Annotated in this window: 83 protein-coding genes and 2 tRNA genes (1 of these 85 running past the window's edge); 28 read left to right on the top strand and 57 right to left on the bottom strand. The window is 63.7% G+C overall.

What is annotated here, in order from left to right; genetic code table 11:
* The 6 genes from IGS60_RS20185 to IGS60_RS20160 all read right to left on the bottom strand — a co-directional run.
* The coding region (locus tag IGS60_RS20185; protein WP_268994139.1) for a thiamine pyrophosphate-binding protein at positions 1-587 on the bottom strand (587 nt) is incomplete at its 3' end.
* Positions 588-812: 225 nt separating this feature from the next.
* Complete coding sequence (locus IGS60_RS20180; protein WP_230505957.1) at positions 813-1,823, bottom strand: porin; 1,011 nt, start codon at positions 1,821-1,823, stop codon at positions 813-815.
* Positions 1,824-1,914: 91 nt separating this feature from the next.
* The gene (locus tag IGS60_RS20175) at positions 1,915-2,730 is read right to left on the bottom strand and encodes a thiazole synthase (protein ID WP_230505956.1); all 816 of its coding nucleotides are present in this window, start codon (positions 2,728-2,730) and stop codon (positions 1,915-1,917) included.
* The gene (locus tag IGS60_RS20170) at positions 2,727-4,079 is read right to left on the bottom strand and encodes a D-amino acid dehydrogenase (protein WP_230505955.1); all 1,353 of its coding nucleotides are present in this window, start codon (positions 4,077-4,079) and stop codon (positions 2,727-2,729) included. Before IGS60_RS20170 ends, IGS60_RS20175 begins: the two co-directional genes overlap by 4 nt.
* Positions 4,080-4,095: 16 nt before the next feature.
* Positions 4,096-5,160 carry a YeiH family protein gene (locus IGS60_RS20165; RefSeq protein ID WP_230505954.1) on the bottom strand — a complete coding sequence of 355 codons (1,065 nt, stop codon included), beginning with the start codon at positions 5,158-5,160 and terminating at the stop codon, positions 4,096-4,098.
* A 206-nt stretch (positions 5,161-5,366) separates the two neighbouring features.
* Positions 5,367-6,236 carry an NAD(P)-dependent oxidoreductase gene (locus IGS60_RS20160; protein ID WP_230505953.1) on the bottom strand — a complete coding sequence of 290 codons (870 nt, stop codon included), beginning with the start codon at positions 6,234-6,236 and terminating at the stop codon, positions 5,367-5,369.
* 259 nt (positions 6,237-6,495) lie between these two features.
* Here IGS60_RS20160 and IGS60_RS20155 point away from each other — a divergent pair, with 259 nt between their 5' ends.
* Positions 6,496-7,149: an FxDxF family PEP-CTERM protein gene (locus IGS60_RS20155; protein ID WP_230505952.1), complete on the top strand. Its 654-nt coding sequence runs from the start codon at positions 6,496-6,498 to the stop codon at positions 7,147-7,149.
* Positions 7,150-7,197: 48 nt separating this feature from the next.
* Here the strand turns inward: IGS60_RS20155 and hisC are convergent, their stop codons facing one another.
* Positions 7,198-8,256 carry a histidinol-phosphate transaminase gene (hisC, locus tag IGS60_RS20150; RefSeq protein WP_230505951.1) on the bottom strand — a complete coding sequence of 353 codons (1,059 nt, stop codon included), beginning with the start codon at positions 8,254-8,256 and terminating at the stop codon, positions 7,198-7,200.
* Positions 8,257-8,372: 116 nt separating this feature from the next.
* On the opposite strand from hisC, the gene IGS60_RS20145 reads away from it, so the two are divergent.
* Complete coding sequence (locus IGS60_RS20145; protein WP_230505950.1) at positions 8,373-8,744, top strand: hypothetical protein; 372 nt, start codon at positions 8,373-8,375, stop codon at positions 8,742-8,744.
* A 165-nt stretch (positions 8,745-8,909) separates the two neighbouring features.
* Here IGS60_RS20145 and IGS60_RS20140 read toward each other — a convergent pair.
* The 5 genes from IGS60_RS20140 to IGS60_RS20120 form a co-directional block, all read right to left on the bottom strand.
* Positions 8,910-8,999 (bottom strand) — tRNA-Ser (locus tag IGS60_RS20140).
* 265 nt (positions 9,000-9,264) lie between these two features.
* A tRNA-Ser gene (locus IGS60_RS20135) sits at positions 9,265-9,354 on the bottom strand.
* Between the two features lie 113 nt (positions 9,355-9,467).
* Positions 9,468-10,757, bottom strand: coding sequence for a serine--tRNA ligase (serS, locus tag IGS60_RS20130; RefSeq protein ID WP_230505949.1), 1,290 nt, complete (start codon positions 10,755-10,757; stop codon positions 9,468-9,470).
* Between the two features lie 135 nt (positions 10,758-10,892).
* Positions 10,893-11,096, bottom strand: a complete 204-nt coding sequence (locus IGS60_RS20125) for a hypothetical protein (protein WP_070225011.1) — start codon at positions 11,094-11,096, stop codon at positions 10,893-10,895.
* Positions 11,097-11,245: 149 nt separating this feature from the next.
* Positions 11,246-12,667 (bottom strand): PLP-dependent aminotransferase family protein, encoded by a 1,422-nt coding sequence (locus IGS60_RS20120; RefSeq protein ID WP_230505948.1) that lies wholly within the window; start codon positions 12,665-12,667, stop codon positions 11,246-11,248.
* 180 nt (positions 12,668-12,847) lie between these two features.
* On the opposite strand from IGS60_RS20120, the gene IGS60_RS20115 reads away from it, so the two are divergent.
* A complete protein-coding gene (locus IGS60_RS20115; protein ID WP_230505947.1) occupies positions 12,848-13,138 on the top strand; it encodes a DUF2917 domain-containing protein in 291 nt (96 codons plus the stop codon).
* Complete coding sequence (locus IGS60_RS20110; RefSeq protein ID WP_230505946.1) at positions 13,135-13,872, top strand: NAD(P)-dependent oxidoreductase; 738 nt, start codon at positions 13,135-13,137, stop codon at positions 13,870-13,872. The genes IGS60_RS20115 and IGS60_RS20110 overlap by 4 nt, the downstream gene beginning before the upstream one ends.
* Before the next feature lie 2 nt (positions 13,873-13,874).
* Here the strand turns inward: IGS60_RS20110 and IGS60_RS20105 are convergent, their stop codons facing one another.
* From IGS60_RS20105 to IGS60_RS20095, 3 genes are all read right to left on the bottom strand, one after another.
* A complete protein-coding gene (locus IGS60_RS20105; protein WP_070225008.1) occupies positions 13,875-15,194 on the bottom strand; it encodes a replication-associated recombination protein A in 1,320 nt (439 codons plus the stop codon).
* Between the two features lie 72 nt (positions 15,195-15,266).
* Positions 15,267-15,896, bottom strand: a complete 630-nt coding sequence (gene lolA, locus IGS60_RS20100; RefSeq protein WP_139143741.1) for an outer membrane lipoprotein chaperone LolA — start codon at positions 15,894-15,896, stop codon at positions 15,267-15,269.
* Positions 15,897-15,927: 31 nt separating this feature from the next.
* The gene (locus IGS60_RS20095) at positions 15,928-18,288 is read right to left on the bottom strand and encodes a DNA translocase FtsK (RefSeq protein WP_070225006.1); all 2,361 of its coding nucleotides are present in this window, start codon (positions 18,286-18,288) and stop codon (positions 15,928-15,930) included.
* 215 nt (positions 18,289-18,503) lie between these two features.
* On the opposite strand from IGS60_RS20095, the gene trxB reads away from it, so the two are divergent.
* From trxB to IGS60_RS20080, 3 genes are all read left to right on the top strand, one after another.
* A complete protein-coding gene (trxB, locus tag IGS60_RS20090; RefSeq protein WP_034786153.1) occupies positions 18,504-19,457 on the top strand; it encodes a thioredoxin-disulfide reductase in 954 nt (317 codons plus the stop codon).
* 7 nt (positions 19,458-19,464) lie between these two features.
* Positions 19,465-20,139: a Smr/MutS family protein gene (locus IGS60_RS20085; protein ID WP_230505945.1), complete on the top strand. Its 675-nt coding sequence runs from the start codon at positions 19,465-19,467 to the stop codon at positions 20,137-20,139.
* A 135-nt stretch (positions 20,140-20,274) separates the two neighbouring features.
* Entirely contained in the window at positions 20,275-20,904 is a 630-nt protein-coding gene (locus tag IGS60_RS20080; RefSeq protein WP_034786156.1) for a trimeric intracellular cation channel family protein, read from the top strand.
* A gap of 155 nt (positions 20,905-21,059) precedes the next feature.
* Here the strand turns inward: IGS60_RS20080 and IGS60_RS20075 are convergent, their stop codons facing one another.
* On the bottom strand, positions 21,060-21,398 hold the full coding sequence (locus IGS60_RS20075) for a P-II family nitrogen regulator (RefSeq protein ID WP_034758685.1): 339 nt from the start codon (positions 21,396-21,398) through the stop codon (positions 21,060-21,062).
* A gap of 59 nt (positions 21,399-21,457) precedes the next feature.
* Positions 21,458-23,074, bottom strand: coding sequence for an NAD+ synthase (locus tag IGS60_RS20070; RefSeq protein ID WP_230505944.1), 1,617 nt, complete (start codon positions 23,072-23,074; stop codon positions 21,458-21,460).
* 88 nt (positions 23,075-23,162) lie between these two features.
* On the opposite strand from IGS60_RS20070, the gene IGS60_RS20065 reads away from it, so the two are divergent.
* Entirely contained in the window at positions 23,163-24,296 is a 1,134-nt protein-coding gene (locus tag IGS60_RS20065) for a GNAT family N-acetyltransferase (protein WP_230505968.1), read from the top strand.
* A gap of 50 nt (positions 24,297-24,346) precedes the next feature.
* Here the strand turns inward: IGS60_RS20065 and ppa are convergent, their stop codons facing one another.
* Complete coding sequence (ppa, locus tag IGS60_RS20060) at positions 24,347-24,889, bottom strand: inorganic diphosphatase (RefSeq protein ID WP_070225002.1); 543 nt, start codon at positions 24,887-24,889, stop codon at positions 24,347-24,349.
* A 625-nt stretch (positions 24,890-25,514) separates the two neighbouring features.
* Between ppa and IGS60_RS20055 the strand changes: the two genes are divergently transcribed.
* Entirely contained in the window at positions 25,515-27,941 is a 2,427-nt protein-coding gene (locus tag IGS60_RS20055; RefSeq protein ID WP_230505943.1) for a membrane-bound PQQ-dependent dehydrogenase, glucose/quinate/shikimate family, read from the top strand.
* Between the two features lie 102 nt (positions 27,942-28,043).
* On the opposite strand, the gene IGS60_RS20050 is transcribed toward IGS60_RS20055, so the two are convergent.
* Genes IGS60_RS20050 through hemC form a run of 4 tightly spaced genes read right to left on the bottom strand, consistent with a single transcriptional unit; the run spans position 28,044 to position 32,145 of the window.
* Positions 28,044-29,240, bottom strand: coding sequence for a heme biosynthesis protein HemY (locus IGS60_RS20050; protein WP_268994138.1), 1,197 nt, complete (start codon positions 29,238-29,240; stop codon positions 28,044-28,046).
* Positions 29,241-29,244: 4 nt separating this feature from the next.
* Positions 29,245-30,393 (bottom strand): uroporphyrinogen-III C-methyltransferase, encoded by a 1,149-nt coding sequence (locus IGS60_RS20045; RefSeq protein ID WP_070291290.1) that lies wholly within the window; start codon positions 30,391-30,393, stop codon positions 29,245-29,247.
* Complete coding sequence (locus IGS60_RS20040; RefSeq protein WP_230505942.1) at positions 30,390-31,172, bottom strand: uroporphyrinogen-III synthase; 783 nt, start codon at positions 31,170-31,172, stop codon at positions 30,390-30,392. The genes IGS60_RS20045 and IGS60_RS20040 overlap by 4 nt, the downstream gene beginning before the upstream one ends.
* Positions 31,165-32,145, bottom strand: coding sequence for a hydroxymethylbilane synthase (gene hemC, locus IGS60_RS20035; RefSeq protein ID WP_230505941.1), 981 nt, complete (start codon positions 32,143-32,145; stop codon positions 31,165-31,167). The genes IGS60_RS20040 and hemC overlap by 8 nt, the downstream gene beginning before the upstream one ends.
* A gap of 252 nt (positions 32,146-32,397) precedes the next feature.
* On the opposite strand from hemC, the gene ppc reads away from it, so the two are divergent.
* The 3 genes from ppc to IGS60_RS20020 all read left to right on the top strand — a co-directional run bounded on the left by ppc (position 32,398) and on the right by IGS60_RS20020 (position 38,415).
* Positions 32,398-35,247, top strand: coding sequence for a phosphoenolpyruvate carboxylase (ppc, locus tag IGS60_RS20030; RefSeq protein WP_230505940.1), 2,850 nt, complete (start codon positions 32,398-32,400; stop codon positions 35,245-35,247).
* A gap of 177 nt (positions 35,248-35,424) precedes the next feature.
* A complete protein-coding gene (locus tag IGS60_RS20025) occupies positions 35,425-37,212 on the top strand; it encodes a PAS domain S-box protein (protein ID WP_230505939.1) in 1,788 nt (595 codons plus the stop codon).
* A 63-nt stretch (positions 37,213-37,275) separates the two neighbouring features.
* A complete protein-coding gene (locus IGS60_RS20020; RefSeq protein ID WP_070313172.1) occupies positions 37,276-38,415 on the top strand; it encodes a hypothetical protein in 1,140 nt (379 codons plus the stop codon).
* Positions 38,416-38,479: 64 nt separating this feature from the next.
* Here IGS60_RS20020 and rpoD read toward each other — a convergent pair whose 3' ends face one another.
* Complete coding sequence (rpoD, locus tag IGS60_RS20015; RefSeq protein WP_070224996.1) at positions 38,480-41,035, bottom strand: RNA polymerase sigma factor RpoD; 2,556 nt, start codon at positions 41,033-41,035, stop codon at positions 38,480-38,482.
* Positions 41,036-41,604: 569 nt separating this feature from the next.
* On the opposite strand from rpoD, the gene IGS60_RS20010 reads away from it, so the two are divergent.
* Genes IGS60_RS20010 through IGS60_RS20000 form a run of 3 tightly spaced genes read left to right on the top strand, consistent with a single transcriptional unit; the run spans position 41,605 to position 43,215 of the window.
* A complete protein-coding gene (locus tag IGS60_RS20010) occupies positions 41,605-42,114 on the top strand; it encodes a ProQ/FINO family protein (protein ID WP_070224995.1) in 510 nt (169 codons plus the stop codon).
* Between the two features lie 9 nt (positions 42,115-42,123).
* Positions 42,124-42,771, top strand: a complete 648-nt coding sequence (locus IGS60_RS20005) for a 3'-5' exonuclease (protein WP_070313170.1) — start codon at positions 42,124-42,126, stop codon at positions 42,769-42,771.
* A 21-nt stretch (positions 42,772-42,792) separates the two neighbouring features.
* Positions 42,793-43,215, top strand: coding sequence for an SMI1/KNR4 family protein (locus IGS60_RS20000; protein ID WP_070313169.1), 423 nt, complete (start codon positions 42,793-42,795; stop codon positions 43,213-43,215).
* 21 nt (positions 43,216-43,236) lie between these two features.
* On the opposite strand, the gene IGS60_RS19995 is transcribed toward IGS60_RS20000, so the two are convergent.
* Together IGS60_RS19995 and IGS60_RS19990 are read right to left on the bottom strand one after the other, a co-directional pair.
* The gene (locus IGS60_RS19995; RefSeq protein WP_070224992.1) at positions 43,237-43,584 is read right to left on the bottom strand and encodes a DUF4870 domain-containing protein; all 348 of its coding nucleotides are present in this window, start codon (positions 43,582-43,584) and stop codon (positions 43,237-43,239) included.
* Positions 43,585-43,673: 89 nt separating this feature from the next.
* On the bottom strand, positions 43,674-45,095 hold the full coding sequence (locus IGS60_RS19990; RefSeq protein WP_230505938.1) for a PLP-dependent aminotransferase family protein: 1,422 nt from the start codon (positions 45,093-45,095) through the stop codon (positions 43,674-43,676).
* Between the two features lie 209 nt (positions 45,096-45,304).
* Here IGS60_RS19990 and IGS60_RS19985 point away from each other — a divergent pair, with 209 nt between their 5' ends.
* Positions 45,305-45,976, top strand: a complete 672-nt coding sequence (locus IGS60_RS19985) for a c-type cytochrome (RefSeq protein WP_230505966.1) — start codon at positions 45,305-45,307, stop codon at positions 45,974-45,976.
* Positions 45,973-47,247, top strand: coding sequence for a cytochrome c (locus IGS60_RS19980; protein ID WP_230505937.1), 1,275 nt, complete (start codon positions 45,973-45,975; stop codon positions 47,245-47,247). Before IGS60_RS19985 ends, IGS60_RS19980 begins: the two co-directional genes overlap by 4 nt.
* 149 nt (positions 47,248-47,396) lie before the next feature.
* Here the strand turns inward: IGS60_RS19980 and IGS60_RS19975 are convergent, their stop codons facing one another.
* Positions 47,397-48,032 (bottom strand): SAM-dependent methyltransferase, encoded by a 636-nt coding sequence (locus tag IGS60_RS19975; RefSeq protein ID WP_070224987.1) that lies wholly within the window; start codon positions 48,030-48,032, stop codon positions 47,397-47,399.
* Between the two features lie 188 nt (positions 48,033-48,220).
* On the opposite strand from IGS60_RS19975, the gene IGS60_RS19970 reads away from it, so the two are divergent.
* Entirely contained in the window at positions 48,221-49,006 is a 786-nt protein-coding gene (locus IGS60_RS19970; protein ID WP_070224986.1) for a head GIN domain-containing protein, read from the top strand.
* 60 nt (positions 49,007-49,066) lie between these two features.
* On the opposite strand, the gene IGS60_RS19965 is transcribed toward IGS60_RS19970, so the two are convergent.
* Together IGS60_RS19965 and purU are read right to left on the bottom strand one after the other, a co-directional pair.
* Positions 49,067-49,609: a YaeQ family protein gene (locus IGS60_RS19965; protein ID WP_070291303.1), complete on the bottom strand. Its 543-nt coding sequence runs from the start codon at positions 49,607-49,609 to the stop codon at positions 49,067-49,069.
* 39 nt (positions 49,610-49,648) lie between these two features.
* Complete coding sequence (purU, locus tag IGS60_RS19960; RefSeq protein WP_230505936.1) at positions 49,649-50,530, bottom strand: formyltetrahydrofolate deformylase; 882 nt, start codon at positions 50,528-50,530, stop codon at positions 49,649-49,651.
* A 345-nt stretch (positions 50,531-50,875) separates the two neighbouring features.
* On the opposite strand from purU, the gene IGS60_RS19955 reads away from it, so the two are divergent.
* The 3 genes from IGS60_RS19955 to IGS60_RS19945 all read left to right on the top strand — a co-directional run bounded on the left by IGS60_RS19955 (position 50,876) and on the right by IGS60_RS19945 (position 52,513).
* Entirely contained in the window at positions 50,876-51,388 is a 513-nt protein-coding gene (locus tag IGS60_RS19955; RefSeq protein ID WP_070224980.1) for a phasin family protein, read from the top strand.
* A 48-nt stretch (positions 51,389-51,436) separates the two neighbouring features.
* Complete coding sequence (locus IGS60_RS19950) at positions 51,437-51,820, top strand: KGG domain-containing protein (protein ID WP_070224979.1); 384 nt, start codon at positions 51,437-51,439, stop codon at positions 51,818-51,820.
* Between the two features lie 180 nt (positions 51,821-52,000).
* On the top strand, positions 52,001-52,513 hold the full coding sequence (locus IGS60_RS19945; RefSeq protein WP_070224978.1) for a YgjP-like metallopeptidase domain-containing protein: 513 nt from the start codon (positions 52,001-52,003) through the stop codon (positions 52,511-52,513).
* Between the two features lie 161 nt (positions 52,514-52,674).
* Here the strand turns inward: IGS60_RS19945 and IGS60_RS19940 are convergent, their stop codons facing one another.
* The 13 genes from IGS60_RS19940 to IGS60_RS19880 all read right to left on the bottom strand — a co-directional run bounded on the left by IGS60_RS19940 (position 52,675) and on the right by IGS60_RS19880 (position 66,675).
* A complete protein-coding gene (locus IGS60_RS19940; RefSeq protein ID WP_070224977.1) occupies positions 52,675-53,268 on the bottom strand; it encodes a PEP-CTERM sorting domain-containing protein in 594 nt (197 codons plus the stop codon).
* A 186-nt stretch (positions 53,269-53,454) separates the two neighbouring features.
* Positions 53,455-53,619: a hypothetical protein gene (locus IGS60_RS19935; protein ID WP_230505935.1), complete on the bottom strand. Its 165-nt coding sequence runs from the start codon at positions 53,617-53,619 to the stop codon at positions 53,455-53,457.
* Entirely contained in the window at positions 53,619-54,164 is a 546-nt protein-coding gene (locus IGS60_RS19930) for a TIGR00730 family Rossman fold protein (protein ID WP_046682536.1), read from the bottom strand. The genes IGS60_RS19935 and IGS60_RS19930 overlap by 1 nt, the downstream gene beginning before the upstream one ends.
* Before the next feature lie 11 nt (positions 54,165-54,175).
* A complete protein-coding gene (locus IGS60_RS19925; protein WP_070224976.1) occupies positions 54,176-54,949 on the bottom strand; it encodes a hypothetical protein in 774 nt (257 codons plus the stop codon).
* Between the two features lie 41 nt (positions 54,950-54,990).
* Positions 54,991-55,662: a TetR/AcrR family transcriptional regulator gene (locus IGS60_RS19920; protein ID WP_034758777.1), complete on the bottom strand. Its 672-nt coding sequence runs from the start codon at positions 55,660-55,662 to the stop codon at positions 54,991-54,993.
* Between the two features lie 138 nt (positions 55,663-55,800).
* Entirely contained in the window at positions 55,801-56,421 is a 621-nt protein-coding gene (locus tag IGS60_RS19915) for a phasin family protein (RefSeq protein WP_230505934.1), read from the bottom strand.
* A 152-nt stretch (positions 56,422-56,573) separates the two neighbouring features.
* Positions 56,574-60,212: an EAL domain-containing protein gene (locus IGS60_RS19910; RefSeq protein WP_230505933.1), complete on the bottom strand. Its 3,639-nt coding sequence runs from the start codon at positions 60,210-60,212 to the stop codon at positions 56,574-56,576.
* A 302-nt stretch (positions 60,213-60,514) separates the two neighbouring features.
* A complete protein-coding gene (locus IGS60_RS19905; protein WP_230505932.1) occupies positions 60,515-61,471 on the bottom strand; it encodes a triacylglycerol lipase in 957 nt (318 codons plus the stop codon).
* Entirely contained in the window at positions 61,468-63,102 is a 1,635-nt protein-coding gene (locus tag IGS60_RS19900; RefSeq protein ID WP_230505931.1) for a GMC family oxidoreductase, read from the bottom strand. Before IGS60_RS19900 ends, IGS60_RS19905 begins: the two co-directional genes overlap by 4 nt.
* A 12-nt stretch (positions 63,103-63,114) precedes the next feature.
* The gene (locus tag IGS60_RS19895) at positions 63,115-63,642 is read right to left on the bottom strand and encodes a hypothetical protein (RefSeq protein ID WP_230505930.1); all 528 of its coding nucleotides are present in this window, start codon (positions 63,640-63,642) and stop codon (positions 63,115-63,117) included.
* Between the two features lie 72 nt (positions 63,643-63,714).
* Positions 63,715-64,911: an MFS transporter gene (locus IGS60_RS19890; RefSeq protein ID WP_230505929.1), complete on the bottom strand. Its 1,197-nt coding sequence runs from the start codon at positions 64,909-64,911 to the stop codon at positions 63,715-63,717.
* 100 nt (positions 64,912-65,011) lie between these two features.
* Positions 65,012-65,914 (bottom strand): LysR substrate-binding domain-containing protein, encoded by a 903-nt coding sequence (locus IGS60_RS19885; protein ID WP_230505928.1) that lies wholly within the window; start codon positions 65,912-65,914, stop codon positions 65,012-65,014.
* Positions 65,911-66,675, bottom strand: a complete 765-nt coding sequence (locus IGS60_RS19880; protein ID WP_230505927.1) for an RNA methyltransferase — start codon at positions 66,673-66,675, stop codon at positions 65,911-65,913. Before IGS60_RS19880 ends, IGS60_RS19885 begins: the two co-directional genes overlap by 4 nt.
* A gap of 195 nt (positions 66,676-66,870) precedes the next feature.
* On the opposite strand from IGS60_RS19880, the gene IGS60_RS19875 reads away from it, so the two are divergent.
* Positions 66,871-67,650, top strand: a complete 780-nt coding sequence (locus IGS60_RS19875; protein WP_070224967.1) for an inositol monophosphatase family protein — start codon at positions 66,871-66,873, stop codon at positions 67,648-67,650.
* Between the two features lie 74 nt (positions 67,651-67,724).
* Here IGS60_RS19875 and IGS60_RS19870 read toward each other — a convergent pair whose 3' ends face one another.
* From IGS60_RS19870 to IGS60_RS19825, 10 genes are all read right to left on the bottom strand, one after another.
* Positions 67,725-68,666 (bottom strand): type II secretion system F family protein, encoded by a 942-nt coding sequence (locus IGS60_RS19870; RefSeq protein WP_230505926.1) that lies wholly within the window; start codon positions 68,664-68,666, stop codon positions 67,725-67,727.
* 18 nt (positions 68,667-68,684) lie between these two features.
* Positions 68,685-69,653 carry a type II secretion system F family protein gene (locus IGS60_RS19865; RefSeq protein ID WP_230505925.1) on the bottom strand — a complete coding sequence of 323 codons (969 nt, stop codon included), beginning with the start codon at positions 69,651-69,653 and terminating at the stop codon, positions 68,685-68,687.
* A gap of 6 nt (positions 69,654-69,659) precedes the next feature.
* Positions 69,660-70,949, bottom strand: a complete 1,290-nt coding sequence (locus IGS60_RS19860) for a CpaF family protein (RefSeq protein ID WP_230505965.1) — start codon at positions 70,947-70,949, stop codon at positions 69,660-69,662.
* Between the two features lie 107 nt (positions 70,950-71,056).
* A complete protein-coding gene (locus tag IGS60_RS19855) occupies positions 71,057-72,217 on the bottom strand; it encodes an AAA family ATPase (protein ID WP_070224964.1) in 1,161 nt (386 codons plus the stop codon).
* 37 nt (positions 72,218-72,254) lie between these two features.
* Positions 72,255-72,527 carry a hypothetical protein gene (locus IGS60_RS19850; RefSeq protein WP_230505924.1) on the bottom strand — a complete coding sequence of 91 codons (273 nt, stop codon included), beginning with the start codon at positions 72,525-72,527 and terminating at the stop codon, positions 72,255-72,257.
* A gap of 9 nt (positions 72,528-72,536) precedes the next feature.
* The gene (locus tag IGS60_RS19845) at positions 72,537-74,045 is read right to left on the bottom strand and encodes a type II and III secretion system protein family protein (RefSeq protein ID WP_230505923.1); all 1,509 of its coding nucleotides are present in this window, start codon (positions 74,043-74,045) and stop codon (positions 72,537-72,539) included.
* 25 nt (positions 74,046-74,070) lie between these two features.
* Positions 74,071-74,904 (bottom strand): Flp pilus assembly protein CpaB, encoded by an 834-nt coding sequence (gene cpaB / locus IGS60_RS19840; protein ID WP_070312942.1) that lies wholly within the window; start codon positions 74,902-74,904, stop codon positions 74,071-74,073.
* Positions 74,905-74,966: 62 nt separating this feature from the next.
* Positions 74,967-75,527 carry a prepilin peptidase gene (locus tag IGS60_RS19835; RefSeq protein ID WP_121668931.1) on the bottom strand — a complete coding sequence of 187 codons (561 nt, stop codon included), beginning with the start codon at positions 75,525-75,527 and terminating at the stop codon, positions 74,967-74,969.
* A 116-nt stretch (positions 75,528-75,643) separates the two neighbouring features.
* A complete protein-coding gene (locus IGS60_RS19830; protein WP_071650303.1) occupies positions 75,644-75,817 on the bottom strand; it encodes a Flp family type IVb pilin in 174 nt (57 codons plus the stop codon).
* A gap of 201 nt (positions 75,818-76,018) precedes the next feature.
* Positions 76,019-76,711, bottom strand: a complete 693-nt coding sequence (locus IGS60_RS19825; RefSeq protein ID WP_230505922.1) for a response regulator transcription factor — start codon at positions 76,709-76,711, stop codon at positions 76,019-76,021.
* A gap of 558 nt (positions 76,712-77,269) precedes the next feature.
* Between IGS60_RS19825 and IGS60_RS19820 the strand changes: the two genes are divergently transcribed.
* The 3 genes from IGS60_RS19820 to IGS60_RS19810 are packed head-to-tail and all read left to right on the top strand — an operon-like array spanning position 77,270 to position 79,703.
* Positions 77,270-77,758, top strand: a complete 489-nt coding sequence (locus tag IGS60_RS19820; protein WP_070224959.1) for a TadE/TadG family type IV pilus assembly protein — start codon at positions 77,270-77,272, stop codon at positions 77,756-77,758.
* Positions 77,758-78,363 (top strand): TadE/TadG family type IV pilus assembly protein, encoded by a 606-nt coding sequence (locus IGS60_RS19815; protein WP_230505921.1) that lies wholly within the window; start codon positions 77,758-77,760, stop codon positions 78,361-78,363. The genes IGS60_RS19820 and IGS60_RS19815 overlap by 1 nt, the downstream gene beginning before the upstream one ends.
* Positions 78,363-79,703, top strand: a complete 1,341-nt coding sequence (locus IGS60_RS19810; protein ID WP_230505920.1) for a VWA domain-containing protein — start codon at positions 78,363-78,365, stop codon at positions 79,701-79,703. The genes IGS60_RS19815 and IGS60_RS19810 overlap by 1 nt, the downstream gene beginning before the upstream one ends.
* A gap of 14 nt (positions 79,704-79,717) precedes the next feature.
* On the opposite strand, the gene IGS60_RS19805 is transcribed toward IGS60_RS19810, so the two are convergent.
* Positions 79,718-81,568 (bottom strand): amidohydrolase, encoded by a 1,851-nt coding sequence (locus tag IGS60_RS19805; RefSeq protein ID WP_230505919.1) that lies wholly within the window; start codon positions 81,566-81,568, stop codon positions 79,718-79,720.
* Between the two features lie 66 nt (positions 81,569-81,634).
* Positions 81,635-82,288 carry a hydrolase gene (locus IGS60_RS19800; protein ID WP_230505918.1) on the bottom strand — a complete coding sequence of 218 codons (654 nt, stop codon included), beginning with the start codon at positions 82,286-82,288 and terminating at the stop codon, positions 81,635-81,637.
* A gap of 219 nt (positions 82,289-82,507) precedes the next feature.
* On the opposite strand from IGS60_RS19800, the gene IGS60_RS19795 reads away from it, so the two are divergent.
* A complete protein-coding gene (locus tag IGS60_RS19795; RefSeq protein ID WP_070291319.1) occupies positions 82,508-82,762 on the top strand; it encodes a hypothetical protein in 255 nt (84 codons plus the stop codon).
* 15 nt (positions 82,763-82,777) lie between these two features.
* On the opposite strand, the gene IGS60_RS19790 is transcribed toward IGS60_RS19795, so the two are convergent.
* From IGS60_RS19790 to IGS60_RS19775, 4 genes are all read right to left on the bottom strand, one after another.
* Entirely contained in the window at positions 82,778-84,922 is a 2,145-nt protein-coding gene (locus tag IGS60_RS19790; RefSeq protein ID WP_230505917.1) for a TonB-dependent siderophore receptor, read from the bottom strand.
* Between the two features lie 74 nt (positions 84,923-84,996).
* Positions 84,997-86,424: a M23/M56 family metallopeptidase gene (locus IGS60_RS19785; RefSeq protein WP_230505916.1), complete on the bottom strand. Its 1,428-nt coding sequence runs from the start codon at positions 86,422-86,424 to the stop codon at positions 84,997-84,999.
* 3 nt (positions 86,425-86,427) lie between these two features.
* Entirely contained in the window at positions 86,428-86,805 is a 378-nt protein-coding gene (locus tag IGS60_RS19780; protein ID WP_219329625.1) for a BlaI/MecI/CopY family transcriptional regulator, read from the bottom strand.
* A 99-nt stretch (positions 86,806-86,904) separates the two neighbouring features.
* On the bottom strand, positions 86,905-88,626 hold the full coding sequence (locus tag IGS60_RS19775; RefSeq protein WP_230505915.1) for a methyl-accepting chemotaxis protein: 1,722 nt from the start codon (positions 88,624-88,626) through the stop codon (positions 86,905-86,907).
* Between the two features lie 290 nt (positions 88,627-88,916).
* Here IGS60_RS19775 and IGS60_RS19770 point away from each other — a divergent pair, with 290 nt between their 5' ends.
* Complete coding sequence (locus IGS60_RS19770; RefSeq protein ID WP_070312951.1) at positions 88,917-90,287, top strand: DEAD/DEAH box helicase; 1,371 nt, start codon at positions 88,917-88,919, stop codon at positions 90,285-90,287.
* A 244-nt stretch (positions 90,288-90,531) separates the two neighbouring features.
* Positions 90,532-90,618: the start of a 2-oxo-tetronate isomerase gene (otnI, locus tag IGS60_RS19765; RefSeq protein WP_230505914.1), read on the top strand. Its footprint extends 705 nt past the window's final position; the window shows 87 of its 792 coding nt (coding positions 1-87); it begins with the start codon at positions 90,532-90,534; its stop codon lies off the right edge, out of view.

Below are 90,618 nucleotides of genomic sequence, written 5' to 3'. Positions count from 1 at the left end.
TTCGGGATCTCGGCCTTGATTTCGCCATAAAAATAGTCGCGCGGGATGTTCAATTGCGTCGGGCCCATTTCCGACATGGCGCGGTCGAAGCAGCGGCCCGTGAACTCGGCCATGCGGGCCGGATTGGTCACATGACCCTGGTATTTCGTAAATTCCTCGAACATCGGCAACTGGTTCGCTTCCTGGAAGCCGCCCAGGCCCATGCTCATCGTGCCCGTTTCCGGCGTGATGATGACGACGGGCGTGTGCGCCCAGTAGGCGGCGGCAATGGCGGTGACGCAATTGCTGATGCCGGGGCCGTTCTGGCCGATGACGACGCCATGGCGGCCCGAGACGCGGGCATAGCCGTCGGCCATGTGGCCGGCGCCCTGCTCGTGCACGACGGGGATCAAGCGGATGCCGGCGGGGGCAAAAATGTCCATCGGGTCCATGAAGGCCGAGCCCATGATGCCGAACATGTCGGTCACGCCATTGGCGGCCAGGGTTTCCACGAACGCTTCGGAAGGCGTCATCTTTTGCGGGCCTACAGGAGCGGGTGGATGCACTGCGGCGGCTGCGGCGGCTTTTTGGTCGGACAAATCGGTCATGGCTCAGTCTCCTTACGGTTTTATGAAAAATCGGTATATTTTGTTCCGATATTTGAAATACGTGTTCAATTTAACGGTTGTGAAATGCGCTGTCAATAAAAATTCATGAAAAATCGGACTGTTTCATTCCTGAATCCGGAATCTGCGACTTTGCCCCACTCCTGAAACAACAATGGCGGCTTATCCGCAACAGACAAGCCGCCATCGCTACCTGCACTGCCGCGTTTAGAACTTCAGGCGCATGCCGGCCGTGAAGGCGCTCGAGTTATGCCCAGGCAAGGGCACGCTGCCGCCGCTGGAGGCGTCGCCAACGAAGTTGGTGCCAGCGCCATCGTTGCTGATGCGCCCGTACGAGGTGTACAGGTTGGTGCGCTTGGACAAGGCATACGTGTAGCCGATGGCCAGCTGGCGCCCGCCGCGGCGCGCATTCGTGCGGTCATCCTTGCGAATGTACGAGGCCATCACGCTGCCGGCCGCGCCCACAGGGGCTGACACGCCCACCATGTAATCGCGGAAATCCGTGCCCGCATCGTCCTTGTCCGTCTCATACGCGGCGTGCAGCTTGGCGGGGCCGAAGTCGTAGGTGCCGCCCAGCAAGGTCACTTTCGCCGTGTTCAATGGCGTGTCCTTGCGGTTGTCTTGCGCCAGGGTCAGCACGAGCGGACCGTTGGCGTAGTCGATGGAAAAGTCGATGGTGCGGCCCAGGGTATTGCTGTCGGGCTTTTCGCCCAAGCCATACATGACGGCGGCCGACAAGCCGTTCACCTTTGGCGTTTCATACATGATGGAATTTTTCGTGCGCAGGCTGGCCACGCTCATCAGGTTGATCGAGGCGCCCGTCATGCCCGTCTCGAAGGGGTCGATATTGTCCAGCGCGGTGAACAGCGGGTTGTGCTGCAAGCCCAGGTTCACGGCGCCGAAGCCGCCCGACAGGCCCACATAGGCCTTGCGCCCGAACAAGGCGCCCTGGCGGTTGGCGCCCGTGTCCACGTCGAGGCCATTTTCCAACAGGAAATTGGCTTTCAAGTTGTTGCCCAGGTCTTCCGTGCCCTTGAAGCCGATGCGGCTGCCCGACTGCACGCCGGTGGCCAGCTTGGTGACGGAACCGTCCGCGCCGCCGTGCTCGGACGTGAAGCCCGCGTCGAGCAAGCCGTACACGGTGACGGACGATTGGGCGCTGGCGTTGCCGGCGAAGAAGGAGGCCAGGATGGCTGCCGCTACGAGTGTGTGTTTCATGTCATCTCCAGGTATTGTGGTTTTTATGGGTGCTTCAAACAGAATCAACTACGGTGCTGCAAACTGCGGTAAATGCGGTAAATGCGGCCACTCAGGCGATCAGCCCGGCCATCGGCGACGAGGGCGAGGCGCTCATGACGCCCGCTCTCCGGGGCATGCGTCCGGCCAGATAGGCCTCGCGTCCGCCCTGCACTGCCAGTTTCATGGCGCGCGCCATGCGGATCGGCTCGCGCGCCGCCGCGATGGCGGTATTCATCAAGATGCCGTCGCAACCGAGTTCCATGGCGATGGCCGCGTCCGACGCCGTGCCCACGCCCGCGTCGACCAGCACGGGCACCTTGGCTTGCTCGATGATCAGCGACAAGTTCCATGGATTGAGAATGCCCATGCCAGAGCCGATCAGGGACGCCAGCGGCATGACGGCGATGCAGCCGATGTCTTCCAGCATGCGCGCCTGGATGGGGTCGTCGCTGCAATACACCATCACCTGGAAGCCGTCGCGCACCAGCTGCTCCGCCGCCTTTAACGTTTCCGGCATGTTCGGGAACAGGGTCTTTTCGTCGCCCAGCACTTCCAGCTTGCACAACTGGTGGCCGCCCAGCAGCTCGCGCGCCAGTTGCAGAGTGTAGACGGCATCGCGCGCGTTGTAGCAGCCGCCCGTGTTGGGCAGGATCGTGTATTTCGATGGCGGAATGAAGTCGAGCAGGTTCGGCTCGCCCTTTTCCTGGCCGATATTCACCCTGCGGATGGTCACGGTGACGATCTCGGCGCCGCTTTCCTCGATGGCGAGGCGCGTCTCCTCGAAATCCTTGTATTTACCGGTGCCCACCAGCAGGCGCGACTGGTAGGTGGTGCCGGCCAGGGTCAGGCCGACGGGGGGTTGGCTGGGGGTGGCGTCGTCTCTCATCGTGATCTCCTATGCAATTCATTTAAACCAGAAGCAAAATCCGGGGTCGGACCCTCAGGGTTCGGCCCCAGCCTTTTCCTTTGGGTTTCTCCGCAAAACGCAAAATCGACTTCCGGCCGCCGTCCCGACACGAGGTCGGCCAGCGCCCTGCCCGCGCCGCAGCCCATGGTCCAGCCCAGGGTGCCGTGGCCCGTGTTGAGGAACAGCTGGCGGTAGCGCGTGGCGCCGATGTAGGGGACGTTCGACGGTGTCAGGGGGCGCAGGCCGGCCCAGTAGACGGGGTCGCTGTAATCGCAGGCGCCGGGAAACAGCGCTTGCACGCGGCGCGTGATCGCGGCGCAGCGCACAGGATTGAGTTCGCGCGTGTAGCCGTTCAGCTCGCACGTGCCCGCCACGCGCAGGCGCGATCCCAGGCGCGAAAACACCAGCTTATGGCCGTCGTCCGTCAGCGATACGCTGGGTGCGCTGACGTGATCGATGATCGGATAGGTGGCGGAATAACCTTTGCCCGGATACAGCATCAGCCGGATGCCCAGCGGCTGCAGCAGCGGTGCGGAAAAGCTGCCCATGGCCACCACCACGGCGTCCGCGTGCTCGAGGCGGTGGCGCCCCTGCGCATCGATGCATTCCACGCCCGTGATGCGTGCGCCATTCGCACCATCTTCCAGCAGCCGCGTCACGGTCGTGCCGTACTGGAAATCCACGCCGGCCGCCGCCGCGCGGACAGCCAGGGCCGTGGTAAACAAGTGCACATCGCCCGACTCGTCGCTGGCCGTAAAATCGCCGCCGACGATGCGGCTGCGCGCGTGGCGCAGGGCCGGCTCCAGACGGATCACTTCATCGGCGCTGACGGTATTGCGCGGACAGCCCAGCTCGCGCAGGAGCGCGGCGCCCGCTTGCGATTTATCAAACTCCTGCTCGTCCGTATAGAAATGCAAAATACCGCGCTCGAGGTGATCATAGGTAATCCCCGTCTCGCGCCGCAAGGCTTGCAGACTCTGGCGGCTGTATTCGGCCAGGGCGACGATCTGGCGCATATTGCGCGCCACCCTAGCCGGCAGGCATTCGCGCAGGTAGTGCAAGGCCCACTGCCATTGCAGCGGATCGAGGCGGGGACGGAACAGCAGCGGCGCGTCGTCCTTGCCCAGCCAGCTAACGACCTTGCGCAGGGTGGCGGGATTGGCCCACGGTTCCGCGTGCGAGACGGAAATCTGCCCGCCGTTGGCAAAACTGGTTTCCTGCGCGGCGCCCGCCTGGCGCTCGAGCACGCGCACGTCGTGGCCCGCCTGGCGCAAATACCAGGCCGATGCCGTGCCGACCACGCCGGCGCCGAGGACAAGGATCTTCATGGCGAATGGCCAGCGCTCAGCGCGTCAGCAGCACGGCGATGGCGACGAAGGCGGCGATCCACACGGTCTCCATCACCAGCATGATCACGGGACGCCAGCCCAGCGAGGCCAGCGACTGGAACGAGGTTTTCACGCCCAGAGCGGCAATCGCAATGACGAGGCAGGCACGCGAGGCATTGTTGATCCAGCCATTCACTTCCTGCGGAATCAGGCCCAGGCTGTTCGTGATGACGAGCCAGACAAAGCCGATCAGGAAGAACGGCACGAGCGGCGGTGCATCGACTTCGCTCTTGCCGTCCTTGCGCTTGAACATGATCGACAGGCCCAGCACGACGGGCACGAGGCAGGCGACGCGCGTCAATTTCACGAAGGTGGCCACGTCGCCCGTATGGTTGCTCACCAGATAGCCGGCGCCCACCACTTGCGCCACGTCATGGATGGTGCCGCCGATGAACACGCCCGCTTCCGTCGGGTCAAAGCCCAGCAGCTTGACCAGCAGCGGGTAGACGATCATGGCCAGGGTGGACAGCGACGTCACGCCCACCACCGTCAGCAGGGTGAACTTTTCGTTTTCCTTGGTTTGCGGCAGCACGGCCGAAATGGCCAGCGCGGCCGAGGCGCCGCAGATGGCCACGGAGCCGCCCGACAAAATGCCTTCCGTGATCGGACGTTTCAGCCATTTGGCCAGCAGGTAGCCGAAACCCAAAGTCGCCACCAGGCCGCCGACGACGATCAGCAGGGGCGTCACGCCCACGGAAGCGATCTGGTTGAAGGTGATTCGCGCCCCCAGCAAGGCCACGCCCGTGCGCAGCAGCACCTTGCTGCAAAACTCGATGCCGGGCTTGCAGGTGGGATCGGACGCGAGGAAGTGGAAGGCCAGGCCGAAGAACAGCGCATACAGTAGCTGGGGCCCGCCGTAATTGCTGGAAATAAAGGTGGCCGACAGGGCGATCACCAGCGCGATGGCCACGCCGGGCCAGCTGCGCAGCACGGCCCGGGGCCGCCAGATGGCGATGGCGGAAGACACATAGGGGATGTTCTTGTCGACAACGCGTGTTATCGCTGAGGAGTTAGTTTTCATGCTGGTCCGCTCATAATGTTTTAAAAATTGGGACATTTCATCTCGTTTTTTAATAATACACGATGAGCTAGCGAAGTCCATGCTTTTCCATGAAAATCGAAACCGGATGTTCCGGAAACCGACATTTTAATAATGCCGGCACCATAAACGACAAGCGGCGCGGCCCTGGGCAGGGACGCGCCGCTCTTTACTGAAGAGTTAAAAAGTTACTTTTTGTTCAGGCGGGTAATCAGGCTGGAGGTGTCGTAGCGGTTGCCGCCCGCCTGCTGCACTTCGCCATAGAACTGGTCCGTCAAGGTCGTCACGGGCAAGTCGCTGCCGTTGCGCTTGGCTTCGGCGAGGCAGATACCGAGGTCCTTGCGCATCAGGTCGACGGCGAAACCGAAGTCGAACTTGCGCTCGATCATGGTCTTGCCCCGGTTTTCCAGCTGCCACGACTGCGCCGCGCCCTTGGAAATCACGTCCACCACCAGGGCCGCGTCGAGGCCCGCGTTTTCCGCAAAGGCAATGCCTTCGCTCAAGGCTTGCACGAGGCCCGCGATGCAGATCTGGTTGACCATTTTTGTCAGCTGGCCGGAACCGGACGCGCCCATATAGGTGACGGCGCGCGCGAACAGGGCGATGACGGGCTCGGCCCGTGCATACGCTTCCGCATCGCCGCCCACCATCACGGTCAGCTTGCCGTTTTCCGCTCCGGCCTGGCCGCCGGACACGGGCGCGTCGAGGAAGAACACGCCCTTCTCCTTCGCCGCCGCGTGGATGGTGCGCGCCGCTTCGGCGGACGCCGTCGTATGGTCGATCAGGATGCTGCCCGGCGCCATGGCGGACAGCAAGCCGCCCTCTTCCAGGATGACCTGGTACAGATCGTTATCGTTGCCGATGCAGGTGAAGACGAACTCGGCACCCGCTGCGGCGGCGGCCGGCGTGGCGGCGCTGCTGCCCTTGTATTGCTCCAGCCAGGCGGCCGCGCGGGCCGGGTTGCGGTTGTACACGGTGACGTCGTGCCCGCCCGCCGCCAGGTGACCTGCCATGGGGAAACCCATGACGCCCAAACCGATGAATGCCACTTTTGCCATTTTGTCCGTCCTGTCGATGTGTGAATCCGATTATTGTTGCACAAATGGCCCATGGCGGCAGCAAGGCGAGGCCCCAAGCGACGTTTGGCGCACAAGGAGTGGCGATTGGGAAACATCCGCATTTCAACTAAATAAAAAGGAAATTATCATAAAGAACTTTTTATTGCATTTTTTTCTAGTTAATATTATATTGAATTGGCATTGCAAATAAGTAAAGTCTTGCCACATCCTTTTCCCAACCCCTGTTAAGGAGTCGATCTTGCAAACTGCATTTTCCCGCCTGAAAATCATCAGCGCCGCCACCCTGCTGCTCGCCGCCAGCGCCGCACACGCAGACATCACGATCTTTACGAGCCAGTCCGCCTATCTGGCAGCGGTCGGCAATACGGGCGTCGATACCTTTGATGATTTACCCATCGATGCACTCGACGGCCCGCTGTACCGTAATGCCGGCAGCTACGGCTACACGGTGAGCAGCATTGGCTCCTCGCCCATCCTGTACGGCGCGGGCACCGGTAGCGACAACTGGCTGAGCACGAACAACCGCAATGACAGCGTGGTGTTCTCCAACTTTTCCAGTGACGTACGCGGTGTGGGGGGATTCTTCTTCGGATCGAACTTTTCCGGCGAATATGCTAACGGCCAGAGCATCACATTGACAGCGCGCAATAAGCTGGGCGAACTGCTCACCTACGAGCTGGCCTTGCCGACGCAAGCCTCGTTTATCGGCTTCGTGTCGTCGGGCGCCTTCTCAAACCTGGCCGTCAGCACCGCCGGACAGATCGGTATCTGGCCCACCATCAATAACCTGTCCGTGTCGGCCGTACCGGAGCCAGCCACTTATGGCATGCTGTTGGGCGGCCTGGGCTTGCTCGGCTTCATGTCGCGCCGCCGCCGGGCCAGCCAGCAGTAAACAAATTGGCGCCTGGTAGGGCTGCCGCCAGCCGTATCAGGCTTACCATCACGACAATATTTCGCGCAATGCCGCCATCAAGGCGGCACATTCTGCAGGATTGCCGATGCTGATGCGCAAATACTGGCTGATGCGCGGTGCGTTGAAATGGCGCACGATCACCGATCTGGCGCGCAAGCCGGCCGCCAGTTGCGCCGCGTCATGCTGCGGGTGGCGGGCAAAGACGAAGTTGGCCACCGAGGGCAGCACGTCGAAGCCCAGCGCCGCCAGATCCGCCGCCAGCTGTTCGCGGCTGGCGATGACGGCCTGGCGCGTCTGCTGGAAATACGCTTCGTCGTGCAGCGACGCTACCGCGCCGGCCAGCGCCAGCCTATCCAGCGGATACGAGTTGAAACTGTTCTTCACGCGCTCCAGCGCCTCGATCAGGTCCGCATGGCCGAAGGCACACCCCACGCGCAAGCCGGCCAGCGAACGCGACTTCGAGAACGTCTGCACCACCAGCAAGTTCGGATACCGGTCGACCAGGGCCACGGCGCTCTCGCCGCCGAAATCCACGTACGCTTCATCGACCACGACCACGGTGTCGGGATGGTCGCGCAGCAAGGTTTCCACGCCGGCCAGCGGCAAGTCCACGCCCGTGGGCGCGTTGGGATTCGGGAAAATGATGGCGCCGCACGGCCCTTGATAGTCTTCCGGGCGGATGCGCATGGCATCGTCGAGCGCGACCGTCCGGTAATCGATGCCGTACAGCTTGCAATACACGGGATAGAAGCTGTAGCTGATGTCCGGGAACAGCAGGGGCGCATCGTGCTTGAGCAAGGCCATGAAGGCCAGCGCCAGCACTTCGTCGGAACCGTTGCCGACGAACACTTGCGCGCTGTTGAGGCCGTGGTAGGCGGCCAGGGTTTGCTTCAGCTCGCTGGCGGTGGGATCCGGGTAGAGGCGCAGGCTGTCGTTGGCCGCGTCGTGCAATGCGGCCAGCACCTGCGGCGACGGACCGTAGGGGTTTTCGTTGGTGTTGAGTTTCACCAGGTCGGGCAGTTTCGGCTGCTCGCCGGGGACGTAGGGGGTCAGCTCGCTGACGATGTTGCTCCAGAATCGGCTCATTGCTTTTATGGGTGGGGTCGGGATGGGAGGGGGTAGATTAACATAGGCTGAGCGGGGTCAAGGTGGAATCCAGGGTGAGGAGTAGCGTCAAACTTTGGACCTAAGCTGGCGAGAGAATGGCCGACCTGCAGCGCGCAACAGCGCTGGCACAACACTTGGCGAGGAATAGCAAGGCTATCGACGATACTCTCGGGACACTGTTTGACAGCGGTGAAAAAAGCGAGGAGCATGAAATGAAAAGCATGGAGGATTTGGTCATGGACGAGCAAGTCACCACATTGGCAAAAGATATGGCTGACGTAAAAGCGGATGTTGCCGTTCTAAAGACGGATGTCAGCGGCTTGAAACTGGACGTGGCGGTGGTGCGTTCCAATTATGCGACCAAGTCCGATGTGGCTGAGGCGAAGTCGGCTGTCATTCTGTCGTGCGTGGGGACGATAATTGCTATGTCGGGCGTGGCGTTTGCGGTGGCGCGGCTGGTGCACTAGCTTGCGTTACGTTAGTGGGGCGCTGGATTTCAAGGCCTGAATGGAGGAAAAAACGCCTTGCGCTGCGCGCTTTGGGCGGTTTTTTCTACCTGCATTGATACGTCTCAGGCTTTTTGGCATCGCTAATAAAAAAAGCTCCCTTGCGGGAGCTTCTCTTATGTATTCTGGCGGAGAGGGTGGGATTCGAACCCACGGTACGATTTAACGTACGCTTGATTTCGAGTCAAGTACATTCGACCACTCTGCCACCTCTCCGTTTACTGCGGTCTATTCGTTCAAACTGGCATGCCTGTTTGAACGAGGCGCTATTTTAGCATGGGTGTTGTTGGGTTGGGTAGGGGTTTTATTGGTGATTTGCAACTGAGGGCTGGCAAACCAAAACCTATCTTGGCGATTCGGGGAGCCTCGCGCGAGTACGCGCTCGTCTTCGAATCCCACGCGTACGCCCCGCAGGGGGCGTACTCCTCTTCGCCGCCACAAATAAAAAAAGCTCCCTTGCGGGAGCTTTCTCTATTTGTTCTGGCGGAGAGGGTGGGATTCGAACCCACGGTACGATTTAACGTACGCTTGATTTCGAGTCAAGTACATTCGACCACTCTGCCACCTCTCCATTTGCTGCGGTCTTTTCCCGCATTGCTGCGAGAAGGCAAGATTATAGCAGCCGCCTGAGAAAATGGAAGGACTATTTTAAGCCTTCCATTGCAGCAAGCTGCCTGGTCTTTTTTACGCCTTCAGATGCGTCAGGCCACCCATGTACGGGCGCAGCACTGGCGGGATTTCGACGCTGCCGTCCGCTTGCTGGTAGTTTTCCAGCACAGCCACCAGGGTGCGGCCCACTGCCAGGCCGGAGCCGTTCAGGGTGTGGGCCAGTTCCGGCTTGCCGGCGGCGTTGCGGAAACGTGCCTGCATGCGGCGGGCCTGGAAGGCTTCCGTGTTCGACAGGGACGAGATTTCACGGTAGGTGTTCTGCGCCGGCAGCCATACTTCCAGGTCGAAGGTCTTGCTGGCCGTAAAGCCCATGTCGCCCGTGCACAGCGACATCACGCGGTATGGCAGGCCCAGGCGTTGCAAGATCGTTTCCGCGTGGCCGACCATTTCTTCCAGCACCTGGTACGAGGTGTCCGGGTGCACCACTTGCACCATTTCCACCTTGTCGAACTGGTGCTGGCGGATCATGCCGCGCGTGTCGCGGCCGTAGCTGCCCGCTTCCGAACGGAAGCATGGCGTGTGGGCCGTCATCTTCAGGGGCAATTGGTCGAGCGCCAGGATTTCATCGCGCGCGATATTGGTCAGCGACACTTCCGACGTCGGGATCAGGTAGAAGGTCTCGCCCTCGCCTTCCACGCCGCCTTTTTTCACCGAGAACAGATCGGCTTCGAATTTCGGCAGCTGGCCCGTGCCGCGCAGCGAATCGGCGTTGACCATGTACGGCGTATAGCATTCCGTGTAGCCGTGCTCGTCCACGTGCGTGTTGAGCATGAATTGCGCCAGTGCGCGGTGCAGACGGGCGATGCCGCCCTTCATCACGGAGAAGCGCGAACCGGTCAGCTTGGTGGCCACTTCGAAGTCCAGGCCCAGCGGGGCGCCCACGTCGACGTGATCCTTGACTTCAAAATCGAACGTGCGCGGCGTGCCGACCTTGCGCACTTCCACGTTGCCCGACTCGTCCGTGCCTACCGGCGCCGATTCGTGCGGCAGGTTCGGCACGGCCATGATGAAATCGCTCAGCTTGGCTTGCACCACGGTCAGGGCCGCTTCATCGGCTTTCAGTTCATCGCCCAGGCCGGCCACTTGCGCCATCACGGCCGAGGTGTCTTCCCCCCTGCCTTTCAACATGCCGATTTGCTTGGACAGCGCGTTGCGCTTGCCCTGCAGCTCTTCGGTGCGCGTCTGGATCGCCTTGCGTTCGGCTTCGAGGGCGGTAAAACCTGCCACGTCGAGCTGGAATTTGCGCGTCGCCAGGCGTTCTGCGACGTTGGCGATGTCTTTACGGAGAAGTTGGATATCTATCATGGGTGGATGGCGGTGCCGATGTATCGAAAGCACTCATTGTACCAAGACCCGTTCAGTTCTTTATGAGTTTTGCACACGCTCTGCCATCGTCATGGCGGCATGGCCGGGCACTCGCGCCCGCTTTACGGCGGATACTTAAATGAAAGCGGCTTTTTCGGCGGCCGTCAGGCGGCGGGCGCTGACGGTGACGACGGGCATGCTGGTGTCGGCGGCCTTGGCGATCAGGGTCGACGTGGCGCTCACCTCCACCGTGTTGGCGCCGGCGGTGGCGAAGCTGCTGCCGATGGCCAGGACGGCGGCGGCGATAAAGGCGATTTCCATGTTTTTCAGTGCGTGCATGATGTGACTCCTGGTTAGTTTGCGTCGTTGACTGCTGCTGGTATGGTGCTACTTTAGCCAACGGCGGCAAACAAGGCCACCGGCTTGCGACCGGCGGCGAAAAACAGGGAGCGAACGGTGAAAAACGGGGACTGAAACGCAAAGAATAGTTACAAGGCCTCATGCACCAGGCGGCCCAGCCGGCCGATCGCCTGCTCGATGCGGGGCGTCCACGCATTGCCGCAATTGAGGCGCAGATAATTGCCGAACTTGCCCGAAGCCGAGAACAGCTGGCCCGGCATATACGCCACGCCGTCGGCAATGGCATGGCCATGCAGGGCCAGCGCATCGACCTGCGGCGGCATCTGCACCCACAGCACGAAACCGCCCTGCGGCTCGGACAGCATGCAGTCGGCCGGAAAGCTGGCCGCCACGGCATCGGACATGCGCGCGATGCGCTGCACCAGCGTGCGCCGCATCTTGCGCAGCTGCTGGTCGTAGCTGCTGCCCTCCAAAAAATCGGCCAGTACGGCCTGGAAAAAATGGCTGGTGGCGCCGCTCGACACGGTTTTCAGCAAGGCCACTTCCTGCGCGAAACGCCCGGCCAGCACATAGCCGACGCGCGACGCGGGCGTGATGGCCTTGGAAAACGAGGAACACAGCAGCACATTGCCGCTCGTGTCGTAAGCCTTCACAGGCCACGGGCGCTGGGGCGCAAAGCACAGGTCGCCATAGACATCGTCTTCCACCAGCGGAATATTAAATTCCGACAGCAAGCCCGCCAAGCGCTTCTTGTTGGCTTCCGGCATGACGCAGCCCAAGGGATTGTTCGCGTTCGGCACGAACAGGCACGCCTGCACGAGGCCGGCGCGCAGGGCCAGCTCGAGCGCATCGAGCGACGGCCCCGTCTTTGGGTCGGTGGGGATTTCCAGCGCCTTCATGCCCAGGCTTTCTATCATCTGCAGCAGCACGAAATACGTGGCCGACTCGATGGCGATGGTGTCGCCCGGCTTGGCCACGGCGCGCAGGCACAGGCTGATCGCTTCCGTGCAGGAATTCGTCACGACGATCTCGCGCGGGTCCAGCTTGCCCCAGTCCAGCGCGCGGCGCGCGACCTGGCGCAGGAAGTTGCTTTCGCTGACGTCATAACAGCTGACCTTGCTCAATAACGCCGGCTCGCGCCGCGCCACCGCGCTGATGGTGCGCTGCATGCGCTTGATGGGCAATATCTCGTCGGGCGGCCAGGCCGTGCCCAGCTGCACGATAGAAGGCGCCTCGTTTTCCTTCAGCACGCGCATCAACAGGTTGTTGATGCCGACAAAGGCCGGCTCCTTCAGATGCTGCGCGTCGGCACTGCAGGGCCGGCGCGGCGCGCGGTGGCGCACGAAATAGCCGGACTGGGGCCGCGCATCGACCTGCCCCCGGTCTTCCATCAGGCGCAAGGCTTGCATCACGGTGCTGACGGAAATGCGCTTTTGCTGCGCCAGGTGGCGGATCGACGGCAGGCGGTCGCCGGGCGCGAACACGCGCGCGTCGATCAGGGCGCCCAGCTCGTTGGCCAGGTGCTCGTACAGATTCAAAGGCGCATTCATGTTCATCCCTTCAGTATGCGGCTGGCGCGCGCGGCACGCACAGATACAGTTGCCCGTTTTTTTGACAAGCACAGTGTACGACGAAGCACACTGTATGCATGACAATTTCGGTTTCCTGCATCTGTCATGGTTCAAGCCCAGCGCCTAAGCTGTTCCTGTCCGCACAACAGGAGCGATGCCATGCAAACCGACCACGAATTACGCAGCGAACGCCCCTTGCGCCTGGAAAAAGCGCGCGCCAGGGTCATCGAATGCCTGTCCGGCATGGCCTGGATCACGGCCTATGCCCAGTTCGAGGATTGCGTGCTGCGCAGCGGTGAACGCTACACGATACCGAATGACGGCCTGGTGCTGGTCGAAGCCGTGGGCAGCGGACGCATCCGCGTGCATGAGACGGCAGCCCCGCGCCCCGCCCTGCTGCGCTGGCTGAACCTGGCACTGCCTCACACACTCAATACAAGGAATACATGATTCAACAACCTTTGCGCGTCCTCGTCACGGGCGCCGCCGGCATCATCGGCACCGTTTTCTGGAAGCGCCGGCACGGGGAATTCTCCCTGCGCCTGGCCGACCTGCACACGGACGGGCTGGCGCAAGCGCCCTGCCCGTCCATGCAGCTCGACGTCAGCGATTACGCCGCCTGCCTGGCCGCCTGCCTGGACATTGACGTGGTGCTGCACCTGGCCGGCGTGCCGCACGCCAGTGCCGATTTCGATGCGCAGCTGTTGCAGCCGAACATCATCGGCACGCACAACATCTTCCGCGCGGCACAGGCGCAGGGAGTGAAAAGAGTGGTCTTCGCCAGCAGCGCGCAAGCCATCGAAGGCTATCCGCTCGATATGCAAGTGCATGAGAACATGCCGGCGCGCCCGGCGAACATGTATGGCGCCAGCAAGGCCTTCGGTGAAGGCGTGGCGTCGGCCTTCGCGCACCAGCATGGCATGACGGCGATCGCCGTGCGCATCGCCAACGTGGCGCAGTTTGCGCCAGGCCAAGAGCACAGTGCGCGCGACATCGCCGCCTTCATCAGCGAGCGCGACGTGGTGCAACTGCTGGCCTGCTGCATCGCGGCGGACGTGGCGCCCGGCTACCACGTCGTGCATGGGGTGTCGGACAACCGTTATAAACGGCTGTCGATTGCAGCCACGCGCCGGCTGGTCGGCTACGCGCCGCAGGATGATGGTTTTAGCTTGCTGGGTCTGTAGCCTCAGCCCTTGCCGGCTGGCTTTCCTGCTTTCCTGTCCAGCTCGCGCAGCCAGGCCAGCTTGTCGGCAATCTTGCTTTCCAGACCGCGCGGCACGGGCTGGTACCAGCCCGGTTCCGCCATGCCGTCCGGAAAATACGTTTCGCCGGCCGCATAGGCATCGGGCTCGTCGTGCGCATAGCGGTAGGCGTGGCCGTAACCGAGTTCCTTCATCAGCTTCGTCGGCGCATTGCGCAAGTGCACGGGCACTTCCTTCGATTTATCCTTCTTGACGAACGCCATGGCCGTATTGAACGCGTTGTAGCCGGCATTGCTCTTTGCCGCAATCGCCAGATAGATCACGGCCTGGCCCAGGGCCAGCTCGCCTTCGGGCGAACCGAGGCGCTCGTACGTTTCCGCCGCATCATTGACCATGGTCAAGGCGCGGGGGTCAGCCAGGCCGATGTCTTCCCAGGCCATGCGCACGATGCGCCGCGACAAATAGCGCGGGTCGGCGCCGCCGTCGATCATGCGGCAAAACCAGTACAGGGCCGCATCCGGGTTCGAACCGCGCACGGACTTGTGCAGGGCAGAAATCTGATCATAGAAATTGTCGCCGCCCTTGTCGAAGCGGCGCGAATTGAGGGTCAGCGCATTGTCGACGAAGGCCGCGTCGATGGTCGTCGTACCCGTCGAGCTGGCCGCCGTCTCGGCCTGTTCCAGCAAGTTCAAAAAGCGGCGCGCATCGCCATCCGCATAGCCGATAAGGGTGTCGGCCGCCGCTTCGTCGAATGTCAGGTGCGTCAGCGCCGTGCTTTGCGCCTTGGCCAGCAACTGCTTCATCTCGTCTTCGTTGAGCGACTTCAACACATACACTTGCGCGCGCGACAGCAGCGCCGAGTTGACTTCGAAGCTGGGGTTTTCCGTCGTCGCGCCGATGAAGGTCACCAGACCCGACTCGACGAAAGGCAGCAAGGCATCCTGCTGCGATTTATTAAACCGGTGGATTTCGTCGACAAACAATAAAGTGTGCTTGCCGAACTGGTCCAGGCTGTGGCGGGCCTGGTCCATGGCCGCGCGGATATCTTTCACCCCTGCAAACACGGCCGACAGGGCGATGAATTCGCTGTCAAACGCGTTAGCCATCAGGCGCGCCAAGGTCGTCTTGCCCACGCCGGGCGGCCCCCACAAGATCATCGAATGGGCCTTGCCCGCCTCGAACGCCAGGCGCAGCGGCTTGCCGACGCCCAGCAGATGCGTCTGGCCGATGACTTCGTTCAGAGTAGCAGGCCGCAAGGCTTCGGCCAGCGGCTGGCGCGGTGCGGTGGAAAAAAGATCCGCCATAATATGTACCGGGTAAGAATGCAAAGGCCCCGCATGGTGCGAGGCCGGTCAAAAAAACAGCACGTGAAAAACTTAGTTGTTGATCACGTCCGCGCCTTTAGGCATCACGAATTTGAAATGGTTCGCAGACAGTGCCGGATTCTTCTGGAAATTCTTGAACGCCAGCACCGACGTCTGCCCGAACGAGTCGCGCAATTCCATCGCCTCCGGCACGCCGTTGCGCAGGCCGATGGTGATTTCGTCGAAGGTCGTGTCCTTGGCCTTCGGCGTCGCCTTCAGCCATTCCAGGCCATCGCGCGTGCCCGCTTCGGCCAGGGTAAAATTCTTTTCCAGGTCGTTGCTGCCGAACAAGATGGCGGCCGGCGAGGAACCGAGCGCGTCGCCCAGCTTCTTGACCGTCACCTGGCTCAGGTCCTTGTCGTAGATATACAACTTGTCGCCGTCCGCCTGCAGCAGTTGCTCGTACGGCTTCAGATAGGTCCAGATGAACTTGCCTGGACGGGCAAACTCGAACGTGCCGCTGGCTGGCGTCGACACTTTCGCCTTGCCGCTGGCGTCCGCCTTCTTGACCTGGCGCTGCACGAACTCGCCCTTGGCCGACTTGGTGCCGGCCGCAAAGCTCTTGAACTGTTCCAGGGCACTGGCCGAGGCGCTGGCCGCGAACAGCATACTGCAGGCGACGCTGGCCGCGCCGAGGATCATTTTTGCTGCGAAAGTCGTATTCTTCATTCCGTTACCCTTGTTCACTACTCGCCGCCGGCACCAGGATTTCCCGGTTGCCATTGGATTGCATGGTTGATACCACCCCGCTCTGCTCCATCTGCTCGAGCAGACGGGCCGCGCGGTTGTAGCCGATGCGCAAATGACGCTGCACCAGCGAAATCGAGGCGCGGCGGTTTTTCAGCACCACCGCCACCGCCTGGTCGTACAGGGCATCGGCCTCGCCGCCGCCCTCGCCCGGCGCGCCGCCTTCGGCGCCGTCGCCTTCCAGGGTGCCACCTTCGAGGATGCCCTCGATGTAATTCGGTTCGCCCTGCAGCTTCAGATGGCTGACGACCCTGTGGACTTCTTCATCGGACACAAACGCGCCGTGCACGCGCATCGGCAGGCCGGTGCCGGGCGGCATGTACAACATGTCGCCCATGCCCAGCAGGGTTTCCGCGCCCATCTGGTCGAGAATGGTGCGCGAATCGATCTTCGACGAGACCTGGAAGGCGATACGCGTCGGGATGTTGGCTTTGATCAGCCCCGTGATCACGTCTACAGATGGGCGCTGCGTGGCCAGAATCAAGTGCAAACCGGCGGCGCGCGCCTTTTGCGCGATACGCGCGATCAATTCCTCGACTTTTTTGCCCACCACCATCATCAGGTCGGCCAGCTCGTCGATGATGATGACGATGGTCGGCAGTTTTTCCAGCGGCTCGGGCGAGTCCGGCGTCAGGCTGAACGGATTCGGGATGTGTTCTTCGCGCTTTTTCGCGTCGGCAATCTTCGCGTTGTAGCCGGCCAGGTTACGCACGCCCATCTTGCTCATCAGCTTGTAGCGGCGTTCCATCTCATTCACGGCCCAGTTCAGCGCGTGGCCCGCCTGGCGCATGTCCGTCACGACGGGCGCCAGCAAGTGCGGAATGCCTTCATAGACGGACATTTCCAGCATCTTCGGATCGATCAGGATCAGGCGCACGTCGAGCGGATCGGACTTGTACAGCAGCGACAAAATCGTCGCATTGATGCCCACGGACTTACCGGAACCGGTGGTGCCGGCCACCAGCAAGTGAGGCATCTTGGCGAGATCGGCCACGACGGGCTTGCCGGCGATATCCTTGCCCAGCGCAATCGTCAGGCTGGACACGCCATCGTTGTAGACCTTGGAGCCGAGGATTTCCGTCAGGCGCACGATCTGGCGCTTGCTGTTCGGCAATTCCAGCGCCATGTAATTCTTGCCGGGAATGGTTTCCACCACCCTGATCGACGTCAGGGACAGCGAACGGGCCAGGTCGCGCGCCAGGCCCACGATCTGGCTGCCCTTCACGCCCGTGGCCGGCTCGATTTCATAGCGCGTCACGACGGGGCCGGGGTAAGCGGCCACTACCTTGGCATCCACGCCAAAGTCCGACAATTTCTTTTCGATCAGGCGGCTCGTGAATTCCAGGGTTTCCACGGACACCGTTTCCACCACGGGCGGCGCTTCGTCGAGCAGCGACAAAGGCGGCAGCTTGCCATCGCCCAGGTTCTCGAACAGATGCGCCTGGCGTTCCTTTTCCACGCGCTCAGATTTCACCACGGTCACCACCTGCGGCTCGATTTTGACGGGCGGCGCGGCCACGTGCTTTTCCACATGCTTGGCCCGTTCGATGACCACCACTTCGTCGCGGCGCACGGCGGCCACTTCGCCCTGGCGGCGGTCTTCGCGGTCCTGGTAGCGCAGCACGAACCAATTAAATGCGTCTTCGATCGCGCCGCCGATGCGTTCGGCCACTTGCAACCACGACACATGGAAGAACAGGCTGAAACCGAGGCCGAACAGCAGCAACAGTAATAAAGTAGCGCCCGTAAAACCGAAGGCCACGTGGGCCGAATGCCCCACCAGCTGCCCCAGTACGCCGCCCGGGTCGCGCGGCAGCTGCACGTGCAGGCTTTTCGCCATGCGCAGGTATTCGAGGCCCATGCTGCCGATCAGCATGATGGAGAAGCCGACGATACGGATCAGCATCTCGACATGGTGCTCGCGCTCCACCTCTTCCTCTTCCAGCAGGAAGCGCTTACTCAGCCGGCGATAGCCATTCCACACGGTGCGCAACAGCCACACGCACCACCACCAGGCGGAAAAGCCGAAGATATACAGCAACAGATCGGAAAAGGTCGCACCGAGCTTGCCGCCCAGGTTGGCGACCTTGTCGACATTGGTGGCATGCGACCAGCCGGGGTCGAGCTTGTTGAAGCTGGCCAGGATCAGCACGAAATACAGGGCAAACGCGGCCAGCGCGAACCAGCGTGCCTCGGACAGCAGCCGTACCAGCCGGTTGGGCAAGGGCCGGCGTTCGACCGGTTTTCGGGTGTAGCTATTTTGATTGGCCTGGGCTGGTTTAGTCATTCTGGGAAGCGCTGCAAGGTGAAAAATGTTTCTGAAAGGGAATTTCCCATAATAAGGAAGTATTCTAAGCCATATATGCCCCGGACGGCCCCACGATTCGTCGCTACAGGCGGCTTGGTCTATAATCGTGGATTGCTTGCGCAAGCGCAATACAGCCTTGTTCTTCGCGCGTATGCCCCCAATTCGGATAGACCCCACTCATAGAGAAGCTTCCCATGACCACTACCAAACACGCCCGCGTTTTGATCCTCGGCTCCGGCCCAGCCGGCTACAGCGCCGCCGTCTACGCCGCCCGCGCCAACCTGAACCCGATGCTGGTCACCGGCGTGGAACAAGGCGGCCAGTTGATGACCACCACCGACGTGGAAAACTGGCCCGGCGACCCCATGGGCGTGCAAGGCCCGGACCTGATGCAGCGTTTGCTGCAGCATGCCGAACGTTTCAATACGGAAATCGTGTTTGACCACATCCACACCACTTTCCTCAATGAAAAGCCGATCCGCCTGAAGGGCGACAGCCACGAATACACGTGCGACACCCTGATCATCGCCACGGGCGCGTCCGCGCAATACCTGGGCCTGCCGTCGGAAGCGGAATTCATGGGCAAGGGCGTGTCCGCCTGCGCCACCTGCGATGGCTTCTTCTACCGCAACCAGGAAGTGGCCGTCGTCGGCGGCGGCAATACGGCCGTCGAGGAAGCGCTGTACCTGTCGAACATCGCCAACAAAGTCACGCTGATCCACCGCCGCGACAAGTTCCGCGCCGAAGCGATCCTGATCGACCGCCTGAACGCCAAGGTTGCCGAAGGCAAGATCGTGTTGAAATATAACCACACTCTGGACGAAGTGACGGGCAACGAAGGCGGCGTGACGGGCCTGAACATCAAATCGACCATCGACGGCAAGGTCGAAGCGTTGTCCGTGCATGGCGTTTTCATCGCCATCGGCCACAAGCCGAACACGGGCATCTTCGAAGGCCAGCTGGAAATGCACAACGGCTACATCAAGACCAAGACGGGCCTGGAAGGCATGGCCACGGCCACCAGCGCACCGGGCGTGTTTGCCGCCGGCGACGTGCAAGACCATATCTACCGCCAGGCCATCACCAGCGCCGGTACGGGTTGCATGGCAGCACTGGACGCCCAGCGCTACCTGGAAGGCCAGGAGTAAGCGTCGCATGGCGTCGATGAAAGACTTTGCCGACCTGAAAGCGGTCAGCAAGCAGCTCAAGGAGCAGGCCGATGCGCGCGCGCAAGCCGCGGCTGAGCGCGCGCAACAGGTCAAGGTGCAGGCCGTGGAAAGCAATCTGTTCAAGGCCAGCATCGGCGGCGTCAAGCGCCTGCCCGAGTCGGACCGCTACGTGCCCAGCCTGCCCAAGGCGGTCGCGACAAGCGCCCAGCAGCCCGCGCGCAAGTTGTCTCCGGAAGAGGACGACGCAGCTGTGCTGCGCGAATCGCTGTCGGACTTGTTCGAGGTCGACCATTATCTGGAAAACGATCCGGCCCTGAACTACGCCCGCCCCGGCGTGGGGCCGGACGTGGTCAAGAAGATGCGCAAGGGCCACTGGCCCATCCAGGATGAGCTGGACTTGCACGGCTTGCGCCGCGACGAGGCGCGCGACGGCATCGGCGCCTTCTTGAACCAGGCGACGCGGCGCAAGCTGCGCTGCGTGCGCGTAATCCACGGCAAGGGTTTTGGCTCGAAAGGCCAGGAACCGGTCTTGAAATCGATGGTGCACAGCTGGCTCGTGCAAAAGGATGAAGTCATCGCCTTTTGCCAGGCGCGCCGCTCCGAAGGGGGCGATGGCGCCCTCGTCGTGCTGCTCTCGGCAGCCCTGCAGCCCATCCGCTAGGATAGATAGCAAGAAATTACAATTCAGTAACAAGTTACACCCTGCACACGGCCCCGTTTGTCACCATTCGGGGCCGTGTCATGTTAACCTGTGACAATTATTTCCTGCTTAGCGTCTCGTGCACGCGCTCCACCCATGATGCCACCCCAATTGCCGCCTGGCTCGCTGATCAAGATCATTGAGGTCATCGCCATCCTGGTGGGCGCGTTTTCCGGCTTCATCGAAGCGCGGCGCAAGCGCATGGACCTGGTCGGCGTATTCGTCGTGGCCTTCATCACGGCCTTCGGCGGGGGCACCTTGCGCGACATTCTGCTCGACAAGCGGCCCCTGTTCTGGGTCTCGCACCAGGAATATGCGATCCTGATCTTCGTGCTGGCCCTGACGGCCGCGCCCCTGATCCAGCATTTGCGGCAGATCGTCTCGGAACGCCTGATCGTCATCGCCGACGCCATCGGCCTGGGCATGTTCGCCATCGCCGGCGTGGCCGAAGCCATGCGCGCCGGCATGCCGATCTTCATTGCGTCGATGATGGGGGTAATTACGGGAATCTTTGGCGGCGTGATGCGCGACATCGTCTGCAACGAAGTACCGATGGTGTTTCGTGACGGCAAACCGTATGCGATCTGCGCGTTCTTCGGCTGCTGGGCTTATTTATTGCAGATGCACTTCGGCGCCGAGCACGACTTTGCGCTGTGGACCAGCGCCAGCGGCATCACGATACTGCGCCTGATTTGCTGGAAATTCGACATGCGGCTGGGGCGCTGAAGCGCAATCCGGCAGCTTGGGTGGCCCAGCAGCGTCGGCTTACGCGCTGGCGCGCTAAGCCGACCTACGCGTATCGACGTATATCAGGCGTAGGTCGGATCAGGCTCGAAGAGCCGTAATCCGACACCATTGTTGCCGTAGCCGCCAGCAAAAACTTAGACCGCGTCCGGTCCTGTCTCGCCCGTGCGGATGCGGATGACCTGCTCCACGTCGCGCACGAAGATCTTGCCGTCGCCAATCTTGCCCGTGCGGGCCGCCTTGATGATGGCGTCGACCACCAGTTCCGACACGCTGTCGTCCACCACCACTTCGACTTTGACTTTCGGCAAGAAGTCGACCACGTACTCGGCGCCACGGTACAGCTCGGTATGGCCCTTCTGGCGGCCAAAGCCCTTCACTTCCGTCACGGTCAAGCCCGTCACGTTCACGTCGGCCAGCGCCTCGCGTACTTCGTCGAGCTTGAATGGTTTGATGATGGCGGTAATCTGTTTCATGGCTTTCTCCTTATTGATAATCGTCAGTTCTTCATTAGCTGGCTTAACGGAACCCCGCCTTACTCGTAAAACTTCGAGGTAATCGGGTAGCGCCAGTCGCGGCCGAAGCCACGGTGCGTGACGCGGATGCCCACCGGCGACTGGCGCCGCTTGTATTCATTGATCTTGATCAGGCGCGTGACCCGGGCCACATCGGCCGGCGGGTAGCCAGCCTCGATAATCTCGGCGATCGGCCGGTTTTCTTCCATGTACAGCTGCATGATGCCGTCGAGTACGTCATACGGCGGCAGGGAATCCTGGTCCAACTGGTCGGCGCGCAGTTCGGCCGACGGTCCCCGCGTCAGGATGCGCTCGGGAATCACGCTTGAGATGCCGTTGCGGTACGCGCACAGGCGGTACACGAGCGTCTTGGCGATATCCTTGATCACGGCAAAGCCGCCCGCCATGTCGCCGTACAGGGTGCAATAACCGACCGCCATCTCGCTCTTGTTGCCCGTCGTCAAAACGATGCTGCCATGCTTGTTCGACAGAGCCATCAGCAGGGTGCCGCGGATGCGCGCCTGGATGTTTTCTTCCGTCGCGTCCTCCGCCAGCCCCGCGAACTCACCGGCCAAGGTAGCGCGGAAGGCGTCAAAGGTTTGCTTGATCGGAATTTCATCGTAGCGCACATTGAGGCGTTTTACCATGTCGCGCGAATCGATCCACGAGATATCGGCCGTAAATTGCGACGGCATCATCACGGCGCGCACCTTGTCGGCGCCCAGCGCATCAACGGCGATGGCCAGGGTCAGCGCGGAATCGACGCCGCCCGACATGCCGATCAGCACGCCCGGAAAGCCGTTCTTGACTATATAGTCGCGTACGCCCAGCACCAGCGCCTGGTACACCTGCGCCTCGGTGGTCAACGGCGTGGCCAGCGGCTGCGGCACGGGCGTGGCGCCGTCGAACTCGACCAGTTGCAAGTCTTCCTCGAAATGGCGCAGCTGAGCGCAAATCGTGCCGGCCGCATCCATGACAAACGAATCGCCGTCGAAAATCAGCTCGTCCTGGCCGCCGACCAGGTTGGCGTACACGAGGGCCATGCCTTGCGCGCTGACGTTCTTGCGCATGGTTTCGTAGCGCAGATGCTGCTTGTTCATATGGTAGGGCGAACCGTTCGGCACCAGCAGCACTTGCGCGCCGGCCGCGCGGGCGCGCATCGGCGCATGCTCGAACCATGTGTCTTCGCAGATATTGATGCCGAAACGCACGCCTTTCACGCCAAACACGAAAGCCTGGTCCGACGACGTAAAGTAGCGTTTTTCATCGAACACGGTGGTGTTCGGCAAGTCGTGCTTGCGGTAGGTACCCAGCACTTCGCCATTGAGCAGCACGGAGGCGGCATTGTGGCGCACGCCCTTCTCGTCCTGCAGGGGCAAGCCCACCACCACGTGCAAATCCTTGAACTGGGCCAGGTCGCGGGCCAGCCCCGCAAACGCTTCCTGCGTTTTTGCGTAGAATGCATTGCGCAGCAATAAGTCTTCGGGTGGATAGCCGACCAGCGACAGTTCCGGCGTGAGCACGATATCGGCGCCCGCTTCAAAGGCGCGGCGGGAAAGGTCGAAGATCTTGGCACGGTTGCCGGCCAGATCGCCGACCGTACTATTCATTTGAGCAATTGCGACTTTGACTGTCATGATGATGGATATTTTCGTTCTATTAAACAAGACAGGGGCACACAGGCCGATGGTGGCGCCCCGAGAGTGATGAATGCACACTACAACAATGAATTATCGCACGGCTATCGTCACTACCCTGGCTGAAATTGGCGAAGCGGCCTGGTCTGAACTGCTGGCGTGCCAGGCGGATAGCAATCCCTTCCTCTCGTATGCCTTTTTGCACGCGCTGCACGAGTCCGGCTGCGCCAGCGCGGACACGGGCTGGCAACCGAATTACCTGGTGCTGTGGCAAGGAGACACGCTGGCCGCCGCCCTGCCCCTGTACCTGAAAATGCACTCGTATGGCGAATACGTGTTCGACTGGGCCTGGGCCGATGCCTATCAGCAGCATGGCCTCGAATACTACCCGAAACTGCTGTCCGCTATTCCCTTTACGCCCGTCAGCGGCACGCGCCTGCTGGCCCGCGATGGCGAAGCGCGCGCCGCCCTGCTGGCCTTCCTGCAGGCCCAGCAGCAGGCGGCCGACGTGTCGTCCTGCCATATTCTGTTCCCGCCGGAAAGGGAGGCGCGCCAGCTGGCCGAGGCTGGCTACCTGATGCGTAGCGGCGTGCAGTTTCACTGGCTCAATCCCGGCTACGCGGATTTCGAGCAATTCCTCGCCACCCTGGAACACAAGAAACGCAAGAATATCCGCGCCGAGCGGCGCAAGGTGCGGGAAGCGGGTGTGACCATGCGCCAGGTGCGCGGCATGGACGCCACGGACGCGGACTGGAAACTGTTCCACCGCTGCTACAGCAATACCTATGCGGAACACCGCTCCTCGCCCTACCTGTCGCTGGACTTCTTCCGGCGCATCGGTGCCGGCATGCCGCAGAACATTTTATTGGTGATCGCCGAGCGCGAAGGCCGGGCCATTGCAGCCTCGCTGGTGATCCATACGGCGGACACCCTGTATGGCCGCTACTGGGGCGCGCTCGAGCATGTGCCGTGCCTGCACTTCGAGACGGCCTACTACCAGCCGCTGGAATTTTGCATCGCCAACGGCATCGCCACCTTCGAAGGGGGCGCCCAGGGCGAGCACAAGATGGCGCGCGGCTTCCTGCCGCAAAAGACCTGGTCCGCCCACTGGCTGGCCCACCCTGCCTTTGCCGACGCCGTGCAGCGCTTCCTCGAGCGCGAACGGGGCGGCATCGATGCCTATCTCGATGAGTTGAACGAACACAGCCCGTTTCGCGCATAAAAAAACGCTCCCGGCCATGACTGGCGGGGAGCGTTTTTTAACTGATGCTGTTAGGCTTTTGCAGCATCTGCCTTGTAGGCGGCGACGCCGCCCAGGATTTCTTCCTTGGCCACGTCAGGGCCATACCAGCCGTCGATCTTGACCCATTTGCCTTTTTCCAGATCTTTGTAGTGCTCAAAGAAATGCTGGATCTGGCGCAAACGCAGTTCGTTCAAGTCTTCCGGCTTTTGCCAGTGGCTGTAGATCGACAGGACCTTGTCGACTGGCACGGCCAGCACTTTCGCGTCTTCGCCCGACTCGTCGGTCATTTTCAGCACGCCGATAGGACGGCAGCGCACGACCACGCCCGGGATCAGCGGGAACGGGGTGATGACCAGCACGTCGACCGGATCGCCGTCCGGCGACAGGGTGTTCGGCACGTAGCCGTAGTTGCACGGGTAATGCATGGCGGTACCCATGAAGCGATCGACGAAGATCGCGCCGCTTTCCTTGTCGACTTCGTACTTGATCGGATCGGCATTCATCGGGATTTCGATGACGACGTTGAAATCGTTCGGCAGGTCGCGGCCGGAAGAGACGTTATTCAAACTCATGGGGTTCCTCATTAGCGGATGGTGTTTTAACCGCGCAATTATAGCGAAGTACAGGCAGCTTGTGCGATGCAGCAGCGGCGCGCCGGCGTTTTGCGCGTCCAGCCAGCAACACTCGCCAGCACGGCCGTCCGGCACGCGCAAGCTGCTGCCGAGAGAATAAACAGGCTATTGGGAATAATAAGTAGAAACACTTAAGCATTACTACGGTCGACCCCGAGTTAATACCTGAAATGTCGTCATATTTTCATTTCAATATCACCATCCAGCGAACATGGTTATCATAACCGGCATTGCATTTATTGCAGCCACTTATAACAACTGTGTCAGGCTTATTCTCCCCGAACTGTCAGCGCGTGATGGCGCGGCCGTCTCACCATCGATGGCCATCAAGCCTGCCAGCCCTGCAACTCCCTCATCCAGCATAATCTTTGCGCTTATTTGAAGCATTTATTTGATTCAAATGACGGCCTGGCCAAAAAATGGCACGACCAGAAGACAATCATCAATTCTGATAAACTGTCACATTCTGGTGATTCCAAACTTTGTATATTCTGCAATCGACGCCTTCCCTGAATTCAATATGGCGCTTTCAACGCGCCACCGATAAATCCTTGCAAAAAGGAATATGATGATTCCCTCCTTCCGGCCCGGGCCTTTATTAAAGGTCACCGGCGTTATTTTCATTCTGTTTGGCCTCGCCCTGCTGGGCGGCGGCATCTGGCTGGCCACGCTTGGCGGCTCCTGGTACTACTTGCTGGCCGGCATAGGCATGCTCGTCGCCGGCGTGCTGGTGTTCCAGGGCAAGCGCAGCGCGCAAGCTTTCCTCGCCTTCTTGCTGACCGCCACCCTCATCTGGTCCGTCATCGAAGTGAAATTCGACTGGTGGCAATTGCTGCCGCGCCTCGACATCTGGTTTGCCGCCGCCGTCTGGCTGTTGCTGCCCTTCGTCAGCCGCCGTCTGGCGCCACCCGCCGCGGCGAAACAGGGGCAATTGGGACGCACGGCCCTGTCCGCCGCCGTGGTCCTGACCGTCATCGCCGGCGTCATCGCCCTGTTCCAGGACTACCATGACCTGCATGGCGACGTGCCGGCCGAAAACATGGCCGCCACGGCCAGCGGCGATCTGGCGCCCGGCGTCGAGCACAACGACTGGTCCGCGTATGGCCGCTCCGGCTATGGCGACCGCTACGCCCCGGCCGCGCAGATCACGCCGGCGAATATTTCCGGCCTGAAGGAAGCCTGGACCTACCACACGGGCGACTTCAAGGGACCGAACGACCCGGGCGAGATCGCCAACGAAGTGACGCCGCTGAAGGTCAATGACATGCTGTACCTGTGCACGCCGCACAATATCGTCATCGCGCTGAACCCGGACACGGGCAAGGAAATCTGGCGCCACGATCCGAAGATCAACCGCGACGCAGCCAGCTACCAGCACATGATCTGCCGCGGCGTCGCCTACTGGGACGTCAACGCGGGCCGCGCCAAGAACAACCCGGCCCCCGAAGCGGCCGGCATGGAATGCCCGCGCCGCATCCTGGCGCCGACCATGGACGGCACCATGATCGCCGTCAATGCCGATACGGGCGAGTCGTGCAAGAGCTTTGGCAACAACGGCGTCGTCAACCTATATAAAAACATGGCCATGATCAAGCGCGGTTTCCTGATGCCGACCTCGCCGCCCGCCGTGTCGCAGAAAATGGCCGTGATCGCCGCCAGCGTGACGGACAACCATTCGACGGAAGAACCGTCGGGCGTGATCCGCGGCTACGATCCCGTCACGGGCAAGCTGATGTGGAACTGGGACCCGGCCACGCCGGAAGATACCAAGCCCTTCCCTGAAGGCAAGAACTACACCAACAACTCGCCCAACTCGTGGGGCGTGGCCAGCATCGATGAAAAGCTGGGCATGGTGTACATCCCGATGGGCAATGAAACCCCCGATACCTGGGGCGGCAACCGCAACAAGAACGGCGAGAAATTCAACAGCGCCATCGTCGCGCTGGACCTGGCGACCGGCAAAGTGCGCTGGGTCTACCAGACCGTGCACCACGATATCTGGGACATGGATATCGGCGGCCAGCCTTCGCTGGTCGACATCGACACGCCGAAAGGCAAAGTGCCGTCCGTCGTCGCCACGACGAAACGGGGCGACATCTATGTGATTGACCGCCGCGACGGCAGCCTGGTCGTGCCGGCGCCGGAAAAACCCGTGCCGACGAGCAATCCTGCCGCCGGCGACACCCTGTCGCCCACGCAGCCGTTCTCGGCCCTGACCTTCCTGCCTGAACGCAATATCAGCGAAGCGGACATGTGGGGCACGACGCCGTTCGACCAGCTCGCTTGCCGCATCATCTTCAAGGAACGCCGCTATGAAGGCCCGTTCACGCCGCAAACGGCCGGCAAGGGCGCCGTCATCTCGCCGGGCCCGCTGGGCATCTTCGAATGGGGCGGCGCGGCCATCGACCCCGTGCGCCAGTTGTTGATCGTCAACCCTGACTACATGGGCTTCCTGGAAAAACTCGTGCCGCGCGCCGAAACGACGGCCAAGGGCGGCACGGGCGGCGAAATGGGCTTGCAGCCGCAGACGGGCGTCCCGTTCGCCGTGGAAATCAAGGCCTTTTTGTCGCCGCTGGGCTTCCCATGCCAGGCACCGCCGTGGGGCTATGTGGCCGCCGTCGACCTGCGCACCATGAAAAAAGTGTGGATGCACAAGAACGGCACCACGCGCGACAGCGGTCCCGTGCCGATTCCATTGCCACTGGGCGTGCCCAGCCTGGGCGGCATGGTCACCACGGGCGGCGGCGTGACCTTCCTCAGCAGCACGCTCGACTATTACATCCGCGGCTACGACGTCAGCAACGGCAAAGTCATCTGGAAAGCCCGCTTGCCGGCCGGCGGCCAGGCTACGCCGATGAGCTATGTGTCGAACAAGTCGGGACGCCAGTTCGTCGTCGTCATGGCCGGCGGCCACGGTTCGCTGGGCACGAAGATGAGCGATACCCTGATCGCGTATGCCCTGCCCGAAGGCACGGCCGTACCGAAGAAGTAAATAGCAACGCAGCAGCGCACTCCGCCATGGGGTGCCCATAAAAAAAGCCGTTCAGTCTGCACTGAACGGCTTTTTTACGTCTGGAGAAATGGCCTACAAGGCTTACAGGATGGTGGCCAGCGCGCACTGCCGGTAATGGGCGGCGGCCTGTTCCGTCTGCTGCAAGGCATCGTGCATCTGCGCCAGCTTCAGGTGGGCGTCGCGCACCATCTGCGGCTCGTTGGCGTCCGACAAAGCCTGCTCCAGGTGGCGCTGGGCCTTGCCCCACAGTTTTTGCTTGAGGCACAAGGTACCGAGGGTCAGCGCCAGTTCCGCATCGAGCGGACGCTGTTTCAGCCATTGCTCGCAATGCTCGATCTGCAGCAGCAGGGCCGGCGTGCCGCTCGGGGCCGCCGCTTCGCGGTAGGCGCGCACGACGCGCTCGTCCCAGTCGGCGGCCAGCGACTCTTCGCACACGAGGCGCGCTTCGTCATGCAGGCCGCGCGCATTCAGGGCCGTGGCGGCGCGGCAGGCGATATACGGCTTGACCCGGTCGACGCTTGGCACGGTCGACCATACGCGCAGCAAGGATTCGGCATCGTGCGACGGGTCGGACAGCAAATGGTCGTAAGCCAGTTCGCGCAGGCGCGACGACAGGGCCGGATGCAGGGCGCGGTGCTTGTCGAGCGAACGCACGAGGCGCAGCACTTCCGGCCAGTTCTTCGCCTGCTGCTCGGCTTTCAGCGACCATTGCAGCGCGTGGATATGGCGCGTGCCGCTGGCGTTGAGTTCGCGCACGGCGGCCAGCGCCGCTTCCGGCTGGTGGTCGTCGACCAGCAATTCCGTCACCGTCATCAGACGGGCCGTCTTCAGGCTGGCGTCGCCTTCGACGCGGGCCAGCCAGCTGTCGCGGCGTTCGGACTGGCGCATGCGGTGCGCGGCGCGCGCGCCGATCAGCGCGGCCAGGCCGGCGTTTTCGTCCAGTTCGGCGGCGCGCAAGGCGGCCTTCTCTGCATGGCCGAAACGGCCTTCGAACAGGGCTTTCAAGGCTTCGCGCAAACCCTTGTTGCCATCGCGCTCACGCTTGCGCTGGCGGTAGGCCGCCACTTGCGCCGGCATGCGCACGGTGGCGCGCACGGCGCGCACCAGCAGGTACAGCAGCACGAACAGCACGACCTGCAGCAGCAGGAAGAAGTTCAGCGACAAATCGATGCGGTACGGCGGATAGAACAGCACCACGTTGCCAGGGTTGAAACGGGCCGTCACGGCGATACCGATCGCCGCGGCCATCAGGGCGAGTAACCAGAGAAATAGACGCATGGGCTCAGGACTTCGCTTTGTAGTTGCGCACAGCAGTCAGGCTGTCGGACAAGGTTGGCATTTCGATGGCCAGGTTGCTGCCCTGCACCTGGCGCAGCAGGGCTTGCGCCGTCTGCGTGCTCTTGGCGCGGGTGTCGAAATACTTGGCCAGCGCATCCTGCGCGGCGATCAAGTCGTTGCGGAACGCCGTTTCATTGCGCGACAACAAGGCCATGCGGGCATTGAGCAAGCGCAGCTTGACGTTTTCGCGCAAGAAATACGATTGCGTCGGCGACAGCATCAGCGCTTCCGGCGTATCGACCCGGCGGATACGGATCAATTGGCGCACGTCGGCCCACATGTCGCCGCTCCAGGTATTGAAGCCGTCGCGCACCTTTTGCAGCAGCGGTTCCGGCGCCGGCGGACCCACCAGCTTGCCGCTGGCATCGCGCACGGGCTTGGCCTTGCCCGGTTTTTCCGGCGCGGCCGGCAAGGCCGGCGTTTCGTCGGACAGCATCGGCAAGGAATCGACCTGGGCGATCACGGCGTCGAGGCGCAGGGCCACGCCCGTCGAATCGACGCTGGGCAGGGCCTTGAGTTTTTCCATGTCGCGCCCGATGGCGCGGCGGATAGTGATGAATTGCGGCTTGTCGGAACGCGACAGGCTGCGGTCCGCGTTTTGCAGGGCGATCAGCGCGCCGGGCACGTTGCCGGCCAGTTGCAGCTGCTGGCTGGCCGTCGACAGCACTTGCTCGATTTCCGTCAGCGCCCACTCGTCGCGGTTCTTCGACAAGTCGTTATACAGCTGTTCCAGGGCCAGCTGCTGGCTTTGCGTTTCGCTCTGGCGGTTTTCCAGCGCACCCACCTTGATTTCCAGCTCTTTCGTGCCTTCTTGCACGGTGCGCGCCAGCACGCCCGTTTCGGCGTTGCTGACATCGCCCTTTTGCAGGCGCTTGGCCACTTCTTCGCGCAGGTTGCGGATCTGCTTGCTGGACGACCAGCTTTGCGCAGCCAGCAGCACGGCCAGCACGATGACGGCGATGCTCATGGGCTTTTGCAGCTGTTCCAGCAAGGTCGGCGCGCGGCCGGCAGGTTGGTCGGCCGCCTGCGGCGCCGTCTTCACGGCGCTGCCAGGCGTTGCATTCGGTTCGGAGAGTGTAGGCATTTCGTTCATGGTCGTGATTGTAACGCGGCGAGCACTCCTGCGTCGCCTGATCCTGTCAGGGTGACACGGGCAAAACCCAGGGCCGCCGCCGTTTGTGCAATGCGGGCGTGCGGCACGATCAGATGTTGCTGTTGCATTTTCACAACAGCCGTCTTTTCAGCATCCAATTCCTCAAGAAGCGCCAGCAAACCGCGCAGCGCTTCCGAGCTGGTGATGATCCAGTCATTATTATGCTGCAACAGCTTTTCCAGGGTCGCCCGCAAGGCCGGCGTCAGCGTTGGCACCTGGCGGCGGTAGGCTGTGACGAACTCGACTTCGGCGCCAGCGGCGCGCAAGCCGTCGGCCAGGTAATCGCGTCCGCCGTCGCCGCGCACGATCAGCACGCGCTTGCCGCGCAGGGCCGGCAAGTCCAGCGCCAGCAATAAATGTTCGGAATCGCTGCGCGCCGTGTCGAGCGGACTGGTGATGCTGGCATTCGCGTCCGTGACGCCATGCGCGGCCAAGGCCATCCGGCTGCCCTCGCCCACGACGGCCAGCGGCACGCCTGGCGGCCAGGCGGACAAGTGCGCAAAGACGCAATCGATGGCGTTGGGCGAGACGAAGGCCACCAGGTCATATTCCGCCAGGCGCGCCAGCACGGCTTGCAGCTGCGCGCATTCATCTGCGCCATCGAGCGCGTGGATTTCCAGCAGCGGCAACAGTTGCACGGGCAAGCCCAGCGCCGTGATCCTGGCGGCCAGCGGCCCCGCTTGCGCCGCGGGCCGCGTGATCACCACCGTGTCAGGCATGCGGCGCCAGGCCTTCATGGTTGTCGGGCGTAATGGCGCACGAGGCGAGGATGCCGGCGGCATCCTGTGCGCGCAGCAGCTCGGCCACCTGTTCGCCCAGCAGCTCGGGCGCGCTGGCCGGGCCTTCGAACTCGGCGCTGGCCATGCGCGCGCCGTCCGGCGTGGCGACCATGGCGCGCAAGCGCATGCTGTCGCCTTCGACAGTGGCGAACGCGGCCAACGGAATCTGGCAGCTGCCGCCGAAAATCTTCGACACCTTGCGCTCGGCCGTGACGGCTTGCGCCGTAGCCGTGTGGTTCAACGGCGCCAGCAGGGCCGTCATGTCAACGCCGTCGGCGCGACCGGCGCGCACCTCGATCGCCATGGCGCCCTGGCCGGCGGCAGGCAGGCTGTCTTCCGGCGCCAGCACGGCGCGGATGCGCGACGCCAGGCCCAGGCGTTTCAGGCCGGCGGCGGCCAGGATGATGGCGGCGTAATCGCCACGGTCCAGCTTGCCCAAGCGGGTGTCGAGGTTGCCGCGTAGGGGCAGAATCGTCAGGTGCGGGTAGCGCGCGGCGATCAGCGACTGGCGGCGCAGGCTGCTGGTGCCGACGACGGCGCCGTGCGGCAGCTCGGCCAGGCTGGCGTAATCGTTGGACACGAACGCGTCGCGCGGGTCTTCGCGCTCGAGGATGGCGGCCAGGGCAAAGCCTGCCGGCAACTCCATCGGCACGTCTTTGAGCGAATGCACGGCCAGGTCGGCGCGGCCCTCTTCCATCGCCACTTCCAGTTCCTTGACGAACAGGCCCTTGCCGCCTACCTTGGACAGGGCGCGGTCCAGAATCTGGTCGCCGCGTGTGGTCATGCCGAGAATTTCAACGCTACACTGCGGATACAGGGCGGCCAGGCGCGCACGCACGTGTTCGGCTTGCCACATGGCAAGACGGCTCTCGCGCGTGGCGATCACCAGGCGGGAAGGAATATTTTGGGTCAATTCGGATGCTTTCAAAACAAGTTCTTTCGCTGTGGCTGTCGTTGTCGTTGCCAATTCGCCCGTCCGATATCAATTTGTATCGGAATGACGCCCGGCCTCGCTATAATCGTTATCCCTTAGCCTAGAAGGCCAAGTCAGGCTAGCGTCCATGTTGAAGACCACAAATTTTATCATGCGCCCCCTCCCCTCTGCGGCCAAACGCCCGGTGCGATCCACATTCCCTTGCTTTTACACTTACTTTGGTTCTTTATTATGCTCAATGACGCAGTAGCACCAGAAATAGTCCCGGCGGCCGGCTCCGACAAGGACGCGCCGCTGAAAGAAGATATCCGCTTGCTGGGCCGCCTGCTGGGCGACGTGCTGCGCGAACAGGAAGGCGACGCCGTCTTCAATGTGGTGGAAACCATACGCCAGACTTCCGTGCGCTTCCGCCGCGAAGCGGACGCCGACGCGGCGCTGGAACTCGACGCCATGCTCAAGGAACTGAGCCGCGAACAGACGATTTCCGTCGTGCGCGCGTTTTCCTATTTTTCGCACCTGGCCAACATTGCGGAAGACCAGCATCACATCCGCCGCCGCCGCGCCCACCTGCTGGCCGGCTCGCCGGCGCAAAAGGGCAGCGTCAGCTTCGCGCTGAAAAAACTGCGCGCCGCCGGCGTGCCGCGCAAGACCGTCGACACCTTCTTCCAGGACGCCCTGATCGCGCCCGTGCTGACGGCCCACCCGACGGAAGTGCAGCGCAAGAGCATCCTCGACGCCGAGCACGACATCGCCCGCCTGCTGGCCGAGCGCGACCTGCCGCAGACGCCGAAGGAACGGCAGGCCAACATGCAGCTGCTGCGCTCGCGCGTGGCCACCCTGTGGCAGACGCGCATGCTGCGCTACTCGAAGCTGACAGTCGCTGACGAAATCGAAAACGCCCTGTCCTACTACCGCATCACCTTCCTGCGCGAATTGCCGGGCCTGTACGACGACATCGAGGAAGACATCGCCGCCGAGTACCCGAACGGCAACGGCACGATCGAGCCGATCAATGCCGCCTACGTGCAGATGGGCAGCTGGATCGGCGGCGACCGCGACGGCAACCCGAACGTCAACGCGGGCACCATGCAGCACGCGCTGGCGCGCCACGCCACCACCATCCTCGACTTTTACCTCGACGAAGTGCACGCGCTGGGCGCGGAACTGTCCGTCTCGACCCTGATGGTGGGCGTGAGCGCCGAACTGCAGGCGCTGGCCGACCAGTCGCCGGACGCCTCGCCGCACCGCAGCGACGAACCGTACCGCCGCGCCCTGATCGGCATCTATGCGCGCCTGGCCGCCACGGCCCGCGCGCTGGGCGCCACCAACATCCTGCGCAAGGAAGTGGGCGCGGCCGCCCCCTATCCTGACGCGGCCGCCTTTGTGGCCGACTTGCGCACCATCGTCGCCTCGCTCGAGTCGCACCACGGCGCGGCCCTCGTGCGCCCGCGCCTGGCGACCCTGGCGCGGGCGGCCGACATCTTCGGTTTCCACCTGGCGTCGCTCGACATGCGCCAGACTTCCGACGTGCACGAGCGCGTGCTGGCCGACCTGTTCGCGAAAAGCGGCGTGGCCGCCGACTACACGACCCTGTCCGAGGAAGACAAGCAGGCGCTGCTGCTGAACGAACTGGCCCAGCCGCGCCTGCTGTACTCGCCCTACATCGCCTACGCCACGGAAACGGATTCCGAGCTGGCCATCCTGCGCGCGGCGCGCGACATCCGCCAGCGCTACGGCGCGCGGGCCATCCGCAACTACATCATCTCGCACACGGAAACCGTCTCCGACTTGCTGGAAGTATTGCTGCTGCAAAAGGAAACAGGCTTGCTGCGCACCGACTGGCAGGCCGGGGGCGACGGCGACAGCACGTGCGAGCTGATGGTCATCCCCCTGTTCGAGACCATCCCCGACCTGCAACGCGCGGCCGGCATCATGAGCCAGCTCATGGCCTTGCCGCTGGTCAAGCAATTGATCGCCAAGCAGGGACAGTTGCAGGAAGTCATGCTCGGCTATTCCGATTCGAACAAGGATGGCGGTTTTCTCACGTCGAACTGGGAACTGTACAAGGCGGAACTGGCATTGGTGGCGGATTTCCAGAAGGCCGGCGTCAAGCTGCGCCTGTTCCATGGCCGCGGCGGCACGGTGGGCCGTGGCGGCGGACCCAGCTACGAAGCCATCCTGGCGCAGCCGCCGGGCACCGTCAACGGCCAGATCCGCCTGACGGAGCAGGGCGAAATCATCGCCTCGAAGTTTTCCAACGCGGAAATCGGCCGGCGCAACCTGGAATTGCTGGTCGCCGCGACCCTGGAAGCGAGCCTGGCGCCGCAGGAAGCCAATCCGGCCCGCAACGGCCAGCTGGCGCAATTCGAAGCCGTGATGGCGCAGCTGTCGGACCTCGCCTATCACGCCTACCGCCACCTCGTGTATGAAACGCCGGGTTTTACGGAGTATTTCTTCTCGGCCACCCCGATTGCGGAAATCGCCGAGCTGAACCTCGGTTCGCGCCCCGCCTCGCGCAAGGCCAACCAGCGCATCGAAGACTTGCGCGCCATTCCCTGGGGCTTTTCCTGGGGCCAGTGCCGCTTGCTGCTGCCGGGCTGGTTCGGCTTCGGCAGCGCCATCGAAGCGTGGATCAACGATGGCGAGCCAGCGTCGAAGGATGACAGGATCGCCACCCTGCGCGCCATGTACGCCGAATGGCCGTTCTTTGCCACCCTGCTGTCGAACATGGACATGGTGCTGGCCAAGACGGACCTGGCCATTGCCTCGCGCTACGCGGAACTGGTGGCGGACCAGGACTTGCGCGAACGCATCTACAAGCGCATCACGGAAGAGCACGGCAACACCTTGCGCTGCCTGGAGCTGATCACCGGCAATACCGAGCGCCTGGCGGGCAATCCGCTGCTGGCCCGCTCGATCCAGAACCGCTTCGCCTACCTCGACCCGCTGAACCATTTGCAGGTGGAATTGATCAAGCGCAACCGCGTCCTGTCCAGCGCCAGTAAAGTCGATGAACGGGTGCACCGCGGCATCCAGCTGTCGATCAATGGCGTGGCGGCAGGCTTGCGCAACACGGGCTGATCGCGCCGCATTGCCTTCGGCAAGCAGGGGCCGGCACCGCAAGGGCCGGCCCTTTAGCTTTCCAAATGGAAAAATATTCTCAATAAAACAACATTTGGTATTACACTAGCGTCGAATACTTTTCCCACTCCGGCGCCACGTGCACCGCAGCGGCCAACGATGACGCCAGGGACGCGTATGAGCAAATGGTCGATTGAAACGCTGAGTACGGCATGCGCCGCCCTCGTCCTGGTGGTGCTGGGCTGGCTGGCCGGCGCGGCCTGGCAGGAGCTCGACTCCTGGGAACATATCTGGCTGTTGCTGCTGCTGGCGGCAGCCGCCGGCACGGCCATGTGGCTGATGCGCAAGCTGCGCGCCCACCTCGCCAGCACGCGCTTGCAGCTCGATGCCAGCACCATGCGCTACCGCCACCTGAGCGAGACGGCGCAGGACGGCATGTGGCAAACGGATGCGCAAGGCACGATATTGCATCTCAACCAGCGCCTGTGCGACATGCTCGATATGCCTGCGGAAAAGCTGCTGGGCCATAAAATGAGCGAATTCTACGATGAGGCGACCTTGCTGCGCCTGTGTCCGCTGCGCCAGACAGCCACGGATAGCTGCATGGGCGAGCTGCAATACCGGCACAGCGACGGCTCGGAACGCTGGGCGATGATCAGCGGCCGCCGCCTGTACGACCAGCAGGGCACGCTGACGGGCGCGCTCGTGCTGGCCAGCGACATCACCGAACAAAAGCGGGCCGAACATGCATTGAGCGTCGCCCATGCGGAGCTGGAAAGCCGCGTGGCCCTGCGCACGGCCCAGCTGCTCGACGTCAATCTCCAGCTATCGGCGGAAATCGCCATGCGCGCGCAAACGGAAGCGGCCCTGGCGCGCAGCGAAGAACGGCTGCAGGACATCATCTCCATGATGCCCCTGTCGCTGTTCCTGAAAGATGCCGATTCGCGCATCGTGCTGATGAACCAGGCTTGCGAGCAGCAATGGGGCGTGCGCCAGCAGGACATTGCCGAAGGGCGCGACTTGCAGCATTTCCCCAGCGACCAGAACGTGGGCTTCCACGCGGCGGACCAGGAAGCGTTTGCCAGCCGCAAGGTGGTGATACGCGAAGAACTGGTATGGAATGCGCAGCTGCAGGAAAATCGCCTGCTGCAGACACACAAGAAACCCATCTTCGACGCCGAAGGGCGGCCGCAGATGATCATCGCCATGGCCATCGACATCACCGACAGCAAGCGCAACGAGGAAAACCTGGAGCGCACCCTGGCCCAGCTGCGCGAACTGAGCGATCACCAGCAAACGATCAAGGAAGAGGAACGCCGGCGCATCGCGCTCGACATTCATGACGACCTGGGCCAGAACCTGATGGTGCTGCGCATCGATGTGTCGCTGCTGCATGCGCGCACGGCCGAGACCCATCCGCGCCTGCACCGCCACGCGCAGCGCGTGCTCGACACCATCGACACCACCATCCGCTCGGTGCGCACCATCATCAATGACCTGCATCCCAGCACCCTCGAACTGGGACTGGGTCCGGCGGCCGAATGGCTGCTCCGCCAGATGGAAAGCCGCGGCGCCATCCGCTACCGGCTCACGCTCGACAGCGAGGTGCCGGACCTGGGCCTCGATCAGCGCCAGACCTCGGCCATCTTCCGCGTGCTGCAGGAATCGCTGTCGAACATCGTGCGCCACGCCCAGGCCAGCGAAGTGGAGGTGGCGCTTGAGCAAGATGCGGATTCCATCATCCTGCGCATCAGCGACAACGGCATCGGCATGCAGCCGGGCGACGACGGCAAGCGGGCCGCCTTCGGCCTGAAAAGCATACGCGAACGTGTCCACGCGCTGGGCGGCGAACTGCGCATCGACAGCCAGGCGGGCCGGGGCACGGTGCTGACCATCTACCTGCCCCACGCCGCCAGGCGCGCCATGCCGGCCATGCCCGAACACAAGCATTACCAAAAACAGTAACAAATTAGATATGCATTTTTGGCAAATAAAAGTATAGTAAGTTTTTTCCTAGAGGAAACTATCATGCTGACACGGTTCTCCCGCCTCCCCGCCCCATTGCTCGGCCTGCTCCTGCTGGCCGCCGTTTCCAGCGCCAGCGCCACCATTTATGCCGAACGGGGCTTTGGAGAAAGGGATGGCAACGGCAGCATCGCATCCGACCTGAACCCGGCTGGCCTGGTGGCCGGCATCATCATGGAAGAAGAAGGACGGCGCCGCGCCGTGACGTATCAGCATGGCCGCCTCCGCGAGCTGGGCACCCTGGGCGGCGATGAAGGTTTTACCAAGGCCATCAATATCCATGGCGCAGTGGTCGGTTCGGCGCAAACGGCCAGCGGCGCCTGGCACGCCTTCCGCTACGACGCGGCCGGCGGTATGCGCGACCTGGGCACCTTGGGCGGTACCAGCAGCTATGCCACGGCCATCGCACAAGGCGGCCAGGTGGCCGGCTATGCCGACACGAGCGGCGGCGATTTCCACGCCTTTGTGACAAAAGCCGACCACAGCCTGCAAGACCTGGGCACCCTGGGCGGCGCCAGCAGCTATGCCAGCGGCCTGAACAACCATGGCGTGGTGGTGGGCACGGCCCAGCGCGGCGATGGCTACCGCCGCGCCTTCGTCTACCACCCCGGCGCGGGCATGCAGGAAATCGGTACCCTGCCCGGCGGGCGCATCAGCTCGGCCACCGCCATCAATGACGCGGGCCTGATCGTGGGCGCCTCGGAAACGGAAAAACGCCGCTGGCACGCGTTTGCCTGGGATGGCAAGCGCATGCTGGACCTGGGCGCCCTGATCGGCCAGGGCGACAGCTACGCCACGGCCGTCAACGCGGCCGGGCACGTCGTCGGCAGCGTCAACATCAACGGCTTTGAACCGATGACCTTTGTCTACAAGGAAGGCGTGATGACGGTACGCCGCCGCGACGACGGCCTGTATCTGACCAACAAGATCACGGACGCCGGCCTGGTGGTGGGCGCCGTCTACACAGGGCATAAATTCCAGGCCTTCGCCGTGCCCTCGCAAGCATCGCCGCCGCCGCCGCGCCGCAACCCGCTGGACTGGTTCTTCCTGACCGTCATCGCCGCCGCCTGCGGCGCAGCCCTGTTCCGCGCGCGCCGGCACGTGCGTGCCGGCCTGCTGGGACAGCGCACGCATTTTCTGTAAATCGGCACAGGTACGGACGAAAAAAAAGAGGCTTGCGCCTCTTTTTTTATTGCCTGCTGACCGCTTAGTTTTGCGTCAGGAAAGTCTTCAGCTTGTCCGAACGCGAAGGCTGACGCAGCTTGCTCATGGCTTTCGCTTCGATCTGGCGGATGCGCTCGCGCGTCACGTCGAACTGCTTGCCCACTTCTTCCAGCGTGTGGTCGTTCGACATTTCCACGCCGTAACGCATGCGCAGCACTTTCGCTTCGCGCGGCGTCAGGGAATCGAGTACTTCCTTGATCACGTTGCGCATCGAGGCGTGCAGCGCGGCGTCCAGCGGCGCCAACGTCGTGTTGTCTTCGATGAAGTCGCCCAGTTGCGAATCGCCATCTTCGCCCATCGGCGTTTCCATGGAAATCGGCTCTTTCGCGATCTTCATGATTTCGCGCACCTTGTTTTCCGGCATTTCCATCTTGACGGCCAGGGTCGCCAGGTCCGGCTCGCTGCCCGTTTCCTGCATGATCTGGCGCGAGATGCGGTTCATCTTGTTGATCGTTTCGATCATGTGCACCGGCACGCGGATGGTGCGGGCCATGTCGGCGATCGAACGCGTGATCGCCTGGCGTATCCACCAGGTGGCGTAGGTCGAGAACTTGTAGCCGCGGCGGTATTCGAATTTATCGACGGCCTTCAGCAGACCGATGTTGCCTTCCTGGATCAAGTCGAGGAATTGCAAGCCGCGGTTGATGTATTTCTTCGCGATCGAAATGACCAGGCGCAAGTTGGCGACCGTCATTTCGCGTTTCGCGTGACGCGCGCGCTTTTCGCCGGCAGCCATCTGCTTGTTGATCTTGCGCAAGTCCGCCAGCGGCAGGGCCACGCGCGCTTGCAGGTCGATCATCTTCTTTTGCAGTTCCTTGACGGCAGGCACGTTACGGCTGAGGATGGCGCTGTACGGGTACTTGCAGTCGACTTCGCGGTCGACCCATTCCAGGTCGCATTCATTGCCCGGGAACACCTTGATGAAGTGGGCGCGCGGCATGCCGCATTTGTTCACGCACAGTTCCAGCACGGCGCGCTCGATGTGGCGCACTTCTTCCATCTGGCCGCGCAGAGTGTCACACAGCTTTTCCACGACCTTGGCCGTGAAGCGTATGCCCAGCAATTCCTGCGAAATGGCTTCCTGCGCCTTGATGTAGGCTTTCGAGTTGTAACCTTCGGGCGCCTTGCGCATCTTGTCGTACTGCGTGGAAATGACGTTGAATTTCTCCAACGCATTCTTTTTCAGCTGGGCCAATTGCTCGCTGGAGAAACCGGCAGCGCCGCCATTGGCGTCGCCGTCTTCTTCCTCGGCTTCCTCTTCCTCTTCCTCGTCGTCACCGCTGGCGGCGGCAGGCGCGGCGGGAGCGGCGGCCGGCGCCGGGGCATTGCTTTCGTTCAAATCCACAAAGCCGTCGACCACTTCATCGACCTTGATTTCATCGCGCGCAATTTTTTGCGACAGCGCAACGATTTCGCCGATCGTGGTGGGGCAGGCGGAAATAGCCTGAATCATGTCTTTCAGGCCGCCTTCGATGCGCTTGGCGATCTCGATCTCGCCTTCGCGCGTCAGCAGCGCCACGGCGCCCATTTCACGCATGTACATGCGCACGGGGTCGGTGGTGCGGCCGAAGTCGGAGTCGACCGTCGACAGGGCAGTGGCGGCAGCCGCTTCCACTTCATCGTCGCTGGTGACGGTGGCGACGTTGTCAGTCAACAACAGGCTTTCCGCGTCAGGGGCGCGCTCGTAGACGGCGATGCCCATGTCGTTGAAAGTGGCGATGATGCCTTCGATCGCTTCCGGATCGATGATGTTTTCCGGCAATTGGTCATTGATCTCGGCGTAGGTGAGGAAACCGCGTTCCTTGCCCATGTTGATCAAGCCCGTGATCTGCTTGCGGCGGCGTTCCAGGTCCGCTGCCGATGCTTCCGGATCGCCGAGCGCGTCCGCCAGGCCGCCCTTGGCCTTGCGGTCGCGCGCTTTCGACACGGCCTTCAGTTCGGCGCGCTCGACGGCGTTCAGTGCCGCCACTTCATCGTTTTCCGGCGTGAATTCGCTCGGCTTGCGGCCGCGGCGGCCCGGCACCTTGACGGTCGGCAGGAAGTAATTCGAGGTGTCGATGGCGGCCAGGGCATCGGCGTCCGTGGTCTTGCTGACCACTTGCGCGCCGGTGATGATGGTCACGGGCGCTGCCTCAGGCTTGGCGCGCACGACTTTCGAGCGGGCTGCCGTCACCACCTTGTTCGTGGCGGCGCTTTCGCTGACCTTGCGCGGCGCGGCCGGGGCCTTGGCGCCGGGGGCGACCTTCACGCTTGGCGTTTTGGCCGGTGCGGCGTCGGCCACCTCGGCCACTTCGGCAACGGCGTCGACAGCCGCCGCTGGCGCTTCGGCAGCCGCATCGGCCGGCGGCACGGCAGCCAGGCGCGAGCGGCTTTTCTTCACCACGGTGACGACGGTCGGCGCCGTCGTGACGGTGGCTTCCGGATTCGCTTGCGCATTATCGATGAAGTAAGATAAAGTCGTTTTGGGTACGGCAAGTGGCGCCGCGGCTGGGCGTGGCGCCTTGGCGGACAACGTTAAAGTTTTTGGCGTATTCTTCATGAGATATCTCTTAATGCGAGACCAGATGGTGTCGGCGCGAAGTGAATGATTCCACCTAAGCCTGCGAAACCGGACTCGATGGAGCGTATTGTTGCGGCTGCCGTGTTAACGGCAGCGGCGCCTGTCTATCGGGACGTTCAAAGCCCGCGCATCCGTCATGCGGAGCGGCGGGGCCGAAGCCGGGTCAGATAAATAAGCGATGTACATTGCGGAATGAAAAAAAGCCCGTACCAGAACGGGCTTGAATCTATTGTTGTTCAGTGAAGACACAGCGGAGAGCAAGATTATGCACGAAGGCCAGTTATCTGGATAATTGATAAGCAAAATGTCTGATATCAAAAATATCAATAATGATGGCCCTGCACCGCACTGCTCCTATCCCCTGCACACCTGAGCCAGACCATCAAAAACGGGGTCCAGTCATCAGCGCAAGCCGACATTATACACATTTCCCGTATTTCGCGCTGTGTCCGCTGTAGGGCGGACCCGCTTGTTGCAGCGCAAGTTGCCAAAAAAGACAATGCACTTGCCTGTGGCGCGTGCTATGCTCCCCTTTTATAGCCCAACCAATGATGTCGATGACCAGCTCCACGCCAGACCAGCAAGCCACCACTCCTGACACGCCAGTCGATGCAGCCCCAGCGGCGGCACCGGCCGCAGCGACCACGCCGGCGCCTGCCGGCCTGACCGCACGCGCGCTGCTGAAGCAGTTCCAGGAGCAATTCCCGCCATTCCGCGATTGCCTGCCCTTGTCGATCGGTATCGACAAGCAGATCCTGGCGCGCCTGCCGGACCTGGACCGCAAGCTGATGCGCACGGCGCTGGGCATCCACACGGGTTCGCTGCGCTACCTGCGCGTGATGGAAAAAGCCAAGATCCGCTACGACCTCGACGGCACGGCCGGCGCGGAAGTGACGCAAACGCACCGCGACCACGCCACGCAAGTCTTGCAGCAGCGCTTCAAGAAGGAAGCCGAGCGCAAGAAAGCCGAGCGCGACGCGGCGGCCGCCGAAGAAGCGAACCGCTTGCGCCTGGAAAAACTGAATCAGCTGACCGCGAAATTCTCGCGCAAAGGCTGATCCGGTTTCATGGACACAGCTGCCGTACCGCCACTCCCCCCGTATCAAGGCATCGCCCTCGACCACGTCAAGCTGGTACGTACCAGCGATGATGCACAGGCGGCCATGGCCGCCCTGCTGGCAGCGGACGCCATCGGCTTCGATACGGAGTCGAAGCCTACTTTTGTGAAGGGCGAGTCCTCCACGGGGCCGCATCTGATCCAGCTGGCTACCGACGACATCGCCTACCTGTTCCAGGTGGGCAGCACGCCGGCGCCGGCCCTGGCCGAACTCAAAGCCATCCTCGAATCGACCACCACCCTGAAGGTGGGCTTTGGCCTGTCCGACGACGTCAAGCGCCTGCGCAACAAGCTGGGCATCGCGCCAGCCCAGGTGCTCGACCTGTCCGTCGCCCTGCGCGGCGGCCAGCGCAACGACCTGGGCGCGAAGACGGCCGTGGCCAAATTTTTCGGCCTGCATCTGCAGAAATCGAAAAAGATCTCCACCACCAACTGGGCCACGTCGCGCCTGACGGAAAAGCAGATCCTGTACGCGGCCGACGATGCGCAAGTGGCCCTGCGCGTGTACCGCCGCTGGATCGCCGAAGGCGGCAAGGTGGCGCCGCAAAAAGCGCCGCGCGTCAGCACCCCGCCTGCCCCGCCGCCAGTCGCCGCCTGAGCCGGCGCGCCTTCCTGCAACATGAGCAAGAACAAGTCCATCGGCACCACGCCTGACGCGATCACCGCCGCCGAACAGGCGCTGGGGCGTGGGCTGCCCGCGTCCTACGTACAATGGTTATTGGTCAACAATGGCCGCGCGCTGGGCGCCTTGAGCATATTTCCCGTCTACGACGCGGCTAATGCGCGCAAGACGTGGGAATCGATAGAACGCCATTACCGCACCGACTGGCAAGAGTGGCTCGAGAATACGGATGACGGCGATGCCGCATCCCTGCTGCCCTTTGCCCAGTTCGGCACGGGCGATTACTATTGTTTTGACTATGCGCAAACGGGTCCATCGGGCGAGCCGGTGGTCGTGCTATGGTCGCACGAAACAGGGACTGCCACCACAGTGGCGCCCGACTTTGCGTCATTCCTGATACTGCCCGGCCGCCCGGGCTGACACCCGGCGGCCGGCGCAGCCTTATTTAACCAGGCGCAAGGTCAGGGGATAGCGGTAAGTGACGCCATTGCTGGCCTTGACGGCAGCGACGATCGAGCACACCAGATTGGCCAGCGCCACGATCCAGAACAGGAACAGGCCGATCAGCACGAACGACAGGATGAAGCAGGCGAAATACCAGATGATCAGGGTGATCTGGAAATTGAGCGCTTCGCGGGCATTCTCGGCCGAGAATTGATCCGCATCGTCTTTCTTGATCAAGTAAATGATCAGCGGCGCCACCCAGCTGGTGAACAGGCCGCCAACGTGGGACAGAATGGCCAGCGTCGTATCTTGCGTACGACCCAGTTCCGGCTGCGTGTTATCCATTATCTTTCCCATCATTCGTTATAGATACTTCAATATAACAGCAATATTTCCTTTTGGAATGAAACACTTGCTGGCGCAAGGACTTTTTTTCATGTGCCGCTTGCCGCCCTCTGCGCCAGCCGCCCCAGGGTGGCGATGGCCTCTTCCAGCTGCGGACTCCACGGGTGGCCATAATTGAGGCGGATGCAGTGGCGAAACGCGCGCGTGGCGGAAAAGATGGGGCCGGGCGCGATGCTGATGCCGGCCGCCAGCGCGCTGCGGTGCAGGGCCAGCGCATCGATGCCCGCCGGCATTTCAACCCAGACGAAATAGCCGCCCTGCGGCCGCGTTACCCGCGTGCCGGGCGGAAAATGCACGGCGATCGCTTGCAGCATGGTGTTTTGCTGCGCAGCCAGGGTCAAGCGCAGCTGGCGCAAATGGCGGTCGTAGCCGCCCTGCGCCAGATAATCGGCCAGCGCCATCTGCAGGGGGATGGGCGCAGACAGGCTCGTCGTCAGTTTCAAGCGCTCGACCTGGCGCGCATAGCGGCCCGCCACGGCCCAGCCCAGCCGGAAACCGGGCGCCAGGGTCTTGGAAAACGAGCTGCAATGCATGACGAGGCCCGCGCTGTCGTGGCTTTTCGTCAGGCCCGGACGCTGCTTGCCGAAATACAGCTCGCCATACACGTCATCCTCGATCAGCGGCACGCCATGGCGCGCCAGCAGTTCGACCAGCGCGCGCTTCTTTTCCGGCGGCATCAGGCTGCCCAGGGGGTTCTGGAAACTCGTCATCAGCCAGCACGCCTTGGGCCCGTGGCGTTGCAGCAACTCTTCCAGCGCGGCCAGGTCGACGCCGTCACGGGGGCTGGTGGCGATCTCGACGGCCTTGAGTTCCAGCCGCTGCAGCGCCTGCAGGCAGGCATAGAAGCTGGGCGACTCGATCAGCACCGTGTCGCCGGGCCGCGTGACGGCTTGCAGGCACAGGTTCAGCGCTTCCAGCGCGCCATTCGTGATGACGATGTCGTCGCTGGAAACGGGCACGCCGTCAAGCTGGTAGCGCAGGGCGATCTGGCGGCGCAGCTCGGCATTGCCCAGCGATAAATCGGTGACGGTGCTCCACGGGTCGAGGCGGCGCATGCTGGCCGACACGGCCCGCGCCAGCCGCTCCATGGGGAACAGCTGCGGGCTGGGAAAGGCCGAGCCGAACGGCACGATATCGCGCGCGCCCGCGGCGCCCAGCACCTCGAACACGAGGTCGCTGACATCGACGGTGGTGCTGGCGTCGAGCGGGTGGGAACTGTCCGGCTCGGGGGCCAGCGCGGCGCGCTGCGGCGCCACGTAATAGCCGGAGCGGGGACGCGAGACGATCATGCCGCGCGCTTCGAGCAAATAATACGCCTGGAACACGGTCGACGGGCTGACGCCCCTGCGCGCATGCTGCTGGCGTACGGAGGGCAATTTATCGCCAGGCAGCAACAACTGCGTGGCTATCATGGCGGCGACTTCTTCCGCCAATTCCTCATATCGTTTCAACCCTGCTCCTCAAACTGATCCGTAGTTTTATTGCACAACTGATCCTGTCACAGTGACAGTACCCGGTATATGCTAGGGTAACAACATCCGGGCAGCAACACCGGCACGGCACATCGACCGACGAGACAGGTTATTTCCCCATGCAACTCCCCATGCTACTGCATTCTCCCCGCGTGCTGGTGCTGGCCCTGGCTATCGCCTGGCCCGGCATGGTGCTGGCCGCGCCCGCCGCGCTGCCAGCCGGCCACGACAGCCTGGAACAGCGCATCAAGGCGTGCACGGCCTGCCATGCGCCGAAGGAACGCCACGACGCCTTCTTTCCCCGCATCGCCGGCAAGCCTTCAGGCTACCTGTACAACCAGCTGCTGAACTTTCGCGAGGGACGGCGCCAGTATCCGATGATGAACTACATGGTCGAACACTTGCCCGACGATTACATGCGCGAAATCGCCGAGTATTTTGCGGCGCAGCACCCTGCACCGCCGCCGGCCCAGCCCAGCGGCGCCGGCACGATGGCCCTGGAACGCGGCAAGCAGCTGGTGCTGCACGGCGATACCAGTAAAAAGATTCCCGCCTGCATCGCCTGCCATGGCGAGAAGCTGGCCGGCGTGGCGCCCGCCATCCCCGGCTTGCTGGGCTTGCCGCGCGACTATATCAACGCCCAGCTGGGTGCCTGGAAGAACGGCATCCGCCGCGCCCACGCGCCCGACTGCATGGCGCAAGTGGCGCAGCGCCTGTCGGACGCGGACGTGGGCGCCGTCTCGGCCTGGCTGGGCACGCAAGTGGCCAGCGCCGACGCGCGCCCCGCCAGCAGCATCGCCCTGCCCTTGCCCCTGCATTGCGGCGGCGTGCCGGGCTCCGGTGCGCAGGTGGCGCCATGAAAAAATGGATGATCGCGATTGCCGGCGTTGCCATCGTTGCGGCCGGCGCCAGATTCGTACTGTACCCAGACGACGACATGGGCCCGCCCGCCGTTGCCAGCACCCTGAGCCAGGAACAGCTGGTCGCGCGCGGCGCCTACCTGGCCAAGGCGGGCGATTGCATGGCCTGCCACACGACGCGCGGCGGCGTGCCCTACGCGGGGGGACGCGCCCTGCAGACGCCGTTCGGCAAGGTGCTCTCGCCCAACATCACGGCCGACAAGGAAACGGGCATCGGCAGCTGGACGGCCGACGATTTCTGGCGCGCCATCCACAACGGCAAGTCGAAAGACGGCCGGCTGCTGTATCCGGCCTTTCCCTACACCAGCTACACCAAGGTGCAGCGCGAAGACAGCGACGCCCTGTATGCGTATTTCCAAAGCGTGCCGCCGCACAAGCAGGAGAATACGCCGCACGCGCTGCGCTTCCCCTACAACCAGCAGATCGCCCTGGCGGCCTGGCGCGCGCTGTATTTCAAGCCAGGCGTGTACCAGCCGCTCACGGGCAAAAGCATGGAATGGAACCGGGGCGCCTACCTGGTGCAAGGCCTGGGCCACTGCAGCGCCTGCCATAGCAGCCGCACCACCCTGGGCGGCAGCGACGACGGCCTGTCGGGCGGCCTGATCCCCGTGCTGGGCTGGTATGCGCCGTCGCTGACGTCCGACGCGGAAGCGGGCCTGGGCGACTGGGACACGGCGCATATCGTGGACTTGCTGCAAACGGGCGTCTCGCCGCGCGCCACCGTCTTCGGCCCCATGGCGGAGGTCGTGCGGCAAAGCTTGCAGCACATGAGCGGCGCCGACGTGCAGGCGATGGCCGTCTACCTGAAAAGCCTGCCCGGCCCCTCGCAGCACGCGCAACGGGCGCCGCGCGACACGTCGGAGCAAGCCCGGCAGCAACTGGCGCTGGGCGCAAAACTGTATGAAGCGCAGTGCGCAAGCTGCCACCAGGCCGACGGCAAGGGTGTACCGCCCGGCTACCCGCCGCTGGCCGGCAACCGCGCGCTGACGACGGTCTCGGCCGTGAACGCCATCCGCCTCGTGCTGAACGGCGGCTTCGCGCCCGGGACAAAAGGCAACCCGCGTCCCTACGGCATGCCGCCGTTCGGTCCCGTCATGGATGATGCGGAAGTGGCGGCCGTGGTCACGTATCTGCGCGCGTCGTGGGGCAATGATGCGCCGGCGGTGTCGGCGCTGGAGGTAAACAAATACCGCAGCGTGCCGCTGGAGTAGCGCGCCTGAAAAACGTCCATGGCGGCGTTGCATCTCCTTGCCGTACTAGTCGTACTGTCTGCGTCGATGTGCCTTGCCCTGAACGTTTTGCAGACGCGCATACAAAAAAAGCCGGCTCGCGCCGGCTTTTTCATGAACCACAGCCGTTCTCAGCGGAACTTGCTCTTGTGCCCCGTTTTGAGGTCCAGCGCATAGCGCACGCCGTTGTCCGTCAGCATGACTTCATCGGGCGGTTCCTCGCCGGCCAAGGCGCCGTCGATCAGGGGCAAGCCTTCGCCCTTGCGCATCAGGTCGTCGCAGCGCTCGTACACGTTGACGCAGCCGGTGGACGCCATCAGCGATTGCACGATGGCCACTTTCCACGCGTCGACGCCGCCGGCGTTGAATTCGCAGATCAGATAGCCCTGCACGCCGCCAAACAGTTGCACCACCAGGCCCGGCAAGCCCTCGTCTTCACCCTTGATCAGGGTCAGCAGCTGGTTTTCGCCGGCCTTCTTGATGGCTGGCAGTTTTTTCTCGATGGCGGCCTTGACCCTGCGCTTGATCAGCGCGTGGTCGACCGGTTCGTCTTCCTTGAAGCTCCAGATGCGCGCGCGGATCTGCGACTTCGAATTGTAGGCGGCGCGGGCGATAAATTGTTTCGAAGAACTCTGCACGATGGCCGTCGAGCCGGGCTTCATTTTTTCCTGCGGCTTGCCTTCGACTTTTTCAATCGCGGACGCGTAAATCCACGATTGGCCCAGCAAGCTCTTTTCCTTGCCCTGTTTGATGGTGATGATCAGCATGTAATTCCAGTAGTGTGAGCGGCGCGTGCCGGTCGTCGTATGTCCAATACCGGCATGATACCTCATGCCATCCTGTCGCATCCTCCTGCATTCCATGCCGCTGCCGGCGCAGTCTGTCGCAGCGCGCTACGCAGGCGCAGCAGCCTCGCATACCATGCCTGCAGTCCAATTCAAAACAGGGAGCAAGAATGACACCGACACTTTTCCACCGCCGCCGCTTCAGCGCCGCGACCGCCCTGCTGCTGGCCGCCTGCGCGCTGGCCATGCCGGCCGCGCCGGCGCTGGCCTCGCCACTGGACTGGATTTCCGGCAACAGCATCCAGGGCAGCGGGAAGCTGCAAAAACAGACGCGCGATGTGGGCAGTTTCCATGGCGTGGCGCTGAACGTGCCGGGCACGGTCGAGCTGCGTATCGGCAACACGGACAGCGTCACCATCGAAGCCGACGACAATATCCTGCCGCTGATCGAGACAGCTGTGGAAAACGGCACCCTGCGCATCCGCCCCGCCAAGCGCAACGCGAATTTCCGCCAGAGCAGCCTGACCATCGTCATCCAGGCGCGCCAGGTGGAGCGCGTCAGCGTGGGCGGCTCGGGCAACATCACGGCAACGGGCTTGCGGGCCGAGAATCTGCGCTTCGACGTGGGCGGTTCCGGCTCCATCAACGCGCGCGAGCTCGACAGCCGCCAGGTGTCCGTGGCCATCGGCGGCAGCGGCAACTTCAAGGCCAGCGGCAAGACCGAGCAGCTGACGGCGTCGATCGGCGGCTCGGGCAATATCCAGGCGGGCAAGCTGGCCGCGCGCGACGTGCAGGTGAGCATCGGCGGCTCGGGCGAAGCGCAGGTATGGGCCAAGGATGACTTGACCATCAGCATCGGCGGTTCGGGCGAAGTCAGCTACTACGGCGACCCGCGCATCAGCCGCAGCATGCAGCGTTCGAGCAGCATCAAGCGCCTGGGTGCCGCGCCGAATTAAGCCCCCACAATGACAAAAGCCCGGAGCGATCCGGGCTTTTTGCGTTTCAGACAGCCAACATCAGCGTGCCGGCTTCACCGGTTCGCGGTCGATCAGGACCGTGTTGACGCTGTCGGTCAGCCAGATCTGGCCATCCTGGATCGTGCATTGCAGCTGCATGGTGCGCTGCGCCAGCTTGCTCATGTCTTGCGCCGCCTCGGACGGCAAGTTGATCACGGTCAAGTTCTTCGCCCGTTCCAGTTTATTCGCGATCTGCTTCCACCAGATGTGGCTGGTTGCGCCATAGCTGTAGACGATGACCTGTTCCGAACGGCCGCAGGCCTTCAGGATGCGCTTTTCGTCGGGCTGGCCCACTTCGATCCACAGCTGGATGGCGCCCGTCAAATCCTTCTGCCACAGGTCGGGCTCTTCCGTATCGAACAGGCCCTTGGTGAAGGTCAGCGCCTCGTCCGCATGGATGGCGAACGCCAGCAGGCGCACCATCATGCGCTCGTCCGTTTCGGACGGGTGGCGCGCCAGAGTCAGCGCATGATCCTGGTAGTAATTGCGGTCCATGTCGGCGATCTGCAGATCGGCTTTGAAAATTGTTGCTTTGAGGGCCATCGTGTTTCTGTCTCGGTAAAGTAAATAGTGAAGCCGGTATCAGCGGAAAACCACGGTCTTGTCGCCATTTTTCAGGATGCGATGCTCGACGAACCATTTCACGGCGCGCGCCAGCACCACGCACTCGACGTCGCGGCCGATGGCCGTCAGCGTTTCCGCATCCATCGCATGGTCGACGCGCTCGACGTCCTGCTCGATGATCGGGCCTTCGTCCAGGTCGCCCGTGACGAAGTGGGCCGTCGCGCCGATCAGCTTGACGCCGCGGTGGTGCGCCTGCGCATACGGCTTGGCGCCCTTGAAGCTGGGCAGGAAGGAGTGGTGGATATTGATGGCGCGGCCGTCGAGCGCCTGGCACAGGCCGGGCGACAGGATCTGCATGTAGCGCGCCAGCACCACCAGGTCGATCTTGTGCGTGTCCATCAGGTCGAGGATCTTCGCTTCCTGCGCCAGCTTGGCCGCTTCCGACGCACCGGCCGCCAATGGCAAGTGGTGGAAGGGAATATTGTAGCTGGCCGCCAGCTGGTAGAACTCCATGTGATTCGACACGATGGCGGGAATTTCCACGTTCAGCAAGCCGCTCTTGTAGCGGAACAGCAAATCGTTGAGGCAATGGCCGATCTTCGACACCATCAGCATCACGCGCGGCTTGACGCGCGCATCGTGCAACTGGCCATGGAAGGGGCCATTGCGCTGCATGACTTGCGACAAGTCGGCGAAGTCGCTGCGCAACTGGGCGTCGCTGACGGCGCCGTCTTCCAGCGCGAAATGCACGCGCATGAAGAACAGCTGGGATTCCTGGTCGCCGAACTGGGCGGAATCGAGGATGTTGCAGCCGTGATCGGCCAGGAAGCCGGACACGCGGTGCACGATGCCGCGCTGGTCCAGGCAGGACAGGGTCAGGATGTATTCGGGATGCGTCATGGTCGCGGAAATAGGTAAAAAAGTAAGGCGATGCTCGGCTCAGCCACGCGCGCCGGCCATCGGCTGCGCTGCCGCGAGCCGGCTATTGTCGCACGGCCGGGCCGGTAAGCCGGCATTTTCCACACAAACAGCATGGCTGCCAGCAGCAGCGAGCTAACTGGCGTTCATTTGATCTAACACAAAGCCATCGCGTTTTTGCGCCTGCCAGCTCCCATTCTCGCGCCAAACCGGTAACTGGCGTGGAACCTGGCACGCCATCCGGCGTCTATCTCTTTGCTTGTTTCACCATACGCCGCATCCGGTGCACCGGATGTTTTCTGGATCAGCTTTTCATTGAGGTAGAACATGTTCACAAACAGTATTTTCCCCAGTCTCAGCCCGGCCCTGAAGTCCCATCTCGAGGCCCAGTGCAATTTCGCCACGGAACTATCGCGCAAGATGTTCGATACGGCGCAGCAATTGAGCGAGCTGCATCTGCGGCTGGCGCAGGACTTGCTGCACGAGTGGAGCAACGCCAGCCAGCAACTGCTGGGCGCGCGCGACACGGGCGAGTTCATGTCGCTGGCCGCTGGCCAGTTGCAGCCAAGCAGTAACAAGCTGCACCAATACCAGCAGCAGCTCGGCAATCTCGTCGCCAACGCCAATGTCGAGATGAACCGCACGGCAGAGAACCACCTGCCCGAAACGAGCCGCACGGCCGTGGCCTTCGCTGACGAAGTGGTGCGCAAGACAGCGGAAGAAACGGAAAAAGCCACGCAGCGCCAGCGTGAAATGATCGAAAAAATGCACGCCATAGGCCACCGCGACGGCGCGGGCCGCAGCCACGATAACAGCAGGCAATCCGATCAGGCGCATTGAGCGCCTGCACAGACCACTTGACCCCCACTCGACAGCAAGGAGAGCGACATGGCTAGCAATCAAGGTAATGAACAGGGCAAAGGCACTGGCAGCAGCCAGAAAGCCAGCGAATCGGGCAGCGCCAAAGGCACGAGCAAGCGCGGTTTCGCCGCCATGAATGAGGAACAGCAACGCGAAATTGCCAGCAAGGGCGGCCAGGCAGCCCATCAAAAAGGCACGGCGCATGAATTCGACTCGGAAGAAGCACGCCGTGCCGGGCAGAAAGGCGGTGAAGCCGTCAGCCGCAACCGCGAACACATGGCGGAAATCGGCAGGAAAGGCGGCGAAAGCCGGCAATCGGCCCAGCGCGCCAATGAAAACCGCAGCAGCACGGCGGGGCGCAGCGGCGGCACGGGCCGTCAGGGCGGCAAGGACGAAGACGACAAGGGCTGACCGGGCTGCGGGACTTGCCGGGCCGAGCGAGCGGCTTAGCCCGGCAACGCACGGCTTGGCGCGCGAAGGCACGGGGCGGCCCTGGCAGCTCCGTGCAAGGGGTGGCGCAGCGCGGGGCGCGGCGGTATGGTACATTCTCGCCTTACCGACACCTCCGCGCCACGTCCCGCCCTTCCCCGCATGCAGCCATCCCTGAAATACCTGAGCGCCTATTCCGAACAAACGCAAGCGCAAGTGCAGCAACTGATCGCGCAAGACAAGCTGGGCGAAGTGTTATTAAAACGCTACCCGAATGCGCACGATGTGCGCAACGACAAATCGCTGTACCTATATGTGCAGGACTTGAAGAATGAATTCCTGCGCAATGCCGAGCCGATCAACAAGGTGGCGTTCGACAGCAAGATCCATGTGATCCAGCATGCGCTGGGCTTGCATACCTCGATCTCGCGCGTGCAGGGAGGCAAGCTCAAGGCCAAACATGAAATCCGCGTGGCGACCATGTTCAAGGAAGTGCCGCTGGAATTCCTGCGCATGATCGCTGTGCACGAACTGGCGCACGTCAAGGAAAAGCAGCACGACAAGGCCTTCTACAAGCTGTGCACATATATGGAACCGCAGTACCACCAGTACGAATTCGACGTGCGCCTGTACCTGACCCAGCTCGACCTGTCAGGCCAGCGCCTGTGGTCATGAACTGCTGCGCATGACGGCCTGCGCATGAAGTCCACGTGAAAATGCCGCCCGGCATACACTGGGCGGCATTGTTCGAGTGCGCTGGCTAGTCAGCATGGCCGCCCGGTAAAACGGGCGGCTTTTTTACAGGCGCGCCGGCATGGCCGGCACCATGTTCAGGCTCAGGCGGCGTTCTTGCGGCGAAGCATGAAGCCCAGCAGGCCCAAACCGCCCAGCAGCATGCCGTAGGTGGCCGGTTCCGGCACGGCGCTCACGCTGGCGGCGATATTGTCGACCTGGAAGGTATGCAAGGCGCCTTCCTTCCACGTTGCCGACAGCAGATTGCTGAAACCAGTAAACGTGTAGTCGGCGAAGGTGTGGCCGCCGCCGAGGGTGAAGGTCTGGCTCACCGTGCCGCCGCCCACCTGGTGGCCGACGAAGGTCACGTCAAAGGAACCGGGCAAGCTCACGAAGTCGGCCAGGCTGATCGAGCTCAGCGAGAAAGCGCCGCCATCGGCACGGCTCAAGGTAGTCGTCGACAGGAGCGTCGCGCCGAGACCGGCCGAACCGGCGTAGGCGAGGCTATTCTGGTGTGCCGAGCTCAGCAGCCCGAAACTGCTGTCGAAGTTGTAGCCGCCTTCGGAGTAGGACTTGAACACGGAACCGAAGTAGCCGGGTTGTTCCAGCGGATCGAAGCCGATGATGGTGGTTTGTGCGTGGGCGCCGCCAGCGCTGGCCAGAATGGCGGCGACAGCGGTCGCTCGCAAGAGGGTCATAGGTTTCAAAATAGCATCCTTTCGAGATGATGAAGTAGCGTGGTTGTGGCAACTTGAAATGGACCGGCACCTTTTTTTTGGGAGTCTGTACAACGCTCGTCGGTGTCCGATATTCCTAACTTTGAACCATGCCAGTAGACCACAGCCATGCTTAAAAATCATCTTCATTTTCAAAAAAACATGCTATCACTGCAATTTTTTTGCCATATTTTTATTAATTAACTCATCAGGCCCGATCAATTTTCCCATGCGGAAATAAAAAAAGCCATGCAGTGCGTACTGCATGGCCCTTGCAAGCGACAGGGAAAATAGTTGCCTGGCGGCATACGCACCGCCAGGCGAAAACGGCATTACGGCGCGCACTCCTTCAGGCGCTGCACCAGCGCTGCAGGATCGGCGTCGGCATTGAGGAACGCCGCGTGCTGCGGGCGGATGAAACCCTGCTCCTTGCCGTTTTGCACGAAAGCAATCAAGCCATCATAGAAACGGTCGACATTGAGCAGGCCGATGGGCTTGGCATGCAAGCCCAGCTGGGCCCATGTGAGCATCTCGAACAGTTCTTCCAGGGTGCCATAACCGCCGGGCATGGCGATGAAGGCATCGGACAGGCTGGCCATCATCGCCTTGCGCTCATGCATGTCCTTCACGATGAACTGGCGCGTCAAGCCCATGTGGCCCACTTCGCGTTCCACCAGCTGGGTGGGAATCACGCCCGTTACCTCGCCGCCCAGGCGCAGCACTTCATCGGCAATCACGCCCATCAGGCCCACTTTTCCGCCGCCATACACGAGCGAAATATTTTCCGCCACCAGCACGCGCGCCAGTTCGCGCGCCGCCACGGCATAGTCCGGCGAGACGCCCGCGTTGGCGCCACAGTACACACATAAAGCCTTGATCACAGTCGTCCCTACCCTTTCAATTCATCGATCGCCGCCTCGACTTCGAGGCGTTCCTTGGCGTCCAGTGCCACGCACTCGGCCGCCTTTTCATACAAGGCCAGCGCTTCCGCCAGCTTTTTCTTTCCATCGAGCATATTCAATGCGCGCGCATATTCGCTGTGCGCGAGCGCCGAATACGGCGTCAGGGCCAGCGCCGTCTTGAAGTGCTGGTAGCCATCTTCCTTGTTGGCGCCATAGGTCAGCCCCCCTATCATGACGCCGACCTTGTCGATAATTTCCGTATGATAAATCCCAAACGCGATATGCGCTTCCGCATGCATGGGCGCGATCGTCATCGTGCGGTCCAGGCTGTTGCGCACGCGCGCCCCCATGCCCTGCGCCAGCGCCTTGACGACGGAAGTGCCGAGCGCGTAGCGGCCCAGACTGTAGGCATGCCAGTAGTAGCCGGCCGGATTGTCCGGCTGCTCGCTCTGCTGGCGCTCGCAGCGCTCGGCCACTTCCTCGTACATGTCGAGTTTCTGGCTGTCATTGCCTTCCAGGTGCGTGGCATAGATGCAGGTGGCCTTGTGCGCCACCGCATAACCGGGCACGCCGACGGCCAGGCCCAGCTTCACGGCGCGCTCGAAGTCGCCCGCATGGAAGGCCAGCCAGGCTTGCACCAGCGCAGGGTGCGTGGGAAACGGCTCCACGTCGCCCGCATGCAGGCGCGACCAGGCCGCTTCCAGGGTTTGCGGGGTGTAGACATATGCTGCGTCCGGATAGGGAAATTGTTTCCAAGCCATATATCTCTCCTGTAATTGACGACGTGGCGCCAACAGCCGCATCAGTCGTTCTTGAGTTTGGTCACATACTCTTCCGACAGTTTGCGAAACAGCAAATGCGTTTCATTGCGCAAATAGGGCCCGATCAGGGACAGCACCTGGTAGCAGCCGCGCGCCAGCGCATCGGACATCGATTGCTGCTCGCTGTACTTGCGCGGATTGCGCACGTATTCGTACGACAGCCAGTAGGTGGCGACGACCACCATATTCGTCGCCATGGCGGCCACTTCCATGTCCGACGCCTCGAGCGACTGTTCGCTGCGCAAATCTTCGCACAGCTGCGTAGCCACCTTGATCTTGTGCGCCAGGATCAGTTTGAAGTGCAATTCCAGCTTGCGGTTGCGCGACAACAAATCGTTGAGGTCGCGATAGAAAAAGCGGTAGCGCCAGATCAGTTCGAACATCAGGTGCAGGTACAGCCAGACATCCTCGATATTCGAGCGGCGCCCGTCGGGCACGGTCAGGATGCGTTCGATTTCCGCCTCGAACTGGACGAAGATCGAGTTGACGATGTCGTCCTTGTTACGGAAGTGGTAATACAGGTTTCCCGGCGAAATGTTCATCTCTTCCGCAATCACGGTCGTCGTGATATTCGGCTCACCAAACTCATTGAACAGGCGCAGCGACAACTCCAGGATGCGTTCGCGGGTACGGCGTGGTGCTTTTTGTAGCATGGCGGGCAATCTCTCTGTGTTCTGCCTCAAGCATACCACCTAAGATAGCCGTAATGAAACACCGCGCCCCACGGCGGCGGCGAATAAGGCAGGCAAAAAAAAGCCTGCGCGAGCAGGCTGGAGGAATGCTGCGCCAGCTCAGGCCGGCGATGCTTTTTTCTTCGCCGCCGGCCTGACGGCGGGCTTGCTGGCGGCTGGTTTGGTCACGGGCTTGGTCACGGACTTGGCGGCGGCGCGCGGCACCGCCTTGGCGGTCGTCTTGACCGGTGCCTTGCCCGGAGCCTTGGCGACGGCCGCCTTCGGTGCCGTTTTCGGCGCCGTCTTCGCGGCAGGCTTGGCAACGGCCTTCGGCTTGGCCGCCGGCGCGGCCTTGCCCGACAGGGCGGCCACCTGCACGCTCAAGGCATCGATCTTGGCGTGCAGCGCGGCAATGTCGTTTTGCATGGGCACGCCGATGGTGGCCAGGGCCCGCGCCACGCGCTCCTCAAACACCTGTTCCAGCTTGTCCCAGGAACCGCTGGCCTGCTTGCCCACGCCATCGGCCAGCTTGCTGACGCTGCCGCTGACATCGGCCACCTTGTGTTCGGCGCGCTTCTGGAATTCCGTGCCCTCCTTGACCAGCTTGGAAAACACGCGTCCGCCCTCTTCCTGCGCCTTGGCGAAGGCGCCCAGGCCCGCTTGCCAGATCTGCTGCGCCGACGAGCGCACGGCGCTCGCCAATTCCGTGTCTTCCGCCAGTTCCTTCAATTTCTTTACCATCGCCCGCTCCCGTCATGTGAAAGGCCATGCCACTACATGGATGTTTTTATTCTAGAGAGCAAAACTAGAGACGGGAGTCTAATTCGATAGCGAGCTGCGCCCCAAGGTGCGCCAGCGCACGCGGCGGCCGGTCGCTTGCGCGCGGCAAGCGCCTAAGCCGCCGCTTTCACGGGGCCATGCAGCAGCTTGTGCAAGCGGAAGCCTTCGCGGATATTCTCGCGCAGCACGGCGCCTTTCCACGGCTTGGTGTAGAAGCGGTCGACGGCGCCGCGGTTGATGGCCGCCATGATGGGCGTCAGGTCGGCAAAGGCCGACAGCATGATGCGGAAGGTGTCGGGGCACAGGTGCTTGACCCGCTCCATGAATTCGGTGCCGCTCATGAGCGGCATGCACTGGTCGCACAGGATCACCTGCACCTTGTGGCGCGCCAGGACGTCGAAGCCCTCGGCGGCCGTCTGCGCCGTCAGGATGCGGTAGCCGTCCTGCGCCAGGAAGTCGCTGAGCACGTCGAGCATGAAGACATCGTCGTCGACGATCAGCAAGGTTTGCTGCTCTTCGCTGCCATCATCCTGCGGCGCCTGCAGCAGCTTGCCCCCCATCAGCATCTGCTCGAATTCTTCCTGCGGCACGGGGCGGCTGAAATAATAGCCCTGCATTTCGTCGCAGCCGTGGCGCCGCAAATAAGCCAGCTGCGCATCGTTTTCCACGCCTTCGGCAATCACCTCCAGTTTCATGCTGTGCGCCATGCTGATGATGGCCAGCACGATGGCCGCGTCGTCCGGATTGCTCGTCACTTCGCGCACGAAGGCGATGTCGATCTTCAGCTTGTCGATGGGGAAGCGCTTCAGGTAGGCCAGGCTGGAATAGCCGGTGCCGAAATCGTCGATGGAAATCTGGATGCCCAGCGCCTTCAGGTTGCGCAGCACGGAGATGGTCTCCTCGGCGTTCGACATCAGCGAGCTTTCCGTCAGCTCCAGTTCCAGCAGGTCGGGCGCGATATCGTACTTGCGGATGGCCTTGAGCACCTCCTCTTCCAGGCCGCCGACGAAGAACTGGATGCCCGACACGTTCACCGACAGGTGCACGGGGCCGATGCTGCTGGCGCCCCACTCGCTGATCTTCTTGCACGCCTCGTCGAGCACCCAGTTACCGACGCGCACGATGAGGCCCGTTTCTTCCAGCAGGGGGATGAACAGGGCCGGCGAGACCATGCCGTGGCCCGGACGGCGCCAGCGGATCAGCGCTTCGGCGCCGCTGATGCGCCCCGAGATGATATTCACCTTGGGCTGGAAGAACAGCACGAATTCCTCGTTGTCGATGGCGCGCCGCAAGGCATTTTCCATGTCCAGCCGCGCCATCGATTGCGCATTCATTTCCGCCGTGAAGAAGCGGAAGGCGTCGCGCCCCGCTTCCTTGGCGCGGTACATGGCCGTGTCGGCGTATTGAATCAGTGTGTCCGCATCGACCGCATCCTCGGGGAACACGGAAATGCCGATGCTGACCGTCACCGTCACCTCGTGGCCCTGCAAGTCGAAGGGCTTGCGCATCGCCTCGCGGATCTTGTCGACCACGCCCACGGCATGCTGTGCGCCTTCAGGCAGCACCAGGATGGTGGCAAATTCATCGCCGCCAAAGCGGCCGATGGTGTCGCGCACGCGCAGGCAATCGACGAGGCGGCTGGAAAACTGCCGCAGCAGGTCGTCGCCGATGGTGTGGCCCAGAGTATCGTTGATATTCTTGAAGCGGTCGACATCCATGAACAGCACGGCCACGGCCCACTGGTGTTCGGCCGCCTGGGACAGCGAATGGGTCAGCGAAGCGAAAAACTGGCTGCGGTTCGGCAAGCCCGTCAAAGTATCGAAATGGGCCAGCTTCATCAGACGCTGCTCGGCATCCTTGCGCTCGGTGATGTCGCGCGCCACGGCCACCAGAATCCAGCTCTGCCCCGAGCGCAGGGTGCGCCGCTGCACTTCCACCGACAGCGGCGAGCCGTCCTTGCGCTGCAGCTGCAATTCCGTCATCGGGCCGCCCTGGTCGCCGGCCAGCAGCTTGTTGTACAGCTCTTCGAGCTGGGATTCGCCCTCGTGCGCGCGGCCCGGCCCCACGCGCAGGAAATCCTCGCGCTCGAAACCGAGCATGCGGCAAGCCGTCTGGTTGACGTCGACGAAGCACATGCCGGCGCGGTCGACGAGGAAAATCGCGTCGGCCGTGGCATCCATCGCCAGGCGGAAGCGGCGCAAGTCTTCATCGAGGCGGATGCGCGCCGCCATGTCCAGTGTCAGCTGCTCGTGATGGCGCTTGATCTCGTCGTACAGCAGCAGATTGTCGTAGGCGACGGCGATCTGCGCCGCCACCGTCGCGGCGACGCGCTCGTCGACTTCGGAAAATTCATTCGCCCCCAGCTTGTCGACCAGGTACAGCCAGCCGTGGCTGCGTTCGCGCGAAGCGATGGCCACGCCCAGGAAGGAATGCACGGGCGGGTGCGTGTCGGGCAAGCCGAGCGCGCCGGGATCGCCCTTCAAGCCATTGACCCGGTAGGGCTGGCGCTGTTCCAGCAAGCGGTTCAGGATGCCCGTGCGCGGCGCGCTGGCGATGCGCTCGAGGTTCTTCTCGGCGCCGCACGAGGAAAAATAGCTGAGCTTTTCGGCGCCCTCTTCCAGCACGCCGATGCAGGCGTACTTGGAGACGCAGATATTCTGCGCCACCTTGCAGCCCGCCTCGATCAGGGCGCGCGGATCGCGTTCGGCGCCCAGCTCGATGCCGAGTTCGATCAGGGCCGTCAGGCGCAGGCTCACCGCCTGCAGGCTCGACAGCGAACGCGACAGGCGCTCCGTCATGACGCCCAGGTCTTCGGGAAGCGCGGCCTGGCCCTCGCGCTGGCTGGCCAGCTGCGAAATCTGCTGGCTGCTCGATTCGAGTTCGTCGAGGTAGCCGCTGACCTGATGCTCGATGCCGGCCAGCTTGCCCGTGACGGGAAGCGCCGCCCCGCCGCCCGCGCCGGGCCCCGCCGCCATCTGGGCCGCCGCCGGCATCAGCCCCAGCGCCTCGTTGACGGTGCGCACGATAACCTCGGGATCGGACGGCTTGGGCAGCACCCAGCGCACGCCGCATGCCTGCGCCAGCAGGATCGCTTCCTGCTCGCGGTAGGTGGCCGTATAAAAGATGATGGGCACGTCGGTCAGCGCGGGATCGGCGTGCACGCGCGTGACGAATTCGTAGCCGTCCATGTTCGGCATGAGGATGTCGGAGATGATCAGGTCCGGCCGCTCGGTGCGCAGGATTTCCAGCGCGTCGGCGCCATTGGCCGCCTCCAGCAGGCGGTGGCCGCCGTAGCCCAGCAGAGCGGTGAGGAATTCGCGGTTCAGCACATGATCATCGACGATCAGGATGGTGGCTATGTCGTTTTTAACTGGCGTCGACGGCGCCCCGGGTAAAAAAGACTCCAGCTCCGCCACGAACAGGTCAGGTTCGATGGGCTTGCCGATGTAGCCATTGAAGCCCGCTTCGAGCAGGCGTTCGCGGTCGCCCACCATGGCCAGCGCCGTCACGGCCAAGGCAGGAATCTTGCGCAGCAGCGGGTCTTTCTTCAGCTCCGCCACGACGCCATAGCCATCGAGCTTGGGCAAATGCACGTCGCAAATGATCAGGTCGGGCAATTCGCTGCGCGCCATGCGCACGCCCTCTTCACCATCATAGGCAGCCAGCGGCGTGTACCCGAAGGCACGCAGCAAATACACCATCAATTCCATATTGGTGGCGTTATCTTCGATAATCAGTATACGTGCGGACAATTAGCGCCCCCAATAAAAACTGCATGGACTCATTTTCTGCCTGCGTTCAACTTTCCGCTTGCGCAGCCTACATAACAATCCTACAACATCTTGCCATATATCCAGAGAAATAGGTGGCCGTCGTCAGGCTGCGGAACGGGGCAAGCGGCCTCAAGAACAAATTTCCACCGCCTGTCTTCCGATGCTAGCTTAATACAGTACGCCAGTGGAAAACAGCATTATCTGCCCCTTGCGTTGTTAAACAGGGGCAACAGCAGAGTCAAAACAGACAGTCTTGCCATGCAGACAAAACACAACAGGACTCAGGCGAAATGGGGGGCCGAAGGGGGCTGGGTGACTTCGTTCTTGATAGTGATTTCTGCCAGCAGCCGGCGCAGCACGCGCGCGTCGCTGGCCAGCGCCACGTGGCCGATGCCGCCAAAGGCGAGATTGCGCGCGCCCGGCAACTGCGCGGACGCTTGCGGCGCGACGATATTGTCGTGATGCGAATACATCGACGTGATCAGCGCGCGCGTTTCCGTCGTCTCGCTGGTGGCCAGCTGCGCCAGCCAGCCGCTGGGCGCATCGTCGATGCGGCTCATCTGCCGCGCATTCGTCCCCGCCGCCAGGTTGGCCAGCGCCGTGCCGTGGTGGGGCGTGCCGATGGTGAGGATGCGCGCCACGCGGGCCGCGCCGTAACGGCGCAGCCAGGCGCGCGCCACCAGGCCGCCCATGCTGTGGGCGACGATAATGACGCGGTCGCTGCCCGTGCGCGCGCACAACGCCTCGATCGCTTGCTCGACCTGCGGCACGAAGTCTTCGATGTCGGCGCCTATCGGCTCCAGGTCGACGCCGTCGTGCGCGATGCCGGCGCGCGCCAGCTGCCGGCTCAGCTGCGTCCAGTAGCCGCGGTTGCACACATAGCCGTGCACCAGCAGCACCGGCAGATCCTGGCCAGCGACGTTGTCGGCCGCATGCAGGCGCGGACGCAGCATGTCCCACGACGAGGACCGCAGGGTAGCGCGCAGCTCGCCGAAAAACAGGCGCGCGGCGCCCCCGGCACCCAACTGATATTGCTCTGGTACGGGGCTGCCCAGGCGCCGGCTCTGCCAGAAATTGCGCGCCACGATCAGCGCGCGCACGGCCAGCAGCATGGCGCCCGCCAGCAGCAGGGCCATGGCGGGCGAGGCGACGCCCCACGCGTGCATGGCCAGGTACGCAAAGCCCAGCACGGCCAGCACCTGCAGCAGCATCAGCCACTTGAGGATGCGCGCGATCATGCAGCGCCTGAGAGGGGAACGGGCGCCGGCTTGCCCGTTAATTGCTGCGCCAGGCCGCTGGCCAGGCGCGCGGCCAGCGCATAGATCGTCAGTTGCGGATTGGCGCCTATCGACGTGGGAAACAGCGAGCCGTCGTGCACGGACAGGTTGCGCACGCCGTGGTAGCGGCCGTCGGCGCCCGTCACGCCCAGGCGCGCATCGTCCGACATGGCGCAGCCGCCCATCACGTGGGCCGATACCACCCGCGCCAGCAGCGCCTGCATCGGCAAATCGCCGATGGCCCGCTTCGCCTGCGTCCAGCTCGTGTAGTGGCTGGCCATCTCGTGCACGGGATACACGCTCCTGGCGCCGGCCGCGAACTGGATTTCCGCCATCGACAGCAGCGCGCGCCGCACGCCATCCCAGATGAACGGCGTGAGCGGATAGTTGAGCACGGGCGCGCCGAAGCTGTCGATGGAGACGCTGCCGCCGACCGCCTCATGGTGAAAGCCGTCGCGCAGCAGCGCTAGCAAGGCGTGCGCATGGGGGAAGTCGCGCATGGTGCGCGCATGCTCGTCGCCGAAGCCGCCCATGGTGGTGGCCATCAGCAGCGGGTGCAAAGGCGGCGCTTCGAGCTTGTAGCCAATGGGACCGTCGATGGGCGCCGTGTGCAGGAAATGGTCGGAATAAATCGTCTGCGGCGCCCCCGCATAGGCGTCGACGCGCTGCGGGAACAGGCCCGCCGACACCACGGTCGGATGCAAAAAGGTGCGCCGGCCCAGCAAGCCGTGCGGGTCGGGCGCCTGCGAACGCAGCAGCAGGGCCGGCGAATTGATGGCGCCGCCGGCCAGCACAAAATATTTCGCGCGCAGCGTCAGGCGCACGCCCGTGGGTACTTGCCCGGCCGCGTCCAGCGCAGTGACTTGCAGGCTGTCGATGCGCTCGCCCTTGAAGCTGAAGCGCTCGGCGCGCGCATGCACGAGCAACCCCGCGCCCAGCGCCAGCGCCGACGGAATCGTCGTCACCAGCATCGACTGCTTGGCGTTGGTCGGGCAGCCCATGCCGCAGTAGCCGAGGTTCCAGCAGCCGTTCACGTTGCGCCGGATGGCGGCCGTCGGAATCCCCAGCGCCGCGGCGCCACGGCGCAATAAATCGTTGTTTTCATTGGGCGGCGCGGCCCAGTCGCTCACGTGCAGGCGTTTTTCCATCATGGCGAACCACGGCGCCATGGCGTCCACCGAGTAGGCACTCAAGCCGAAATGCCGGCGCCAGTATTCGAGCGTGCCGGACGGCGTGCGAAAACTCGAAGTCCAGTTGACGGTGGTCGAACCGCCCACCGTGCGCCCCTGCAGGATATTGATCGCCTTGTCGCGCGTCTTGCGCGCGGCCGATTCCTGGTACAGCGCGGGATAGGCCTGCGCTTCGCGCATCTTGAAGTCCTTCGAAGACTTCAAGCCGCCCTCTTCGACCATCAAGACTTTCAAGCCGGCCAGCGCGAGGATTTCCGCCGTCACGCCGCCGCCGGCGCCACTGCCGATGACGACGACGTCCGCCTCGAAGATACGGTCGGTGCCCAGGGTGCTGGCGTCGGTGACGTTCCAGCCTGCCGCAATGCCGGCGGCGATGGGATCAGGAATGGGGGATGTGCTCATGGATGGGATGCCTTATGCGCTCAGTTCGGGCAGCGGTCCCGGATAGCCGATGGCGGCCCAGTGGGCGGCATCGGCGTACCAGGCGCCGAGGATCAGGTCATGCAGGGCCAGGTAGGCCGTCTGCAGGGTGGCCAGGCGGTGCGTGCGCCACGCCTGCAGAAAGGCGGCCACCTGGGCTGGATCGGCTGCGAGCCAGCCATCTTTCACGCCGGCGACGAAGCGCCGCGCGGGCGCCAGCGCCAGCAAGCCGAACAGGTCCTGCACTTCCTGCTGCGCCGCCAGCGGCAAGCCATGAATGGCCGTGTCCACGCCGGCGATGGCGCCATCGAGCGCCGCGGCCCGCGCGGGGGCTTCCTGCGGCAGCGCGCTGCCCAGCATGGCCGGCACGATGGCCGCCAGCGCCGCGCGCGCTTCGCCGTCGAGCACGAAACGGCCAGGAGGCGCCGGCCCGCGCACCAGGCGGTAGGCGGCGCCGCCGGCGGCCAGCGCACAGGCGCCCAACACGCCCAGTTTCAAGAACGATCTGCGTCGCATTCCCATGTCTCCCCTTGTTTTGTCCCGCCTTTTGCAGGCCAGTGTACGCCAAAGGAAGTGCGCTTCCGCGCGCAAAAACTAGAGCGAGCCGTCTAGTTTACGCGACTGTAACCACAGCGGCAGCATGGCCAGCAGCGCCGCCAGCGCGCCGCCGATGGCGATGCCTGGCAAGCCGAAGGCGACGATCAGCACACCGCCCAGCGCCCCGCCGGCAGCCGTGCCCGCATTGAAGGCGGCGATATTCAGGCCCGCCGCCACCGCATCGCTGCCCGGGCAATGCCGCTGCGCCAGGCGCAGCAGGCGCATGGTCGACAGGGTGACGAGCGCAAAGAACAGCAAGCCCAGGGTGCCGCACAGGGCCAGCATGGCCAGGGGATGCGTGCGCAGCGCATAAAATCCCAGCAGGTTGAGCGCCAGCGCGGCCAGGGCCAGCACGGTGAAGCGCAGCGCGTGGGGACGGTCCGCGCACCAGCCGCCCAGCAGGTTGCCGCCGATGGCACACCCGCCAAAGCACAGCATGGCGGCACTGAGCCAGCCCGCATCGAGCCCGCCCAGCTGCAGCAGGAACGGCGAGACATACGTGAAAAAGCTGAAGGTGGCCACGCTGATCAGCGCCGCCACGCCGGCCGCCAGCAGGAGGGGCGGCTGCAGGATGGCGCGCAAGCTGGCCAGGGCCGACGTGGCAGCAAGCGGCCGGTGCGCGGCGGGCATGGCGCAGCGCAAGCCGGCACCGCCGCACAGGGCCAGCACGCCGATGGCCACAAATACCCAGCGCCACGACGAGACGGCGCCCAGCCACGTCCCCAGCGGCACGCCGCCCGCCAGCGCCAGGGTCAGGCCCAGCCAGACGATGGACAGCGCCCGTCCCGCGCGGGACGGGTCGACCAGGCTGGTGGCCGCATGCGAAGCGACGGCCATGAACACGCCATGCGCGAGGCCCACGGCAAAACGCACACCGAGCAGCGCACCCAGCGCCGGCGCAGCCGCCATGGCCATGCTGCCGGCCGCCAGCACGAGCATGGTGGCCACCAGCACCTGGCGCACAGGCCGGCGCGCCAGCAGGGCCGTCAGCACGGGCGCGCCGATGGCCGCCCCCAGCGCATACGCGGCAATGGCGCCGCCAGCCGCCGCCACGCTCGCGTGCAAGTCGCGCGCCATGGGGGTCAACAGGCCGGCGGCGATGAATTCAGACAAGCCGAAGGCGAAGCTGCACAGGGAAAGCAGATAAATGGAGGATGGCAGCATGGCGGACGGCAGCACTGTGCGTGAGGACATGGTAGACATGGCAGCTCCTGACAATCAAAAACGCCATGCTGGCCCCTGCACCACCATCTGTAAAATATCTTATTTATCTTGAAACGAGACGTTCAAAGTCTTATTGAGCAGCAGACAGCCGCAGTTGCGCCAGCAGCCGCTCGCGCACGGCGGACGTGCGTTGCGGGTCCCAGGCCATGTACAGGTCGAGCTGGCGCAGCGGCGCGGGCGCGCTGCTTGCCAGCGGCAGCATGACGACGCCGGCAGGCCTGGACGCCGCCAGGCTGGCTGGCAGCAGGGCCACGCCGAAGCCGGCTGCCACCAGTCCCAGCACCGTTTGCAAGCGGCGCGCCTGCTGCACCACGCGCGGCACAAAACCCGCATGCAGGCACAGGCTGGCCAGCTGGTCGTGGAAACCCTGGCCCAGCTCGCGCGGCGAGGCGACGAAATCGTCACCGGCCAGGTCCGCCAGGTCCACGCGCGCCTGGCCCGCGCAGCGGTGATCCGACGGCAGCGCGATCACGATGTCTTCGCCCGACAGGCGCTCGAAGCGCAGGCCGGGCGTGCTGCGGCCGGGCGCGCGCAGCACGGCGATATCGACCTCGCCCCGTTCCAGCCACTCGACCTGCTGCTGCGTCGACGCTTCGCGCAAGGTGAATTGCACGGCGGGCGAGGCGGCGCGGAAGGCGCGCAAGGCGTCCAGCACGTGGGCGTACGGCGTGATGTGGATGAAGCTGAGGCGCAAGTGGCCTTCGATGCCTTGGGCCACCCGGCGCGTGGCGGCCACGCCCTCTTCCAGCCTGGCCAGCACCTGGCGCGCCGTGGCCAGGAAGGCATCCCCTGCCGGCGTCAGGCTGACCTTGCGGTTGGTGCGTTCGAAAACGGGGTAGCCGAGCGCCTCTTCCAGCCGCAGGATCGCCTGCGACAACGGCGGCTGCGCCATGTGCAGCCGTTCGGCCGCGCGGCGGAAATTGAGTTCCTCGGCGACGGCGATGAACTGGCGCAGCAGCCGCGTCTCGATCATGGGCCTTTTTTGGCGACCGCCAGGATATGCCGCGCGATGCCGCGCAGGATATTGACTTCTTCCGTTTCCAGCCCCGCGCGCGAAAACAGGCGTTTCAAGCGCGGCATCAGCTTTTTCGGGTTGTCGGCGTCGAGGAAGTCGATGGCGACCAGCGCCTGCTCCAGGTGCGCATACATGCCGTCGACCTGCGCCAGGCTGGCCGCGTCGCCATGGAAGCCGACGGGGCTGGCCGCCTGCCCATCGCCGAGCGCCGCCACGCGGCATTCATAGGCGACGACCTGCGCCGCCTGCGACAGGTTCAGCGAGGAATACTCGGGATTGGCGGGAATGTTGATCAGCACATTGCACTGCTCGACGATCTCGTTGGGCAAGCCAAAGCGCTCGTTGCCGAAGATGACGGCCGCGTGCAGGTCTTCGCTGGCCGCCAGCTGGGCCGCGATGGCGCGCGGGGCCGTGACGGGCGGCGAGAATTCGCGCAGTCGGGCCGACACGGCCGCCGCGTAATTGCAGCCTTCGAGCGCCTCGGCGATCGAGCCGACGATGCGCGCGCCGGACAGAATATCCTGCGCGCCGCTGGCGAAGGCCACCGCTTCCGCATCCGTCAAGGCGTCGGGAAAGCGGGGATTGACCAGCACCAGATCGGAAAAACCCATCGTTTTCATGGCGCGCGCGACGGCGCCAATGTTGCCAGAGCGACTAGTTTCGACAAGAATAAATCGCAGGCGTTTGAAAAGAGACGTGTTGATTTCGGGCAGATTCATTTAAAATAGCGCTATTGCGCGGTATCGATACAGGAAATTTCGGGAAACGGAGTCACAAAACGCTGACGCCAGGCCGGGATTTTAACCACTTCGGCACCGCTCCGCTCTTTAATTCATTCTTGCACTCTATCGTACCGGCGCCGCAAGGCGGCCATGGGCGGTCGCGTGCTTTTAACGGAAGCTCACATGCACCCAATGCTCAACACGGCGATCAAAGCCGCCCGCCGCGGCGCCGCCGTCATCAATCGCGCCTCTTTTGACCTCGACCGCGTCGTCGTCACGGAAAAACAACATAACGATTTCGTCACCGACGTCGACCAGGCGGCCGAACAAGCCATCATCGAGGTGCTGTCCAAGGCCTACCCGGACCACGCGTTCCTGGCTGAGGAATCGGGAGCTTCCGCCAACTCGCACGACGAGAATGAATATCAGTGGATCATCGACCCGATCGATGGCACCACCAACTTTATCCACGGCTTCCCGCAATACTGCATCTCGATCGCCCTCGCGCATCGCGGCGTCGTCACGCAAGCCGTCATCTACGATCCGGTCCGCAACGACCTGTTCACGGCCACCAAGGGCGCCGGCGCCTACCTGAACGAAAAACGCATCCGCGTCACCAAGCTCGACCGCATTTCGAACGCCATGCTGGGCACCGGCCACGGCGCCGGCCCGCGCGCGCTCGACGAATACCTGAAGATGTACCAGATCATGGCCGAACGCAGCCAGGGCGTGCGCAGTGCCGGCTCGGCCGCGCTGGACCTGGCCAACGTCGCTTGCGGCCGCCTGGACGGCTTCTACGAAAAAGGCTTGAAGCCTTGGGATATCGCCGCCGGCGCCCTGATGATCACGGAATCGGGCGGCATCGTCGGTGAATTTTCCGGCGAATCGGACTACCTGTACAAGGGCGACGTCATCGCCGCCAGCCCGAAGATCTTCGGCCAGATGATCCCCCTGCTGGCACCATTCGCCTGATCGCCAGACGCGCCCTGATGTAAAAAAGCTGCCGGAGGAAACTCCGGCAGCTTTTTTTTGGCCCCGGCCAGCCCTCAGCCGCCGCGCATGGCCGGCAGCAGCACGCGGTAAATCTGCAGGAACGCCGGTCCCATCAGCACCACCATCAGCGACGGGAAGATAAAAAAGATCAGCGGGAACAGCAGCTTGAGGGCGATCCTGGCCGCCGTTTCCTCGGCGCGCTGGCGCCGCTTGGTGCGCAGCTGGTCGGACTGCACGCGCAGCGACGCGGCGATGCTCGTGCCGAAGCGTTCGGCCTGGATCAGCAAGGTCACCAGCGCATCGACATCTCCCACCCCGGTGCGCAGGGCCAGGTTGCGCAAGGCCTTGTCCTTGGCGCTGCCGGCGCGCAGTTCCAGCGTCACCAGTTGCAGCTCTTCGGCCAGGACCTTGCTTTTCAAGCCGATTTCCTGCGCCACGCGCGCCAGCGCCGCATCCATGGCCAGCCCCGCTTCGACGCACACCGTCATCAGGTCCAGCGCATCGGGAAAGGTTTCGAACACTTCGCGCTGGCGCTGTTGCAGGCAATGCGACAGCCAGAGATTGGGCAGGTAATAGCCGAGGGCGGCGGCCGCGACCAGCCACAACAGCATATTGTGCCCGCCGTGGCGCAGCAGGAAGTACGCCAGCAGCGGCAAGCCCACGAACAAGGCCGTCTTGCCCGCGTAAAACAGCGCGGGCGCGGCCTGGCTGCGCCAGCCGGCATGGACGAAGCGGCTGCGGATGGGCGAACTTTCCCAGCCCTCGTCCGGCAGCGACAGCCTGGCCAGCGGGCGCGTCAGGCTGACGGCATGCGCCAGCCAGCGCCGTCTGGCATGGTGCCCGCTATCGCCGGCCGCGCCGGCATCGCCCAGCGCCTGCAGCCGCTCCTGCACGGCGCTGCCGGCGAATAAGCGCAGCACCAGCAAGGCCAGCGCGAAAACGATCAGGAACAGCAGGCCCAGCAAAGCCAGCTGCGCCGCGCTCATGCCGCTCATCGTGTTTTTTCTTTCATGTCACACCCGGATATGGATAATTTTTCTGATGCAGAGCACGCCAACCATCAGCAAGCCCAGCGCCACGCCGACCATCTTGCGCCCGCCCCCATCCGTGTACAGCACGGCGATAAACTGCGGATTCATCACGTGCATCATCAGCGCCGCGCCGAACGGCAGCAGGCCCAGGACCCAGGCCGACATGCGCCCTTCGGCCGACAGCACGCGCACCTGTCCCAGCAATTTCAGGCGGTCGCGGATGATGGCGCTGATGCTGCTCAGCAATTCAGTCAGGTTGCCGCCCGTCTCGCGCTGGATCAGCACGGCGATGACGAAATAGCGCAAGTCCGTGCTGGGCACGCGCGCGGCCAGGCTGGCCAGCGCATCGGCCATCGCGACGCCGAAACTGACTTCGTCGAACACGGCGCGAAATTCCTCGGCCAGCGGCCCCGTCATCTCCTCGCCCACCATTTTCAGCGCGGTGGGAAACGCATGGCCGGCGCGCATGGCGCGGCCCATCAGGTCGAGCGCATCCGGCAGTTGCTGCTCGATGCGCACCAGCCGCCGGCTCCTGGCGCGGCGCACCAGCAGATACGGCAGCATGGCGCCGCCCGCGCCCAGGCCCAGGCGCACATACCAGGGCAGCGGCAGCGCGCCGGCCAGCAGCAGGCCGGCCAGCGCGCCGAGTGTGCAATAGCCGAGGAAACCGGCCACGAGCCAGCGCATGCCCGCCTGCAGCAATAGCTGCTCGATGCGCCCCGCGCCGGGCAAGCCTTCCAGCACGCCTTGCAGAAACGGATGGACGCTCAGCGGGCGCTGCTTGGTGATCGACAGCGCCTGTTCGCCATCGCTGGCCGTATACATGGCTTGCAGGCGCCGCGCCACGCGCGCCGCGCCCGGCCCCCGCGCCGCCTGCCACGCCAGCCAGGCGCCAGCCACCAGCAGCAGGACGGCCAGGAAAATAAACAGATAGACAAGGTAGGAAAGCATGGCGGGTCAGCGCCCCGCCGCGGTGGGTTCGAACAGCGAGGCCGACACGCCGATTCCGAAGCTGTTCAGGCGTTCGAGAAAGCGCGGGCGGATGCCGCTGGCCGAGAAATGCCCGACCACCGCGCCGCCCTCGGCCACGCCCGTCTGCCGGAAACTGAAGATTTCCTGCATCGTGATGACCTCCCCTTCCATGCCCGTGATTTCCTGGATCGACGTCACCTTGCGCTTGCCGTCGATCAGGCGCGACACTTGCACCACCACCGACACGGCCGAGCTGATCTGCTGCCGGATGGCCTTGCTGGGCAGGTTGGCCGCCGCCATGCTGATCATGTTTTCCAGCCGCGTGATGGCGTCGCGCGGCGTGTTGGCGTGGATGGTCGCCATCGAACCTTCATGGCCCGTGTTCATGGCGCCCAGCATGTCGAGCGCCTCGGCGCCGCGCACCTCGCCCAGGATGATGCGGTCGGGGCGCATGCGCAGCGCATTGCGCACCAGCGCGCGCTGGCTCACTTCGCCCTTGCCTTCGATATTCGGCGGACGCGTTTCCAGCCGTACCACGTGCGGCTGCTGCAACTGCAGTTCGGCCGCGTCTTCCACCGTGACGATGCGTTCGGTCTGGCCGATAAAGCCGGAAATCACGTTGAGCATGGTGGTCTTGCCGCTGCCCGTGCCGCCGGAAATGAGGATATTCATCTTCGCCTTGCCCAGGCCCTGCAGCACCTCGGCCATTTCCGCCGTCATGCTGCGGTAGGCGACTAGGTCGGCCAGGCGCAGCGGATCGACGGAAAAACGCCGGATCGACATCACGGGGCCGTCGATGGCCAGCGGCGGGATGATGGCGTTGACGCGCGAACCGTCAGGCAGGCGCGCATCGACCATGGGGCTCGATTCGTCGATGCGCCGGCCCACGCGCGAGACGATCTTGTCGATGATTTTCATCAGATGGGCGTCATCGTCGAAGCACACGTCGGTCAGCTCGAGGCGGCCGCCGCGCTCCACATACACCTGCTGGTGGCCGTTGACGAGGATGTCCGACACACTGACGTCCGACAGCAGGGTTTCCAGCGGGCCGAAGCCCAGCATCTCGTGCTGGATATCGCGCGTCAGGCTCCTGCGCTCGGCCTCGTTGATGACCACCACCTCTTCATCCAGCAAGCGCTCGACCAGGCCGCGCAATTCTTCGCGGATGCGCTCCGGCGACAGGCGCTGCATGCTTTCCAGGTCGACCCGTTCGAGCAGCAGCCCATGGATGCGCAGCTTGAGGTCGCGGTAGCCGCGGTTGTCGATGGCCGCCATGCGTTGCGGCGCGAGCGCGGCGATCTTGGCGCTGCCGAGACGTTCGCGGATGGACAAGGCGGCGATGGGGGAACTAGCCATGAAATGCTCCTGTTCTGGGATGTGGATCAGGCGCGCCGCAGGACGCGGCCCAGCCAGCCCTGGCGCGCCGTGCTGGCCGCGCCGCCGGCCAGGCTGGCGGCGAATTCCTGCAGCGAGCGCGTGATCGGGCTGGCTTTGTCGAGCTGTAAAATCGGCACGCCCTGGTTGACCGAGGCGGCCGCCGAGGCGTAGTGATTGGGCACGGTGCGGTAGACGGCCGTGCCATACGCCGCTTCCAGGTCGCGCAGGCGGATCTCGCCGCCCTTGTCGTGGCGGTTGACGATGATATGCACCTTGTCACTGGCGTATTCGAGCGAGCGGAACATGCCCAGCAGGCGCTTGCCGTCGCGGATGTAGGGCAAGGTCGCCTGCAGGACGGGAAAGATCATGTCGGCGTGGTCCAGCGCGCGCACGCTGACGGCGTCGAGGTTGCGGCCCACGTCGAGCACGATGAAATCGTACTGGCGCCTGGCCTGCCGGATGATGGCGTCGATGTGTTCGGGCGCCACTTCGCTGGCGTGGGCGGGATCCTCGGGCGCGGCCAGCACGCTGTAGTTGGGCAGGATGTGCAGCATGCTCGATCCCAGGAACGAGGAATCGAGCCGGTGGATGTCGCGCGTGACGTCCGACAGCGTGGCCAGCGGCTTGTTCTCGGAGACGAACAGCGAGGCGTCGCCAAAATGCAGGTTCATGTCGATCAGGGCAACGCGCTGCTGGCCGCCGGCGGCCAGCGCATAACCGAGGTTGCTGGCGATGAAGGTGGCGCCGCTGCCGCCCTTGCACGAGATGAAGGCCAGCACCTTGCCATTGCCATGCTCGCGCCGCTCCAGCTTTTCCTCGATGCGTTCGAGCGCCGCATACAGGCTGGCCGGCGCGGCGGGAAACGGCAGCACGTCGCGCACGCCCGCGCGCATGGCCTGCAGCAGGAATTCGGGCGGCTGCTGGTGGCACAGCACGATGAAAGCCATGCGCGGATGCAGGTTGCTGAGGCGCTCGATGGCGGCCAGGTCGGCGCCGTCGTTCGACGGGCGGTCGAAGATCAGCACGTCGGGCGGCGACTGCGCCGCCTGCAGCGGTTCGAGCGTTTCGCCGCCCGCATCGATCTCGTCGAGCCGGTTGCGGCCGCGCAGCAGCTGGCCCAGTGCGGACAGTGTTTTTTCATCCCTGGAATTGATGGCGATTTTCACGATAGGCCTTGCTGGTTCTGTGGTGATGGTGCCAGCTTCACTTGCGCGCCCCGACGCCGATGGTGAAGGCGGCCGCTTGCGGCGCGGGTGCGGCAAAGCTTTTCTGGTACGCCGCGTAGGCGGCCTGGGCGGCCTTGCCGTCCAAGCCGGCCACGGGGTCGCGGTTCGCGCCCGCCTGCGGCGACAGCATTTGGCGCTGGCGCAGCTGCGCGACGCTGTGGCCGAACTGGCGGTCCAGATTCGGCGTGGCGGCGCAGCCGCTGGCGGCCAGCGCGGCCAGCAGTACGGGGAGGAAAACGGGATGCTGCATGATGTGCTCCTATTGAATGTCCGCGCCGGCCGGCGCTGTCTGCGTGGCCGCGTCCTGCCGCGGCCGTGGCGCGGCGGCGCCTTCCATTTTTCCTTGCAAGAAGAACTCGCCGCGGCTGGGTGCCACATAGGCATCGGTCGGCAGCACGATCTCACTGTCGAGCGGCTTGACCAGGTGCGGCGTGATGATGAAGACGAGCTCGGTGCGGTCCGTCTGGAAATCGCTGCTGCGGAACAGCGCGCCCAGCACGGGAATCTCGCCCAGGAAGGGCAAGGCCTTGATATTGGTCGTCACATTGTTCTTGATCAAACCGCCGACGGCAAAACTCTGGCCATCGAACAACTGCACCGTCGTGGTGGTGCGCCGCGTGGTAAAGGCCGGCAGCACCGCGTTGGCGGCGGCGCCCCCGCCGGTGGTGATGCCGATGCCTTCGCGGTTCAGCTCCGACACTTCCGGCGCCACCTTCAGGTTGATGCGTCCGCCTTCGAGCACGGTGGGCGTGAACTTGACGGCAATGCCGAATTCCTTTTCTTCCAGCGTGATCTTGTTGGTGGTGCTGTCTTGCGCGACCGGAATGAAAATCTTGCCGCCCGCGAGGAAACTGGCTTCCTGGCCACTGATGGCCATGATGTTCGGTTCGGCCAGCACCTTGACCAGGCCGTCGCGCTTTTGCGCATCGAGCGTGAGACCGTTGCCATTCTTGCCGTTGACGGCGCCCAGCTGGCTGGGATGGCCGCTGAGCAAGTTCGACAGCAGGCCGTAGCTCCAGTTGCCGCGCGTGCCGCTGATGCCCACGCTGGCGCCCAGCTGGTCGACCAGGGTCTTCGACACTTCGGCGATCTTCACTTCCAGCATGACCTGCTGCGGCGCCGCGACCGTCAGCATATTGATGACCTTGACGCCGCCGGCGGCATTGGCAGTGCTGGCGGCGCCGTCGGCCGGCGCCGCCGCTTCGCCCGCGCCGCGCTGGGCATAGGCTTGCGCCATCTCGAGGATCTGGCTGGCCTTGACGCTGTCGCTGACCTGCCCCGACAGCACGATGCTGCCGCCGGCCGCGCCCACCTTGACGGCATGCTCGCCGGGGAAGACATAGGCCAACTGCGCCTGCAAGCCCTCGACATCGATCTCGACTTCAATATCGACGATCACGGGGCGCTGCTGCCGGTCCCACAGGATCAGGTTGGTGCTGCCCGGGGCCAGGCCCCAGACGAACAGCTGGCTGGACGAGCCCAGCATCCTGGCGCCGGCCACGCGCGGATCGTTGACGGCGATCTGCGACACCGGCAGGCTCAGGCTGCGCAAGGTGGACTTGCCCACGGCAATGCGCACGGGCGCGCCCAGGCGGGCGATATCGGCGCCCAGCGACATGGGCGGCGCCGCGACTGGCGCCATGACGGCCTGCCGGGAAGGCGCCGCCGCGCCGGCGCTGCCTGGCCAGGCCAGGCCCGCGGCCGCGCCGCCCAAGGCCAGGGCCAGGCGGATGCCCGCACTCGAGGCGTGCTTACGAAATGTATTCATCGATCATCCTTGCTTGCCTGCTGATTTAAAATTGCTGGACGCTGGTATCCATGCCCTTGATGACGGTGACGCTGTCGCGCGCGGCAGCGCGTGCCGGGGCCGTCTGACGCCGCGCCGCGCGCACGGGCGCCGCCGCCGGCGCCAGCGCCTTCAATTCCAGCAGCGACTCCTTGGTGGCGCCGCCCGTGTCGGCGGGCGCCGGATCGACCTGGTTGCGCAGCACCAGCGACAGGCTGCCCACGCTGCGCGCCAGGTCCAGCTTTTCCACCTGCTCCGGCGTCAGTTCCAGGGTCACGGCGTTGACCACCTTGGGCTTGTTGTCGTCGCGGCCGGATTCCTGCGCCACGGCCAGCACCAGGATGCGTTCGAGCACGATCTTGGAAATGGCCAGCGGCCCGCCGCCCGCCGGTCTGGCGCGGTCATCCTGCGTATGCACGAGAATGTCGACGAAGTTGCCCGGCAGCGCGAAGCCGGCCACGCCCACCACATCGTTGACGCGCACGGTCATGGCGCGCTTGCCGGCAGCGACGATGGCCGACAGGCCACCGGTGGCGCCGGGCGGCGCGAGCTTGCTTTCCAGCACAGGCTCGCCCCTGCTGACGGCGCTGCGCGTGATGCGCCCGTCCAGCGCGCCGGCCTCGCCAAACGCCCCCGGCGGCATGGCGCCCGCCGGCCAGTCCATGCCGCGCAGCATGGCCGGCGTCACCTTCGCGCCCACGCCGATATCGACCAGCGCGACCATCACCGTCTGGCTGGCCGGCGCGCCCTGCCCTGACATCCAGCGGGCGGCCGCCAGCACGGCGCCGCCCGCCATCAGCAACGCCAGCAGCAGCACGATCGCAACGCGGCTATTTCTCATGATTTATCCTCTTGGTGAAACATGGGTTTCCGCGCGCACGCGGCCATATGCTGCCCGGCGCGTCATGCATGGCCGCCGGCCGCCAGGGCCAGGCTGATGGCGGTGCCGGCGGCAATGGCGATCGCGTACGGCAGGCTGCCGCTTGCCAGCGCGGGCGGGCCGACCTGCGGCGCCTCGCCTGCCGCGGCGCGCAGCCAGCCTTGCAGCAGCAATTGCCGGGCATTGGCCAAGGCCTGGCGCAGCGTGCCCTGGCACAGGGCGACGGCCAGCGCCAGCACGCCGCCAGCAAGCAGGCTGCACAGCACGGCAAACACGGCGGGGCGCGGGCCCAGAAACGCCCCCACCATCGCCATCAGCTTGACGTCGCCAGCGCCCAGCGCCTTCAGCGCATACATGGGCAGCAGCAAGCCCAGGCCGACGGCCAGGCCGCCCAAGGCCAGCCACGGCCCGGCCGGCGTCAGCCCGGGCAACGCCAGGCTGTTGAGCAGCACGCCGAGCAAGGCGCCGGAAAAGACCAGCCGGTTGGGGATGCGCCGGCGGCGCACGTCATGCCAGACAGCGGCGGCCAGCAGCCCCCACAAGACTATGGCGGGGCTGAACGTCCAGAAAGAATGAGGGTCCATCGTGTACCTGATGCAAGCCGAGCGCATGACGGCATGCGCATCGTTGGGCGGGAAGCCGGCAGGCCAGTGCGCATGGGCAGCTGGCATGCCGGGGTGCAGCGCGGTGGGCGGGCGTCTTAGATCGCCGCGCCCGTCAACTTGGTGCCGATGGCCTTGAAGGCGCCATCGAGGCCGGTGGTGAAATAGCCGACGGCCGTGACCAGCGCCGCCGCCACCAGCGCAGCGATCAGCGCATATTCGATGGCGGTCACGCCATCTTCTTCGGCGATAAAGTTTTTAATGAAATTCATATTATTCCCTTTCAGGTCAAGTTTTAAACATGATAAAAACTGAAAATACAGTCTGAAAATAAAAACATTCACCTTGTTTTTATTTGCCAATTTCTGATGCGTGTATTTTATATAAACAAACATTAAATCGAATCAGAGAAAAGTCATTTTATGCACAGTACAAACCATCTTAATTTTTTGTCTACAATCAGGACATATGTACTATCCCTCCGCAGGCAGGGACTCGGCCAGCCGGTTGCGGGTGGCGTACACATATAATTCCAGGCGGTTGGTGACATCGAGCTTGCTGTAGATCGATGTCAGATGATTACGCAAGGTTTGCTCCGAGATAAAAGCGCGCTGGGCTATTGCACGGTTCAGCGCGCCATTTCCTTCCACCATCATGGCAACGATCTTGCGCTCCTTCAGCGTCAGCCTGGCGATCCGCTGCTCTTCCGGATCGGGTGCCGCTTCCGGCTTGTTGAGCACCCCCAGCATGCTGTCGAGCAGCGCCGGAGCCAGGCACAACTCGCCCTGATGCAGGCGGGCGATGGCGTCGACCATTTGCTTGACGGGCGTCTCCTTGCCCACCACCGCGCGCACACCGCTGCGCACGGCGCGTCCGCACTCGGCCTGGTCCTGCGTGCCGCTGAACAGCAATACGCGCGAGACGCCATTGCCGAGCAGCTGCGGCAGATAATCGATGGCGCAGGCGCCGCCGCAGCCCAGATCGGCGTCAAGCACGATGACGTCGGGACACAGGGTCCGGGCCAGCAGCAGCGCGCCGTCGATCTCGGTGGCGCTGGCCACCACCTGCATTGCCGGCTGGGCGCCGGCGAGCAGCTGCTCCAGGCCCCACAGCCAGGTTTTGTGGTCCGACACCAGCATGACGCGTATGACATTTTTTGTTGACATGCTTTACCTCTTAACGTGTAACCCATTCCCTTCGGGGAATGTTGTTGATCCGAATCGGATTGCCAGCCTCGCCCGCGCGCGCCTCTGTTGCCGCGCGCAGGGGAGGAAGTCATGGGGGCACGAAGGAAGAGGCCTTGGGCCGGCACGCGCAAACGCGGTGCGTGACCCACGCCAGCGGTCGCCGCACGCCGGGCGAGTGCCGATGGATGGGCAGCGCGGCCAGGGCGGGCGCGCCGCCGGCGCGCCATCGCTGCTGCCATCGCTGCTGTTGCTTACATTGCAGCATTTTTATTGCATCACCTTGCAAAACAAGTCTTTGCCTGCACGCAGGACAATCCTGACACCAAGCCTGTTTTCATACCCGCGCATATTACTCCCGGCCCTGTAGGGACGGGGGCCGCACACTTGAAATAAGGCGCTTAATTACGATTATCTTGACCTGTAATAATTTAATGGGAAGACATGCCCTTGAAAATCGATATAGAATAATCGCCAGTCAAATGGCGTAATACCATCCGCCCGACATTCTTCATCGCGGCACCTAACCGGATTAATCCCATGCGTTTAAAACAGGCCGATTCCCCTATATTCCGCAAGCAAAGCGGACAGGGCGGCGCCACCTTGCTGGAATTGGCCCTGATAACGCCGGTGTTTCTCATGCTGATAATCGGCATCATTGAATTGAGCATGGCGTATTTTGCCAATATGACCATGCAGCACGCGGTGCGCGAAGGCGCGCGCTATGCCGTCACGGGGGCCAAAGACCTCGACCCCGACAGCGCCAACCAGCAGCGCTACCAGGCCGTGATACAAAAAATACGCGACAGCTCCATGGGCATGTATGACAAGGTCAGCCCCGTGATCTCCGTCAACGGCAGTGATGCGGTCGGCGCCGCCATGTTCGGCCAGGCCGGCGATATCGTCGTCATCTCCGTCGATTGCCGCTGGGCGTTTGCCACGCCGATGATCCGGGCCCTGTTCCGCGACGGCCAGGCGCATTTCGTGGTGGCCGCCACCATGCGCAATGAAAGCTTTGGCGGCCTGTGATGCGCGCCCGCCCTCCTGCGCCGCGCGCCGCGCGCGGCATCGCCGCCGTGGAATTTGCCATCGTTCTGCCGCTGCTGGCGCTGCTGCTGTTCATGCTGGCCGACCTGTCGCGTGCCATCCAGGCCAAGACCATCCTGCTCAACATCAGCCGCGAAGGCGCCAACCTGGCCTCGCGCTCCACGTCCGACCTGAGCGGCTCGGGCCAGGCCATCATGAATGCGCTGGCCGCCAGCACGCCGCCGCTGGACATGAACAAGCGCGGCATGATCTACATCACCAAGATCATGGGCTACACGGCAAAGAACGGCTTGCGCAATATCGTGCTGGAACAATACCGCTGGGAGGCAGGCGCGAAGACCAGCGGCTACCTGCCAGCCAGCCAGGTATGGCAATGCGGCAGCTGGAGCAACGGCACGTGCACCGGCATCGCCAAGGACGAGCATGCCCCCACGGTGGCATTGATGCAGAACCAGCTGGCCGATGGCGAACTGATCTACGCCGTGGAAACGTTCTACGATTTCGACATGCTGTTCGGCACCCTGAACTTTGGCAACAGCACGACGCCCGTGCTGGGCCCCAACCTCACTTCGATGACGGTATTCTGATGCGCATTCCACACAAGCGGCAAGGCGGCCAAGTGCTGATCATGGTGGCGCTGTCGGCCGTCGTCCTGATCGCCTCGGTGGGCCTGGCCGTCGATTCCGCCCTCGGCTACTTCGTCAAGGCCAAGCTCAATGCGGCCGTCGACGCGGCCAGCCTGGCGGCGGCGCGCGGCATTACCGCGGGCAATTCGGAAGCGGAACAGCGGGACAGCGCGCGCCAGGCGGCCAGGGAGTTTTTCGACATTAATTATCCGGACAACTTCCTGCTCTCGACGCCGGTCCTCGATCCCGTCGGCGTGGTGTTCGACAGAGGCACCGTCACCATCGACGTCTCGGCCACCGCCTCGCTGCCCGTCTCGCTGATGGGCATACTCGGCTTCAAGACCCTGAACGTGGCGGCCAGCGCGCAAACCATCCGCAAGGACCTGGACATGGTGCTGGTGATGGACACGTCGCGTTCGCTGGAAAACAATGCGGACGCCGTGCGGGCGGCAGGCAAGTCCTTCCTGAACAAATTCAATTCCACGGTCGACCGGGTCGGCTTGCTGCATTTCGCCTCTGAAGCGCAAATCGACGTCCCGATCAGGCAGGTCGAGCGCGGTTTCGACCGCGACAGCATGACCATGAAAAATGGAAAGATCGATCAATTCTCGTTTGTCGGCGGCACCAATTCTTCCGCCGGCATGTTCCAGGCGCGCAAACAGCTGAACGACATCGCGCAGGTCAACCGCTCCAGCCTGCGCGTCATCGTGTTTTTTTCCGATGGCTCGCCGGCGGCGTTTTCCGCGTACTTTCCCAACAAGGACAACAAATGCAAGGACGCAGGCGGCCTCGCCACCTTTCCGAAACTGCAAAACCCGGCATTGGCGGGCCTGTACAGGATGAAAGTGAGCGACTCGCTCCAATACGGCGATTGCGCCGCCAGTCAGATCACCGGACTTCCCGCATGGTATAACGCGAATAATGACGCGGCGCTGCGCGAGTTTCCCATCGTCACCAATACGCCCCGCGTCGTGACTTCTTCCACCGCAACGGCGCAAGCGCAATGGACGAATGTGCACCGCGCCTCGCGCAACCTGGTTGAAGCGATGGCGGCAAAAGCGCGCCAGGAAGGCATTTTTGTCTTTACTCTGGGCATGGGCGCCTCGCTGAAAACCAAGGAAGGGCCGGACAACGAGCTGGGCGAAGACTTGCTGCGCTGCCTGGCCAACACGACCGACGCAAAAGCGGCTTGCCGCAAGCCGGCCGAGCCCGTGGGCCTGTACTGCTATGCGGCCACCGAAAGCGAGCTGAGCCCATGTTTCACGCGGCTCGCCTCGGCCATCCTGCGCATTTCCAAATAAGGCCAGGCCGCCCTCTAGAAGGCGAAACAGCTGCAGCCCAAGGTGCCCCAGAAGCCGGAAAAGTCACTGATCGGCACGGCCGACTTGCGCGCCCGGTCATGCGCATGCGCATGCACGCCGCAGGCGCCCGCGCACTGGTGCGGCAGCATGGCTTGCGCCGGCCTGGCCGCGGGCCGGTAATGGCCGTGCACCGTGCGCACGGGCGACCACTCGGGCAGCACGGGAATGGGCGGCGGCGCCAGGGTCGTGAATTCCCCCTGACCGTAGACGACCTTGCCGCCCACCATGGTCAGCACGGATTCGATGGACTTGATCGCCTCTTCCGGCACCGTAAAGTAATCGGCCGACAGCACGCTCAAATCGGCCAGCATGCCCTCGCGGATGCGCCCCTTTTTGCCTTGCTCACTGGAGAACCAGGCGCTGCCCGCCGTCCACAGCTCCAGCGCCGTGTCGCGCGACAACCTGCCCGCCACATCCGTCAGGGCCAAGCCGCCCACGGTGCGCCCCGAAACCAGCCAGTACAGCGCCGTCCACGGATTGTAGCTGGCGACCCTGGTCGCATCCGTGCCGCCGCCGACGGGCACGCCCGCGTCCAGCATGCGCTGCACGGGCGGCGTGGCCTTCGCCGCCTCCGCGCCATAACGCTCGACGAAATACTCGCCCTGGAAAGCCATGCGGTGCTGGATGGCCAGGCCGCCGCCCAGCGCTTTCACGCGGTCGATATTTTTCGGGCTGATGGTTTCCGCGTGGTCGAACAGCCAGTGCAAGCCGCCGAATGGCGTGTCGCGGTTGACCTTTTCAAACACGTCGAGCATGCGGCCGATCGATTCGTCATAGGTGGCATGCAGGCGGAACGGCCAGCGCTGCTCGACCAGGTGGCGCACCACCTTTTCCAGCTCATCCTCCATGCCGGCCGCCAGCTCGGGACGCGGCTCGAGGAAATCCTCGAAGTCGGCGGCGGAAAACACCAGCATTTCGCCGGCGCCGTTGTGGCGATAGTAATCCGTGCCATCGCCGGGTTTCACCATGCCCGTCCACTTCTGGAAGTCCTGCAATTCCGCGCCCTTGTTTTGCGTGAACAGGTTGTAGGCGATGCGGATGGTCAGCTGCTCCTTTTGCGCCAGCTCGTCGACGACCGCGTAGTCTTCCGGATAATTCTGGAAGCCGCCGCCCGCGTCGATGGCGCTGGTGATGCCGAGGCGATTGAGTTCGCGCATGAACTGGCGCGTGGAGTTCACCTGCAATTCCAGCGGCAGCTTGGGGCCTTTCGCCAGGGTCGCATACAGGATCATGGCGTTCGGCCGGGCGATCAGCAAGCCCGTGGGATTGCCCGATGCATCGCGCACGATCTCGCCGCCGGGCGGGTTCGGCGTGTTCTTGTCGTAGCCGACGGCGCGCAGGGCGGCGCGGTTCAAGAGGGCGCGGTCGTACAGGTGCAGGATGAAGACGGGCGTGTCGGGCGCGGCCGCGTTGATTTCATCGAGGGTGGGCATGCGCTTTTCCGCGAACTGGAATTCCGTCCAGCCGCCCACCACGCGCACCCATTGCGGATTTGGCGTGCGCAAGGCCTGTTCCTTCAACATGCGCAGGGCGTCGGCCAGCGAGGGCACGCCTTCCCAGCGCAATTCCAGGTTGTAGTTCAAGCCGCCGCGGATCAGGTGCAGGTGCGAGTCGTTCAGGCCGGGAATCACCGTGCGGCCACCCAGGTCGATCAGCTGCGTGGCGGGACCGCGATGACGAATCACGTCTTCGACGTCGCCCACGGCGAGGAACTTGCCATCGGCGATGGCGACGGCGGACGCCAGCGGCTGCGTCCTGTCGACCGTGTGGAAACGGCCATTGAGCAAGATCGTGTTTGCGTGCATGGGAACTCCCGGATCAGGTGAAAACACGGCCCCGCCGGCGGGCGGCGGAGCCGGAGTCAGTGAAAATCAATGGCCTTCACTGGCGTTGAACATGGATTTGGCGTAGATCAAGCCCAGGCCATAGCCGCCGCCGTGCGCCACGGCCGTCGCCACCGTCTCGTTGTAGGTCTCGCCGCGGGCCCAGTCGCGCTGCAGTTCCAGCAGGTATTGCACGGACGTCATCGGCTGCGCGCCCGCCTGTATCATGCGCTGCATGGCCATCGCATGGGCTTCGTCGGAGACGTCGCCGCTGGCGTCGGCGATCACGTACACCTCGAAGCCCTGCTCCAGCGCCGACAGCGCAGGACCCACGATGCAGACGGATGTCCACAGGCCGGCCAGCACGATCTTGCCCTTGCCGTAGCCATTGACCTTGTCGGCGATGCGCGCGTCTTCCCAGGTATTCATGCTGGTGCGGTCGATCGGCGCCTGCTCGGGGAAGACGGACTGGATCTCGTCAAAAATAGGGCCGGAGAACGATTTGGCGGCCACCGTCGTCAGAATCGTCGGCACCTTGAATTGCGCCGCCGCCTTGGCCACCAGGGCCGCATTGTTGCGCAGCAAGGCCAGGTCGATCGAACGGGTGGCGAACGCCATCTGCGACTGGTGGTCGATCATGATCAGGGTATGATCGTTTGGAGTCAGCAGTTTGTGGGCGGCTTGGGCGATGGCGATCGGCATGATGTTTTCCTTAGTGAAAATAATTGAATATGAAAAAAGAGAGGTCCTTGTACGGCATTTGTGCTCGTGCCCTTGCGTCACGCTGTGTGTGCCGGGCCAGTGCTATGCAGTATGGACGAGATACTTTGAAAACAAAAACGGAAAGAATGCCAAGCTATGTGCAATTTTTTCGATAATGAAAAATAGCCGCTGCGGCGGCCTGTCAATCAAGGAGAAAACATGGGATTTGAATTCAGGATCGCGGCCAGCCTGGCGCCGCGCCAGCGCCAGCATCTCGAACAGCTGCTGGCGGCACTGCCGCAGGCACCGCGCGCAACCGGCGCCGCTATGCCCGACACCGACGCCAGGCTGACGGATGCGGGCCTGTATATATGCCAGCACCTGCGCCCCGACCCGTGGCACGGCCTGGACGCCGTGCGCGGCTACCTCGAGGCGCAGGGCGTCAGCTACACCGTCGACGAGATCGACGACTAGGCTGGCTACAGCTGGCTACAGGGTTCCCTCCAGCATCAGCCGCCAGATGCGGTAGCTGCCCGTATCGACCGTGCGCAGCAGGCTGCGCGCGCCATCCGCATACAGGCTGCGCGTGCGGTAATCCTGCCCCAGCAGGTTGGCGCCCGACAAGCGCAGGCGCAGCCTGTCGCTGACTTTCCACAGCGCGTACATATCGAGTTCGCGCTTGCCGCCCTGCCAGGCCAGCAGCTGGCCGGACTCGCGCGAGCGCCCGCCCGCCTGGTAATTCAGGTCAGCGCCCAGGCTCAGGGGCAGGCGGGCCAGCTGGTAATCTCCTCCCACGTTGGCGCTCCACGGCAGCTGGCTGTCGAGGCGGCTATCGGGGCCGGGCACGGCATCGAGCCTCGACCAGTTGCGCGCCACGTTGGCCCGCAAGTCCAGCGCGGGAGCGCCCGCCCACAGCGCCGTCAAGGGCAGCTTCGCTTCCAGCGCGATCGAGCGCACGCCGGCATGGCCATGGTTGACGGGCGTGCTCACCCAGCGCCCGTTGTCCTGGTACAGGCGCTCCAGCATCACGTCGCTGATGCGCCGCAGCGAGGCGCTGGCGCCCAGCATGGCGCCCGCGCCCGGATAGTATTCATAGGCGGCATCAAGGCCCCAGGCCAGCTCCGGGCGCAGCGCCGGATTGCCCTGGGTGTCGGGATTCGCGGGACTGTTGCCATTGTCGACCGTGTACGGGCGCGGGATCAGCTCGAAAATCTGCGGCGCCTTGTAGGTGCGCGTAACGGCCAGGCGCACCTGCTGCTTGCCGCCGGACTTCCACAGGCTTTGCAGCAAGGGGCTCCATACCTGCGCGCGCACGTCGACCGGCTCGCCGCCGCCCGTGGCGCTGGCCGTGCGCCAGCTTTCCCAGCGCAAGCCCAGGTACAGCGACCAATGCGCGGACAGCTCCCATTCATCCTGCGCGAACAGGGCCAGGCGCCGCACTGTGGCCGCATAGTCTTCGTCGCTGAGCACGGGCGGCCCGCCCGGCTCCAGCTGGCGTTCGCGGCGAAAATCCGTGCGCCGCCGGTGCCCCGCATCCCAACCCGCCGCCAGCGTGTGGTGTTCGCCCAGCGCGCGGCGGTAGGTGCCGCTCGCCTGCACGCCCACCTCGTCCAGGCCCGAATCGACCAGGCGCGTGATGCCCTGTCCCGGCGCCGCGCCGCGGCCCAGGAACTGATAATCATTGGCGCGGTGATTGATGCTGGCGCCCAGCTTCACGTCGAGACTGGCGCCATGGTCGAGCTTGCGCAGCCAGTGCAGGTCGCTGCGCACGGTGCTGCTGTCCTGGTTGAAATGGGCCTGGTTCTCCGGATAGGCGGTCGTGCCGCCCAGGTAAGCCGTTTCCTGCGCATGGCGGCGGCTGGCCAGGCGGCGCACGTTGACCAGGCTTTGCCAGGCCAGGCTGCCCTCCCCCGCCAGCGCCCATTGCACGCGGGGCGCCAGCTCGATGGCGTCGCTCGTCACGCGCTCGGTGAGCGGCACGTGGCGCACCACCGTGGGCGCGCCCGCTGCGTCGAATTCGCGGCTCCACTCGTCGAGCAGCGCTTCGCGTCCCGTATGGCTGAGCGTGCCGGCCAGCGCGTACGACCGGCGTCCATCCTTGTCCGACCACTGCACGGTGGCACTGCCGGCGGGCATGCCGTGGCTGGCGGACGCGCCCAGCTTGAACGTGCGTTCGCGCCGCCCGCCCGACTTTTTCAGCACGATGTTGATGGAACCGGCGATCGCCTGGGTGGAAAATTCCGCCGTGGCGGCGCGCATGATTTCCACGCGCTCGACCAGTTCCGGGTCCAGCGCGTCGAGCGAAAAGCCGGGCGCCACGGGCACGCCATCGAGCATGATCAAGGTATAGCCCTGGCCCAGGCCACGCATCTGGATTTGCCCGCCAGCGGCGCCCGCAGCCGCGCCGGATGGCCCGCCGATGGAAATGCCGGGCAGGCGCTTCAGGGCGTCGGACAGCACGCGGTCGCCCTGGCGTATCAATTCATCGTGGCCGACGACGATGGCGGCGACGGTGTCGTTGCGGCGCTGCTCCACTTTACCGGCATGGACCGTCACGGAAGGGAGAATGTCTTCGGCACGGACGTGCGCCGTCAACGGCAGCGCGAGGCTGCACAATACGATACTCAATCGCATGGAGAATCCTGAAAGGGTTGTGGTGGTGTCGGCTTGCGCGTTCCCGCGCTCACCCGACCAGCGGCCAGCTCACGCTAATGGCCGAACTGCTCCTTGCGCGTGCGCAGGGCGCGCGCGGTGGCGTTGGCATCGAGACCGGCCAGCCACTGTTGCGGGTCCTGCAAGCGCCCGTCGCGGATCACCTCGAAATGCAGATGCGGCCCCGTCGCCAGGCCGGTGGCGCCCACGGTGCCGATGGCCTGCCCCGCCGTGACGGCCATGCCGGTCGTGAGCGTGACCCGGTCGAGATGGGCATACAGCGACTCGACGCCGCCGCCATGGTCGATGCGCACGGCCTTGCCGAGGCGCGCATCTTCGCTGACGCTGGCGATGCCGTCGGCCGCCGCATGCACGGGCGTGCCGCGCCTGGCGCCCAGATCGATGCCGCGATGGCCCCGCGGCGTCAGCTGGCGCACCACGCCAAAGAAGCCGGTCACACGCATGATATCGAGGGGATTGCGCCAGAGCGCTGGCGCCGTCGCCGGCGCAGCGGGCATGGTTGCCGGTGCGGCTGCCACGGCCCACGCCAATGCCGGCTGCAGCGCCAGGCTGGCCGCGCCGATCACGCACAGCAGCAGCGCCGTCAGCACCCGCAGGGCCGCAGGTGGGCGTGTCTGCCCGTCACGCATGCGCAGCAGGCGCTCGGCCATGCTGCCGCCGCCGAAAGCCAGCCCCGGCAGCGGCTGCGCCTGCAATCCCAGCTGCCGGACCAGGGTTGCCGCATATTGCTGGCGCTGGCGCGCGGGGCGGCCGGCCAGAACCTGGCGGTCGCAACCGAGCTCTTGCGCCCAAGCCAGCTGGCCGGCCAGCCAGCGCGCGGCCGGATTGAACCACAGCAGCGCCTGCAGCAGATTGGCCAGCAGCAAGAGCACGGGGTCGCGCCGGCGGGCATGGGTCAGCTCATGGGCGATCACCAGTTGCCGCTGTTCCGGCGTAAATTGCGCCAGATGCGCCGGTAACAGCAAACGCGGCCGCCACACGCCCACCAGCATCGGCGAGATCGGCGCGTCCACTTCCAGCACGTCCATGCCATGCAGGCGGCGGCGCCGCGCCAGCTGCAGCAAGGCGCGCAACATGGCGTGGCCACGCTGCCAGCGCCAGGCTGCGCAAGCGACGCCCAACAGGTAGATCAGGCCCCAGGCGGACGGCACCAGGGCCAGCCAGGAAGCAGCGGATGGCAGCCCGGCAACCGGCGCAGCCACGGCCATCGGCGCGTCGGGCGCCGCGCTGGCCAGGAACACGGGCACGCTTAGCTCGGGCACCACGCTCAGCTGGCGCGTGTCGGGCAGCAGCGGCAGCACAAACACGGCGGCCAGCACCAGCTGAGCGCCCAGCCACACGCTGCGCTGCGCCGCCAGCGCGGGCCAGCGCCGTTGCGCCAGGCTCAGCAATGCCCACAACAGCGGGCCCGTCACGAGACAGACGGCGCTGGCCTGCAACAGCGTGAGAGAAAACAGCAGCATCGCTTATTCCTTTCCCTCGAGCGGCCAGTCCTGCAGCAGCTGCTCCAGCGCCGCCAGCTCCTGCTGGTCCACCAGTTTGCTGCCCGTAAACATACTAACCGGCAAGGGACTGTCGATTTCCATCACGCGCCGGCCAAAGTCGTGGGCAAACGCGGCCAGGGTGGCCACTTTGTCCACGTTCGCTTCATACACGAGCACGCCGTGCACGCTGCGCTGCAGCAGCATGCCCTTGTCCAGCATGCGCTCGAGCGTCTTGCGCGTGGACGAAAAAGACCAGCCCAGCTCTTCTTCCACGCGGGCATGCAATTCGCGCGCGGACAGCGGGTGGTCTTTCCACAAGGCTTTCAATAACGACAGTTCGGTGACGGAGGGCGTGCTCATGGTGCATCCTTTGAGTGACTATTGACACAATTATGCGACAACAGTCACACGCATGCAAGCGGTATTTGCGACAGCTGTCGCATGCACTGGTTGCCCGTGCTAAAACTCGTCCCACTCATCGTCCCCCGGACGCTGTTTGCCGGCTGGAACTTGCGGCGCATGGGGCGCTGCGGGCTTGACGCTCAGGCGGGCAGGCGCGCGCGCCGCCTTGAGCGGCACGGGACGGCGCACGGCGGGCCGGGGTGCCGGCGCCGCGATGGCGTCCACCTGCGCCGTCCTGAACACGCTCACCGCATCGGCCAGCCGCGCCGCCTGCTCCTGCATGGCTTCCGCAGCCGCGGCGGCCTCTTCCACCAATGAAGCGTTTTGCTGGGTCACATGGTCCATTTCGCTGATCGCCTGGTTGACTTGCTCGATACCGGCCCGCTGCTCATCGCTGGCAGACGAGATATGCCCGACGATGCTGCTGACCTTGTGCACGCTGTCGACGATCTCGTGCATGGTGTGGCCCGCCTCGTCGACCAGGCGCGCGCCGCTCTCCACCTGCGCCACCGAGTCGTTGATCAGGGCCTTGATTTCCTTCGCTGCGCCGGCTGATCTTTGGGCCAGGTTGCGCACTTCCGTGGCGACGACGGCAAAACCGCGCCCCTGCTCGCCCGCCCGGGCCGCCTCGACGGCCGCGTTCAGGGCCAGGATATTCGTCTGGAAGGCGATGCCGTCGATCACGGCGATGATGTCGACGATCTTGCGCGACGAGTCGTTGATCGAGCCCATGGTATCGACCACCTGCGCCACCACGCTGCCGCCCTTGCCCGCCACGGCGGAGGCCGATGCGGCCAGGCCGTTGGCTTCATGGGCATTCTGCGCGTTCTGCTGTACCGTGCTGGTCAGTTCTTCCATCGACGAGGCCGTCTCTTCCAGCGAACTGGCCTGCTGTTCCGTGCGCGCCGACAGGTCGAGATTACCCGAAGCGATCTGGCGCGAGGCCGTGGCGATGGCCTGCGTGCCGCCGCGCACCTCGGTGACGATGCGCAGCAGGCTGGCCGTCATCTCCTTCAATGCCTGCATCAGTTCACCCGTCTCGTCCTTCGAGCGCACTTCCACCTGTACCGTCAGATCGCCCTGCGCCACCTGCCTGGCCACGTCGATGGCTGAACGCAGCGGCCCGCTGATGTTGCGCGCCAGCCACCAGGCGATCAGGGCGGCCAGGATCAGCGCCGCCGCGCCGCCGCCCAGCAAGGTCCAGTGCGTGCGCGCCTGCAAGGCCGCCGCCGCTTCCGAACGCTGCGCCAGCAGCACCGTTTCCGCCTGGCTGATCTCGCCCAGCAATGCGCGCATGGCATCCATGCCCTGCTTGCCCCGGCCCTCCTTTTCCAGCGCCAGCACGGGCTCGATGGCCGCCGTGCCCTGCGCCACGGCGCGCCGCATGGCGATCACGGGTTCGAGCGCGCCGGCCAGCCAGGCTTGCTTGGCGGCATCGAGCTTCGCCAGGCGCTCCTGCTGGGCAGGATTGTCGCTGGTCAGGGCGCGCGCCTTGTCCAGGTGCGCGCCGAACGCAGCCTGCCCCGCCTTGTACGGTTCCAGCGAGGCCTCCGCACCCGTGATCACATAGCCGCGCTGCCCCGTTTCCATATTGATCAGGCTTTCCAGGATCGCGCTGTTTTCAGCGAGTACCTGGTAAGTGTGGGTATTGATGGCATTGGCGTCGGCCAGCCGCGAGACGTTCAATGTGGCGACGGTGACCAGGGCGGCCAGCAACAGGACAATGGTGGCAAAACCGCCGTACAGGCGGGTGGCGATGCGAAGATCGGCAATACGCATGATAGTCCTCCGGGAGTGAACACTCCGGCGCCACGGCGAGTCCCGCAGATGGAGTGCTACAGGCAATAATAATGAAAAACGGCATGCAAAGGCGCACCGTGGCCATGTATTTCTTTTACCTGTGGTATTGCATACTTTAAACAAACTCGGCGGTTTTTTGCCATGCTGTTATACTTCGCGTGTGCGGCACATATGACCAGTCCCCTTGCCGCTGTCTTTCGACCCCTAATCTGATTGCCTGCGACTGGCGCCCCACGATGGCGACAGGCCGATCTCACAATAAAGTTACCATGTCCTTTTCCTCCCTCGGATTGTCCGACGCTATCGTACGTGCCGTTACCGAACACGGCTACACCGTGCCGACCCCGATCCAGTCGCAGGCGATTCCCGCCGTGCTCGCTGGCGGCGACTTGCTGGCCGGTGCACAAACCGGTACCGGCAAGACGGCCGGCTTTACCCTGCCCGTGCTGCACCGCCTGTCGACCGACACGAATGGCGCTGCCATCACCAGCAACACCTCGACGCGTCCGATCCGCGCCCTGATCCTGGCACCGACGCGCGAACTCGCCGCGCAGGTCGAGGAAAGCGTGCGCGCCTACAGCAAGTACACCAAGCTGAACTCCACCGTGATCTTCGGCGGCGTCGGCATCAACCCGCAAATCAAGCAGCTCAAGCATGGCGTCGACATTCTCGTCGCCACGCCTGGCCGTTTGCTCGACCACATGGGTCAGGGCACCGTCGACCTGTCGAAAGTGGAAATCCTGATCCTGGACGAAGCCGACCGCATGCTCGACATGGGCTTCATCCGCGACATCAAGAAAGTGCTGGCCGTGCTGCCGCCGAAACGCCAGAACCTGCTGTTCTCGGCCACGTTCTCGGAAGAGATCAAGGCCCTGGCCGACGGCTTGCTGAACAAGCCGGCCATGATCGAAGTGGCGCGCCGCAATTCGACCGTGGAAGTGATCAAGCAAAAGATCCATCCCGTCGACCGCGACAAGAAGCACCCGATGCTGTCCTACCTGATCAAGTCGAACAACTGGACGCAAGTGCTGGTCTTTACGCGCACCAAGCATGGCGCGAATAAACTGGTCGAGCAGCTGGGCGCGGACGGCATCGGCGCCCTGGCCATCCACGGCAACAAGAGCCAGTCGGCGCGCACGCGCGCCCTGTCGGAATTTAAAGATGGCACCCTGCAAGTGCTGGTCGCCACCGACATCGCCGCGCGCGGTATCGATATCGACCAGTTGCCGCACGTCGTCAACTACGACTTGCCGAACATTCCGGAAGACTATGTGCACCGTATCGGCCGCACGGGCCGTGCCGGCGCCAAGGGCGAAGCCGTGTCGCTGGTCTGCGTGGACGAGCACGAAATGTTGAAAGACATCGAAAAGCTGATCAAGCAAACCCTGCCGCGCGAAGTCATCCCGGGCTTCGAGCCGGACCTGAACGCCCGCGCCCAGCCTGTGCAATTGCGCAGCGGCACCGGCGGCCACCGCAACAACAGCCGCGCGCCAGCCGGCGCCGTGGTGCGCGTGAAAACGGGCGGCAGCGGCGCCAAGCCACGCAGCGCCGGCCCATCGGGCGGCGGTGGCGGCGGCAACCGTTCGGGCAATGCGCCGCGTTCGGCCGCCAACCATCGCTCCGGCGGCCGCGGCCGCTAAAACGCGGCCTGAAAGCTATTGGGCGGGGCGCTATTGCGTTTGCGTTGCTCGCCGTACTCCAGTACGGCTGCGCTACTCGACGCAATATCACTCCCGCTCGCTACGCTTTCAGGCGGCGTTTGTCTTTGTTAAAAAGACGACAAAAACCGTTCCAGGACTCGCTTCTGGAACGGTTTTTTCATGCACGCCACTGATTGGCAATTTGGGCTAGGATAGTATCCATCTTCCTCACCTGCGTGCCGCCATGCCGAACTTCGCTGCCAACCTCAGCATGATGTTTACCGAACTGCCTTTCCTCGACCGCTTTGCCGCCGCCAGGGAAGCGGGCTTC

The sequence above is a fragment of the Janthinobacterium sp. FW305-128 genome (assembly GCF_020858135.1).
Classification (GTDB): domain Bacteria; phylum Pseudomonadota; class Gammaproteobacteria; order Burkholderiales; family Burkholderiaceae_D; genus Janthinobacterium.
This window is presented reverse-complemented; position numbering and strand designations above follow the sequence as displayed.

Bases quoted from the DNA above. Each gene is read 5' to 3' on its own strand.
- IGS60_RS20180 (WP_230505957.1), bottom strand. From the start codon at position 1,823: ATGAAACACACACTCGTAGCGGCAGCCATCCTGGCCTCCTTCTTCGCC.
- IGS60_RS20175 (WP_230505956.1), bottom strand. From the start codon at position 2,730: ATGAGAGACGACGCCACCCCCAGCCAACCCCCCGTCGGCCTGACCCTG.
- IGS60_RS20170 (WP_230505955.1), bottom strand. From the start codon at position 4,079: ATGAAGATCCTTGTCCTCGGCGCCGGCGTGGTCGGCACGGCATCGGCC.
- IGS60_RS20165 (WP_230505954.1), bottom strand. From the start codon at position 5,160: ATGAAAACTAACTCCTCAGCGATAACACGCGTTGTCGACAAGAACATC.
- IGS60_RS20160 (WP_230505953.1), bottom strand. From the start codon at position 6,236: ATGGCAAAAGTGGCATTCATCGGTTTGGGCGTCATGGGTTTCCCCATG.
- hisC (WP_230505951.1), bottom strand. From the start codon at position 8,256: ATGAGCCGATTCTGGAGCAACATCGTCAGCGAGCTGACCCCCTACGTC.
- IGS60_RS20145 (WP_230505950.1), top strand. From the start codon at position 8,373: ATGGCCGACCTGCAGCGCGCAACAGCGCTGGCACAACACTTGGCGAGG.
- serS (WP_230505949.1), bottom strand. From the start codon at position 10,757: ATGATAGATATCCAACTTCTCCGTAAAGACATCGCCAACGTCGCAGAA.
- IGS60_RS20125 (WP_070225011.1), bottom strand. From the start codon at position 11,096: ATGCACGCACTGAAAAACATGGAAATCGCCTTTATCGCCGCCGCCGTC.
- IGS60_RS20120 (WP_230505948.1), bottom strand. From the start codon at position 12,667: ATGAATGCGCCTTTGAATCTGTACGAGCACCTGGCCAACGAGCTGGGC.
- IGS60_RS20115 (WP_230505947.1), top strand. From the start codon at position 12,848: ATGCAAACCGACCACGAATTACGCAGCGAACGCCCCTTGCGCCTGGAA.
- IGS60_RS20110 (WP_230505946.1), top strand. From the start codon at position 13,135: ATGATTCAACAACCTTTGCGCGTCCTCGTCACGGGCGCCGCCGGCATC.
- IGS60_RS20105 (WP_070225008.1), bottom strand. From the start codon at position 15,194: ATGGCGGATCTTTTTTCCACCGCACCGCGCCAGCCGCTGGCCGAAGCC.
- lolA (WP_139143741.1), bottom strand. From the start codon at position 15,896: ATGATCCTCGGCGCGGCCAGCGTCGCCTGCAGTATGCTGTTCGCGGCC.
- IGS60_RS20095 (WP_070225006.1), bottom strand. From the start codon at position 18,288: ATGACTAAACCAGCCCAGGCCAATCAAAATAGCTACACCCGAAAACCG.
- trxB (WP_034786153.1), top strand. From the start codon at position 18,504: ATGACCACTACCAAACACGCCCGCGTTTTGATCCTCGGCTCCGGCCCA.
- IGS60_RS20085 (WP_230505945.1), top strand. From the start codon at position 19,465: ATGGCGTCGATGAAAGACTTTGCCGACCTGAAAGCGGTCAGCAAGCAG.
- IGS60_RS20080 (WP_034786156.1), top strand. From the start codon at position 20,275: ATGATGCCACCCCAATTGCCGCCTGGCTCGCTGATCAAGATCATTGAG.
- IGS60_RS20075 (WP_034758685.1), bottom strand. From the start codon at position 21,398: ATGAAACAGATTACCGCCATCATCAAACCATTCAAGCTCGACGAAGTA.
- IGS60_RS20070 (WP_230505944.1), bottom strand. From the start codon at position 23,074: ATGACAGTCAAAGTCGCAATTGCTCAAATGAATAGTACGGTCGGCGAT.
- IGS60_RS20065 (WP_230505968.1), top strand. From the start codon at position 23,163: ATGAATTATCGCACGGCTATCGTCACTACCCTGGCTGAAATTGGCGAA.
- ppa (WP_070225002.1), bottom strand. From the start codon at position 24,889: ATGAGTTTGAATAACGTCTCTTCCGGCCGCGACCTGCCGAACGATTTC.
- IGS60_RS20055 (WP_230505943.1), top strand. From the start codon at position 25,515: ATGATGATTCCCTCCTTCCGGCCCGGGCCTTTATTAAAGGTCACCGGC.
- IGS60_RS20050 (WP_268994138.1), bottom strand. From the start codon at position 29,240: ATGCGTCTATTTCTCTGGTTACTCGCCCTGATGGCCGCGGCGATCGGT.
- IGS60_RS20045 (WP_070291290.1), bottom strand. From the start codon at position 30,393: ATGAACGAAATGCCTACACTCTCCGAACCGAATGCAACGCCTGGCAGC.
- IGS60_RS20040 (WP_230505942.1), bottom strand. From the start codon at position 31,172: ATGCCTGACACGGTGGTGATCACGCGGCCCGCGGCGCAAGCGGGGCCG.
- ppc (WP_230505940.1), top strand. From the start codon at position 32,398: ATGCTCAATGACGCAGTAGCACCAGAAATAGTCCCGGCGGCCGGCTCC.
- IGS60_RS20025 (WP_230505939.1), top strand. From the start codon at position 35,425: ATGAGCAAATGGTCGATTGAAACGCTGAGTACGGCATGCGCCGCCCTC.
- IGS60_RS20020 (WP_070313172.1), top strand. From the start codon at position 37,276: ATGCTGACACGGTTCTCCCGCCTCCCCGCCCCATTGCTCGGCCTGCTC.
- rpoD (WP_070224996.1), bottom strand. From the start codon at position 41,035: ATGAAGAATACGCCAAAAACTTTAACGTTGTCCGCCAAGGCGCCACGC.
- IGS60_RS20010 (WP_070224995.1), top strand. From the start codon at position 41,605: ATGATGTCGATGACCAGCTCCACGCCAGACCAGCAAGCCACCACTCCT.
- IGS60_RS20005 (WP_070313170.1), top strand. From the start codon at position 42,124: ATGGACACAGCTGCCGTACCGCCACTCCCCCCGTATCAAGGCATCGCC.
- IGS60_RS20000 (WP_070313169.1), top strand. From the start codon at position 42,793: ATGAGCAAGAACAAGTCCATCGGCACCACGCCTGACGCGATCACCGCC.
- IGS60_RS19995 (WP_070224992.1), bottom strand. From the start codon at position 43,584: ATGGATAACACGCAGCCGGAACTGGGTCGTACGCAAGATACGACGCTG.
- IGS60_RS19985 (WP_230505966.1), top strand. From the start codon at position 45,305: ATGGTGCTGGCCGCGCCCGCCGCGCTGCCAGCCGGCCACGACAGCCTG.
- IGS60_RS19980 (WP_230505937.1), top strand. From the start codon at position 45,973: ATGAAAAAATGGATGATCGCGATTGCCGGCGTTGCCATCGTTGCGGCC.
- IGS60_RS19975 (WP_070224987.1), bottom strand. From the start codon at position 48,032: ATGCTGATCATCACCATCAAACAGGGCAAGGAAAAGAGCTTGCTGGGC.
- IGS60_RS19970 (WP_070224986.1), top strand. From the start codon at position 48,221: ATGACACCGACACTTTTCCACCGCCGCCGCTTCAGCGCCGCGACCGCC.
- IGS60_RS19965 (WP_070291303.1), bottom strand. From the start codon at position 49,609: ATGGCCCTCAAAGCAACAATTTTCAAAGCCGATCTGCAGATCGCCGAC.
- purU (WP_230505936.1), bottom strand. From the start codon at position 50,530: ATGACGCATCCCGAATACATCCTGACCCTGTCCTGCCTGGACCAGCGC.
- IGS60_RS19955 (WP_070224980.1), top strand. From the start codon at position 50,876: ATGTTCACAAACAGTATTTTCCCCAGTCTCAGCCCGGCCCTGAAGTCC.
- IGS60_RS19950 (WP_070224979.1), top strand. From the start codon at position 51,437: ATGGCTAGCAATCAAGGTAATGAACAGGGCAAAGGCACTGGCAGCAGC.
- IGS60_RS19945 (WP_070224978.1), top strand. From the start codon at position 52,001: ATGCAGCCATCCCTGAAATACCTGAGCGCCTATTCCGAACAAACGCAA.
- IGS60_RS19940 (WP_070224977.1), bottom strand. From the start codon at position 53,268: ATGACCCTCTTGCGAGCGACCGCTGTCGCCGCCATTCTGGCCAGCGCT.
- IGS60_RS19935 (WP_230505935.1), bottom strand. From the start codon at position 53,619: ATGCCGTTTTCGCCTGGCGGTGCGTATGCCGCCAGGCAACTATTTTCC.
- IGS60_RS19925 (WP_070224976.1), bottom strand. From the start codon at position 54,949: ATGGCTTGGAAACAATTTCCCTATCCGGACGCAGCATATGTCTACACC.
- IGS60_RS19920 (WP_034758777.1), bottom strand. From the start codon at position 55,662: ATGCTACAAAAAGCACCACGCCGTACCCGCGAACGCATCCTGGAGTTG.
- IGS60_RS19915 (WP_230505934.1), bottom strand. From the start codon at position 56,421: ATGGTAAAGAAATTGAAGGAACTGGCGGAAGACACGGAATTGGCGAGC.
- IGS60_RS19905 (WP_230505932.1), bottom strand. From the start codon at position 61,471: ATGATCGCGCGCATCCTCAAGTGGCTGATGCTGCTGCAGGTGCTGGCC.
- IGS60_RS19900 (WP_230505931.1), bottom strand. From the start codon at position 63,102: ATGAGCACATCCCCCATTCCTGATCCCATCGCCGCCGGCATTGCGGCA.
- IGS60_RS19895 (WP_230505930.1), bottom strand. From the start codon at position 63,642: ATGGGAATGCGACGCAGATCGTTCTTGAAACTGGGCGTGTTGGGCGCC.
- IGS60_RS19890 (WP_230505929.1), bottom strand. From the start codon at position 64,911: ATGTCCTCACGCACAGTGCTGCCGTCCGCCATGCTGCCATCCTCCATT.
- IGS60_RS19885 (WP_230505928.1), bottom strand. From the start codon at position 65,914: ATGATCGAGACGCGGCTGCTGCGCCAGTTCATCGCCGTCGCCGAGGAA.
- IGS60_RS19880 (WP_230505927.1), bottom strand. From the start codon at position 66,675: ATGAATCTGCCCGAAATCAACACGTCTCTTTTCAAACGCCTGCGATTT.
- IGS60_RS19875 (WP_070224967.1), top strand. From the start codon at position 66,871: ATGCTCAACACGGCGATCAAAGCCGCCCGCCGCGGCGCCGCCGTCATC.
- IGS60_RS19870 (WP_230505926.1), bottom strand. From the start codon at position 68,666: ATGAGCGGCATGAGCGCGGCGCAGCTGGCTTTGCTGGGCCTGCTGTTC.
- IGS60_RS19865 (WP_230505925.1), bottom strand. From the start codon at position 69,653: ATGCTTTCCTACCTTGTCTATCTGTTTATTTTCCTGGCCGTCCTGCTG.
- IGS60_RS19860 (WP_230505965.1), bottom strand. From the start codon at position 70,949: ATGGCGGCCATCGACAACCGCGGCTACCGCGACCTCAAGCTGCGCATC.
- IGS60_RS19850 (WP_230505924.1), bottom strand. From the start codon at position 72,527: ATGCAGCATCCCGTTTTCCTCCCCGTACTGCTGGCCGCGCTGGCCGCC.
- IGS60_RS19845 (WP_230505923.1), bottom strand. From the start codon at position 74,045: ATGAATACATTTCGTAAGCACGCCTCGAGTGCGGGCATCCGCCTGGCC.
- cpaB (WP_070312942.1), bottom strand. From the start codon at position 74,904: ATGAGAAATAGCCGCGTTGCGATCGTGCTGCTGCTGGCGTTGCTGATG.
- IGS60_RS19835 (WP_121668931.1), bottom strand. From the start codon at position 75,527: ATGGACCCTCATTCTTTCTGGACGTTCAGCCCCGCCATAGTCTTGTGG.
- IGS60_RS19830 (WP_071650303.1), bottom strand. From the start codon at position 75,817: ATGAATTTCATTAAAAACTTTATCGCCGAAGAAGATGGCGTGACCGCC.
- IGS60_RS19825 (WP_230505922.1), bottom strand. From the start codon at position 76,711: ATGTCAACAAAAAATGTCATACGCGTCATGCTGGTGTCGGACCACAAA.
- IGS60_RS19820 (WP_070224959.1), top strand. From the start codon at position 77,270: ATGCGTTTAAAACAGGCCGATTCCCCTATATTCCGCAAGCAAAGCGGA.
- IGS60_RS19815 (WP_230505921.1), top strand. From the start codon at position 77,758: ATGCGCGCCCGCCCTCCTGCGCCGCGCGCCGCGCGCGGCATCGCCGCC.
- IGS60_RS19810 (WP_230505920.1), top strand. From the start codon at position 78,363: ATGCGCATTCCACACAAGCGGCAAGGCGGCCAAGTGCTGATCATGGTG.
- IGS60_RS19805 (WP_230505919.1), bottom strand. From the start codon at position 81,568: ATGCACGCAAACACGATCTTGCTCAATGGCCGTTTCCACACGGTCGAC.
- IGS60_RS19800 (WP_230505918.1), bottom strand. From the start codon at position 82,288: ATGCCGATCGCCATCGCCCAAGCCGCCCACAAACTGCTGACTCCAAAC.
- IGS60_RS19795 (WP_070291319.1), top strand. From the start codon at position 82,508: ATGGGATTTGAATTCAGGATCGCGGCCAGCCTGGCGCCGCGCCAGCGC.
- IGS60_RS19790 (WP_230505917.1), bottom strand. From the start codon at position 84,922: ATGCGATTGAGTATCGTATTGTGCAGCCTCGCGCTGCCGTTGACGGCG.
- IGS60_RS19785 (WP_230505916.1), bottom strand. From the start codon at position 86,424: ATGCTGCTGTTTTCTCTCACGCTGTTGCAGGCCAGCGCCGTCTGTCTC.
- IGS60_RS19780 (WP_219329625.1), bottom strand. From the start codon at position 86,805: ATGAGCACGCCCTCCGTCACCGAACTGTCGTTATTGAAAGCCTTGTGG.
- IGS60_RS19775 (WP_230505915.1), bottom strand. From the start codon at position 88,626: ATGCGTATTGCCGATCTTCGCATCGCCACCCGCCTGTACGGCGGTTTT.
- IGS60_RS19770 (WP_070312951.1), top strand. From the start codon at position 88,917: ATGTCCTTTTCCTCCCTCGGATTGTCCGACGCTATCGTACGTGCCGTT.